The sequence below is a fragment of the Enterobacter sp. Tr-810 genome, assembly GCF_011752765.1.
Classification (GTDB): domain Bacteria; phylum Pseudomonadota; class Gammaproteobacteria; order Enterobacterales; family Enterobacteriaceae; genus Enterobacter; species Enterobacter soli.
Genome location: NZ_VWWW01000009.1, coordinates 115,344 through 203,772, shown reverse-complemented (window position 1 = coordinate 203,772; position 88,429 = coordinate 115,344). Strand labels below are relative to the sequence as shown.

Annotated in this window: 74 protein-coding genes (1 of these 74 running past the window's edge); 48 read left to right on the top strand and 26 right to left on the bottom strand. The window is 54.6% G+C overall.

Annotation, left to right across the window (positions count from 1 at the left end):
- Positions 1-212 precede the first annotated feature (212 nt).
- From murB to F3J30_RS21110, 9 genes are all read left to right on the top strand, one after another.
- The gene (gene murB, locus F3J30_RS21150) at positions 213-1,241 is read left to right on the top strand and encodes a UDP-N-acetylmuramate dehydrogenase (protein WP_166718479.1); all 1,029 of its coding nucleotides are present in this window, start codon (positions 213-215) and stop codon (positions 1,239-1,241) included.
- Positions 1,238-2,200: a bifunctional biotin--[acetyl-CoA-carboxylase] ligase/biotin operon repressor BirA gene (birA, locus tag F3J30_RS21145; RefSeq protein ID WP_166718478.1), complete on the top strand. Its 963-nt coding sequence runs from the start codon at positions 1,238-1,240 to the stop codon at positions 2,198-2,200. The genes murB and birA overlap by 4 nt, the downstream gene beginning before the upstream one ends.
- Before the next feature lie 520 nt (positions 2,201-2,720).
- Positions 2,721-3,227, top strand: a complete 507-nt coding sequence (gene bcsO / locus F3J30_RS21140; protein ID WP_166718477.1) for a cellulose biosynthesis protein BcsO — start codon at positions 2,721-2,723, stop codon at positions 3,225-3,227.
- Positions 3,218-4,021, top strand: coding sequence for a cellulose biosynthesis protein BcsQ (gene bcsQ, locus F3J30_RS21135; protein ID WP_014072234.1), 804 nt, complete (start codon positions 3,218-3,220; stop codon positions 4,019-4,021). The genes bcsO and bcsQ (F3J30_RS21135) overlap by 10 nt, the downstream gene beginning before the upstream one ends.
- Positions 4,022-4,039: 18 nt before the next feature.
- On the top strand, positions 4,040-6,145 hold the full coding sequence (bcsA, locus tag F3J30_RS21130) for a UDP-forming cellulose synthase catalytic subunit (RefSeq protein WP_166718476.1): 2,106 nt from the start codon (positions 4,040-4,042) through the stop codon (positions 6,143-6,145).
- Positions 6,142-8,421 (top strand): cellulose biosynthesis cyclic di-GMP-binding regulatory protein BcsB, encoded by a 2,280-nt coding sequence (gene bcsB / locus F3J30_RS21125; protein ID WP_166718475.1) that lies wholly within the window; start codon positions 6,142-6,144, stop codon positions 8,419-8,421. The genes bcsA (F3J30_RS21130) and bcsB (F3J30_RS21125) overlap by 4 nt, the downstream gene beginning before the upstream one ends.
- Positions 8,418-12,443, top strand: coding sequence for a cellulose biosynthesis protein BcsC (locus F3J30_RS21120; protein WP_166718474.1), 4,026 nt, complete (start codon positions 8,418-8,420; stop codon positions 12,441-12,443). Before bcsB (F3J30_RS21125) ends, F3J30_RS21120 begins: the two co-directional genes overlap by 4 nt.
- Complete coding sequence (gene bcsD / locus F3J30_RS21115; protein ID WP_348771123.1) at positions 12,440-12,922, top strand: cellulose biosynthesis protein BcsD; 483 nt, start codon at positions 12,440-12,442, stop codon at positions 12,920-12,922. Before F3J30_RS21120 ends, bcsD begins: the two co-directional genes overlap by 4 nt.
- A 7-nt stretch (positions 12,923-12,929) precedes the next feature.
- A complete protein-coding gene (locus tag F3J30_RS21110) occupies positions 12,930-13,919 on the top strand; it encodes a glycosyl hydrolase family 8 (RefSeq protein WP_166718473.1) in 990 nt (329 codons plus the stop codon).
- A 406-nt stretch (positions 13,920-14,325) separates the two neighbouring features.
- Here the strand turns inward: F3J30_RS21110 and bcsG are convergent, their stop codons facing one another.
- From bcsG to bcsE, 3 genes are read right to left on the bottom strand one after another with little or no spacing between them, the layout of a single operon-like run.
- The gene (gene bcsG / locus F3J30_RS21105; RefSeq protein WP_166718472.1) at positions 14,326-16,005 is read right to left on the bottom strand and encodes a cellulose biosynthesis protein BcsG; all 1,680 of its coding nucleotides are present in this window, start codon (positions 16,003-16,005) and stop codon (positions 14,326-14,328) included.
- Positions 15,998-16,192 (bottom strand): cellulose biosynthesis protein BcsF, encoded by a 195-nt coding sequence (bcsF, locus tag F3J30_RS21100; RefSeq protein WP_014072227.1) that lies wholly within the window; start codon positions 16,190-16,192, stop codon positions 15,998-16,000. Before bcsF ends, bcsG begins: the two co-directional genes overlap by 8 nt.
- Positions 16,189-17,751, bottom strand: coding sequence for a cellulose biosynthesis c-di-GMP-binding protein BcsE (bcsE, locus tag F3J30_RS21095; protein WP_166718471.1), 1,563 nt, complete (start codon positions 17,749-17,751; stop codon positions 16,189-16,191). Before bcsE ends, bcsF begins: the two co-directional genes overlap by 4 nt.
- 172 nt (positions 17,752-17,923) lie before the next feature.
- Here bcsE and bcsR point away from each other — a divergent pair, with 172 nt between their 5' ends.
- The 9 genes from bcsR to F3J30_RS21050 all read left to right on the top strand — a co-directional run bounded on the left by bcsR (position 17,924) and on the right by F3J30_RS21050 (position 33,755).
- Entirely contained in the window at positions 17,924-18,112 is a 189-nt protein-coding gene (bcsR, locus tag F3J30_RS21090; protein ID WP_014072225.1) for a cellulose biosynthesis protein BcsR, read from the top strand.
- A gap of 11 nt (positions 18,113-18,123) precedes the next feature.
- Complete coding sequence (bcsQ, locus tag F3J30_RS21085) at positions 18,124-18,876, top strand: cellulose biosynthesis protein BcsQ (protein WP_166718470.1); 753 nt, start codon at positions 18,124-18,126, stop codon at positions 18,874-18,876.
- Positions 18,873-21,488, top strand: a complete 2,616-nt coding sequence (gene bcsA / locus F3J30_RS21080; RefSeq protein ID WP_166718469.1) for a UDP-forming cellulose synthase catalytic subunit — start codon at positions 18,873-18,875, stop codon at positions 21,486-21,488. Before bcsQ (F3J30_RS21085) ends, bcsA (F3J30_RS21080) begins: the two co-directional genes overlap by 4 nt.
- Positions 21,489-21,498: 10 nt before the next feature.
- Positions 21,499-23,874, top strand: coding sequence for a cellulose biosynthesis cyclic di-GMP-binding regulatory protein BcsB (bcsB, locus tag F3J30_RS21075; RefSeq protein WP_166718468.1), 2,376 nt, complete (start codon positions 21,499-21,501; stop codon positions 23,872-23,874).
- Positions 23,875-23,880: 6 nt separating this feature from the next.
- Positions 23,881-24,987, top strand: coding sequence for a cellulose synthase complex periplasmic endoglucanase BcsZ (bcsZ, locus tag F3J30_RS21070; RefSeq protein ID WP_166718485.1), 1,107 nt, complete (start codon positions 23,881-23,883; stop codon positions 24,985-24,987).
- The gene (gene bcsC / locus F3J30_RS21065; RefSeq protein WP_166718467.1) at positions 24,969-28,466 is read left to right on the top strand and encodes a cellulose synthase complex outer membrane protein BcsC; all 3,498 of its coding nucleotides are present in this window, start codon (positions 24,969-24,971) and stop codon (positions 28,464-28,466) included. The genes bcsZ and bcsC overlap by 19 nt, the downstream gene beginning before the upstream one ends.
- A gap of 119 nt (positions 28,467-28,585) precedes the next feature.
- On the top strand, positions 28,586-30,592 hold the full coding sequence (gene hmsP / locus F3J30_RS21060) for a biofilm formation regulator HmsP (protein ID WP_166718466.1): 2,007 nt from the start codon (positions 28,586-28,588) through the stop codon (positions 30,590-30,592).
- A gap of 159 nt (positions 30,593-30,751) precedes the next feature.
- A complete protein-coding gene (locus tag F3J30_RS21055) occupies positions 30,752-32,038 on the top strand; it encodes a dicarboxylate/amino acid:cation symporter (protein WP_014072218.1) in 1,287 nt (428 codons plus the stop codon).
- A 226-nt stretch (positions 32,039-32,264) separates the two neighbouring features.
- Complete coding sequence (locus F3J30_RS21050) at positions 32,265-33,755, top strand: pitrilysin family protein (protein ID WP_166718465.1); 1,491 nt, start codon at positions 32,265-32,267, stop codon at positions 33,753-33,755.
- A 442-nt stretch (positions 33,756-34,197) separates the two neighbouring features.
- Here F3J30_RS21050 and F3J30_RS21045 read toward each other — a convergent pair whose 3' ends face one another.
- Complete coding sequence (locus F3J30_RS21045; RefSeq protein ID WP_166718464.1) at positions 34,198-35,127, bottom strand: sugar kinase; 930 nt, start codon at positions 35,125-35,127, stop codon at positions 34,198-34,200.
- Positions 35,128-35,358: 231 nt separating this feature from the next.
- On the opposite strand from F3J30_RS21045, the gene pdeH reads away from it, so the two are divergent.
- Together pdeH and F3J30_RS21035 are read left to right on the top strand one after the other, a co-directional pair.
- Entirely contained in the window at positions 35,359-36,132 is a 774-nt protein-coding gene (pdeH, locus tag F3J30_RS21040) for a cyclic-guanylate-specific phosphodiesterase (protein WP_014072215.1), read from the top strand.
- 123 nt (positions 36,133-36,255) lie between these two features.
- Positions 36,256-38,298 carry an AsmA family protein gene (locus tag F3J30_RS21035; RefSeq protein WP_166718463.1) on the top strand — a complete coding sequence of 681 codons (2,043 nt, stop codon included), beginning with the start codon at positions 36,256-36,258 and terminating at the stop codon, positions 38,296-38,298.
- Between the two features lie 51 nt (positions 38,299-38,349).
- Here F3J30_RS21035 and F3J30_RS21030 read toward each other — a convergent pair whose 3' ends face one another.
- The 3 genes from F3J30_RS21030 to F3J30_RS21020 all read right to left on the bottom strand — a co-directional run bounded on the left by F3J30_RS21030 (position 38,350) and on the right by F3J30_RS21020 (position 41,874).
- A complete protein-coding gene (locus tag F3J30_RS21030; protein ID WP_014072213.1) occupies positions 38,350-39,672 on the bottom strand; it encodes an MFS transporter in 1,323 nt (440 codons plus the stop codon).
- A 273-nt stretch (positions 39,673-39,945) separates the two neighbouring features.
- A complete protein-coding gene (gene yhjD, locus F3J30_RS21025) occupies positions 39,946-40,923 on the bottom strand; it encodes an inner membrane protein YhjD (protein ID WP_014072212.1) in 978 nt (325 codons plus the stop codon).
- Between the two features lie 51 nt (positions 40,924-40,974).
- A complete protein-coding gene (locus tag F3J30_RS21020; protein WP_166718462.1) occupies positions 40,975-41,874 on the bottom strand; it encodes a LysR family transcriptional regulator in 900 nt (299 codons plus the stop codon).
- Positions 41,875-41,993: 119 nt separating this feature from the next.
- Between F3J30_RS21020 and F3J30_RS21015 the strand changes: the two genes are divergently transcribed.
- Positions 41,994-42,752, top strand: a complete 759-nt coding sequence (locus tag F3J30_RS21015) for an SDR family oxidoreductase (protein ID WP_014072210.1) — start codon at positions 41,994-41,996, stop codon at positions 42,750-42,752.
- A gap of 231 nt (positions 42,753-42,983) precedes the next feature.
- Positions 42,984-43,586 (top strand): response regulator transcription factor, encoded by a 603-nt coding sequence (locus F3J30_RS21010; RefSeq protein WP_166718461.1) that lies wholly within the window; start codon positions 42,984-42,986, stop codon positions 43,584-43,586.
- A gap of 3 nt (positions 43,587-43,589) precedes the next feature.
- Here F3J30_RS21010 and F3J30_RS21005 read toward each other — a convergent pair whose 3' ends face one another.
- Positions 43,590-44,039 (bottom strand): lysozyme, encoded by a 450-nt coding sequence (locus tag F3J30_RS21005; protein WP_166718460.1) that lies wholly within the window; start codon positions 44,037-44,039, stop codon positions 43,590-43,592.
- Positions 44,040-44,119: 80 nt separating this feature from the next.
- On the bottom strand, positions 44,120-44,650 hold the full coding sequence (locus tag F3J30_RS21000) for a GNAT family protein (protein WP_166718459.1): 531 nt from the start codon (positions 44,648-44,650) through the stop codon (positions 44,120-44,122).
- A gap of 148 nt (positions 44,651-44,798) precedes the next feature.
- Here F3J30_RS21000 and F3J30_RS20995 point away from each other — a divergent pair, with 148 nt between their 5' ends.
- On the top strand, positions 44,799-46,388 hold the full coding sequence (locus F3J30_RS20995; protein ID WP_166718458.1) for an STY4199 family HEPN domain-containing protein: 1,590 nt from the start codon (positions 44,799-44,801) through the stop codon (positions 46,386-46,388).
- Between the two features lie 452 nt (positions 46,389-46,840).
- On the opposite strand, the gene F3J30_RS20990 is transcribed toward F3J30_RS20995, so the two are convergent.
- Both F3J30_RS20990 and F3J30_RS20985 read right to left on the bottom strand, forming a co-directional pair.
- On the bottom strand, positions 46,841-48,490 hold the full coding sequence (locus F3J30_RS20990) for an alpha,alpha-trehalase (protein WP_166718457.1): 1,650 nt from the start codon (positions 48,488-48,490) through the stop codon (positions 46,841-46,843).
- Between the two features lie 246 nt (positions 48,491-48,736).
- Positions 48,737-49,456 (bottom strand): hypothetical protein, encoded by a 720-nt coding sequence (locus F3J30_RS20985; RefSeq protein ID WP_166718455.1) that lies wholly within the window; start codon positions 49,454-49,456, stop codon positions 48,737-48,739.
- 191 nt (positions 49,457-49,647) lie between these two features.
- Here F3J30_RS20985 and F3J30_RS20980 point away from each other — a divergent pair, with 191 nt between their 5' ends.
- Complete coding sequence (locus F3J30_RS20980; RefSeq protein WP_014072203.1) at positions 49,648-50,046, top strand: pentapeptide repeat-containing protein; 399 nt, start codon at positions 49,648-49,650, stop codon at positions 50,044-50,046.
- Between the two features lie 19 nt (positions 50,047-50,065).
- On the opposite strand, the gene gorA is transcribed toward F3J30_RS20980, so the two are convergent.
- Together gorA and F3J30_RS20970 are read right to left on the bottom strand one after the other, a co-directional pair.
- Positions 50,066-51,418: a glutathione-disulfide reductase gene (gene gorA, locus F3J30_RS20975; protein WP_166718453.1), complete on the bottom strand. Its 1,353-nt coding sequence runs from the start codon at positions 51,416-51,418 to the stop codon at positions 50,066-50,068.
- 71 nt (positions 51,419-51,489) lie between these two features.
- The gene (locus F3J30_RS20970) at positions 51,490-52,332 is read right to left on the bottom strand and encodes a 23S rRNA (adenine(2030)-N(6))-methyltransferase RlmJ (RefSeq protein WP_014072201.1); all 843 of its coding nucleotides are present in this window, start codon (positions 52,330-52,332) and stop codon (positions 51,490-51,492) included.
- A 193-nt stretch (positions 52,333-52,525) separates the two neighbouring features.
- On the opposite strand from F3J30_RS20970, the gene F3J30_RS20965 reads away from it, so the two are divergent.
- The 3 genes from F3J30_RS20965 to rsmJ all read left to right on the top strand — a co-directional run bounded on the left by F3J30_RS20965 (position 52,526) and on the right by rsmJ (position 56,746).
- Complete coding sequence (locus F3J30_RS20965; RefSeq protein ID WP_166718451.1) at positions 52,526-53,797, top strand: phosphatase PAP2 family protein; 1,272 nt, start codon at positions 52,526-52,528, stop codon at positions 53,795-53,797.
- A 146-nt stretch (positions 53,798-53,943) separates the two neighbouring features.
- Positions 53,944-55,986 (top strand): oligopeptidase A, encoded by a 2,043-nt coding sequence (prlC, locus tag F3J30_RS20960; protein ID WP_166718449.1) that lies wholly within the window; start codon positions 53,944-53,946, stop codon positions 55,984-55,986.
- A 7-nt stretch (positions 55,987-55,993) separates the two neighbouring features.
- Complete coding sequence (gene rsmJ / locus F3J30_RS20955) at positions 55,994-56,746, top strand: 16S rRNA (guanine(1516)-N(2))-methyltransferase RsmJ (protein ID WP_041162153.1); 753 nt, start codon at positions 55,994-55,996, stop codon at positions 56,744-56,746.
- Between the two features lie 97 nt (positions 56,747-56,843).
- Here the strand turns inward: rsmJ and uspA are convergent, their stop codons facing one another.
- Positions 56,844-57,281: a universal stress protein UspA gene (uspA, locus tag F3J30_RS20950; RefSeq protein WP_014072197.1), complete on the bottom strand. Its 438-nt coding sequence runs from the start codon at positions 57,279-57,281 to the stop codon at positions 56,844-56,846.
- 284 nt (positions 57,282-57,565) lie between these two features.
- On the opposite strand from uspA, the gene uspB reads away from it, so the two are divergent.
- Positions 57,566-57,901 (top strand): universal stress protein UspB, encoded by a 336-nt coding sequence (gene uspB / locus F3J30_RS20945; protein ID WP_003861224.1) that lies wholly within the window; start codon positions 57,566-57,568, stop codon positions 57,899-57,901.
- A gap of 54 nt (positions 57,902-57,955) precedes the next feature.
- On the opposite strand, the gene pitA is transcribed toward uspB, so the two are convergent.
- Positions 57,956-59,455 (bottom strand): inorganic phosphate transporter PitA, encoded by a 1,500-nt coding sequence (gene pitA, locus F3J30_RS20940; protein WP_014072195.1) that lies wholly within the window; start codon positions 59,453-59,455, stop codon positions 57,956-57,958.
- 228 nt (positions 59,456-59,683) lie between these two features.
- Between pitA and F3J30_RS20935 the strand changes: the two genes are divergently transcribed.
- The 3 genes from F3J30_RS20935 to F3J30_RS20925 all read left to right on the top strand — a co-directional run bounded on the left by F3J30_RS20935 (position 59,684) and on the right by F3J30_RS20925 (position 62,595).
- Positions 59,684-60,877, top strand: a complete 1,194-nt coding sequence (locus F3J30_RS20935; RefSeq protein ID WP_166718447.1) for an NAD(P)/FAD-dependent oxidoreductase — start codon at positions 59,684-59,686, stop codon at positions 60,875-60,877.
- Between the two features lie 128 nt (positions 60,878-61,005).
- On the top strand, positions 61,006-61,404 hold the full coding sequence (locus F3J30_RS20930) for a potassium channel family protein (protein ID WP_014072193.1): 399 nt from the start codon (positions 61,006-61,008) through the stop codon (positions 61,402-61,404).
- A 165-nt stretch (positions 61,405-61,569) separates the two neighbouring features.
- Complete coding sequence (locus F3J30_RS20925; RefSeq protein WP_166718445.1) at positions 61,570-62,595, top strand: TerC/Alx family metal homeostasis membrane protein; 1,026 nt, start codon at positions 61,570-61,572, stop codon at positions 62,593-62,595.
- A 58-nt stretch (positions 62,596-62,653) separates the two neighbouring features.
- On the opposite strand, the gene F3J30_RS20920 is transcribed toward F3J30_RS20925, so the two are convergent.
- Complete coding sequence (locus F3J30_RS20920) at positions 62,654-63,316, bottom strand: HAD family hydrolase (protein WP_211053338.1); 663 nt, start codon at positions 63,314-63,316, stop codon at positions 62,654-62,656.
- Positions 63,317-63,636: 320 nt separating this feature from the next.
- Here F3J30_RS20920 and F3J30_RS20915 point away from each other — a divergent pair, with 320 nt between their 5' ends.
- Positions 63,637-64,083: an NlpC/P60 family protein gene (locus F3J30_RS20915; RefSeq protein WP_247650651.1), complete on the top strand. Its 447-nt coding sequence runs from the start codon at positions 63,637-63,639 to the stop codon at positions 64,081-64,083.
- 5 nt (positions 64,084-64,088) lie between these two features.
- On the opposite strand, the gene F3J30_RS20910 is transcribed toward F3J30_RS20915, so the two are convergent.
- Together F3J30_RS20910 and F3J30_RS20905 are read right to left on the bottom strand one after the other, a co-directional pair.
- The gene (locus tag F3J30_RS20910) at positions 64,089-64,883 is read right to left on the bottom strand and encodes an SDR family NAD(P)-dependent oxidoreductase (protein WP_014072189.1); all 795 of its coding nucleotides are present in this window, start codon (positions 64,881-64,883) and stop codon (positions 64,089-64,091) included.
- A gap of 54 nt (positions 64,884-64,937) precedes the next feature.
- Positions 64,938-65,798 (bottom strand): LysR family transcriptional regulator, encoded by an 861-nt coding sequence (locus F3J30_RS20905; RefSeq protein ID WP_166718443.1) that lies wholly within the window; start codon positions 65,796-65,798, stop codon positions 64,938-64,940.
- Between the two features lie 99 nt (positions 65,799-65,897).
- Between F3J30_RS20905 and F3J30_RS20900 the strand changes: the two genes are divergently transcribed.
- The 8 genes from F3J30_RS20900 to arnF all read left to right on the top strand — a co-directional run bounded on the left by F3J30_RS20900 (position 65,898) and on the right by arnF (position 74,232).
- On the top strand, positions 65,898-66,404 hold the full coding sequence (locus tag F3J30_RS20900; RefSeq protein WP_014072187.1) for a phenolic acid decarboxylase: 507 nt from the start codon (positions 65,898-65,900) through the stop codon (positions 66,402-66,404).
- 437 nt (positions 66,405-66,841) lie between these two features.
- Positions 66,842-67,981: a UDP-4-amino-4-deoxy-L-arabinose aminotransferase gene (gene arnB, locus F3J30_RS20895; RefSeq protein WP_166718440.1), complete on the top strand. Its 1,140-nt coding sequence runs from the start codon at positions 66,842-66,844 to the stop codon at positions 67,979-67,981.
- A gap of 1 nt (position 67,982) precedes the next feature.
- Positions 67,983-68,966 carry an undecaprenyl-phosphate 4-deoxy-4-formamido-L-arabinose transferase gene (gene arnC / locus F3J30_RS20890; protein WP_166718438.1) on the top strand — a complete coding sequence of 328 codons (984 nt, stop codon included), beginning with the start codon at positions 67,983-67,985 and terminating at the stop codon, positions 68,964-68,966.
- The gene (arnA, locus tag F3J30_RS20885; protein WP_166718436.1) at positions 68,963-70,945 is read left to right on the top strand and encodes a bifunctional UDP-4-amino-4-deoxy-L-arabinose formyltransferase/UDP-glucuronic acid oxidase ArnA; all 1,983 of its coding nucleotides are present in this window, start codon (positions 68,963-68,965) and stop codon (positions 70,943-70,945) included. Before arnC ends, arnA begins: the two co-directional genes overlap by 4 nt.
- Positions 70,942-71,844, top strand: coding sequence for a 4-deoxy-4-formamido-L-arabinose-phosphoundecaprenol deformylase (gene arnD / locus F3J30_RS20880; protein WP_014072183.1), 903 nt, complete (start codon positions 70,942-70,944; stop codon positions 71,842-71,844). The genes arnA and arnD overlap by 4 nt, the downstream gene beginning before the upstream one ends.
- Positions 71,841-73,496 carry a lipid IV(A) 4-amino-4-deoxy-L-arabinosyltransferase gene (arnT, locus tag F3J30_RS20875; protein WP_166718434.1) on the top strand — a complete coding sequence of 552 codons (1,656 nt, stop codon included), beginning with the start codon at positions 71,841-71,843 and terminating at the stop codon, positions 73,494-73,496. Before arnD ends, arnT begins: the two co-directional genes overlap by 4 nt.
- On the top strand, positions 73,493-73,831 hold the full coding sequence (arnE, locus tag F3J30_RS20870) for a 4-amino-4-deoxy-L-arabinose-phosphoundecaprenol flippase subunit ArnE (protein ID WP_014072181.1): 339 nt from the start codon (positions 73,493-73,495) through the stop codon (positions 73,829-73,831). Before arnT ends, arnE begins: the two co-directional genes overlap by 4 nt.
- Complete coding sequence (gene arnF / locus F3J30_RS20865) at positions 73,828-74,232, top strand: 4-amino-4-deoxy-L-arabinose-phosphoundecaprenol flippase subunit ArnF (protein ID WP_014072180.1); 405 nt, start codon at positions 73,828-73,830, stop codon at positions 74,230-74,232. Before arnE ends, arnF begins: the two co-directional genes overlap by 4 nt.
- Here the strand turns inward: arnF and acpT are convergent.
- Positions 74,165-74,785 (bottom strand): 4'-phosphopantetheinyl transferase AcpT, encoded by a 621-nt coding sequence (gene acpT / locus F3J30_RS20860; protein ID WP_014072179.1) that lies wholly within the window; start codon positions 74,783-74,785, stop codon positions 74,165-74,167. The genes arnF and acpT overlap by 68 nt on opposite strands.
- Positions 74,786-74,888: 103 nt before the next feature.
- Entirely contained in the window at positions 74,889-75,938 is a 1,050-nt protein-coding gene (locus tag F3J30_RS20855) for an AI-2E family transporter (RefSeq protein WP_166718432.1), read from the bottom strand.
- A gap of 144 nt (positions 75,939-76,082) precedes the next feature.
- On the opposite strand from F3J30_RS20855, the gene F3J30_RS20850 reads away from it, so the two are divergent.
- On the top strand, positions 76,083-77,300 hold the full coding sequence (locus F3J30_RS20850) for an MFS transporter (RefSeq protein WP_014072177.1): 1,218 nt from the start codon (positions 76,083-76,085) through the stop codon (positions 77,298-77,300).
- A gap of 4 nt (positions 77,301-77,304) precedes the next feature.
- Here the strand turns inward: F3J30_RS20850 and F3J30_RS20845 are convergent, their stop codons facing one another.
- Together F3J30_RS20845 and F3J30_RS20840 are read right to left on the bottom strand one after the other, a co-directional pair.
- Positions 77,305-77,862, bottom strand: a complete 558-nt coding sequence (locus F3J30_RS20845) for a DcrB family lipoprotein (protein ID WP_014072176.1) — start codon at positions 77,860-77,862, stop codon at positions 77,305-77,307.
- A 72-nt stretch (positions 77,863-77,934) separates the two neighbouring features.
- Positions 77,935-78,600, bottom strand: a complete 666-nt coding sequence (locus F3J30_RS20840; protein ID WP_014072175.1) for a 7-cyano-7-deazaguanine/7-aminomethyl-7-deazaguanine transporter — start codon at positions 78,598-78,600, stop codon at positions 77,935-77,937.
- A gap of 167 nt (positions 78,601-78,767) precedes the next feature.
- Here F3J30_RS20840 and tusA point away from each other — a divergent pair, with 167 nt between their 5' ends.
- A complete protein-coding gene (gene tusA / locus F3J30_RS20835) occupies positions 78,768-79,013 on the top strand; it encodes a sulfurtransferase TusA (RefSeq protein WP_014072174.1) in 246 nt (81 codons plus the stop codon).
- 38 nt (positions 79,014-79,051) lie between these two features.
- Here the strand turns inward: tusA and zntA are convergent, their stop codons facing one another.
- On the bottom strand, positions 79,052-81,238 hold the full coding sequence (zntA, locus tag F3J30_RS20830) for a Zn(II)/Cd(II)/Pb(II) translocating P-type ATPase ZntA (protein WP_166718430.1): 2,187 nt from the start codon (positions 81,236-81,238) through the stop codon (positions 79,052-79,054).
- 76 nt (positions 81,239-81,314) lie between these two features.
- Positions 81,315-81,941 (bottom strand): lysoplasmalogenase, encoded by a 627-nt coding sequence (locus tag F3J30_RS20825; RefSeq protein ID WP_166718428.1) that lies wholly within the window; start codon positions 81,939-81,941, stop codon positions 81,315-81,317.
- Between the two features lie 129 nt (positions 81,942-82,070).
- Between F3J30_RS20825 and F3J30_RS20820 the strand changes: the two genes are divergently transcribed.
- Complete coding sequence (locus F3J30_RS20820) at positions 82,071-82,427, top strand: DUF2500 domain-containing protein (RefSeq protein WP_166718426.1); 357 nt, start codon at positions 82,071-82,073, stop codon at positions 82,425-82,427.
- A 60-nt stretch (positions 82,428-82,487) separates the two neighbouring features.
- Here the strand turns inward: F3J30_RS20820 and F3J30_RS20815 are convergent, their stop codons facing one another.
- Both F3J30_RS20815 and rsmD read right to left on the bottom strand, forming a co-directional pair.
- Positions 82,488-82,769, bottom strand: a complete 282-nt coding sequence (locus tag F3J30_RS20815) for a DUF1145 family protein (protein ID WP_010436509.1) — start codon at positions 82,767-82,769, stop codon at positions 82,488-82,490.
- Positions 82,753-83,352 carry a 16S rRNA (guanine(966)-N(2))-methyltransferase gene (rsmD, locus tag F3J30_RS20810; RefSeq protein WP_166718423.1) on the bottom strand — a complete coding sequence of 200 codons (600 nt, stop codon included), beginning with the start codon at positions 83,350-83,352 and terminating at the stop codon, positions 82,753-82,755. The genes F3J30_RS20815 and rsmD overlap by 17 nt, the downstream gene beginning before the upstream one ends.
- A 127-nt stretch (positions 83,353-83,479) precedes the next feature.
- On the opposite strand from rsmD, the gene ftsY reads away from it, so the two are divergent.
- The 5 genes from ftsY to F3J30_RS20785 all read left to right on the top strand — a co-directional run.
- The gene (gene ftsY, locus F3J30_RS20805) at positions 83,480-84,982 is read left to right on the top strand and encodes a signal recognition particle-docking protein FtsY (RefSeq protein ID WP_166718421.1); all 1,503 of its coding nucleotides are present in this window, start codon (positions 83,480-83,482) and stop codon (positions 84,980-84,982) included.
- A gap of 2 nt (positions 84,983-84,984) precedes the next feature.
- Complete coding sequence (gene ftsE / locus F3J30_RS20800) at positions 84,985-85,650, top strand: cell division ATP-binding protein FtsE (protein WP_014072167.1); 666 nt, start codon at positions 84,985-84,987, stop codon at positions 85,648-85,650.
- Positions 85,643-86,698, top strand: coding sequence for a permease-like cell division protein FtsX (ftsX, locus tag F3J30_RS20795; protein WP_166718419.1), 1,056 nt, complete (start codon positions 85,643-85,645; stop codon positions 86,696-86,698). The genes ftsE and ftsX overlap by 8 nt, the downstream gene beginning before the upstream one ends.
- 251 nt (positions 86,699-86,949) lie before the next feature.
- Complete coding sequence (gene rpoH, locus F3J30_RS20790; protein ID WP_166718417.1) at positions 86,950-87,807, top strand: RNA polymerase sigma factor RpoH; 858 nt, start codon at positions 86,950-86,952, stop codon at positions 87,805-87,807.
- 135 nt (positions 87,808-87,942) lie between these two features.
- Positions 87,943-88,429: the beginning of a 4-aminobutyrate--2-oxoglutarate transaminase gene (locus F3J30_RS20785; RefSeq protein ID WP_166718414.1), read on the top strand. Its footprint extends 779 nt past the window's final position; 487 of the gene's 1,266 nt are visible here — the first part of the coding sequence; the start codon lies at positions 87,943-87,945; its stop codon lies off the right edge, out of view.

Below are 88,429 nucleotides of genomic sequence, written 5' to 3'. Positions count from 1 at the left end.
GCCGAACTCAGAAGTGAAACGCCGTAGCGCCGATGGTAGTGTGGGGTCTCCCCATGTGAGAGTAGGGAACTGCCAGGCATCAAATCAGTGAAGAGGCCATCCGCAAGGATGGCCTTTTTGCGTTTTTATCCTCTCCTGGTATCCATAAACTAATCACCCATCTTTCCCTATATACGGTAAACTATCCCGGTTTTTGCATCAGGATAGCGTCTATGAATCACTCCCTTAAGCCCTGGAATACCTTTGGTATTCAGCGGAATGCTAACGAAATTGTACGTGCCGAAAATGCCCAGCAACTGCTGACTGCATGGCAAAACGCAACTGAAAACAGTGAACCTGTACTGATTCTGGGCGAAGGAAGTAATGTCCTGTTTCTCGACGACTTTGCGGGCACCGTGATCGTCAACCGCATCATGGGTATTGATGTCGAAGAAAGCGCCGATAGCTGGCATCTGCATGTGGGTGCCGGGGAAAACTGGCATCATCTGGTGCAATACACCCTGGAAAAAGGGATGCCAGGCCTGGAAAACCTTGCGTTGATACCGGGGTGCGCCGGATCCTCACCCATTCAAAACATCGGTGCCTATGGCATTGAACTTAAACATGTTTGTGAATATGTCGACTGCATCGAGCTGGCAACCGGTAACGCTCTGCGTTTGACTGCTGAACAGTGTCGTTTTGGTTATCGTGACAGCATTTTCAAGCATGAATACCAGGATCGCTACGTGATTGTGGCCGTTGGCCTGCGCCTGGCGAAAAGCTGGAACCCGATTCTGACCTATGGCGATTTAACGCGTCTTGACCCGGCCACTGTCACCGCACGTGAAGTGTTTGAGTCTGTTTGCCACATGCGAATGACCAAACTCCCCGATCCGAAAGTGAACGGAAATGCAGGTAGTTTCTTCAAAAACCCGGTAATTAGCGGCGAAAATGCAAAAGCGTTTCTTGCGGGCTGGCCAACGGCGCCACATTATCCGCAGGCCGATGGCAGCGTTAAGCTGGCTGCGGGCTGGCTCATCGATCAGTGCCAGTTAAAAGGTGCCACGATGGGCGGCGCCGCAGTGCATCGCCAGCAGGCCCTGGTTCTGATTAACCAGGATAATGCGACCGGCAGCGATGTTGTGCAGCTGGCACACCATGTACGTCAGTGTGTGGGCGAAAAATTCAACGTCTGGCTCGAACCAGAAGTCCGCTTCATTGGTCGTTCTGGTGAAGTGAATGCCGTGGAGGCCATTGCGTGAAGGACAATACCATTCCATTAACCCTGATCAGTATCCTTGCTGATGGTGAATTTCACTCTGGCGAGCAGCTGGGTGAGCGCCTGGGGATGAGTCGTGCCGCTATTAACAAGCACATTCAGACTCTCCGCGACTGGGGTGTTGATGTCTTTACGGTACCGGGAAAAGGCTACAGCCTGCCGGAGCCGATTCAACTCCTGAATGAAGAGCTGATCGGCAGTCAGATTGAGCATGGTAAGGTTGCCGTCCTGCCCGTCATCGACTCTACCAACCAGTATCTTCTGGATCGCCTGAGTGAGCTACAGTCGGGTGATGCCTGCGTAGCGGAATATCAGCAGGCTGGCCGTGGGCGTCGTGGCCGTAAGTGGTTCTCACCTTTTGGGGCCAACCTGTATCTCTCTATGTACTGGCGTCTTGAGCAGGGGCCCGCCGCTGCGATTGGCCTGAGTCTGGTCATTGGGATCGTGATGGCTGAAGTTCTGCATGATCTGGGTGCGGATAAAGTCCGGGTTAAATGGCCAAACGATCTCTATCTTGAAGATCGTAAACTCGCCGGAATTTTGGTCGAATTAACAGGTAAAACCGGGGATGCTGCACAGATCGTGATTGGTGCAGGCGTAAACCTGGTGATGCGTAATGTGCAGGCCGATGTGGTAAATCAGGCCTGGACTAACCTACAGGAAGCGGGGATCACCATCGATCGCAACACGCTTGCGGTACGGCTGATTAAAGAGCTTCGCGATTCGTTATCGCTGTTTGAACAGGAAGGGCTGGCACCGTTCCTCTCTCGTTGGGAAAGGCTGGATAACTTTATCAACCGACCGGTAAAACTGCTGATTGGCGAGAAGGAGATTTACGGTATCTCTCGCGGAATTGATGCGCAGGGCGCATTGCTTCTTGAGCAGGATGGCATGATTAAGCCCTGGGTTGGTGGGGAAATCTCGCTACGCAGCGCTGAATAAAATCCGGGAGCCACTGGCTCCCTTTTTTTTCGCCTCTCCCCCTCCAGAAAATAGTAGGCAGGAGATAATTTCAGTCAGAAGAAAGAGTTAAGCTAAATTATTAAAAACTAACGCTGAAAAAGTATTTCTAAATATTTCTCTGGGTAACATTTTATTAAAACAAGAATCATCTTAATTGGATTTTAATACCGTTATATCTGTTTTTATTGATTCAATACGCTGCCTGGTGATATCTCTTTGATTATAAGCTCCATTCTGACGGCAATATGAAGTCAAAACCCCTCCATATTTTTTACCTTAAAAAACAGATAGCATGTGCACTGTTGATGTTAATGCTATTGCCGATAATAAGCCGCGTGGAAGCAAAGCCGTAATTTATACACGCCAATAATATGCGTACGGTATAACCGTAACGTTACTGTGCACCTACACCTGAATAAATACATCCATTGATCGTACATGACCACTGAAGTCAAACCGTGGCAGGTGCATTATTGTTTTGTAAATCATGAGTATAACTATGAATCATTATGATGATTTGCAGCGATTTAAGGATAAAACGCGTAGCCAGGCGCTCGATTTTAAGGATTTCTCAGCTCAGAGCCATGCGCAGGAACAGGGAAACTGGGCGATTATCAACCAGCTTCTTCCTGCCACTGAAGTTAATTCACTTGCTGCTGGCGGACATGTTTCACTGTCAGCTCCTCAGCCGGTCACGGAAGAGACATTTGCGGTGAGCGAACTCACTCCAGTGCCACAGGCTCAGGTCGTCGAGCTTGCACCCGCGCCGGTGTCCTCGATCCTGCAAGGGGTGGATGAGCAACTGGCGTCAACGCCCCGGCAGGCACCTGCCATACCGACACCTACACCTGCCCGGGTTCAGGTATCACATCCCGTCACGGAACCAGAACAAGGGGCTGTCGACTTTACTCGTCTGTTTGCCCCTGCGACCACAAAACCTGCCCCTGCGGCTGAGAAAAACCAGCCACTAAATTCACTGCTGGAAAGGATTGCCACATGCCGTTAGTTTGCGTTTGTTCACCGAAAGGTGGTGTGGGTAAAACCACCATGACCGCCAATCTGGCGTATGCACTTGCGCGCGCGGGGAGCAAAGTTCTGGCTCTGGATTTTGATGTGCAAAACGCGCTGCGCCTGCACTTTGGGGTTCCCCTTTCCGATAGCCGTGGCTACGTTGCCAGGGCGGCTGAGTCTTCGGACTGGAGCCAGTTTGTGCTGACCGCTGGGGGTAACATCTTTGTCCTGCCTTATGGCGATGCGACCGAGCCGCAGCGTCTGGCATTTGAAGAGCGTCTTACGCATGACGAGCACTTCCTGACCCGTGGGCTGAGCACGCTGTTGAACTATCCGGGGCTGATTATCATTGCAGATTTTCCTCCTGGCCCAACGCCTGCGCTGAAAGCGATGTCCCGCCTGGCCGATCTCCATCTGGTGACGTTACTGGCCGATACGGCGTCGTTATCGTTGCTGCCGCAGATTGAAAACCAACGCCTGACCGGCGGGGTGCTCAATCAGAAAGCCGGTCATTACTTCGTGCTTAACCAGAGCGATAACCGCCGCCAAATCAGCCGCGATGTGACGGCCTTTGTCGAGAACAAGCTAGGCGAAAAGCTGCTTGGCGTCGTTCACCGGGATGAAAGCGTGGGTGAGGCTAACGCCTCCCAGCAATCCGTTTTCGATTTTAGCCCGGCATCCGCAGCGGCTTTCGATATTGAGCTTATTGCCAAAAAAGTCGCAGGCATCCTCGGGGTGAAAGTGGGCGACGGTACGGTACATACCCTTCCGCGTATGTCGGGGTTCTAATTCCACGCAGGGTTTCCTATGAAAAAGTTACTCATTATTTTGCTGGTACTGGCAATGGTTCCTGTCGCCTTGCTGGTTGTCATTACCCCGATGGATAGCCAAAAGCAGTATATATTTGGCCTGATTAGCATCGGCCTGCTGTTTTTAATGGGATTCAGTAAAAAGCGAAGCATTTCAGTGATTATGGTGGTGATGTCATTATTGATGTCCACCCGCTATATGTATTTTCGCCTGACGCAAACCCTGCATTTTAATTCAGAGATTGAAACCATCCTTGGCATGGGGTTATTTCTGGCAGAGGTCTACGTCTGGGTGCTATTACTGCTGAATTATTTGCAGACTATCTGGCCGCTGAAACGCGAAATTGTGCCTTTGCCGGATGACATGTCGTTGTGGCCAACGGTTGATGTCTATATTCCTACGTACAATGAGTCGCTGGATGTGGTGCGCGACACCGTGCTGGCTGCGCAGTGTATCGATTATCCGCGCGACAAAATGAAGATCTATCTGCTTGATGACGGGAAACGCCGGGAGTTTGCGGTGTTTGCGGCGGATGTCGGCGTGGGTTACATCACGCGTAACGATAACTCCCATGCCAAGGCGGGCAACCTCAACCATGCGATGAAGCTGACTCAAGGTGAGCTGATCACCGTATTCGACTGCGACCACGTCGCCACGCGCATCTTCCTGCAAGCCACGGTCGGTGGATTCCTTAAAGATCCAAAACTGGCGCTGGTCCAAACGCCTCATTACTTCTACTCCCCAGACCCGTTTGAACGTAACCTCTCTGTCGGGCGTAATATCCCGAACGAAGGCACGCTGTTCTATGGCCCTATCCAGCAGGGTAACGATAACTGGAACGCGACCTTCTTCTGCGGCTCTTGTGCGGTCATTCGTCGTAGTGCACTGGAAGAGATCGGCGGTTTTGCTGTGGAAACCGTCACCGAAGATGCCCACACTGCGCTGAAGATGCAACGTCTGGGCTGGAAGTCGGCGTTCCTGGATATTCCGCTGGCTGCCGGTCTTGCCACCGAGCGTCTGGTATTGCATGTGATTCAACGTACCCGCTGGGCACGCGGGATGACGCAGATTTTCCGTCTGGATAACCCGTTGTTTGGCCGGGGTCTGACTATTCAGCAGCGTCTGTGTTACCTGAGCGCGATGCTCTATTACCAGTTTGCCTTACCGCGTATCGCGTTTTTGACCGCGCCGCTGGCGTATCTGCTGTTCAACCTCAATATCATTCACTCGTCGGCGAGCCTGGTCTTTGCCTACGCATTGCCGCATCTGTTCCTGGCGATATACATCAACTCGCGCATGAACGGGCGCTACCGTTACAGCTTCTGGGGTGAAATCTACGATCTGGTGCTGGCGTTCCATCTGGTGCTGCCAACGGTTGTCACCATGTTCTTCCCGAAACGCGGCAAGTTTAACGTGACCGACAAGGGCGCTCTGCTGGACGTCGGCTACTTTGATTTCAGGGTTGTTCGCCCGCATCTGGTGATTGCCATTCTGTTGGGTATCGGCGTGATTGCAGGGATTGTCCGCGCCTTCGCGCATGACTACTACGGCGTTGACCCACGCGTTATTGCACTTAACGTGGGCTGGGGACTCTACAGCCTGATCTTCCTGCTGGCGGCCATTGCGGTGGCGCGTGAAACGCGGCAGACGCGCAAGACGATTCGTATTGATGTCACCATTCCGGTGCTTATCCACTACGCCAGCGGCATCTCTTCCCGTAGCCAGACGGCCGATCTGTCAATGGGCGGCTGCCGTATTGAGCTGCCAGACGATCGTCATCTGACCGATGAGATTGAAGAAATTGAGCTGCTGCTGCAATCAGGGGCGATCAGCATCCCGGTGAAAGTGGTCACGACGGATGAACGCTATATCCGCCTGATGTTCGACGATATCCCGCTGTCACGACGCCGCGAACTGGTGCGTGTGGTACTGGCGCGCGCCGATGCATGGATCCAGCCGCCAAAACCGCAGGACAATCCATTCCGCTCGCTGGCGACCATTGTCCGCTGTGTGTTCGATCTGTTCTGGATGACCTGGAAAACCCGCCGTGCTAATCGCCGCACGCAGGCAAAAGTGCAGGTTCAGGAGGACGGCAACGCATGAAACGTCTGACAACACTCACCCTGCTGGCGGCGTCGTTGTTTGCGCTGCCACTGCACAGTGAGGAAACCACAGTAGCGTCGTTATTGCCGGTTGAAATGCCCGCACCCGCCGCGCCTGCTGCATCCTTTGCCCCCACCTCGGTGAATACCATCAGCGTGGCGCAAATGGGGCAACCGCAGGGGATTGTGCTGAGCGGCGGCCAGTTGCAGGGCGGTACGCGCTTTACCCTGCCGGTCGATCAGGTGGTCACTAACGCGCAGCTTTTACTGAATCTTAAAGTTTCTCCGGCGATGGCCACGCGCAATGCCACTATGCAGCTGATGCTTAACGGGCAGCCGCTTGGCACGGTGCCGCTCGGCGCGGAAGAGAGCGATGTTTCACGATTCCAGCTGGATATCCCCTCTGCGCTGCTGGTCTCCAGCAACAGCCTGAGCTTTAAGATTAACGATGGCGATGCGATGCAGTGCCAGCGTGACCTGACGGATAAATATCGCGTGACGGTTCTGCCTGATTCCCGTTTTGAACTGGAAGGGCAGCAGCTGGATATTGGCGCTGATTTAAGCCACTTCCCGCGTCCGTTCTTTGACAGTATGCAGATGACGCCAGCCACTATTGCCTTTGCGTTCGGGGCAGGTCTTAGCAGCGATACGCTCAGCGCGGCGGCACTGATCTCTTCCTGGCTGGGGATTCAGGCAGATTATCGCGGTGTCTCCTTTGCCGCGCTGAATGACACGCTACCAGAGAAAAACGGCATTCTGATTGGCCATCCTGGCGAGAAGATTGGCGGCATGACCTTGCCGCAAACCACTCAGCCGATGCTGCAAATTGTCGATAACCCTGCAAACCCGGTTTATAAGCTGCTGCTGGTTGTGGGTAAGGATGAAGCGGCGCTGCGTACCGCGGCATGGCGGCTGACGCGTGGTAACTTTGCGCTGCAAACTGCCAGCCTCTCGCTGCCGGTGCAGAAGATCCCGGTAAGCAAACCTTATGATGCCCCGCGCTGGATCCCAACGGATCGTCCGGTGAAGCTGTCAGAGCTGATCCGTAAAGATCAAAGCCTGACCGTCACCGGGATCTGGCATCCACCGCTGCGCGTGGCTTTCCGCGCAGCACCGGATCTGTTCCTGTGGGATGGCGAAACCATTCCGCTGCACATTGGTTATCGTTTCCCCACCGAAAACTGGATTGACGAAAACAAGTCCTGGCTCAGCATGACGCTCAACGACACCTTCCTGCATAACCTGCCGGTGAACAAGCAAGGTGCGCTGGAAACCCTCTGGCACAAGGTGGGCGGCGATGCGCGGCAGGAGAAATTCGATATGCCGCTGGAGCCGTACATGATTTACGGCGACAACCAGCTTTCGCTCTATTTCAACATTACGGCAAAAGAGAACGCGCCGTGCAGCGTACTGCTGAACAACAACATCAAGAGCCGTATTGACGAGGATTCGTGGATCGATCTGAGTCATACGCGTCACTTCGCGTTGATGCCAAACCTCTCTTACTTTGTCGGTGCGTCGTTCCCGTTCACCCGTATGGCGGATTACTCGGAAACGGTATTGCTGTTGCCGGAACACCCGACGGAAACCCAGGTCGCAACGCTGCTGGACATGGCGGCACGCTCAGGGAACGCCACCGGTGCTGCGCTGTACAACAACCGCGTTGTGATGGGTGTGCCCACGGCAGGCGGCAACCTGGAGCTGCTGCGTACCCGCGATGTGCTTGCCGTTAGCGGGATGGCTCAGCATGACTTCAACCAGGCGCTGCTCAGCAGTTCGCCGTTTACTTCACACGACAACACCCTGGGCGTGCGTGAGCCGACAACCTGGCAGAAGCTGCAACGCTGGCTCGCCGGAGACTGGACCTCTGATGGTGTAGACGCTGACCGCTACTTCTCTTCCAACGAAGCCTGGCGCGGGTTTGTGAGCTTCCGCTCGCCGTGGAACAGCGACCGGCTGGTGGTGATGGCGCTGGGCAGTAATGACGATCAGCTTTCACGCCTGCATGAGGATTTAACCTCAGCACGTATCAACGCCGGTATTCGTGGCGATGCGGCGATTATCACCAACGAAAACGGCGTGCGCAGTTTCCGCGTTGGGTCGCAGTTCCCGAGCGGGCAAATGCCGATGCAAATGATGATTGTCTGGTATGCCAACCAGCATTCGGCGCTGCTGGCCATTCTTGGGCTGATTATCAGTTCGCTGACCGGGCTGGCGCTTTATGCCTTCCTGAAAAAGCGTGCGCATAAGCGCCTGAACCCGGAGACAGGAAAGTGAAAAAAATAACAATTAAATCGGCTATCTGCCTTTCCGGTGTGCTGACGTTTGGTAGCACGGCATTTGCGGCGCAGAACGATGCAGCGTTGAAAGCGCTGTTCGACCAGGCAAATTACTGGCATGAAAAATCCCATGACGATCTGGCCAGCGAGTCGCTGAAAAAAGTGTTGATGGTGGATGCCAACAACACTCAGGCCCTCTATCTGATGGCATTGTGGGCGCAGCAAAATGGCGATTTACAAACCGCGGCCCAGTGGCGCGCACGGCTGGCAAAAGTCTCGCCAGGCGATGCCGGATTACAGGCGCTGGATAACGCCAGGCAGATGACCCAGGTGCCGCAGGGGACGTTAACTCTGGCGCGTCAGCAGGCGCGTAGCGGCAATATTCCTGCGGCGCTCGATACCTGGAAAACGCTGTTTAATGGTGATACCCCACCGGCAAGCCTTGCGCCGGAATATTATCAGACGATGGGCAGCGACAAGGCGCTCTATCCTCAGGCGCTGGCAGAACTACAGCGCTTCTCGGCACAGAACCCGCAGGATAACGCGGCGCGCGTGGCGCTGGGGAAAATGCTCACCTGGCGGGAAGAGACTCGGCGTGACGGGATGATGCAGTTACAGGAGATGGCCAGCGGCAGTAAAGATGCCGATGCCGGGCTGCGTCAGGCGTTGTTATGGCTGGGGCCAAAACCGGGTGACGAGCAGTTCTATGATACCTGGTTGCAACGCCATCCGCAGGATAGCGAAGTGCAAGCGTACTACCGTAAAAACGTGGGCGGCGCGGCAAAAGGCGAAGGGTTTACCGCCCTGAACAGCGGCAATACCGATGCGGCAAAGCGCCAGTTTGAGCAGGTGCTGCAAACCAACCCGCAGGATGCCGATGCCCTGGCCGGGATGGGGTATATCGCACAGCGTAAAGGGGATTATCAGGCAGCGGCACAGTATCTTGGGCGTGCGGCAAGTCAGGGCGGTGACGCCTCTGCACAGCGTCAGGCTCAGGCGGATGACGCGGCATTTTACGGCCAGCTTGCCCAGGCTCAGCAGGCGCTGAAAGAGGGCAATATTAGCCAGGCGCTTGCGCTCTCGGCACCTCTTGCCCAGCAAACAGGCGAGCGGGGGACGGCTGCCAAACTGTTCCGTGCCGATGTGCTGCGGCATAACAAAGACTACCCGCAGGCGGAACAGATCCTGCGTGAAATGGTGAACAACCAGCCGCAAAACGGCGCGGCGCGCGAAAACCTCTATTACGTCCTGAAAGAGCAAAACAAAACGGATGACGCGCAGGCCATATTACGCACCTTACCGGCCTCGCTTCAGGCGAAACTTCAGCCGCGCGTGGTGACCGGTTTGCCGGGGGATCCTGTACGTCGTCAGGCACAACAGGCTGTCGATAGCGGGAATACGCAACAGGCGATCGCGATCCTGCGTCAGGGCGTTGCCCGTTTGCCGGACGATCCGTGGCTGCGTCTTGATCTGGCGCGTCTGCTGCAAAAATCGGGTGCGGATGGTGAAGCGGCGTCGGTGATGCAACCTGCGTCGCGTCCGGGCGCCGGAGCCAGCGCACTGTATGCATCCGCTCTGTTTGCCAGCGAAAACGATGCCTGGCAACAGGCACAAACCTTGTTGTCGCGGGTTTCTCCCGCCAGCCAGACACCGCAAATGCGTGAGCTATCGCAGCGGGTGAATTACAACCTGCAAATGGCTACCGCTGAGCGCTATCTGGCGCAGGGCAATGGGGTTGCGGCGGCTAACACGCTGAAAACGTTGTCATCGCGTCCACCGGAAAGCCCGGCAGATGCAGGCAAGCTGGCCAGAATGTTGGCGCAAAGCGGCGACCTCACGGGTGCGGTAGCGGTAGTGCGCAACAATATGAACGACGGGGTGAAAGGGAATGCGGGCGACTATGCCGATCAGGTTGCTGTACTGAACCAGGCCGGGCTGAACGGCGAAGCACAGCGTTTCCTGGCAAACCCGGAGCTGCTCTCGCGCAGTACGCCAACACAGCTGGCGGGCGTGCGTAATGGCTATGTAATCAACGAAGCGGATCAACTTCGCGAGCAGGGTAACTACGCGGCAGCCTACGACAAACTGATCCGCGCGCTGCAAAGCGATCCGCAAAATACCGATCTGATGTTTGCGATGGCGCGTCTTTACCAGACCGGCAAGATGAACAAAGAAGCGGGCGTGGTTTATGACTACCTGATGACGCGCGATACGCCGGATCAGGATGCGCGCGTGGGTGCAATCGATGTTGCGCTGGCACAAGACAATGTCGTGAAGGCGAAGCAACTGGCGAATGGACTGCAAACCAACAACTCGCCGCAGCGTTTGCTGTTGCTGGCGCGTCTGGAAGAGGCGCAGGGTAATCACCAGCAGGCGATGACCTATCTGCGTAGCGCACGCGGTAAGCTGGTGGGGCTGGAGTCCACCAACAGCGCTGCCACGCCGACGATGGGCGGCCTGCTGCTGGCAGACAACCCGTTTGTCAGCACCAGCCGTACCACTCAGGCGGCGGGGGCCACGGTGTCCAGCGAAAGCGCGCTGCCGTGGCAACTGGCGCAAACCGCACGCGAGCCGGGGTCTACGCTGCCAGGCACCACCCGGACCGATCTGCCGCAAGAAACCGTCCAGAGCCGCACCTTGCGTCAGGTGGATGACATGATGCTGCAGATGCAGGATCAAACCGGCACCTGGTTGCAGGGCGGCGTACAAATTCGTGGCCGCGACGGTGAATCGGGAACCAGCAAGCTCACGGAAGCGAAAGCGCCGCTTACCTGGTCCAGCTCGCCGTTTGGCGAGTCGCGCTTTGAATTTACCGCAACCCCGGTCACGCTCAGCGCTGGCAGCGCCAGCGGCGATGCGTGGCGTCGCTTTGGTTCAAACCCGTTGGCTAATGCAGCATCGAACGTGATTTCTACCGTCACCAACGAGCAAAAATCCCTGGCGGCGATGAGTGCTACCGAGAGGGCAACGTATCTCGCCAGCCATCCTGAAATGGCGACGATTGATTCTCTCGGCACGCTTAATGCGAGCGACTTTAACCTGACCAGCACCGACGGGCAGCTCAATCTGGCGAAGCTTGGCGCTTACGATGGCGGAGCGGTGGGTGAGTACCTTGAAGCCTCCAGCCTGAAGCCAAACGTGAGCCAGCCAGGCGATGTGTCAACCGATTCGCAAAAAGCGAACGGCGTCGAGCTGAGTATGGCGCTGAGCGGTAAAGATTACCGTATGGACATCGGCAGCACGCCGCTTGGGCAGGACCTGAGTACGCTGGTCGGCGGGGTTAAATGGTCGCCGAAGCTCACCAATTACCTCTCGCTTATCCTGACCGGCGAACGTCGCGCCGTGACCGACAGTCTGCTCTCTTATGTTGGTCTGGAAGACAAGTACTCTGGCAAGACCTGGGGGCGCGTCACTAAAAACGGCGGCAACCTGCAACTCAGCTATGACGATGGCGATGCCGGGTTCTACGTTGGTGGTGGCGGTTACAGCTATCTTGGCGAGAATGTGGCGAGTAACACCAGCGTGAACGCCGGCGCCGGGGTCTATTTACGGCCTTATCATGACGATCTCCGTCAGGTGCAGGCCGGGCTGAGCATGAGCTGGATGGACTTCTCGAAAAACCTGAGCCAGTTCACCTTCGGCCAGGGCGGTTACTTCAGCCCGCAAAACTACGTCAGCGTCGCGTTGCCGGTGGATTACACCCAGAAAATTGATAACTGGAAGCTGAAGCTGGGTGGCTCCGTGGGGTATCAATCGTATAGCCAGGACAGCAGTGACTACTTCCCGACGAAAGACGCCTGGCAGGAGCTGCTTGAAGGGGCGGTTGCCAGTGGTTTCGCCAAAGAGGCCCGCTATAAGAGCAGCTCGGAAAACGGTATTGGCTACACGGTTCGCGCTGGGGTGGATTACAACGTCAACAAAGATATGACCATTGGCGGCAACGTCGGTTATGACACCTTTGGCAGCTATAACGAAAGTACGGCGGGGCTCTATTTCCGCTACATGCTGGGAGATAAGTGATGACACAGAATATGGACAATCCTGCGCTGATGAGCTGGTTTCGCGGCCAGCAAACGCCAGAAGGCTGGTTTGATTTGCTGGCCTTGATGGTCGAAGGAATGGTGAGCAATGTAGGCGAACATGAGAGCCAGCCGTTCTTGCGCCAGATGGGGCACGCGCTGGCGGAGCAATTCCCGCTTCAGCCCTCGGAAACCGTGGGCGAGCTGGAGGCGAATATCAACGGGCAACTGGCCCGTTTTGGCTGGGGCTGTGTGGATATCGCCACCCGCGACACCGATCTGACGCTTCGCCATCAGGGGCTGCCGGTCAGTCGCATAGCGGAACAGCAAAACCGCTGGTGTCATGCCTTCTGTGCAATACTGGAGGGATTATATGCCCACTGGATGCAGGGGCAGGGCGGAAAAGCGCACGTGACAGTGAGTCGCGATCGTCTCTTTTCCATTTCGGACGTTCAGTTCCGCTATTACAATCCACAATGAGTTAATTATGCGAAAGCCCGCATGTGCCGCACTGTTGGTCATGATGAGTGTGTTGGTTTCGCCTTTCTCCCATGCAGGCCAGGCCTGGGTGCAATATAAGGCGCGTTTCTTTATGCCGGATGGCCGGATAGTTGATACCGGCAATGGCAATGTTTCCCATACGGAAGGGCAAGGTTTTGCCATGCTGATGGCCGTGGCGAGCGATGATAAAGCCACCTTCGATAAGCTCTGGCAGTGGACAGACAGCACGCTGAAAAACAAAGACAATGGGCTGTTTTACTGGCGGTATAACCCGGTGGAAGCCAACCCGGTTGCCGATAAAAACAACGCATCTGACGGCGATGTCCTGATTGCATGGGCGCTGTTAAAAGCTGATGCACGCTGGCATGACAAGCGCTACAGCACAGCCTCGGATAGCATCACCAAAGCGCTGATTGCGCACAACGTGATCCGCTATGCGGGATACCGGGTAATGCTGCCTGGCGTCCAGGGGTTTAACCTGAATAGTGAAGTGGTGCTGAATCCTTCTTACTTCGTGTTCCCGGCCTGGCAGGCGTTTGCCGATCGCAGCCATTTACAGGTCTGGCGCGAGCTGATTCAGGACGGACAGCGACTGCTTGGGAAAATGGGGTCGGGTAAAGCGAATTTGCCCACAGACTGGGTATCTCTGGAAGCCGGTGGCAAGCTGGTTCCGGCCAAAGCCTGGGCTCCGCGGATGAGCTATGACGCTATTCGTATTCCGCTTTATATCGCCTGGTTTGATAAACAAAGCTCGTTGCTGACGCCGTGGCGTAGCTGGTTTGGGCAATTCAGTCGCGAGCAAACCCCGGCGTGGGTGAATGTCACAACCAACGAGTACGCGCCGTATATGATGGAAGGAGGGCTGCTGGCCGTTCGTGATTTAACGATGGGGCAGGCGTCTGGCGAACCGGAAATCACGACAAAAGATGATTATTACTCCGCGAGCCTGAAAATGCTGGTGTGGCTCGCAGAGTAGTAATATACGAGCCCCAGTCATTTTTGTCTTAACTCAGTGATGACGTAATATTATTAAAATGAAAGGCTTACAGCGACTCCCTGGTCCGGCTGAAAATCGCCGAAGCGTTTACGGAAGGCCGGGGCGACGCGCATGGATGCGCGGCGAGGGCGGCTTTACAAGGACGTTTCATCCGCCCGTCCCCGATTAGCCTGGAGCAAACGCTGAGGGTATCGCGAAGCGACGATTTTCTTGCCGGGAGCCCGGGTGGTCAGGGCGGTGGCGACTGAGCCGCCCTGACACGTTCACTGGTAGTGTGGTGACAGAGAAGCAGGGAACATAAGGTGAACGGAACGACCACCACAGCCTTATGTTCCCCCTCACCCCAACCCTCTCCCAAAGGGAGAGGGGGCAGAGGGAGTCTTGATTACTGCGGATACGGTACCCAGTCGCCGCCATTCAGACGAACATACGGTTTGTTCTGGTACTGGATAACGACAGCGTTGGCGTTCTCTGATACCTCAGCAGTCTGTGGCAGGCCACTGGTGAGCTGGTTCCAGTTCACGTTATCTTCCACAAACAGCTTACCGTCTACCGCACGAGCCACCAGCTCAGAAATCGCCAGATAGCTGCTTGGCTGAGTGATCTCAATTGGCGCACCCTGATGCGGGGCTTTCATACCGAAGAATTTAATCCCGGCAGGTACGTTGGTAATGGACGGGCTTGGGATATCACGCAGGCCAGACACCTGCATTCTGTCCCCCTTCAGCGCGCCGCCGTGTTCTGGCACAACGACAACCATCACCTTGCGACCTGATTTTTCCAGCTCGGTAAAGAATGCATCCAGTTCATCAAACAGCTTCTGTGCACGAACTTTGTAATCGGCCGTTTTGCTGACGCCCGGGAAGTGGTTACCGTCATGCAGCGGCAGCGTGTTATAGAACGTGGCACTGCGTGGGTTGGCATCTTTCTCAATTGTTTGCAGCCAGCGCTGGAGCACGGCGGTATCGTCGTAAACCGGTGAGCCGTCAAAGCCCAGCAGCGATACCGGCAACCCGGTCTGATCCATCAGCGGCGCTTGCATTCCGCCTTCTTCACGCACTTCTTTCAGGAAGTTGCCGAACTGGCCGTTATGGCCCAGCATCAGGTGCTGCGTAAAGCCCAGTTTTGCCAGATTATCAAACAGATAACATTGGTTTCCTGCTGGCTGGTAGAGATTTTTATGCGATGGCTGACCACAGCTTGCGCGCAGCAGGCGAATCGCCGCCGGGCCGCTGTAAGAGGTGGCGGAGTTGAAATCTTTAAACTGAATATCGAAGTGCGACCACAACGGGTGCGAACTTAAACCGGCTGCATCCACATCGGCCCATGACAGAGAACAGATGTTAATCACCAGCAGCTCGAATGGCTGAGCGTCCGCAGGTAATGCATCCGGGAATTTGGTCTGACGCTTGTCTTCTGCGGTATAGAAGCTTGAAAGCCAGGCATTCAGGTTAGTGGATGTCGGTGGTGACGTCTGCGTTGGAATATCCCCAACGACCGGGTTATCCCCTGCGGTGGCTACCGTTGCGGCGGCGGTGCCACCGGTGGTGGTGACCGTAGTGGTCGGCTGGCCTGCTGGCCATAACGAGAAACCAGGCCCCGCCAGGGTCAGTACGTTAAGCCATATCAGGATGGCCACCACAAACACCGTTACGCGCACCCACTGAGACAAGAACAGCCAGGCAACCAGCAGCACAAAGACTGCCCCAATCATCTGCCAGTTAATAAACCGCTCGGTCAGATCGAGAATGTAGTCCGCGCTAAAGCCCGCTACTTGCGAACCCTGGCTCATAATGCTGTCTGGGCCGGGTAGCCAGGTGTCATGCCAGAACAGAGCAAAGCCTACCGGAATGGCAATCCAGTGGCGCAAACGGTGCAACCTGATGTTAGGGATTGGCATCAACAGGAAGGCCATAAACACCAGGTTAAGCAGGGGGTGGAAATTCAGGTAGCCTGCCCACAACAGACCAAACTTCACCAGAAAATAGAAGTTCCAGCCGGAAAGGCCGCGCCAGTATTGCCAGAGCGGCGATGGCGCCGAATGGGTATAGGTAGAGTTAGTCATGTTTTCGGTTTGCCTTGACGTGCGGAGCCCGTGTCAGTGTTCCGGCTGGTTTAACGTAGCGAGGTTTTACAAACAGCATCCTGGCGGTATTACGAATACGACCCATCGAATGGCGTGCATAGTAGCCGAGCGGGAAAAAAATGAGCGCACAGAGTACGACCAGTTGAATAATGTCGCTGATATTCATGATGATGCGCTCTCCTCATTCCCGGATAACAAGCGAAGTGGTTCAGGTACCCGACGCCAGACGTGCCCGTCATGCTTAGCATTAAGAATGGGGTTGGTGTCGGCAGTCATCGGCAACGGTTTTACCCACTGCTCAGGTGCCAGGGTTCGCATTTGCACCAGCTCGGCGCTGATCAGGCTGTCTTCGAACCAGATCATGCGGTTAGAGAAGATATCTCCTGTGGGTAACGGGAAAATATGGTTCAGGGCGGTGTCGAGATCGTTCACCCGACAGAAGGATAAAAACAGCACCAGACGGTTGTCGCCAATCGTCATGATATCCCCGGAACGGTTCGGGCGGCACAGCGTGAGTGCCTGCTCAACGCGGATACCCGGCACAGGACGCAGGGCAACCATCACCCCTTTTCCGTCTGCCGGCAGCAGCGTGTTGTTCATCATGTTGCTAACGGCATCACAGAAGGTGTCCCATTTTTGATAACCACGCAGTTTCATTGGCTGGGTCATGGACAACAGCGTGGAGATGTCTTCCGGTACGTGGCGGTTAAACTGCTGGCCCTGAATGCTCTCAATCAGCGTCAGGCAGCGTGAAAGCGGGGCATTCCAGGGAACGACCATGTTGGCGCCGCAACCCAGCAGCAAACGTTCGTCCGTTGCGCGCAGGCTGGTATTATTTTCGCGTACCACGATTTTTAACGCGCTACCGCGCTGACGGCGTAATGTGTGAATTTGTCGCGCCAGTGTCTCGATTTGGTTATTTTGCATCAACGAAAAAACAATAGTGGCGGCCTGCGTCGTACGGGCTTCATTAAATAATGCTTCGTTTGTTTCAAACAGTGACCAATTTTCTGAAAGGGCCGGGGCACCTTCTAATACCGCAATCTGGCTGAGAATGCGTTTTTCATCGCTGCGCGGTTGCACCACGGTTTCTTCTTGTTGCGCGACATGCCAATGGCCTTCGATAAGTTTGAGAGTAAGTTGTTGTCGTGCACTCACCCCTTTTTCATTACACCAGAAAGCAATATCGTAAAGAAAACTGTCGGTCTGGTCACGGATACTTGCAAGACCGAAAAGAGAACGATATTCCCCCATTAAAAGCGAGAACAACTTGTCATTATTACTGCCTGGGTTAACGACCAGTAGCGTGCAGTTTTGATTTTTTGCCCATCTATTGATTTTTTCAAGCCAGTGAAGAAGTTTCTCAGTCGGTATATTTTGCAGGGCATTGTTTGAGCATTTAAGAATCACTAAATAGTGATCGGGATCAATAGTGCACTGAATATCGCGGGGCAAAAAGTATAGACTATCTGCCTCGGTTGACATGGAAAATAATTTTACCGTTTGTGGCCCGAGGTCATTCTCAAGCCTAATGATTTTCTTCGGTTCTTCACCCATAGTGATGACGGCAACGCGCGCATCTTTAGTTTGCGCGGCAATCGTGTGATTCACCAGACTGACAGCATCCTCATTGCGATCCGTATTAATCCACCACACTCCTCCGACTGGCATGTGGCGCAATTCGTCCCATAATGACTGGATGCCAATAGAAAATATGGAGTCCACGGTGTCCCTCTTTTCGTCTAATTTATCTGTATCTCAGTTTACTAGCGAAAGCGTAGAAATAAACCTAACATTGAAATTAAAGAACATCAGATTTAGCATGTAAACGAAAATTCGTGGCAGGATGCCTCGCTACATCTGTTCGTGAGATTTTACTCAATGGGATGAGATAAAAATGCATAATAATGAACCCGGAACACCCGTCGACTCGAGTCTGGGGTACACATTCCAAAACGATTTTCTGGCTCTGACTCAGGCGTTTTCATTGCCTGAAATTGATTACACCGATATTTCCCAGCGGGAACAGTTGGCGGCGGCTATTAAACGCTGGCCTTTATTGGCTGAATTTGCCCAACAACAATAAGGGAGCCATTGATGGCCATACTAGGATTACAGGGCGTCCGTGGTGGAGTGGGTACAACATCCATTACCGCGGCGCTGGCGTGGTCATTACAGTTATTAGGTGAATCGGTGCTGGTTATTGATGCCTGCCCGGATAATTTGCTGCGCATGTCTTTCAACGTTGATTTTGACCACCACAATGGCTGGGCGCGCGCGCTGCTTGACGGTAAAGACTGGCAGGATGCAGGTCTGCGCTACACCTCTCAGCTCGATCTGCTCCCCTTTGGGCATCTGACTGCAAAAGAACGTGAGAACGACTACTCAAACCAGCAAACCCTGGAGCAATTCACCTACGCGCTGGAGCGCCTGAAGGAACAGAGTCATTACCAGTGGATTTTGCTGGATCTGCCGCACGGTTATACGCCGCTGACACGCCAGCTCATCAGCTACTGCGATCACATTCTGTCGATTGTGAACGTGGACGCAAACTGCCATATCCGCCTGCATCAGCAAGCGTTGCCCGCAGACGCCCATATTCTGATTAACGATTTACGCATCAGCAGCCAGATTCAGGACGATCTGTACCAGATTTGGCTGCAAACTCAGCGCCGCCTGTTGCCTATGGTGATTCATCGTGACGAAGGGATGGCGGAATGTCTCGCCTCCAAGCAGCCACTTGGTGAATACCGTGGCGATTCACTGGCGGCAGAAGAGATCCTTACGCTGGCGAACTGGTGTCTGTTGCACTTCACTCGTCGTCCAGAGTCGGCCAGGAGTGCTGTATGAGCCGTGTGTCCACCTGGTTGCTCATCCCACCGGTCAGCGCGCGCTTAAGCGAACGTTACCGGCATTACCGTCGACACGGCGCATCGGTGTTAAGCGCTGCGCTTGGCTGTTTCTGGATGATCCTGGCATGGATGTTTATACCGCTCGAACACCCGCGCTGGCAGCGTATTCGTGCGCGCCACAGCGAGCTTTATCCGCACATTAATTCCGACCGCCCGCGGCCGCTGGATCCGGCCCGTTATCTTATTCAGGCCGTCTGGCTGGTGGCCACCATGCCCCGGCAGGAACATAAAGCCCCGCGCTGGCGCAGCTTCGACCGGGTGGCGAATTTACGTGAACGCTACCATCAGTGGCTGGACAGACTGCCCGATAGCGTGAGTGATAAAACCAGCCATCTGGATAACCACAAAGAGCTCGGGCATCTGCATCCGGGCCTGCGGCGTTTTATCCTCGGTGTGATTGTCGTCTTCTCGCTCATTCTGGCGGTGGTCTGTATCACGCAGCCCTTTAACCCGCTGGCACAGTTTACCTTCCTGATCCTGCTGTGGGGCGTGGCGCTGCTGGTCCGGCGTATTCCGGGGCGCTTCTCGGCCCTGATGCTGATTGTGCTGTCGCTGACCGTCTCGTGTCGTTATATCTGGTGGCGTTATACCTCAACGCTTAACTGGGATGATCCGGTCAGCCTGGTGTGCGGTTTGATTCTGCTGTTTGCGGAAACCTATGCATGGATTGTGCTGGTTCTGGGTTACTTCCAGGTTATCTGGCCGCTCAATCGCCAGCCTGTTCCGCTGCCAAAAGACACCACGCAATGGCCGTCTGTTGACCTGTTTGTACCAACCTACAACGAAGACCTGACGGTGGTGAAAAACACCATTTATGCAGCGTTAGGTATCGACTGGCCAAAAGATAAACTCAAAATCTGGATCCTGGATGACGGTGGCCGCGCGGAGTTCCGCCAGTTCGCCGATGAAGTGGGCGTGGAGTATATCGCCCGTACCACCCACGAACATGCGAAAGCCGGGAACATCAACAACGCACTGAAATATGCCAAAGGGGAGTTCGTCTCCATCTTTGACTGCGACCACGTACCGACCCGCTCGTTCCTGCAAATGACGATGGGCTGGTTCCTGAAAGAGAAGCAGCTGGCGATGATGCAGACGCCGCACCACTTCTTCTCGCCGGACCCGTTTGAACGTAACCTCGGGCGTTTTCGTAAAACCCCGAACGAAGGCACGCTGTTCTATGGGCTGGTGCAGGATGGCAACGATATGTGGGATGCCACCTTCTTCTGCGGCTCCTGTGCGGTTATCCGCCGTAAACCGCTGGATGAGATTGGCGGCATTGCCGTAGAAACGGTCACCGAAGATGCCCATACCTCACTGCGTTTACACCGTCGTGGCTATACCTCTGCCTATATGCGTATTCCGCAGGCCGCGGGACTGGCAACCGAGTCGCTTTCCGCCCACATCGGCCAGCGAATTCGCTGGGCGCGCGGCATGGTGCAGATCTTCCGTCTTGATAACCCGCTGGTGGGCAAAGGGTTAAAACTGGCGCAGCGTCTGTGCTACGTCAACGCCATGTTCCACTTCTTATCCGGTATTCCACGGCTTATCTTCCTGACTGCGCCGCTGGCGTTCCTGCTGCTTCACGCTTACATCATCTACGCGCCAGCGCTGATGATTGCGCTGTTTGTTCTGCCGCACATGATCCACGCGAGCCTGACGAACTCGAAGATTCAGGGCAAATATCGCCATTCATTCTGGAGTGAAATCTACGAAACGGTGCTCGCCTGGTATATCGCCCCACCAACGATGGTGGCGCTGATTAATCCGCACAAAGGCAAATTTAACGTCACCGCGAAGGGCGGCCTGGTGGAAGAAGAGTATGTCGACTGGGTGATCTCCCGTCCGTATATCTTCCTGGTGCTGCTGAATATCGTGGGCGTTATCGCCGGTATCTGGCGCTACTTCTACGGCCCGGAAAACGAAATTCTGACCGTGTTCGTGAGTATGGCGTGGGTGTTCTACAACCTGATTATTCTTGGCGGCGCGGTGGCGGTTTCGGTAGAGAGTAAACAGGTGCGTCGCGCGCATCGTGTTGAAATCAGTATGCCTGCGGCAATCGCCCGTGAAGATGGCCATCTCTTCTCCTGTACCGTGCATGACTTCTCTGACGGTGGTCTGGGTATCAAGATAAACGGCCAGGCGAAGGTGCTGGAAGGGCAGAAGGTCAACTTACTGCTTAAACGCGGCCAGCAGGAGTATGTCTTCCCGACGCAGGTTGTACGTGTGTTAGGCAATGAAGTGGGTTTGCAGCTGATGCCGCTGACCAAAAAGCAACATATCGATTTTGTGCAGTGTACGTTTGCCCGCGCGGATACGTGGGCTCTCTGGCAGGACAGCTTCCCGGAAGATAAACCTCTGGAAAGCCTGCTGGATATTCTTAAGCTGGGGTTCCGTGGCTATCGTCACCTTGCAGAATTTGCCCCGTCGTCTGTGAAATTAATTTTCCGGTCACTTACCTCGCTGGTTTCCTGGGTCGTGTCGTTTATTCCACGCCGACCTGAGCGGGAAGAGGCGAAGCAATCGGACCCGGTTATGGCTCAACAATGATGATAACGCGATGAAAACAAAACTTTCCTGGTTATGTGCAGTGGCAATGGGGATGAGTGCACTTCCCCCTATGATGGCGAATGCAGCCCCTGAAACGACGGCTGCGCCTGTGGTGCAGGAAACCGATCCGACCGTCACCGCGACCGATACCGCTGAGCCCGATCAACCGGCTGACGGAGTGGCTCAACCTATCGGCAGCGTCTTGCCTGGCGTGCGTGGTGCAAACTCGCCTGTCGTGGCGGATAATGCTCCGTCCAGGGACGTGAAGCTGACCTTTGCCCAGATTGCCCCACCTCCGGGCAGCATGGTTCTGCGTGGCATTAACCCGAACGGCGGCGTTGAGTTTGGAATGCGCAGCGATGAAGTGGTGTCGAAGGCGATGCTGAACCTGGAATACACGCCGTCACCCTCTCTGCTGCCGGTTCAGTCCCAGCTTAAGGTCTATCTCAACGACGAGTTGATGGACGTGCTGCCGGTCACCAAAGAACAGCTCGGCAAAAAGACGCTGGCACAGGTGCCTATCAACCCGCTGTTTATCACCGATTTCAACCGCGTGCGTCTGGAGTTTGTCGGGCACTATCGCGATGTGTGCGAAAACCCGGCCAGCAGCACGCTGTGGATGGATGTCGGGCGTAACACATCGCTGCAAATGACCTATCAGTCGCTGGCGCTGAAAAACGATCTCTCGGCTTTCCCGGTACCATTCTTTGATCCGCGCGATAATCGCCAGCTCACGCTGCCGGTGGTCTTTGCGGCTTCTCCGGATGTGAATCAGCAGCTGGCTGCGACGATTGTCGCTTCATGGTTTGGTTCACGTTCGGCCTGGCGCGGCCAGAGCTTCCCGGTGATGTACGATAAGCTGCCGGACCGCAATGCCATAGTGTTTGCAACCAATGACAAACGTCCGTCGTTCCTGCGTGACCACCCGGACGTGAAAGCCCCGACGGTTGAAATCATGAGTCACCCGGATAACCCTTATGTGAAGCTGCTGGTGGTGTTCGGGCGTGATGACAAAGACCTGCTCCAGGCAGCGAAAGGCATTGCCCAGGGTAACGTCTTGTTCCGTGGCAACAGCGTGACTGTCGACAACGTGAAACCTCTGCTGGCGCGTAAACCTTACGATGCGCCGAACTGGGTGCGTACCGACCGCGCAATTACCTTTGGTGAGCTGAAAACCTATGAAGAACAGCTTCAGTCGACCGGGCTTGAACCATCGCCAATCAGCCTTTCACTGAACCTGCCGCCTGATCTGTATCTGATGCGAACCAACGGGATTGATATCAACCTGAAATACCGTTACACCGCGCCGGCAACCAAAGACAGCTCGCGCATGGATATCAGCCTGAACAACCAGTTCCTGCAATCCTTTAGCCTGACCAGTACTCAGGACACCAACCAACTGATGCTTCGTCTGCCGGTGCTGCAAGGGTTGCTGGATGGTAAAACGGATGTCTCTATCCCTGCGCTGAAACTGGGTGCGGTCAACCAGCTGCGCTTTAACTTCCAGTACATGAACCCAATGCCGGGTGGTTCGGTGGATAACTGTATCACCTTCCAGCCGGTGCAGAACCATGTGGTCATTGGTGATGAGTCGACTATCGACTTCTCCCGCTATTATCACTTCCTGGCGATGCCGGATCTGCGCGCATTTGCAAATGCCAGCTTCCCGTTCAGCCGTATGGCGGATCTCTCTGAGTCCATCGTTGTGATGCCAAAAGCGCCAACCGAAGGTCAGGTGACAACCCTGCTGGATACCATGGCTACGGTGGGCGCACAGACAGGCTTACCGGCGATTAATGTGACGCTGACGGATGACGGCAGCCAGATCCAGAACAAAGACGCCGACATCATGGTGATTGGCTCCATCCCGGATAAGCTGAAGGATGATAAGCGTATTGATTTGCTGGTGAAGGCCACCCAGTCCTGGGTGAACACACCACTGCGTCAGACCGAGTTCCCAAGTATTATGCCGGATTCCAACGATCGTCAGGCCAGCGTTCAGACCGAAGTATCGTCTGCTGGCCCAATGGCGGCCATCGTCGGCTTCCAGTCTCCGTTTAACGATCAGCGTAGTGTCGTCGCACTGCTGGCCGATAGCCCGCGCGGCTATGAGCTGCTCAACAACGCGATGAATGACAGCGGTAAACGTGCCGCTATGTTTGGCTCTGTTGCCGTGATCCGTGAGTCTGGGGTCGATAGCCTGCGCGTGGGTGATGTGTACTACGTCGGCCATCTGCCGTGGTTCGAACGCCTGTGGTATGCGCTGTCTAACCACCCGGTTCTGCTCGCAATCCTGGCGGCAGTGAGTGTCGTACTGCTGGCGTGGGTGCTGTGGCGTCTGCTGCGTATCATCAGCCGTCGTCGCCTTAACCCGGATCATGAGTAAGAAGTGATGAAAGCCTTTCGCTGGTGTGCGTTAGCAGCGTTGATGCTGGCGGCGACGGATCTTCGCGCCGCCTGCACCTGGCCTGCCTGGGAGCAGTTTAAAAAGGATTACATTAGCGAGAGCGGGCGTGTCATTGACCCCAGTGACACGCGCAAAATTACCACCTCAGAAGGGCAAAGCTACGCCTTGTTCTTTGCCCTCGCGGCGAATGACCGCAAAGCGTTTGACCAGTTGCTGACGTGGACGCGCGATAACCTCGCCGGAGGGGATTTAGCCGATCGTCTGCCCGCCTGGCTGTGGGGTCAGAAAGACAAAAACACCTGGGCGGTTATCGATTCCAACTCCGCGTCGGATGCCGACATCTGGATTGCCTGGTCACTGCTTGAAGCCGGTCGGTTATGGAAAGAACCGGACTACACCCGCGCGGGGAAGGCGCTGCTCAAACGTATTGCCCGCGAGGAAGTGGTGAAAGTACCGGGCCTTGGCTCGATGCTGCTGCCGGGCAAAATCGGCTTTGCAGAAGAGAATGCCTGGCGCTTCAACCCCAGCTACCTTCCTCCTCAGCTTGCGAGCTATTTCACCCGCTTTGGCGTGCCCTGGAAAACGCTTCGCGAGACTAATCAGCGCCTGTTGCTGGAGACGGCACCGAAAGGTTTTTCCCCGGACTGGGTGCAATACCAGAAAAACAAAGGCTGGCAGCTGAAGCAGGATAAAGCCCTGGTCGGCAGCTATGACGCCATTCGGGTTTATCTCTGGGTGGGGATGATGAACGACAAAGACCCCCAAAAAGCCAGACTGCTGGCGCGTTTCCAGCCGATGGCCGCGGTGACAACGAAACAGGGTTTACCGCCGGAGAAAGTGGATGTGGCGAGCGGGAAACGAACGGGTCACGGCCCGGTAGGATTTTCGGCTTCTCTGCTGCCCTTTTTACCATCCCGTGACGCGCAAGCCGTTCAGCGTCAGCGAGTCGCTGATCACTTTCCAGATAACAACGCTTATTACAGCTACGTACTGACTCTCTTTGGACAAGGATGGGATCAGCATCGTTTTCGCTTCACCGAAAAAGGTGAATTAATACCGGATTGGGGCCAGGAATGCGCAAGTTCACATTAAATCTACTCAGTTTATCGCTTGGCCTGGCACTGATGCCGATGGCGCAGGCTGCCAACTCCCCTCAGCAGAAACAGCTGCTGGAGCAGGTTCGTCTGGGCGAATCAACGCAGCGTGAGGATTTGGTTCGCCAGTCGCTCTATCGTCTTGAGCTTATCGATCCCAACAACCCGGATGTCATTGCGGCACGTTTCCGTTATTTGCTGCGCCAGGGCGATACCGCCGGTGCGCAAAAAGAGCTGGATCGCCTGAAGGGGATTGCCCCGGGTTCGTCTGCGTATCAGTCTTCCCGGAATACCATGCTGCTTTCAACGCCTGATGGCCGTCAGGCTTTGCAGCAGGCGCGTTTGTTAGCCACAACTGGCCACACTCAGGAAGCGATTGTGGCTTACGACAAACTCTTTGCCGGAAATCCACCGACTGGCGATTTAGCAACGGAGTACTGGAATGTCGTCGCCAAAGATCCTGCCCGACGTACCAGCGCGATTAATCAGTTGAAGAAAATCAACGCCAACAATCCTGGCAATGTGCAGTTGCAGGCCACGCTGGCGCAGCTGATGTTCCAGAATGGACGCCGTGATGAAGGGTTCGCGGTATTGCAGGATATGGCCAAAACCAATAATGGCCGCGATCAGGCGTCTGACATGTGGTATCAGCAGATTAAAGACCAGCCTGCCAGCAGCGCCAGCGTGAGCGCGCTGCAAAAATATCTGACGGTCTTCAGCAGTGGCGATAGCGTAACAGCGGCGCGTTCACAGCTTGAAGCACAGCAAAAACAGCTCGCCGACCCGGCGTTCCGTGCTAAAGCCGAAGGATTAGCGGCGGTGGATGCCGGGCAGGGCGGTAAAGCGGTCACGGAACTGCAAAAAGCGGTGAGCGCTAACCATGCCGACAGCGAAGCCGTGGGCGCGCTGGGCCAGGCGTATTCGCAAAAAGGCGATCGTGCCCGTGCGGTGGCGCAGTTTGAAAAAGCCATTGCCCTTGATCCGCAGAGTGATAACCGGGGCAAATGGGATAGCCTGTTGAAAGTTAACCGCTACTGGCTGCTGATCCAGCAGGGTGATACCGCACTTAAAGCGAACAACACCGCGCAGGCGGAACGCTATTACCAGCAGGCGCGAAATATCGATAACACCGACAGCTATGCGGTGCTCGGCTTAGGGGATGCGGCGGCAGCGCGCAAAGATAATGACGCGGCAGAGCGTTACTATCGCCAGGCGCTGCGGATGGACAGCGGCAACAGCAACGCCGTGCGCGGGCTGGCCAATATCTATCGGGCTCAGTCACCGGAAAAAGCCTCGCAGTTTATCCAGTCCCTTTCCGCCAGCCAGCGCCGCAGCATTGATGATATTGAACGTAGCCTGACGAACGAACAGTTATCCCAACAGGCCGAACAGCTGGAAAACGAGGGTAAATATGCCCAGGCGGCGGAAATTCAGCGTCGTCGTCTGGTGCTTTCGCCGGGCGATGTATGGATAACCTATCGTCTTTCCCGCGATCTCTACAGCGCGGGTCAGCGCAGCCAGGCCGACACGTTGATGCGCCAGCTGGCGAGCCAAAAACCGACCGATCCCGATCAGGTATACGCCAGCGGGCTTTACCTTTCCGGTAACGACCAGGACAGAGCCGCTCTGGCGCACCTGAACACCCTGCCGCGCAGCCAGTGGAATGGCAATATCCAGGAGCTGGCTGACCGTCTGCAAAGCAATCAGGTACTGGAAACAGCAAACCGCCTGCGTGACAGCGGTAAAGAGCAAGAGGCTGAAAACCTGCTCCGCCAGCAACCGTCTTCAACGCGTATCGATTTAACTCTGGCAGACTGGGCGCAGCAGCGTGGCGACCGCACAGGGGCGAAAGCTGCGTATAACACCGTGTTGCAGCGCGAACCGCAAAACGAAGACGCCATCCTTGGGTTGACGGAAGTTTATATCGCGGAAGGGAATAAAGACGCCGCGCGTGCCGAACTGGCAAAACTCCCTGATGCAAAAACCGGACAACCGCAGTCGCTGAACATGCAGCGGCGCGTTGCGATGGCGCAGGCCGGGCTTGGTGATAACGCCGCGGCGGAACAAACTTTTAACAAGCTGATCCCTCAGGCGAAATCGCAGCCTGCGTCGATGGAAAATGCGCTGGTATTGCGTGACGCCTCGCGTTTTCAGGCGCAAAACGGCCAGCCTCAGCAGGCGCTGGACACCTATAAAGATGCGATGGTGTCTTCTGGCATCACCACCACGCGTCCGACGGATAACGACACCTTTACCCGCCTGACGCGTAACGATGAGAACGACGACTGGCTGAAGCGCGGTGTACGTAGCGACGCTGGCGATTTATACCGTCAGCAGGACGTTAACGTCACGCTGCAACACGACTACTGGGGCTCGAGCGGCACGGGCGGGTATTCCGACCTGAAAGCTCACACCACCATGTTGCAGGCGGACGCACCGCTGGCAGATGGCCGTATGTTCTTCCGCAGCGATCTGGTCAATATGGATGCCGGGACATTTGCCACCAAAGACGGGAAGTACGATCCGAAATGGGGCACCTGTGCTGCAACGCCTTGTCATGGCAACACCAACCAGTCTGCGAACGGCGCGAGCGTTGCCGTGGGCTGGCAGAATAAAACCTGGGCGATGGACATCGGTACAACGCCGATGGGCTTTGATGTGGTGGATGTGGTTGGTGGCCTGAGCTACAGCAACGATCTGGGGCCGATTGGTTATACCGTGAATGCTCACCGTCGCCCGATTTCCAGCTCGCTTCTGGCGTTTGCCGGGCAGCATGATTCCAACACTGACACCACATGGGGCGGCGTGCGTGCCACCGGTGGCGGCGTGAGCCTGAGCTATGACAAAGGTGAAGCGAACGGCGTCTGGTCAAGCCTGAGCGCCGATACCCTGACAGGGAAAAATGTGGAAGATAACTGGCGCGTCCGCTGGATGACCGGTTACTACTACAAGCTCATTAACAAAAATAATGAGCGCCTGACGGTTGGCGTGTCCAACATGCTGTGGCATTACGACAAGGATCTGAGTGGGTATACGCTGGGACAGGGTGGCTACTACAGCCCGCAGGAGTATGTCTCCTTTGCCTTGCCGGTGACCTGGCGTAAACGCACTGAAAACTGGTCCTGGGAACTGGGCGGCTCAGTCTCCTGGTCGCATTCCAAAACCAAAGACGGGATGCGTTATCCGCTACAGGGTCTGATTCCTGATAATGAAGTCGATGCTGATGGCAACGACATGTATACCGATAAACATGAGCCTGAGACTGGCAGCAGCTCGTCGGGGACCGGTTATACCGCAAGGGCTATTATTGAGCGCCGCGTGACGTCCAACTGGTTTGTTGGCCTCGGCGTAGATATTCAGCAAGCGAAAGATTATACCCCGAGCCATGCGCTGATCTACGTTCGTTATTCTGCGGCGGGCTGGCAAGGAGACATGGATCTGCCACCGCAGCCGCTTATTCCGTACGCGGACTGGTAATCAGATTTACCTTAATCGAATTGTAAGTCTCTCTAATAAACGCAGCAATCGGGTATACTCAGGCGCACCAGGTTAACGCCCTGGTGCGCCTTGCGCTTTGAGTTTTGTGGAGAGTCATTTTGCGTGTCAGCCGTTCTTTAACTATCAAACAGATGGCGATGGTTTCTGCCGTTACGATGCTGTTTGTTTTCATTTTCTGCGTCATTTTGCTGTTTCATTCCGTACAGCAGAATCGCTATAACACGGCTTCACAACTTGAAAGTATTGCCCGCTCGGTACGTGGGCCACTTTCTGCCTCTATCCTGAAAGGGGATATTCCTGAGGCGGAAACGATCTTAAAACGCATCCAGCCCGCCGGGATTGTCAGCCGCGCGGATGTAGTTCTGCCTAACCAGTTTCAGGCGCTGCGGATGAGCTTTATCCCTGAACGTCCGGTTCCGGTCATGATCATGCGGTTGTTTGAGCTGCCGGTACAAATATCCCTGCCTGTCTATTCCCTTGAGCGCCCGGCGAACCCACAGCCGTTAGCCTATCTGGTGCTTCAGGCCGACTCATACCGTCTGTATAAATTTGTGATGAGTTGGGTTATTACGTTAGTAACCACTTACTTACTTTTAACGCTGATCCTCAGCGTGGCCCTGACCTGGTGTATTAATCGGTTGATTGTGCACCCTGTGCGCCGCATCGCCCGCGAGCTGAATAACCTCTCGCCGCAGGAACAGGTGGGACATCAGCTGGAAGTTCCGCATCTGCACCATGACGATGAAATCGGGATGCTGGTGCGCAGTTATAACCTCAACCAGCAGCGTATTTCACGCCAGCAGGACGATTTGAACAGCAGCGCGACCCGTTTTCCGGTTTCAGAGCTTCCCAACAAAGCCTTTTTGATGGCCATGCTGGAGCAGACCGTGGCGCGTCAGCAGACGACTGCGCTGATGGTTGTCGCCTGTGAAACCTTGCAGGACACGGCGGGTGTTCTCAAAGAGAGCCAGCGCGAAGTGCTGCTGCTGACGCTGGTGGAAAAGGTGAAATCTGTCCTGGCTCCGCGCATGGTGCTGACCCAGGTCAGCGGATATGACCTGGTGATCATTGCCCATGGCGTGAAAGAGCCGTGGCACGCGATTACATTAGGTCAGCAAGTACTCACTGTCATTAATGAGCGGTTGCCTATTCAGGGTATCCAGCTACGTCCCAGCGCAAGTATTGGGATCGCCATGTTCTACGGCGACCTGACAGCAGAGCAATTGTATCGTCGCGCGTTTTCTGCCGCCTTCACTGCCCGTCGTAAAGGGAAAAACCAGATCCAGTTCTTCGACCCGGAGCAGATGGAAAAGGCGCAGCAGCGTCTGACTGAAGAGAGCGACATTCTGACCGCGCTGGATAACCGCCAGTTTGCCATCTGGCTCCAGCCGCAGGTGAACTTGCTGACGGGCGAAGTCAAAAGCGCAGAAGCGTTACTGCGGGTGCAGCAGCCTGATGGCTCGTGGGAACTACCAGAAGGGTTGATTGAGCGTATTGAATCCTGTGGCCTGATGGTCACCGTGGGTTACTGGGTGCTTGAAGAGGCCTGCCGCCAGCTTGCGGCCTGGCAGGAGCGGGGTGTCACGTTGCCGCTGTCGGTGAATTTGTCTGCCCTACAGCTGATGCATCCGACCATGGTTTCGGAGATGCTGGAGCTTATCCACCGCTATCGGATAAAACCTGACACGCTGATCCTGGAAGTGACGGAAAGCCGTCGCATCGACGACCCTAACGAAGCGGTCACCATTTTGAAACCACTGCGTAATGCCGGGATCCGCATCGCGCTGGACGATTTTGGCATGGGGTATGCCGGGCTGCGTCAGCTCCATCACATGAAAACCCTGCCGGTGGATGTGCTGAAAATCGACAAAACCTTCGTGGATGGGCTGCCGGATGACAACAGCATGGTGCAGGCCATTATCCAGATGGCACGTAGCCTCAACCTGCACGTGATTGCTGAAGGCATTGAAACTGAAGCGCAGCGCGACTGGCTGGCAGCCGCTGGCGTCGAGAGCGGACAGGGCTTCCTGTTTGCCCGCGCAGTCCCTTCGGATGTGTTCGAGCACCGCTATCTGACGAATGAAGGCAATAATGCAAAAGAGTAAGTTTGTTGCTGGCTTGCGCGAGTCAGCTCAAATTTCTTAACATTTGTGTTTCAAAGTTGATGTAAGTTTATTTCTGTCATGTTTTACGGGTGTTATTTTAAAGCCGCAGGTTAACCAAAACCTTACAAAGCCTGTGGTTTTTCTTTCCAAGGACACCCTATGAAAACCTCACTCTTCAAAAGCCTCTACTTTCAGGTCCTGACAGCCATCGCAATCGGTATTCTGCTTGGTCACTTCTATCCTGAATTAGGCGCGCAAATGAAACCGCTTGGCGATGCGTTCGTTAAGCTCATCAAAATGATCATCGCCCCGATTATCTTCTGTACGGTGGTGACCGGCATCGCTGGCATGGAAAGCATGAAGGCTGTCGGTCGTACCGGAGCGGTCGCGCTATTGTATTTCGAAGTGGTCAGTACTATCGCACTGATCATTGGCCTGATTATCGTTAACGTGGTGCAGCCGGGCGCGGGGATGAACGTTGATCCCTCGACGCTGGATGCCAAAGCCGTCGCGGTGTATGCCGAGCAGGCAAAAGACCAGGGCGTTGTGGCCTTCCTGCTGGATGTTATTCCGGGTAGCGTCATCGGCGCCTTCGCCAGCGGCAACATTTTGCAGGTTCTGCTGTTTGCGGTGCTGTTTGGTTTTGCGCTGCACCGTCTTGGCAGTAAAGGTCAGCTGATCTTCAACGTTATTGAGAGCTTCTCGCAGGTCATCTTCGGCATCATCAACATGATCATGCGTCTGGCTCCGATTGGCGCATTCGGGGCGATGGCCTTCACCATCGGGAAATACGGCGTAGGCACGCTGGTGCAGCTGGGCCAGCTGATTGTCTGCTTCTACATCACCTGTATTCTGTTCGTGGTGGTGGTTCTGGGGTCGATTGCCCGTGCGGCAGGCTTCAACATCTTCAAGTTCATCCGCTATATCCGTGAAGAGCTGCTGATTGTGCTGGGCACGTCATCTTCAGAGTCTGCGCTGCCGCGTATGCTCGATAAGATGGAGAAACTGGGCTGCCGTAAGTCGGTGGTGGGGCTGGTTATTCCGACGGGTTACTCTTTTAACCTCGATGGCACCTCGATATACCTGACGATGGCCGCGGTGTTTATTGCACAGGCGACCAACAGCCATATGGACATTTTCCATCAGATAACCCTGTTGGTGGTGTTACTGCTCTCTTCGAAAGGTGCTGCGGGCGTAACGGGCAGTGGATTTATCGTTCTGGCGGCGACCATTTCTGCGGTAGGACATCTGCCGGTGGCGGGTCTGGCGTTGATTCTCGGTATCGACCGCTTCATGTCTGAAGCCCGTGCGTTAACCAACCTGGTGGGTAACGGTGTGGCAACGGTTGTGGTGGCGAAATGGGTGAAAGAGCTGGATCACAAAAAGCTCGATGACACGCTGAATAACCGCAACCCTGACAGCAAAACTCAGGGTATATCCTCCTAATATCGTCACAAATGCCCGCTATCCCTTGTCGGGATGCGGGCTCCTGCGCATAATAACTGTTCATACCTGTCATAATTCGACAAGATTTTTTTAAGGTATATTTCACTTCCGTCCGTGACGTTTTGCATAACACGCGGTCTAATCGGAGTGTTTTCATCGTCATCTTTTGGAGTGCTCCACGTCACGAGACACTCTTTTTAACCAGGAATGTTGATCAGGGGTTCACATGCAGGGCACAAAAATTCGACTCTTAACCGGCGGTTTGCTGATGATGGCAGCAGCCAGTTATGTGCAGGCAGATGCGCTCCAGCCAGACCCGGCCTGGCAACAAGGGACTCTGGCGAACGGTTTTCAGTGGCAAGTTTTAGCCACGCCTCAGCGCCCGAGTGACCGTATTGAAATCCGTCTGTCTGTGAATACAGGCTCTCTGACAGAAAGCACCCAGCAGACCGGTTTAAGCCACTTTATTCCCCGACTGGCGCTCACCCAGAGCGGCAGTTTGCAGGCAGTTCAGGTGCGTTCTCTCTGGCAACAGGCCATTGATCCGAAACGCCCACTTCCTCCGGCCGTTGTCTCTTATGACTACACCATGTTTAACCTGAGCCTGCCGAACAACCGTAACGATCTCCTGAAAGAAGCCCTGACCTATCTGTCTGATGCTACAGGTAAGCTGTCCATCACCCCAGAAACCGTGAATTATGCGCTGAGCAACAGCGACATGGTCGCGACCTGGCCTACAGATACGAAAGAGGGCTGGTGGCGTTATCGCCTGAAAGGCTCCACGCTGCTGGGGCATGACCCGGCAGAGCCGCTGAAACAGCCTGTCGATACGGAACAGGTCAAATCCTTCTACCAGAAATGGTACACCCCGGATGCAATGACCCTGATTGTGGTGGGTAATGTGGATAGCCGTGCGGTGGTTGAACAAATCAACAAAGCCTTTGGCGATCTGAAAGGCAAGCGTGAAACGCCAGCCCCGGTTCCTACGCTTTCACCGCTGCGTGCAGAGCCGGTCAGCATTATGACGGACACGGTGCGTCAGGATAAGCTCTCTATGATGTGGGACACCGCCTGGCAGCCTATTCGTGAATCCGCTGCGCTGCTGCGCTACTGGCGCGCGGATCTCGCTCGTGAAGCGCTGTTCTGGCACGTTCAGCAGACGCTGAGCAAAAATAACATGAAGGACATTGGTCTGGGCTTTGACTGCCGTGTGCTGTTCCAGCGCGCCCAGTGCGCCATCAATGTGGAATCACCGACTGACAAGCTGAATGCGAATCTGGGTCTGGTGGCGAAAGAGCTGGCGAAAGTACGCAAAGAGGGGCTGTCAGAAGAGGAATTTAATGCGCTGGTGGCGCAGAAAAAACTCGAACTGCAAAAACTGTTCGCGACCTATGCCCGTGCTGATACCGATATCCTGATTAGCCAGCGTATTCGCTCGCTGCAAAACCAGGTTGTTGATATTGCGCCAGAACAGTATCAGAAACTGCGTCAGGACTTCCTGAGCGGTCTGACGGTCGATATGTTGAATCAGGATTTGCGTCAGCAGCTGTCGCAGGATATGGCGTTGATTCTGTTGCAGCCGAAGGGCGAGCCGGAATATGACATGAAAGAACTTCAGTCGACCTGGGATTCCATCATGGCCACTGCACCGCAGGCTGCGCAGACGACGGCAGACGATTTGCACCCAGACGCAACGGACATTCCGCAGGGGCAGTAATGTTTGTCTTTATTCAGCGATGACATTACGCCATTGAAATAAAAGACTACTAGCGGCTCCATGGTCCGGCTGAAAATCGCCGAAGCGTTTCCTGTAGGCCGGGGCGAGGCGCATGGATGCGCCGAGAGGGCGCGACTTGCATGGACGCTGCATCGCGCCCGACCCGAAAGCCGGAAGGAAAAAGCTGAGGGTACCGCGAAGCGGCGATTTTCTTAGCCGGGAGCCCGGGTCGCCAGGGTAGCGGCGGTGAGCTACCCTGGCACGTTCACGTATAATGTGGTGACAGAGTAGCAAGGAACATAAAGTGAACGGAGTAGCCACCACAGCCGTATGTTCCCCCTCACCCCAACCCTCTCCCCAACAAGGAGAGGGAGCCGACCGTGCGCGTATTTTTTGTGGGAATCCCTCAACCCACTGGGCGAGTGCATCAACCCCACCTGATTTACGCAGGCATTGCCTCACGCGGAATAATCGCCCCGCGATACTGAATCACCGTACTGGCGGTCAGGTGTCCGCGCTGCGCCGCCGCTTCTGGCGTACCGCCCGTCAGACGTACCGCCAGATAACCCGCACTGAATGAATCACCCGCAGCGGTGGTATCAATCACTTTCTCTTTGGCTAACTTCACTGCCGGGACTTCCACAACGGCTTCACCCGCAATGGCCACCAGGCAAGAATCTGCGCCGCGCTTAATCACGACTTCACTCACGCCAGCCGCCTGAGTACGGGCGATAACCTCATCGACCGGTTTCTCGCCCCACAGGGCATCTTCGTCATCCAGCGTTAAGAACGCGATGTCGGTGCATTGCAGCATCTGCTGATAAACCTGCTGCGTCTCTTCGCGGCTGGCCCACAGACGAGGGCGGTAGTTGTTATCGAAGATGACTTTGCCGCCGTTGGCGCGGCATTCGCGCAGCAATGACAGCAGCTTATCGCGGCTGGACGGGCTTAAAATCGCCAGGCTAATCCCGCTCAGATAGAGATAATCAAAGGTAGCCAGCTCTTCACAGATGGCGGCAGCGGCGTCGCTTTCCAGCCAGAACTTGGCCGCGGCTTCGTTACGCCAGTAGTAGAACGTGCGCTCGCCGGTGCTGTCGGTTTCAATGTAATACAGACCCGGCAGGCGGTTTTCCATCTGCTGAATCAGGGTAGTTTGTACATTTTCGCTCTGCCAGGACTCCAGCATCTGCTGGCTGAAGCTGTCCGTACCCAATGCGGTAACGTAGTTCACGGCGAGTGCGTCGGGAGCAACCTGACGGGCAATGTAAACCGATGTGTTCAATGTATCGCCACCAAAACCGCGGCTAACTTCCGCGCCTTTTTGTGACAGCTCAATCATGCATTCGCCAATCACGGCAATTTTTTTAGACATAGTCGTGAACCTGAACAGATAAATTAGAAGCAGTGTGCGCTGTGTGGATTATGTGGTCAACTATATTAAAACGACGTTCCAATATTTTTTTTGAGCCAGCGCGTGTTCCTGGTAATTTCTGTCATCTTAATTTCATTTTCCCCGCGAACTGGACATAAAGTTCTCAATTGTCCCGCCGATAACCCTTTGACGAGTCCAGAAAGGTCTTCCCCATAAAACAGGACATCTGAAATGAAGTCAGAGCAGGTTATCCAGCGGCTAAGCACCACGCCTGAGGCAAGTATTGAGAACTTGCAGGAGCATCGCTACTGGCTGCAATGTGAGCGCGCCTATACTTATCAACCAATCTACCGTACTGACGGCCGGTTGATGGCTATTGAGGTTTTAACGGTCGTTACGCACCCGTCGAACCCTACGCAGCGTATCCCGCCGGATCGCTATTTTGCTGAAGTGGCCGTTCGTCAGCGTATCGATGTGCTGGAAGAGCAGCTGAAAATGCTGTCCACGAAACATGAGTTTTTCACTCAGCACAACATTCTTGCATCGGTGAATGTGGATGGCCCGACCCTGATAGCATTGCGCCAGAACGCAAAGTTGCAGGAGCTGATCGCCACGCTGCCGTGGATGCGCTTCGAGCTGGTGGAGCACGTTAGCCTGCCGCAGGATTCGTCATTTGCCACCATGTGTGAGTTTGGCCCGCTGTGGCTGGATGACTTTGGCACCGGTATGGCGAACTTCTCCGCGCTCAGTGAAGTGCGCTATGACTACATCAAAGTGGCCCGCGACCTGTTTATCATGCTGCGCCAGACGCCGGAAGGCCGGAATCTGTTCACGTTGCTCCTGCAACTGATGAACCGTTACTGCCAGGGTGTCATTGTTGAAGGTGTTGAAACGCTGGAAGAGTGGCGTGATGTGCAAAACTCACCTGCGGCAGCCGCGCAAGGTTATTTCCTCTCTCGTCCTGTCCCGATGGACACCCTGAGTAACGTCGTTATTACGTTGTAAAGTAATCTGTTTCCCATAATAGTGCGTCGCACTTACGCATTATTACCGGACGCAGTGGCCCCCGCTTACCTGTGTCATGAGCTATATTCATGAAAGGTAAGGCCATCTGGTAAGGGGGAAACAATGACGAAAACAACCAGGATTGTCACCTGGGTATGTGGGATTTTCTTGTTGTTGATTGCGGTGGCAATCATCATTCTCGTGACGTTTGACTGGAACCGCCTTAAACCGACCATCAACCAGAAAGTCTCTGCCGAACTGAACCGGCCGTTTGCCATTCGCGGCGATCTGGGCGTGGTCTGGGAGCGGCAGAAAGAAGAAACTGGCTGGCGAAGCTGGGTGCCCTGGCCACATGTTCACGCCGATGACATCATTCTTGGCAACCCGCCGGATATCCCCGATATCACGATGGTGCACCTGCCTCGTGTTGAAGCCACGCTGGCCCCTCTCGCGCTACTGACCAAAACGGTCTACCTGCCGTGGATCAAACTCCAGCAGCCCGATGCGCGCCTGATCCGCTTATCTGAAAAAAATAATAACTGGACGTTCAATCTCGCCAGCAGTGGTGACAGCGCGCCTGATGCTCAGCCGTCGTCCTGGTCTTTTCGTCTGGATAACATTCTGTTCGATCGTGGGCGGATCCTCATTGATGACAAGGTGACTAAAGCGGATGTGGAGATCATGGTCGATCCGCTGGGGAAACCGCTCCCGTTTAGCGAGGTGACGGGCAGCAAAGAAAAAGGCGATAACAGCAAAGCAGGCGATTACGTGTTTGGCCTGACGGCGAAAGGGCGCTACAACGGCCAGCCTCTGAGCGGCACGGGCAAAATCGGCGGGATGCTGGCGCTGCGAAGCGAAGGGACACCCTTCCCGGTACAGGCCGATTTTCGTTCGGGGAATACCCGCGTGGCATTCGTGGGCACGGTTAACGACCCAATGAAAATGGGTGGTGTTGACCTGCGGCTGAAATTCGCCGGGGATTCACTTGGCGCGCTGTATGACCTCACCGGCGTGCTGCTGCCTGATACGCCCCCCTTTGAAACCGACGGACATTTAACGGCGAAAATCGATCTGCAAACTGCGTCAGTCTTCAATTATCGCGATTTTAACGGCCGGATTGGGGATAGCGATATCCGCGGTTCGCTGACGTATACCACCGGAAAACCACGCCCGAAACTGGAAGGGGATATGGAGTCTCGCCAGTTACGCCTGGCCGATCTGGGGCCGCTGATCGGTATCGATTCCGGTAAAGGCACGAAGAGCAAAGAGGTCAAAAAGGATCCCCAGCCGGCAGGTAAAGTTCTGCCTTATGAACGCTTTGAAACTGACAAGTGGAACGTCATGGATGCGGATGTGCGTTTTAAAGGGCGCAAAATCGAGCACGGCAGCACGTTGCCCATCAGCGACCTTTCCACGCATCTGATCCTTAAAAATGCCGACCTGCGCTTACAGCCGCTGAAATTTGGCCTGGCGGGCGGGACTATCTCATCCAATATTCACCTTGAAGGGGATAAAAAACCGATGCACGGGCGGGCGGATATTCAGGCCCGGCGGCTGAAGCTGAAGCAACTGATGCCGAATGTTGAGCTGATGCAGAAAACCCTCGGCGAGATGAATGGCGATGCGGATATTCGCGGTGTCGGTAACTCGGTGGCGGCGCTGCTGGGCAGCAGTAATGGTAACCTGAAGCTCCTGATGAATGACGGACTGGTGAGCCGGAATTTGATGGAGATCCTCGGGCTTAATGTCGGGAACTACATTATCGGGCAGATTTTTGGCGACGATGAAATTCGGGTGAACTGCGCAGCAGCTAACCTGGATCTGGTCAATGGGGTGGCGCGCCCGCAGATTTTTGCCTTCGATACGGAAAATGCGGTCATCAATGTCACCGGGACGGCCAGTATGGCCTCTGAACAGCTGGATTTGACTATCGATCCTGAGAGTAAGGGGATTCGTATCATCACCCTGCGTTCACCGCTGTACGTGCGCGGTTCGTTCAAGGATCCGCAGGCGGGCGTGAAAGCTGGGCCGCTAATTGCACGTGGTGCGGTTGCGGCGGCGCTGGCTACGCTGGTGACGCCAGCGGCAGCACTGCTGGCGTTGATATCGCCGTCAGAAGGGGATGCGAATCAGTGCCGGACTATTCTGGCGCAAATGAAGAAGTGATGGAGCGATCTGTTTGTGCCGGGTAGAACAGCGCTACCCGGCACAACCCACTTACAGAGAGTGATCTTTCGTTTCGTGGGTCAGCAGCAACGCAATCAGCGTCAGTGCCGCCATCGCCGCCAGATACACACCCACATAGAACAGACCGTAGTTCGCCTGTAACCAGGTGGCGATATACGGCGCAACAGACGCCCCCAGGATAGAAGAGACGTTATAGGAGAAAGACGCTCCGGTATAACGCACTTCGGTCGGGAACAGCTCTGGCAACAGCGCACCCATCGGGCCGAAGGTCAGCCCCATCAGGCTCAGGCCAATCAGCAGATAAGCCATCACCAGCGCAGGGCTACCTGAACCCAGCAGCGGCGGGAAGACAAACAGCGCAAACAGGATAATCAGCGAGGTGATCACAATCATGCTTGCACGACGGCCAAATTTGTCCGCCAGCAGGCCTGCAATCGGCACCATCACGCCAAAACCAACAACCGCCATCATCAGCATCCACAGCACTTCATTACGCGGTAACCCCAGGCCAACAGGCGCGGCAGCCGTGCTGAACGTCATTGAGTAGACGGTCATGATGTAGAACAGCGTATAGGTCGCCAGCATGATGAACGTGCCCAGCACGGTCACGCGTACGTGTTTGGTCAGCAGCGTACCCAGCGGCACTTTAACCTGTTTTTTCGCCGCCGCCACTTTGGCGAACACGGGGGTTTCATGCAGGGAAACGCGCACGTACAGGCCAATCAGAACCAGCACGGCAGAGAAGATAAACGGAATACGCCAGCCCCAGTTCATGAACTGCTCATCCGTCAGCAGCCAGGAGAGCAGCAGGAAAGTACCGTTGGCAAAGAAGAAGCCAATCGGTGCGCCCAGCTGCGGGAAGGAACCATAAAGCGCACGCTTACGGGCAGGGGCGTTTTCGGTGGCCAGCAGTGCTGCACCTCCCCATTCACCACCCAGCCCCAGACCCTGACCAAAGCGCGCCAGCGCCAGCAGAACCGGCGCCAGAATGCCGATGGTTTCGTAAGTTGGCAGCAGGCCAATCGCCACGGTAGAAATCCCCATGGTCAGCAGTGATGCCACCAGTGTGACTTTACGGCCAATGCGGTCACCAAAGTGCCCAAACAGTGCAGAGCCAATCGGGCGTGCGACGAAGGCGATGGCGAAAGTCGCCAGAGACTGTAGCGTAGCGGCCGTTGGGTCACCCTGCGGGAAGAAGATATGCGGGAAAACGATAACCGCAGCTGTGGCATAAATATAAAAGTCGAAGAACTCAATGGCGGTGCCAATCAGCGAGGCGACGACAACTTTATTACGTGAGTTAACCGGCGTGCTTTCCGGTTCAGTGTCGAGTGTTGTGGCGGTTGCTTGCATAAAATATTCTTATATTTTGACGAACGAACGGCCATATTACGCACAGCAAAAGCGACATTTCAATCTGTAACAAACCGGATAAATGGCGATAAAAGCAGCAAAAAGCGGATAATTTTCAGACCAGCAAAATATCTTCCATGAAATGCTTCACAGTTTTTAAATATTAGCGAATAAAACTGGTTTTCGGTTAAATAAAAGTTACGGGCTGGATTTATATTCTGAAATTATAGAACGGGCTGAATTTTTGCATTCTTATTCAGCCCGGAGATTCCATCAGGTGTGGGTTTTACCCGGCATCCTCGGGTCATCTTTGTATTGCGCGGTGGCTATCCATGCGGCGCAGAACAGCGTCAGGCGGGCGAAGAAGTAGAAGAACGCCATCAACCCCAGTACCGAGCCAAATGCCGCTCCCGACGGGGATTTCACCAGCGCGGGCAGGGTGTAGGTCATCACGATTTTGATTATCTCAAAACCAATGGCCGCAATCAGTGTGCCGCGGATCAGCGCCTTTTTACGTGGCCGGTGGCGCGGTAATCGCCAGAATATCCAGAAGAACAGCAGGTAGTTGGCAAAGACAGAAATGGCCAGTCCAATGCCTCGCCATGCAGGTTTAAGCCATTCAATGCTGTCGAGATAGAGCGCTGAAATAATCATCTGCTGCGCTGAACCGGCAACAGAGGTGATGGAAAGCGTCACAATCAGGGCGACAAGCAGGCCGATCAGCGAAACAAAATCACGGAAGTACTTAATCCAGATTTTCTCCTGATCCTGCGGCGTGCGTTCCCACACGTCGCGAGACTGAGCGCGAATGGCTTCACGCAGGTTTCCCATCCAGTTAATGCCGGAATAGAGCGCGATAAGCAAACCGACCAGCCCAACGGTGGTACGCTGCTGCACGGCGGTATTGATGGTGCTTTTGAGGGTGCCAGCGAGCGTAGGGTCGCTGACGTTCATCAGGATCTTGTCGAAGATGTCCTGAAGCAACGTGGGATGCCAGGCCAGGATAAAACCTGCGGCAGCAAACGACACCATCAGGATGGGGATCATCGACAGAAATGAGAAATAGGTAATGGCGGCGCCAAACTGATTCCCCATACGGTCGTTGAAGCGCTCCGTTGCGCGAATCAAATGCGCAATCAAAGGCCTGCGCTGGATCTTCTGCGCCGTGCTGGTGACGGTTTTCAGCGCCTGGACGGCTTTTCCTGGGGTATTTTCCTGTGGGGGACGTTGCTGGTTGTTTTCCGGCGTCACACGCTTTTCCTTATTCGTTTGGCGGGATGTTATTGAAATTATAGCCTGCGCTTAATCAACATAGGCTTTCATTAATACGGTTAGCCACTCCATGAACAGATGGACCCGGCGGGAGAGGTTGCGCCGGTGCGGATAAATTAACGACACGGGCATCGGCTCTGCGCGGTATTGCGGCAAGATCTCGAGCAGTTTTTTGGCTCGCAGCGAATCACGCACGCCAACACGCGGCACCTGGATTATCCCCAGCCCGGCGATACAGGCCGCGTGGTAGGTTTCCGTGCTGTTTACGGTCAGGACCCCGCCCGTTTTTATCCACTGCGTCGCATTGCCGTTGTAATACTCAAAGCCCTGCGGGCGAGTGCCCAGGCTGGCGGCATAGTGAATGACCGCATGTGAAGCCAAATCGTCCAGGCTATCCGGGTAACCAAAACGCTCCAGATACTCCGGGCTGGCGCAGTTAATCACCGACAGCTTGCCCAGCGGACGGGCAATCAGCCCGGAGTCCTTCAGTGTGCCAACACGCACCACGCAGTCAAACCCTTCGCGGATCACATCGACCAGGCGATCGCTGCTGCTGAGTTCCAGTTCGATGCCGGGATATTGCTGTAAAAAGGCCGGGAGTTTCGGGATGACTAAATTTCGAGCAACGCCCACGGGCATATCGACACGCAACCGTCCGCTGATGCTGGAGGGATCAAGCTGGAACATGCCGTCCAGTTCATCGAGATTGGTCAACAGATCTTTTGCGCGTTCGTAATAGACCATGCCGTCCTGCGTCAGGCTGACGCGGCGCGTGGTGCGGTGCAAAAGCTGTGTTCCCAGTACGTTTTCCAGCGCCTGAATTTGCCGCGAAACGCTCCCTTTCGGCAGGCCCAAGGTATCCGCCGCGCGGGAAAAACTTTCCAGTTCCGCGACACGGATGAAGAGCTGCATTGCGTGAATTTTATCCATAGGCGTGGCTCATTGTTGTTCGTAATGAAACAGTGAAGCGTTTTTTACTGTCTTTATTGATTTTCTATCACCTAATAAGCTCTTTCTCAATCTTCATCATCACCGGAACGAGGTTTCTTATGTCTGAACGTATTGCATTAGTAACGGGTGGTAGCCGCGGCCTGGGTAAAAACGCGGTATTGAAGCTGGCTGAAGCAGGTACAGGAATTATCCTGACCTATAACAGCAGCGAGAAAGAAGCGCTTGACGTTGTGCGTGAAATTGAAGGAAAAGGCGTTAAAGCCGCAGCATTACAGCTGAACGTCGGCAATGTCGCCAGCTTTGAGGATTTCACCCGCCAAGTTCAGGAAACGCTCAAAAACATCTGGCAGCGTGACACCTTTGATTATTTATTGAACAACGCAGGGACGGGTTTATATGCGCCTTTTGCCGAGACGACGGAAGCACAGTTTGATGAGGCGATGAATGTTCATTTCAAAGGCCCCTTTTTCCTGACCCAGCACCTGTTGCCAGTGATTAAAGACGGCGGCCGCATCCTGAATGTGTCCAGCGGGCTGGCGCGTTTTACCCAGCCAGGCTCCGGCGCTTACGCCTCAATGAAAGGGGCAATGGAAGTGCTGACCCGCTACCAGGCAAAAGAGCTGGGCGCGCGGGGGATTTCGGTCAACATTATTGCCCCGGGCGCGATTGAAACCGATTTTGGCGGTGGACGGGTGCGAGACAACGCGCAGCTGAATCAGTTGCTGGCGTCTCAAACCGCGCTGGGTCGCGTGGGCCTACCGGACGATATTGGCGATGCGATTGCCGCGCTGCTGAGCGATAAACTGGGCTGGATGAACGCGCAGCGGATTGAAGTTTCAGGCGGTATGTTCCTGTAATGCAATGATCTGCGGGGAGGGATCCCCGTATTGTCGGTGCTTAAGATGTTCCTCAAAACAAATATGTCAAAATCTGGCGAAATTTAATCAAGCCGGGCATTTTGTAACGCTTCCCGTAGTTGAGTTTGTTCTCAGGTAGACCCTCTGTAGAATCCCCTCGAATTATTAAGTCCTTATTATCTATCCATGACAATACTTCGTGGCACGAAGTTTTCAGTGGGAGTAAAAATAATGCGAGTAATCATGTTTGACAGGCAGTCAATATTTATTCATGGAGCGATAAGTCGTCTGCAAGAAATAATTCCAGAAATAAATATGTCGGGTACCAGTCAGACTGATGAGCTATGGGCGCTTTTATCCGCCTCTCCAACATCTATCGTCATGATTGACGGGCGCTTTATTCAGGATGATGGCATGGCGATGCTGGAAGAGATCATGCTGCGTTTCCCGGCACTGCGCGTGGTCATGGTGCTGGCAAAAAACGATGTCAGATGGGTTGAGCAGCTTATGCAGAGTAATGTCACGGCTATTATTCCCCGTAATGCACACCCGGAAATGATCTCTGCAATGCTGGAGTCTGTATCCAAAGGGATGGCCTGTTTCCCGGGTGACTGGCTTAAACAGCCTTCCCGACCTCAGCAGGAGCTCTCTTCGCTGAGCGAGCGCCAGCGCGAAGTGCTAAAACTGCTGGCGGCGGGTGAGACCAACAAAGAAATTAGCCGTACGCTGAATATCAGCACAGGAACAGTAAAAGCCCATCTTGAAGCGCTCTTTCGCCGCCTGGATGTCAAAAATCGCACGCAGGCAGCCCTGTTTTATACCCGGGCAGCCTGAGGTTCATTCACTGTCGAAAAGTGCACATTCAGCCTGGCGTTGCAGCGCCAGGCTGTTGATCTTCTTACCATTAAGCATAATGGCATTGCGCCAGAGCGATGTTGCTTGCGCGTTGTTACCACGGGCAACCTCCTGAATAATGCCGGTGTTCAGACAGTCTTTAACCCCGTAGCTGAATATCAGTGAAACAAGGGCGTCATGTTTTTCTTGCGTCAGCGGACGGGTGATATTTTCCCGTAGAACGTTCTCACATTTCTGAATATCGTCGAAAAGCCATTGTTCGGCTTGAGCCAGGGTTATTAACGGAGCCGTTGTCTCTTTCTGGCCGATGACATGGCCAAATCCAATAATCCATAAACCACTTTCATCACAATATTTCTCAAGGGATAGCCCCTGATAATGTTTAATTAATTCAATTCCAGATGACGATATCTTTAGCGATCGGCATATCATATTCGTTTCCTCTCTCTGGCATGACTGTAGAGGAAACAGTGGGTGATCAATATCCGCCAAATGGCCGTTGTGCTGTGTTTTTAAGCCTGGAACTCATGTTTCAGCAAACCAAACAGCCAGTCATTGTGCCAGCGCCCGGAAAGGAAATAGCTTTCGCGCAGTTCGCCTTCCAGCCTGAACCCTGTTTTTTCCAGTAAAGCCCGTGAGGCGATGTTGCCTGCCGTGACGGTGGCGGTCAGCCGACGGATACCGCCCTGGTTAAACGCGAATTCGCAGAGCGCCTGCAATGACTCAAATCCGTATCCCTTGCCCTGGGCGGAGGGCGCGAAAAGAAAACCGACTTCGGCGCAATCATCTTCCCGGTGGATATAACCCGTGACCCCCAGCGGTGTCTGGCTGGCGGTGTCGCGCACCACCAGGCATAACCAGTGCGCGCTGCCTGGTGTCCACGGGGCAAGGCGCGACACAAAGGCTTCGCGGATGTCTGCAACGGAGCGGTCTTCTGCGACAAAGCGCATGACGTCGGGGTGTTGCTGTAACGCAAGAAAGAAGGGCCAATCCGACTCTTGCAGCGGCGAGCAGGTCAGACGTACGGTGGAGAGGGCAGGCATTCGGATCCTCCAGAGCATTTGTAAATGATTATAGGGCTGTCACTGTATTTCAACAGAAACTCAGGTATGGTTTAACTTCGTATAAATAAAAAGAAAAATGACCTTATCAGGTCTGCCATGATCTATTCGTTGTCCCTGAAGGAAAACAATGACTCTCAGCTCATCACATCATATCCGCGAGCAGTTTGAGCACTGCCTGGCGGTCATTCGTCAGGCCTCTGTCGAAATGTTGCTTCTTCTGAATGTCCATGTTTCGGAAGGAAAAGATCCTCGCTGGTTCCTTGAACAACTGGATAGTGCCCGCCTCGCACTCGGTGGCTGGGGCGCTGTGGCAAAAAAACTCAACCTGAATGATGCTGAAATGTCGGACTTTACGCTGCAACTGCGCCTGTTGCAGCAGCGAGTCCCGCAGTACGAAAGCGGGCAGGATGTCAGTGAAAACCAGCTGATTGCGGCCATGCGTTTTGTGACTGCTCTTGAACATGTGCGTCTGCAACAGACGCTTTTAACCTACAGTACAGAGCTTGCGGCAGGCAACGAGATCCAACAACAGCAGGCGCAAAAGCAGGTTCGGGCAATGGAGCTGATGATTAAAGGGCTTATCCAGCAGGCATGGCCCGATCCGGTACGGCTCAATAATCACCTTAAAACGTTATTTAACGCCGACCGCGTTCGGCGCTGGCTGAAGCTGGGTGAAATCAACGATATCCTCAGCGGCATGATGTTTAGTGAGCTGGCGCAGATGCTGGTGGATAAACGGGAATTTAGCCGTTACTACTCCCCGTTGTTTAGCGACCCGGTGATGCTGACGCTGCTGGTTGAGCCGCGAAAAACTCTGCAAACCTTCCTGAATGATATCCGCCAGATCCGCAACAGCATTGCCGTTAACCAGCGTTTAAGCTCCGCACAAATTTTGCTGCTGGATAACTACTACTCGCAAATTACCCGCCCCGTTCAGCGGGCGTTTGAGGAAGGGCGCACGCGCATCAACCCGGCAGGATTGATGTCGGTGGATGCCAGCGAGCTGCATAGTTTCTGGGAAAACGCGCAAAAAATGGACCGCATCACCGGGGGAGATCTCTTCGAGGTGCGCGATACCATTGAAAAGCCGACTCAGCGCGCGCCGCGCACGCAGGAACAGCGCGACCAGTTGATTTCTGGCCTGCTATGGGCGGCGGTTGGGGTGATGGTGATTGCCATTGTGATAGGGGGATTCTGGCTCGTTACCAGCGGTAAGCCGCCACCAGCAACCGCAAACGTAGAGGAAGCCTCACCGACTCAGGAGATGCGCGAAGCGCCCACTTCCCGTGAAACATTAACGCGCATGGGCGTGACCTGGGATGAAAACAATTTCCGTTCGGCTATCAACCGTAACGACACCCGCGTGGCGCAGCTGTTCCTTCAGGGCGGAATGGACTGGAAGCTTTCATGGACTGAAGAGGCGATGGCCGCGGAGCACGACGGTGTGCTGGAGTTGATGTTGCGTTATCGGTCGCAAATGGTGGAAGAAAAACCGTGCCGCCGGTTTATCAACACCCTCAGCCACGCCATGTCGAATGGTGAATCGTTAACCTCGCTGCGTAAGCAGTATCTTAAGGCGTTTTGCACAGTACCTGCGGTGGTGAAGCGCCAGCAGCATGATGCAGATATGGCGACACGTCGCGCCAGGGCGCAGCCGGACGACAGCACGAAAAAATGGCAGTCTATTCAGACCGCTATTTATGATGTGATTCGTTGATGTTTCCCTCACCCTCTCCCGGAGAGTTGAGGGTTCCCCAGTCATTTTGTCTTTATTCAGCGATGACAGTAATTCATTGAAATAAAAGACTTGCCGCAACTCCATGGTCCGGCTGAAAATCGCCGAAGCGTTTACGGAAGGCCGGGGCGACGCGCATGGATGCGCGGCGAGGGCGGCTTTACATGGACGTTTCATCCGCCCGTCCCCGATTAGCCTGGAGAAAACGCTGAGGGCATCGCGTAGCGACGATTTTCTTGCCGGGAGCCCGGGTCGCCAGGGTAGCGGCGGTGAGCTACCCTGGCACGTTCACCGGTATTGTGGTGACAGAGTAGCAAGGAACGTAAAGTGAACGGAATGACCACCTGAGCTGTATGTTCCCCCTCACCCCAACCCTCTCCCCAAAAAGGAGAGGGGGCCGTACTGTGGGCATCCCTCACCCCGGAGGATGAGGGTCAAGGCTCCCCATACAACCCAATCAAACGCCGCACCACACCGTTCGTCCAGCCAAACCCATCCTGCAACGGGTATTCACCACCGCCACCTTCACGCGGCGTACTGCTGGCAATATGGTACTTCTCAATCAGCTTGTGGTGTTTCTTATAGAAATGGTTCACCGTTTGCAGCCAGCTGTGGGCAATCTCATCGCCCAGCGAGTCGTTGCCATAGCGTTTGAATCCCTGAATGGCCATCCACTGCAACGGCGCCCAGCCGTTAGGTTTATCCCACTGTTCGCCGGTTTCATGCTCGGTCGCTAAAATACCGCCCGGCGTTAACAAACGGGCGTTAACGGCATCGGCAAGCCGGTCGGCCTGCTCGTGGGTCGCCATGTCGACATACAGCGGCACAATGCTGGCGGCGGAGAACAAGGCCATCTCTTCACGCCGCCAGTCGTAATCACGGTAACAGCCGTTCTCGTCATCCCACAGATAGCGGTTGACCGCTGCCCGGCGATCGCTTGCCTTCTGGCGGAAGTGGGCTTCGGCCGCTTTATCACCTTTCCGACCAGAAAGATTAGCGATGGTGCTTTCTAGCTTGTACAGGAAGGCATTCAAATCGATGGGAATAAACTGTGTGGTACGAATGCTGGCAAGCCGCCCGGCATCTCGCAGCCAGCGGGAGGAGTAATCCCAGCCGGAAGCTGCACCCGCCCGCAGGTCGCGATAGACCTCGTTCGGTGGGCGACCGGAGTGTTTCGCGGTTTCTACATCCTCAATCCATGATTCATCGCGCGGCGTGTCACGGTCGTCCCAGTAGCGGTTAAGCATAGAGCCGTCCGGCATTCGCACTACGTGACGGTAGGCCTGGTTCAGCAGCAAAGATTCTGCGCCGTCCATCCAGAAGGCATATTCCAGCAACAGATGGTCCAGATAGCGCCGGGCACCGCGCACACCATCTTCCTCGAACAGCTCGACCATTAGCGCAAACACTGGCGGCTGCGAGCGGCTCAGGTAGTAGGTGCGGTTGCCGTTGGGAATATGGCCGTAACGCTCAATCATCCACGCGAAGTTGTCCGCCATGCACTTCAGCATGTCGTGGCGTCCGCTTTCCGCCAGCCCCAGCATGGTGAAGTAGGAATCCCAGTAGTAGGTTTCGCTGAAACGCCCGCCGGGCACAATGTACGCCTGCGGCAGCGCCAACAGTGACGACCAGGGAATATGGTCCTGCGGTTCGCGCGTCAGCACCGGCCACAGATTATCAATATGCTCTTTCAGGGAATGATTCGGGTCAGAAATATATTCGCTGGAGAGCACTTCCGGCATCCAGAAATGGTTCTCAACGAACTGGCGCAAATCGAAATCCCGGTGACGTTTTACCTTGCGATAGCGGATAAGAATATCCAGCGGATCCATTTTCGGCGCGCAGTCGGGGAAGGTTTTGCTGTCTGCAAACAGTCGCGATGACTGCACATGCTCAAACAGTTCAAGGTAACGATCGGCAGGGGTGAGGGCATCGGATGCGGGCAGCCCCTCGATCATTTCGGGTTCCGGCTCCGCTTCAATCATTTCATCCAGTTTCAACTCGCAGGGATCGGCCTCGTAGCGAAGTTCTTCCTCAATCCTGAACTCGACGATATCGGCGGCGTGTAGTTTCTGGCTGAACATAGTGATAGGGACCTCCGGTTGTATTCACAATGACAGGTTTTTCCGGGTGTCTCATAAGCGTAGACATTCGCTTCGATGCGTGGGGAGTTAAATGTGCGGTAGATCACGTTTTGGCAGGAAGGCGAAAAGGATAAAAGGATACACAGGTTCATGATATTTAAACCATAAACCTGCTAACCCCCCATCCCTGAACACCTTAAAATTCAGAGCATTCACTTTGCAACAGAGTATGTATTCACCAGGACCTTAATAGGCTTCTTCTTCTGTTTCTGCACGCAGTGAATGTGCCTGCGCGAAAATTTCTTCAGCCGCGAGAAGAGGGCGATGTCCTTTGCCTTCAGGCTGGATGACAAATTGCAGAGACTCACAAAGAGGAACGTCATCGTGTTTTTTACCGTTGCCAATAATGGCATTTGGCGCAAACGGAGCGAGGGCATTCGCAAATGCATGGTTCATTGACTCACGATCCTGGTAATGCTCTTCATGCATCCCCAGTGCGCTGCTGATAATGGCGCAATCAATCATCGTGCCCGTTAGCCAGTAACAGGAAGAGGCATATCCCGCACACCAGCGCAGACCACTACCCTGGGTGAAATTCTGCAATAACTGTGTTTTTCCTCCGGCGAAACATGACCCCAACATCAGGCCTCTGATGTTGAATTTTGCGGATTTCTCGCTAACGGCGCTGAGGATGTCCTTCAACGGCACTTTTGCGATGTGTGTTGAGCTGCCATGGGCTGCAACATAGACGATGGTATTCGCAAAAGTTTGCTTACACAGGCAATCAAGCGCGGTCTTAAAACTACTTTTGTCGTAAAAATTCAGAAAATAGACATCAGTATCCCCGTGTAACTTTGCGATGCCTTCGATAAACGGTACAACCGAAGAACGGTTAGAATCTTGCCCATCTAACTCCCACGGGGACTCAATCACCAGAATACAATTACTGCTTGTGTGTTTTGGCATTAAAAACTCACTTAAATAAAATTATTACGTTATGTGATTTAGAATTGTTTATTTAAACGCTTTTATTTTGCAGACCAACTCTGCAAATAAATGGACAAAATCGCTGTTGTTTCGACGTAGCGCAGTAAGGCATTAAAGGGATCCACTCACTCGTCATCCTTTCTGATGACAACACTCAAAATGGAACCTTTATGAACCTTAACGCGAAGCGTCAGGGCGCTATGCCTTTGTCTTTACAGAATACGCAGCAAAACACTATATCAGACTTAAATGGCTTAATAGAAAACCGACAATTGGTAGGTTTGAATATTCGGGGGGAGAAAATAAACGCGATTCTTTATCGCAGTAATTTAAGTGAAATTTCGTTCTACGATATTTGTTTTTCTAACTTAACGCTCAATCGTTGTTGTCTGGAAAATATTACGTTTGAAAACTGCGATATGCGCAATGTCTGTTTTTCACATTCAATGGTGACAAAACCTATTGTCTTTCGAGGTTGCCAGGTGGCGGGGATGCGTTTGATGAATATGCACAGGAGGATGTTTGTTTTCGACGAATGTTCTGGCGTCGGGCAAATATTAATCGCCTGACGCCAGAGGCAATGCGAGATTAACGCATGGTCACAAACTCTTCCGCCGCAGTTGGGTGGATCGCCACGGTGTTATCGAAGTCTTTCTTGGTTGCGCCCATTTTCAGTGCCACTGCAAAGCCTTGCAGGATCTCATCCATACCAAAGCCAATACCGTGAATACCGACAATTTTCTCTTCCGGGCCAGCGCATACCAGCTTCATGCGGCATGGCTGACGGTGAGAAGTGACGGCGGTATACATCGCGGTAAACGCCGATTTGTACACTTTCACCTGGTCATCGCCATACTGTTCGCGCGCCTGCGGCTCGGTTAAGCCTACGGTGCCGATTGGCGGGTGGCTGAACACCACGGTCGGGATGTTGCTGTAGTCCAGATGCTCGTCCGGCTTGTTGTTAAACAGACGCTCAGAAAGCCGACGGCCCGCGGCCACGGCGACAGGAGTCAGTTCAACGGCACCGGTGTTATCACCCACCGCATAAATGCCCGGCACGCTGGTGTTCTGGAATTTATCGACGACGATATAGCCTTTGTCGTTGGTTTTCACGCCAGTGACGGCCAGGTTGAAGGTGTCGTTTGCCGGCTCACGACCAATTGCCCAGATCAGGCAATCGACGGTCTGGCTGCGGCCATCTTCCAGTTCCAGGGTCAGGCTGCCGTCTGCATTTTTCACGACCGCTTTTGGTACAGCGTGGGTGTGCAGGGTCGGGCCTTCGGCGTTCATCACTTCGACCAGGGTGTCGACGATCAGCGGATCGAAGCTACGCAGTGGCGCGTGCTTACGCACAAACAGATGCGCTTCGGCGCCCAGGCCGTTAATGACACCTGCCAGCTCAACCGCGATGTAACCAGCGCCAACAACCGCAACGCGTTTTGGCAGGGCAGGAAGTTCGAAGAAACCGTCGGAGTCGATACCGTATTCCACACCAGGAATGTTCGGGTGGCTCGGGCGGCCACCGGTGGCGATCAGGATATGATCGGCGGTGATCGTCTCGCCGTTGACTTCGATCGTTTTGGCATCAACAAAGCGTGCAAAACCCCGGATCACATCGACGTTGTTTTTGCCCAGTACGTTGTCATACGAGGTATGGATACGGTCGATATAGGCCGTACGGCTGGCAATCAGCTTGTCCCAGTCAAAGTTATTGATGGTGGTGTCAAAGCCGTAATCCGGGCCATACATATGGATAGCTTCACGGATTTGCGCCGCGTGCCACATGACTTTTTTCGGTACACAGCCCACGTTCACGCAGGTGCCGCCAAGCTCTTTGGCTTCAATCAGCGCACACTTCTGGCCGTACATGGCTGCACGGTTGATAGAGGCGATGCCGCCGCTGCCGCCGCCGATTGCGATGTAGTCATAATGCTTCGTCATAGCTTTTATCCTTAATCGTGAATTGCCGCGATTGTATACCTGAAATCAATAGGTTCCACCAATGACTGCGATTACTCAGGCACGATCCAGCTCACTGTCGCATGGCCGGTACCGGCTGGCACCAGCGTTTTGTGTAGCCACGGCAGCACGTTGTTCATTTGCGCTTCGAGCTTCCACGGCGGGTTGATCACAATCATGCCGGAGGCGGTCATGCCGCGCTGGTCGCTGTCCGGGCGTACGGCCAGCTCAATTTGCAGGATTTTGCGGATGCCGGTGGCTTCCAAGTCTTTGATCATGCGCTTGATTTGTGCGCGCAGTACCACCGGATACCACAGTGCATAAGTACCGGTTGCAAAACGTTTGTAGCCTTCGTTGATGCCTGTTACCACGGCCTGATAGTCGGTTTTGATTTCGTATGGCGGGTCAATCAACACCAGACCACGGCGGGAAACCGGTGGCAGTTTGGCTTTCAGTTGCTGGTAGCCATCAGCTTTTTCCACGCGAGCGCGGTTATCTTTCTGGAATTCGGAACGCAGCAGTGGGAAATCGCTTGGGTGCAGTTCGGTCAACTGAAGGCTGTCCTGCTCGCGCAGCAACTGGCGGGCAATCAGCGGAGAGCCCGGGTAGTAACGCAGCTGGCCGCTACGGTTGAAATGCTCAACCACGCCGATATAAGGCTCCAGTTCTGCCGGCAGGTCATCCTGCTGCCAGATGCGGGCGATGCCTTCAAGGTATTCACCGGTGCGCTCGGCGTGCTCGCCGCTCAGCTGATAACGGCCCGCGCCGGCGTGCGTGTCCAGGTAGAGAAAAGGCTTATCTTTCTCTTTGAGCGATTCGATGATCAAGCTCTGAACGGTGTGTTTAAGGACGTCGGCGTGGTTGCCTGCGTGAAAGCTGTGGCGATAACTGAGCATGGATGCAGAGATTCCGGGAAGTAAACAAGTTAAGCGCTAGTTTACCGTAGATCTGCCTGGATTACCGCTAAAGCGCCGTGCTGTTTCAATTCCAGCAAAAGCGTTGCAAAACATATCGGTGCCATAAAAGTGTCAACCAGCAGGGCTAGCGTCGCAGGCAGGCAAGGTAATTCTTTGAATAAAAGGAAAAATAATGAAGCTGCAATTCACACTGCTCACATCAGCACTCCTCCTCGCGCTGCCGGTACTGGCAAAAGAGGTTCCGCTCAACCAGGCAGCCGATATCGCCAGCAGCGTTACGCCGGCATCAGCCAGCCCGTCGTTTAATGCTCTGGAATCTCAGGCACTGATGCAACTGCGCGATGCGCTAAAAGGCGATGCCGCGACGCTCACGCGTGACCAGCTCGAAAAGGCGAAGCAAAACAAAACGCAGGCCGATAAAGCCTGGCTTAAGGCCAGCGGCTACGACTTCCGGGTAAAAGAGAACCAGCAGGCGGGTATCGAACTGCTGTCGGCATTCAGCACACTGCCAGAGACCGTTATCAACGAAAACCTCAAAACAGTGACCGACATTAACCGCGATGCTTCGCAACTCACTCGCCATCAGGCGCTGGCAGATGCCGAAGGGATTAGCTATCTCTATTTCCTGAGCGACGCGCTGGGGCCGCGTCTGGGCAAGGCATTTATTATGGCCTACGACAAAGGGGAGCTTGGCAAAGCTGCCGCGCTCATTAAGGCTTCAGAAGTCAGCACTGGCGAGGCGAAAAAGCACTTTAATAACCCGCGCCCGTTCCTGATTCAGGGCAATACCATTCATCTGGTGCCTGATGATGTGGTGGTGAAAGACAATCATCCCTATACCGCTGATGGCGGCTCGTTCCCGAGCGGGCACACCAACACCGGTTATACCGATGCGCTGCTGATGGCAGAGATGATCCCGGAGCGTTTTGATGCGCTGGTGACGCGAGGGGCACGCTATGGTTATTCCCGCATTGTCCTCGGCGTGCACTATCCGCTGGATGTGATGGGCTCGCGAATGGTGGCGCAGCGTAATGTGGCCCATTATCTGAATGATGCCAAATATCGCGCGCTGTTTAACGAAGCCCGCGACCAGCTGCGCACCGCGCTGGAAAAAGAGTGTGGGACTACGCTTGCTGAGTGCGCAAAGACCGACGGCAAGAACGATCCGTATCGTGACCCAGCCATGCAGACGTTCTATCGCTTCACCATGACCTACGATCTGCCGCAGCAAAAAGGTGAACAGCAGAGTCTGAAAGTGCCTGAAGGGGCAGACGTGCTGCTTGAAGCGGCGCTGCCAAACCTCAGCACAGCCCAGCGCCAGGCGCTGATGGTGAAAACGGCACTGCCTGCGGGTTATCCGCTCTCCGGTACAACGCCGGATCAGCAGTTCTGGCAGCGTCTGAACCTGCCTGCTGCCTATGCGCTCGGGCATCACGCACTCTAAATCCCCCGCGCCCGATAGCGTTACGCTGTCGGGCGTAATTCCCCGCTTCACACCATTGAAATCCTCTACACTTAACCCCATTACTGAACCAATATGCACAGCGCCGGATGCGCGCTTCATTCATCTTCTTCAACAGGACAGCGCTTATGACCAATCCATTACTGACGCCTTTTTCGTTGCCGCCGTTTTCTAAAATCCTCCCTGAGCATGTGGTTCCAGCCGTTACGCAGTCGCTGGATAATTGCCGTGCGGCGGTAGAAAGCGTGGTGGCGCAAGGCGCGCCGTACACCTGGGAAACTCTGTGTCAGCCGCTGGCGGAAGTGGATGACGTGCTCGGCCGTATCTTTTCGCCGGTGAGTCACCTGAATTCGGTGAAAAACAGCCAGGAGCTGCGCGAAGCCTATGAGCAAACCCTGCCGCTGCTCTCTGAGTACAGCACCTGGGTGGGTCAACATGAAGGGCTGTACAAAGCCTACCGCGACTTGCGCGATGGCGATCACTATGCGTCACTGAATACCGCGCAGAAGAAATCCGTGGATAACGCGCTGCGTGATTTTGAGCTGTCCGGTATTGGTCTGCCAAAAGAGAAACAGACTCGCTATGGCGAAATTGCCGCGCGTCTGTCTGAGCTGGGCAACCAGTACAGCAACAACGTGCTGGATGCCACGATGGGCTGGACGAAACAAGTGACCGACGAAGCCGAGCTGGCCGGGATGCCGGAAAGCGCGCTGGCGGCAGCGAAAGCACAGGCCGAAGCGAAAGAGCTGGACGGTTTCCTGTTAACGCTGGATATCCCAAGCTACCTGCCGGTAATGACCTATTGCGACAATCAGGCGCTGCGTGAAGAGATGTACCGCGCGTACAGCACCCGCGCGTCCGATCAGGGCCCGAATGCGGGCAAATGGGACAACAGCCCGGTGATGGCTGAAATCCTCGCCCTGCGTCACGAGCTGGCGCAACTGCTGGGCTTTGAAAGCTATGCCTTCAAATCTCTCGCCACCAAAATGGCGGAAAACCCACAGCAGGTGCTGGATTTCTTAACCGACCTGGCAAAACGCGCCCGTCCACAGGGCGAGAAAGAGCTGGCTCAGCTGCGCGCCTTCGCGAAAGCGGAATTCGGCGTGGATGAGCTACAGCCGTGGGATATCGCTTACTACAGCGAAAAACAGAAACAGCATCTCTACAGCATCAGCGATGAGCAGCTGCGCCCGTACTTCCCGGAAAACAAAGCGGTTAACGGCCTGTTCGAAGTGGTGAAACGTATCTACGGTATTACCGCCAAAGAGCGTACTGATATCGACGTCTGGCACCCGGACGTGCGTTTCTTCGAGCTGTACGACGAGAAGAACGAACTGCGCGGCAGCTTCTATCTGGATCTCTATGCGCGTGAAAACAAACGCGGTGGGGCATGGATGGACGACTGCGTGGGCCAGATGCGTAAAGCCGATGGTTCTCTGCAAAAACCGGTCGCTTACCTGACCTGTAACTTTAACCGTCCGGTGAATGGCAAACCTGCGCTGTTTACTCACGACGAAGTGATCACCCTGTTCCATGAGTTCGGTCACGGCCTGCACCATATGCTGACCCGCATTGAAACCGCTGGCGTTGCCGGTATCAGCGGTGTGCCGTGGGATGCGGTCGAGCTGCCAAGCCAGTTTATGGAAAACTGGTGCTGGGAGCCGGACGCGCTGGCGTTCATCTCTGGTCACTTTGAAACAGGTGAACCGCTGCCGAAAGCACTGCTGGATAAAATGCTGGCGGCGAAGAATTATCAGGCGGCGATGTTTATCCTGCGTCAGCTGGAGTTCGGCCTGTTCGACTTCCGCCTGCACGCTGAGTTCAGCCCGGAACAAGGGGCGAAAATCCTCGAAACCCTGGCCGAGATTAAAAAACAGGTCGCGGTTATTCCTGGGCCAACCTGGGGTCGCTTCCCGCACGCGTTCAGCCATATCTTCGCGGGTGGTTACGCGGCAGGTTACTACAGCTACCTGTGGGCCGATGTGCTGGCGGCAGATGCCTTCTCTCGCTTCGAAGAAGAAGGGATTTTCAACCGTGAAACCGGCCAGTCGTTCCTGGATAACATCCTGACGCGTGGCGGCTCTGAAGAGCCAATGGTGCTGTTCAAACGCTTCCGTGGCCGTGAGCCGCAGCTGGATGCGATGCTCGAGCATTACGGGATCAAAGGCTGATTGTTACGTGAAGATCTGCTTAGTAGATGAATCAGGCGCCGGAGACGGCGCCTTATCTGTTCTGGCCGCCCGCTGGGGACTGGAGCACGATGACGAAAATCTGATGGCGCTGGTGATGACGCCAGAACATCTGGAATTACGTAAACGCGACGAGCCGAAGCTTGGTGGGATCTTTGTCGACTTCGTGGGCGGTGCCATGGCGCACCGGCGCAAATTCGGCGGTGGTCGTGGCGAAGCGGTCGCTAAAGCGGTCGGGATCAAAGGCAGTTATCTGCCGGATGTGGTGGATGCCACGGCGGGATTGGGGCGCGATGCTTTTGTGCTGGCGTCGGTTGGCTGTCGTGTGCGGATGCTGGAGCGTAATCCGGTTGTGGCGGCGTTGCTGGACGACGGGCTTACCCGTGGCTATGCAGACCCGGAAATTGGCTCGTGGTTGCAGGAGCGTTTGCAGCTTATTCACGCCTCCAGCCTGACGGCGCTGACGGATATTACGCCGCGTCCGCAGGTGGTCTATCTTGACCCGATGTTCCCGCATAAGCAGAAAAGCGCGCTGGTGAAAAAAGAGATGCGTGTGTTTCAGTCGCTGGTGGGGCCGGATTTGGATGCTGATGGTCTGCTGGAGCCTGCCCGTCTGCTCGCGACAAAGCGTGTGGTGGTGAAGCGCCCGGACTATGCGCCACCGTTGGCGGATGTTGCTACGACCAATGCGGTGACCACCAAAGGGCACCGGTTTGATATCTACTCAGGTACGCCGGAATAAAAAAAGCCGGGTGGCGGCTTCGCCTTACCCGGCCTACGTCCTCGATCTATCCCCTCTCCCTTTGGGAGAGGGTTAGGGTGAGGGGAATTTAACGCACTTACTCTTCTTCTTCGTCACGCAGTGGAACAATCAGCATATCCACGTGAACGGTGTTGATCAGCTGACGCGCTGAAGACATCAGCTTGCTCCAGAAGTCCTGGTGATGACCGCAAACCACCAGGTCCATATCGTATTTCTTGATTGCATCAACCAGTACCTGACCCAGATCGCCGCTACCGCTTAAGGTTTCGGTGATAGGGTAGCCCGCATTGGTAGACAGCTCGCTCAGCGCATGGTGAGTCTCTTCGGAGATACGCTTTTGCATATCACCCAGATTCACATCGATCAGACCGGTATAGAGATCGGAGTAATTCACATCAACGTGAATCAAAGAAACTTTCGCGTTATAGGGACGCGCCATGGATACCGCTTTATCAACCAGCACTTTGCTCTCTGGGGAGAGGTCTACCGCGATGAGAATGTGTTTGTAAGCCATAGTGTTACTCCTTCCTTAAGTTATCGATGACTAAAAGAGAAAGCCGTCGTCTATTGCTTTCATTACGGCCCAGTTCAACAAATTTTTCAAGCCTTCGTGTTGATAACGATTAACCTTGTGGCAAAAAAATTAACGGATCTCCTACACTATTTAATGAGCCGTTCGGATATTAAAACGCGAACCGGATCGACTTTTGAGTCATTCTTTCACTGAACTGTCTGTCAGGGCATTGGGGTGCGGTAGCTCAGGAGCCTTGCTTCGTGGGTGGACGCCGGGGAGGATGTATGATTAGCACCGTCGCATTGTTTTGGGCGTTATGCGTAGTTTGCATAGTGAATATGGCGCGCTACTTCTCATCGTTACGTGCGCTGTTAGTGGTACTTCGTGGTTGCGATCCGTTGCTTTATCAGTATGTGGACGGTGGAGGGTTCTTCACCTCGCATGGACAGCCCAGCAAGCAGATGCGTCTGGTGGGGTATATCTATTACCAGCGCTACCGCGATCATCACGATGAAGAGTTTATCCGTCGCTGTGAGCGCCTGCGTCGTCAGTTCATTTTAACCAGCGCCCTGTGTGGCCTGGTCGTGGTCAGTATGATTGCATTGATGATTTGGCACTGAGCATAAAAAAAGCGGGCCAGTTTCCTGGCCCGCTTTTTTGTTGCGCTTAACGAATTAAATCAGCTTCAGCGCAATCCAGTACAAACCACCAGACAGCAGGATGGATGCCGGGAGTGTGAACACCCAGGCCATCAGAATGTTGGTCACAGTTTTGCGTTGCAGACCACCACCGTCAACAATCATGGTACCCGCCACGGAGGACGAAAGTACGTGGGTCGTGGACACTGGCATCCCAGTGTAGCTCGCCAGACCGATAGAAACTGCCGCTGTCATCTGCGCGGACATACCCTGCGCATACGTCATGCCTTTCTTACCAATCTTCTCGCCGATTGTTGTCGCCACACGGCGCCAGCCAATCATCGTACCGATACCCAGTGCCAGCGCAACCGCCATGATGATCCAGATTGGCGCGTACTCAATGGTATTGAGCATATCGCCTTTCAGTTTCTTCAGCAGTCGCTGGTCGTCAGCGCTTGTGCCAGGCTGTTTCGCCACTTTATCCGTCACATCAGAGATGCAAAGCATAATGCGGCGCAGCTGACCACGCTGCTCAACGGTGAGTTTGTCGTAGCTTTCGATATCGCCCAGCATACCTTTCGCACGTTCCAGCGCATTAATCGCATTTGCCGGGTGGCAGTGGAACTCGCCAGGTGCGGTGGTTGCGCCCGCTTCAGGTGAAGGGATCAACTGGTCAACACCGGTCGCTTGCTTCAGCAGCTCAGGGTGCTGCTGGAAGTAAATTTCGACGTTGTTCACGGCATCACGGGTACGCGTGATTTCGTAACCGGAAGCATTCATGTTGACCACAAAGCCTGCCGGAGCAACACCAATCAGTACCAGCATCACCAGACCAATGCCTTTCTGACCATCGTTCGCGCCGTGTGAGAAGGCCACGCCGATAGCGGAAAGGATCAGGGCAATACGCGTCCAGAATGGCGGTTTTTTCTTGCCGTCTTTCTTCTCACGCTCTGCCGGTGTCAGGTGAATACGGGAGCGTTTTTTGGTATTGCTCCAGTAACGACGCAGGATGAAAATCAATCCACCTGCTACCACCAGACCCACGATAGGGGAGACGATAAGTGAGGCAAAAATCCCCATCACTTTCGGGATGTTCAGCGCATCAACAACCGATGTACCGGTCATCAGGGCGTTCGTTAACCCAATACCGATAATCGCGCCGATGAGGGTGTGAGAACTGGATGCAGGCAGGCCGAAATACCAGGTACCGAGGTTCCAGATAATTGCAGCAAGCAGCATTGAGAACACCATAGCAAGGCCATGGCCAGAACTAACGTTAAGCAGCAGATCCGTTGGCAACATATGCACGATGGCATACGCAACGCTCAGTCCGCCCAGGAGGACACCAAAAAAGTTAAATACCGCCGCCATAACAACCGCAAGTTGCGACTGCATTGCGCGAGTGTAGATAACCGTTGCTACTGCGTTTGCAGTGTCGTGGAAGCCGTTGATTGCTTCGTAAAACAGAACAAAAACCAGTGCAAGCAATAATAAAAGCCCGGTATGTAAATCCAGGCCAGCAAACAAATGTAGCATAGGACGTTACGCCATTTTGAGGACATGAACGCGGCGCATTATCCAGGACAAATGCGCAACGGGCAAAGTGAAATATAGCTTTTTTTTGATATTCCTTCGGCTTTGTTGGGCTTAGGTAAAGAAATATATTTTATATTTCAAATATATGACTGATATCTGGCGTATTTGCGCTGGTGCGACCACAGCGGAAACTTTACAATCCGCGCAGTTAACGAAGAGGGTTTTGACGTGGAAAGGTTTGATGCCGTTGTGATTGGGGCCGGTGCGGCGGGTATGTTTTGTGCGGCAATGGCCGGGCAAGCGGGCCGTCGGGTACTGCTGCTGGATAATGGTAAAAAACCCGGACGCAAGATCCTGATGTCTGGCGGTGGCCGCTGCAACTTTACCAATTTGTACGTCGAACCCGCGGCGTATTTGAGCCAAAACCGTCATTTTTGCAAATCTGCGCTGGCGCGCTACACCCAGTGGGATTTTATCGATCTGGTGGGTAAACACGGCATCACCTGGCACGAAAAAACGCTGGGGCAGCTGTTCTGCGACGATTCCGCTCAGCAGATTGTCGATATGCTGGTGGCCGAGTGCGAAAAAGGTGCTGTGGTGACGCGCCTGCGTACGGAAGTGCTGGAAGTATCGCGCGATGAGCAAGGCTATACGCTGCAACTGAACGGGGAAACCGTCAGCGCGGATAACCTGGTGATTGCCAGCGGTGGGCTGTCGATGCCGGGGCTGGGGGCATCACCGTTTGGCTATAAAATTGCTGAACAGTTTGGCCTGAAGGTACTGCCTACCCGCGCCGGGCTGGTGCCGTTTACGCTACATAAGCCGTTACTTGAACAACTTCAGACGCTCTCTGGCGTGTCTGTTCCCTCCGTTATCACTGCCGAAGATGGCACAGTATTTCGTGAAAACCTGCTCTTCACCCATCGCGGGCTTTCCGGCCCGGCGGTGTTGCAGATCTCCAGCTACTGGCTGCCGGGCGAGTTTGTGACGGTCAATCTGGTGCCTGATTGTAACCTGGAAAGCTTCCTGGACGAGCAGCGCAATGCACATCCTAATCAAAGCCTGAAAAATACGCTGGCGATGCAGTTGCCGAAGCGTCTGGTTGAGTGTTTGCAGGTGTTAGGGCAGGTGCCGGATGTGTCCCTTAAGCAGCTTAACAGCCGCGATCAGCAGGTGCTGGTCGATACCCTGACAAACTGGCGCGTGCAGCCCAACGGTACCGAAGGCTACCGTACCGCAGAGGTGACGCTTGGCGGCGTTGATACCGATGGGCTTTCCTCGCGCACCATGGAAGCGCGTAACGTGCCGGGTCTCTATTTTATTGGTGAAGTGATGGACGTTACCGGCTGGCTTGGCGGGTATAACTTCCAGTGGGCCTGGGCGAGCGCATGGGCGTGCGCACAGGCTCTGGCAGAGAAATAATCACCCTACGCAATTATTGCACCAACATTTCCCCGGCTTTCCACTAAGCTTCGACTCAGAAAAGCAATTTCAGGTGCCCCGGCGCGTTCAGCGGGGCAATCTTCTCTTTCTCAGTCCGAGCCCTTTCCATGCAGCTACTCAGCATCATTATTTTGCTCACGCTTACTGTGGTCATCCATTCGCTGTGGATGTTTTGCGTTTTAAAATTCATAAACCTGGAAGTCGATTCCGCGGTGCGTGTTGTGCTGCGCAATGTCGGCATTGTGATTTCAATGATTTTCGCCCACCTTCTCGAAGCTGGGTTATTTGCCGCTTTTTATTTTGTGATAGATGCGTTTAAGGACTGGAACACCAGCTTCTACTTTTCGCTGGTGAGCTACGCTACGGTGGGATATGGCGATGTGACGTTACCGCAACACTGGCGGTTGATTGGCGGGCTGGAAGGGCTGGTGGGCGCCCTGATGGTGGGCTGGTCAGTGGCGGTGCTGGTGGCCGTGCTCCAGCGCCTCCGAGGCATGAGCGCCTAATCGAAAGATGCGCCTACCCCTTGTAGTAAGGTAAAGTACGTTTCCTTGCGCGGCCGATTAAGCTGCGGCTTTGAGGGTGAAAGGCTGATAAATAGCCCACCCTTTTCTACTTCTGGTTTTAACCAGTCAGCATGGTTAGTGTTTTGTCTTCAAAAAGGGTTGTGTATGTCTTCTGCTCATCTCGGTTTCCCGACTGAAACCGTTGTTGTCTTTGTCGTGATGGCTGTCGGGGCGATGTTTATCGACCTCTTCATGCACCGTCACGATAAACCTGTCTCGCTGAAAAGCGCCGCCATGTGGTCTATTTTCTGGGTCCTGATGGCGATGGCGTTCGCCGGGTTCCTCTATGTGCATCATGGCGCGGAGATGGCGAGCCTGTTTCTGACCGGTTATGCGCTGGAAGAGGTGCTGTCGGTCGATAACTTGTTTGTCATGATGGCAATTTTTGCCTGGTTCGGGGTGCCGGATAAGTACCGCCACCGCGTGCTTTACTGGGGCGTGCTGGGGGCGATTGTTTTCCGCGGTATTTTCGTCGCCATTGGGACCAGCCTGCTGAGTCTGGGGCCCTACGTTGAGGTCATCTTTGCGCTGGTCGTTGGCTGGACGGCACTGATGATGCTCAGACGTAATGAAGAGAGTGATGAGGTTGAAGATTACTCCGGTCATCTGGCCTACCGTCTGGTGAAACGCTTTTATCCGGTCTGGCCGAAAATCAGCAGCAATGCGTTTATCCTGACCCAGAAAGAGGTGGATGCCGAGCTTGAAAAGCCGGAAAACCAGGATGTCATGGTCGGGCGCGTGAAGAAGGCGAAACGTTACGCAACACCACTGCTGCTCTGCGTGGCGGTTGTGGAGTTGTCTGATGTGATGTTCGCGTTTGACTCGGTCCCGGCGATTATCGCCGTCAGCCGTGAACCGCTCATCATCTACAGTGCGATGATGTTCGCTATCCTCGGTCTGCGTACGCTCTATTTTGTGCTGGAAGCGCTGAAACAGTACCTGGTGCATCTGGAAAAAGCGGTGGTCCTGCTGCTGTTCTTTGTCGCGTTTAAGCTGGGCCTTAATGCCACCGATCACTTCTGGCACCACGGTTACAGCATTGGCGCAACCGCCAGCCTGTTTGTGGTGTTAGGGGTGTTAGCGTTGGGGATTATTGCGAGCGTGATGTTCCCAGGCAAACGTGAGGCCTGATGTCCTGTTTGCTCCCTCTCCCTGTGGGAGAGGGCCGGAGTGAGGGCACCTGAGTGCACTAACCCTTAATCGGTGAATTCCGGCGCTTGCGCGGATGGTGGAAGTGTCGCCAGTGCGGATCTTGCGCCGCCGCCAACAGTTCGTGGTCACCACGCGTGTCACCCCAGGCGCGCAGATGGTAATCGTTCAGATTGCCATACACTTTTTCCAGTCTGGCGACCTTCTGCGCACAGCGGCAGTTGTTACCGGTGATCCGTCCGGTCAGCTTGCCGTTTTTCACTTCAAGCTGTGTCCCGATAAGCTTAATGCCGAGCTTATCGGCCCATGGCTGCAATACCAGCGCCGGAGAGGCTGAACAGATAGTCACCTCTGCACCAGAATTGACCTCTGCGGCAACCGCCAGCACACCCGCCGGGCGCATCAGCTTCGTCCAGTATTTCTCGCAAAACGCTTCAGCCTGCTGGCGCAGCCAGTGTTCATCTACGCCGGTCAGGAAAGTTTTGATCAGCACTTCTTTCAGCTCATCGCGCGTCAGCTTGCGGCGCACGCAGTGGAGCGTCGGCAACGCCATACGCACCAAACGCCCCGCAAAGTAACGTTTACCGAAGGCAAAACGCAGGAAAGGGATAAAGCTGTCGTGGTGCGTCAATGTTCCATCGAAATCAAAGACAGAGAGCACGTTGGACTTGGCCACTGTCTCGTCGGCAATCATATTGGTCATAAATACGTCTTAGCTGAAATACACATTCTGCTCATTAGTTTACCTGCTTTACCCCGTCAGTCCTTCTGTAACGTGCATTTTTTTATCAATCTTGCGACCTGAAAGTGAGTCCAATTCTGGCCCCGATAAAGATTGGGTAAAAAGTGAACTGTCGATATTATCGCCACATCGAAAGATATTTCGGGGGAACATTGGCCTCCACACGTAAGGAAAAATTCACTCACTACTTCTTTCTTGATATGACTCTTAGATCGCTTATTTCAATACTCTCGTTAAGTTTTGCTTCATTTTCTGCCTTTAGTTTTCAGCTGCCCGCGTCGATGTTATCCATGAACAGCGAGCTGGCGACCTCTCCGGCGAAAGCTGCGCTGGTGCATCAGGAAACGGGCCCGCTGCGCTCACGTATTCTTGATCAATATCAGAAGTGGAAAGGGACTCACTATCAGTGGGGCGGCACCACGCATCACGGGGTGGATTGCTCGGCGCTGATGCAACATCTGTTCAGCGATGCGGCGCACCTTGACCTGCCGCGCACCACGGGCGAGCAGATCCATCGTGGCGTACAGGTGGCGCAATATCGCTTAAAAGCCGGGGATTTGGTGTTCTTCCAGACCGGGCCGACCCGTAAGCATGTTGGCGTCTATATCGGTGACAGCCTGTTCATTCATGCTTCGAGCAGCCAGGGTGTCACGGTTTCAACCTTGACCGACAACTACTGGCAAGAGCACTTTATTACTGCCCGCCGGGTAGCAGGCAGTCCGGCCTGAGCAGGTCAGATTATATCGTCCACCACGCCGCCATCTACGCGCAATGCCGCGCCGGAGGTGGCGGAGGCCTGCGTTGAACAGACATACACCACCATATTGGCCACCTCTTCAACCGATGCGGCGCGCTGGATAACCGAGCTGGGGCGGTTGGCCATCACAAACTCTTTCGCCAGCTGTTCCAGCGATTTGCCGGTCCTTTCGATTTCGTCTTTCATCATTTCAGCAAAGCCATCGGAGATCGTTGGCCCTGGCAGCACGCTGTTCACCGTCACGCCACTTCCCGCCACGAATTTCGCCAGGCCGCGAGCCAGTGAGAGTTGCGCGGTTTTGGTCACGCCGTAGTGGATCATATCGGCCGGAATATTGCAGGCCGATTCCGATGAAATGAAGACCACGCGACCCCAGCCTTTTTGCACCATACCCGGCAGCAGGGCGCGGGAGAGCCGTACACCTGACATCACGTTGGTTTGCCAGTAGCGCTCCCAGGTGGCATCGTCGGTGTCGTAAAAATCCAGCGGGCCGTAAATCCCGGCGTTGTTGACCAGAATATCGACACTGGATGCGACTTTCAGCAGCGACTCAACCCCTTCAGGGGCGCTGAGGTCGGCAATGGCAGCCCGCACCTGAACACCCGGCACAGCCTGCTGTAATTGCTGAATGCCGTTATTGACCGATTCGGTGCTACGCCCGTTGATGATCACTTCTGCACCGCCTTCGGCCAGCCCTTTGGCAATGGCAAAACCAATGCCGCCCGTGGAGGCCGTAACCAGCGCAACTTTCCCCGTAAAATCAATTTTCATTGTCTGCTCCTTGTGGTTTTCAAAGTTCAGACCTTAAAGCGTAGCAGTTGGGGGTTACCGGAGTTGGCTAAAAAGGCGCAGTAGTGTTTCAACCTGTTCGTCCAGCGGCGTCAGGGCACGCTTCACGATCAGATGCAGAGGCGTGGCACGGCGCGTGCCGTGGCTCAGCGGCAGTATTTTAAGCACGCCCTGTTCAAGCTGGGTCTGAATGCGTTCTTCCGGCAGCCAGCCATAGCCCACCTGATACATCACGGCCTCAATCGCGGCATCGATGGTCGAAAATGTCCAAGACTCTCCGGCAGCGCTGGCGGCAGGCTGGTTATCTGCAATATGAATTAATGGCCACGGACGCAGCATCTCGTCATTTAACGGTGTATTGAGCGCAAATAAGGGGTGATCGCGATGGGCGACGGCAACAAAATCAATGTTCATCAACCATTCGCCAAGCCCGGTGATGTCCTGACGGCGGGTTAACACCATGACATCGGCTTCATTATTGACGATATCTGAGCTGGCATTTTCCAGCACTTCCGTCAGCCGTACCTGTGTCTGCGGGTACATTTGCTGGAACTGGCGCAAAATGGCGAACAGGCGGCGGCGCGGAAAAATGTTGTCCACGACCAGGTCCAGCCGCGTGCGCACCCCGTTGCGCAGCGTTGCGGCTCGTGTTTCAACATATGAAAAGGCCTTGAGCAGGGGTTTTACCTGGTTGAGAAGCAATTCTCCGGCAGGGGTTAATACCGCGCGTCGACCTTCCGGCGCCAGAAGCGCGACGCCCAGTCGCTCCTGCAATAAAGACAGGTTATAACTCACGGAGGACTGGCTGCGGGCCGTCTCTTCTGCCGCTCTGGCAAAGCTACCAAGCTCTACCACCTTCTCCAGTAACGACCACTGTTCCAGCGTTGTCTTGTGCATAACGTATCTAAAATTTAAATGAATTTGATTCAAACATAGCGTTATTCATTCATTTTTTGAAGGGGTACGATCGTCTCATCAAAACAGAGGAGACACATTATGAGCACCTTCGACAAACATGATTTGAGCGGCTTTGTGGGTAAACACCTGGTCTACACCTACGACAATGGCTGGAACTATGAGATCTACGTGAAAAATGACACCACGCTGGATTACCGCATTCACAGCGGCATTGTGGCGAACCGTTGGGTCAAAGACCAGCAGGCGTATATCGTGAGGGTGGGGGAGAGTATTTATAAAATCTCCTGGACTGAACCTACCGGCACGGATGTTAGCCTGATTGTGAATCTGGGCGACAAACTCTTCCACGGTACAATTTTCTTCCCGCGCTGGGTGATGAATAACCCGGAAAAAACGGTCTGTTTCCAGAATGATCATATCCCACTGATGAATACATACCGTGACCAGGGGCCGGCGTATCCTACTGAAGTGATTGATGAGTTTGCGACCATTACCTTTGTACGGGACTGTGGTGCAAACAATGATTCGGTGATTGCCTGTGCTGCCAGTGAATTGCCGGATGATTTTCCTGCTAATCTTAACTAAGCGCGACAATTCACTTATTTAAAAAGTTCCCGGGTGATTTCGTCTTTCAGGCGAAATACCCGGGATTTTTATTTTGGTTGAGATTTCATTTACTTTTCTTATTATTTTCACTGCAATCAAGTGAAATAAAACCGTAATTTGTCGTGAGCATAATCACAAAAAAATTAAAAAAACAGAGAGTTCATCTATCTTGCTGTTGATAAACGGTTTTTTCACTCCCCCTTCTTGCTCGTCTCATTGTAATTTTGCTGTGTCTTAATTTTTTCCTAAGAAAAGAAGACTACTTTGCCTTAGTTGATGGTTTGTTGACATAAGTGAAGCAACGACTAAATTTTATTTGGTCTTTATTTAAAATCTATCTTGCATGATCCCATTGAGCTGCCCATTACGACAGCGCAGTAAAAGATGACGCCTTTAATACAGCAAGGAAATTAATAATGAGTGATTTTCTGCCTTTTTCGCGACCGTCGATGGGCGCTGAGGAAATTGCGGCGCTTCAGGACGTTTTGATGTCGGGCTGGATCACCACAGGGCCGAAAAATCAGGAGCTTGAAGAAGCATTTTGTAAGCTGACGGGGAATCGCCATGCAATTGCGGTTTGCTCTGCAACGGCTGGGATGCACGTCACGCTGATGGCGATGGGCATTGGTCCTGGTGATGAAGTCATTACCCCTTCTTTAACCTGGGTGTCGACCCTCAATATGATTGTGCTGCTGGGCGCAACACCCGTGATGATCGATGTCGACAAAGACACGCTGATGGTAACGCCTGAAGCCATCGAAGCCGCGATTACCCCACGCACCAAAGCTATCATCCCCGTGCATTATGCGGGTGCGCCTTTTGATATCGATGCGATTCGCGCGATAAGCGAGCGCCACGGTATCCCTGTGATTGAAGATGCTGCCCACGCAGCAGGCACTTACTACAAAAATCGCCATGTTGGCTGGCAAGGCACTGCCATCTTCTCTTTCCACGCAATCAAGAACATGACCTGCGCGGAAGGCGGATTAGTGGTGACGGATGACGAACAACTGGCGCAACGCATTCGCAGCCTCAAGTTCCACGGGCTCGGTGTTGATGCCTATGACCGCCAGACTCACGGCCGTGCGCCGCAGGCGGAAGTTATCTCCCCGGGGTATAAATACAACCTCGCGGATATCAATGCCGCGCTGGCGCTGGTCCAGCTGGGTAAATTGAGCGAAGCCAACGCGCGCCGTCGCGAAATCGCTGAACGTTATTTGACAGAGCTGGCGGATACGCCTTTCGAGCCGCTGCGTATTCCGGCCTGGCCGCATGTCCATGCATGGCATCTGTTTATCATTCGCGTTGATGAAGCCCGCTGTGGGATCTCACGTGATGCGTTAATGGACGCGCTGAAAGCAAAAGGCATTGGTACTGGCCTGCATTTCCGTGCTGCCCATACGCAAAAATACTATCGCGAGCGTTTCCCTGAGGTATCGCTCCCGAACTCCGAATGGAACAGCGCGCGTATTTGTTCACTCCCTCTTTTCCCGGATATGACGCATGACGACGCAACCCGCGTCATTACCGCGCTCCATCAGCTAGCAGGAAATTGATATGTTCAGCGCACCACCTGTACAAAAAGTTTCAGTCGTTATCCCGGTTTACAACGAACAGGAGAGTCTGCCTGAACTTATCCGCCGTACCACGACAGCCTGTGACACCATGGGCAAGGCCTACGAAATTCTGCTGGTAGATGATGGCAGCAGCGACAATTCTGCCCAGATGCTCACCGATGCCGCTGAGGTTGAGGGAAGCCACATCGTTGCCGTGTTGCTTAACCGTAACTACGGTCAGCACTCCGCCATTATGGCCGGCTTTAGCCATGTGACGGGCGACCTGATCATCACGCTGGATGCCGATCTGCAAAACCCGCCGGAAGAGATCCCGCGCCTGGTAGCGAAAGCTGATGAAGGCTATGACGTGGTCGGCACTGTTCGTCAGAACCGCCAGGACAGCCTGTTCCGCAAGCTGGCGTCGCGCACCATTAACCGCCTTATCCAGCGCACCACGGGTAAAGCCATGGGCGATTACGGCTGCATGTTGCGTGCCTACCGCCGCCATATCGTTGACGCCATGCTGCACTGCCACGAGCGCAGTACGTTTATTCCTATTCTTGCCAATACTTTTGCCCGCAGAGCGACTGAAATTCCGGTACTGCACGCAGAGCGCGAGCACGGGGAATCGAAGTACAGCTTTATGCGTCTGATTAACCTGATGTATGACCTGATCACCTGTCTGACCACCACGCCGCTGCGTTTGTTAAGCGTTTTCGGCAGCGTTATCGCGCTGGCCGGGTTTGCGATTTCCGTTCTGCTGGTCGCGTTGCGACTGATCTTCGGCCCTCAGTGGGCGGCGGAAGGGGTCTTTATGCTGTTTGCCGTATTGTTCATGTTCATCGGTGCCCAGTTTGTTGGGATGGGCTTACTCGGTGAGTACATCGGCCGTATTTATAACGATGTTCGCGCACGTCCGCGCTACTTTATTCAACGTGTTGTCCGTCAGGAACACAAAGCATCTCAAGAGGAAATTCACCCATGAAAGCTGTTGTATTTGCCTATCACGATATGGGGTGTACGGGCACGCTGGCCCTGCTGGAAGCGGGTTATGATATTGCTGCAATCTTCACTCACCCGGACGCTGCCGGAGAAAATAACTTCTTTGGTTCTGTGGCGCGTATTGCCGCAGAGCGTGGCATCCCGGTGTATGCCCCTGATGATGTAAACCATCCGCTGTGGGTTGACCGCATTCGTGCGCTTTCTCCTGATGTGATTTTCTCTTTCTATTATCGCAATCTGCTGAGCGACGACATCTTAAGCCTGGCGCCAAAAGGCGCGTTTAACCTGCACGGCTCCCTGCTGCCAGCATACCGTGGCCGCGCGCCGCTGAACTGGGTGCTGGTGAATGGTGAAACGGAAACCGGCGTGACCCTGCATCGCATGGTGCGTCGCGCTGATGCGGGCGATATCGTGGCTCAGCAGAAAGTGGCTATCGAAGCCGATGAAACCGCGCTGCAACTGCATCACAAACTGTGTGGCGCTGCGCAAAACCTGCTGCGCGATGTGCTGCCTTCCATCCAGCAGGGCTCCTTTAAAGAGACCGCGCAGGATGAGAGCAAAGCAAGTTGCTTTGGCCGTCGTAACCCGGAAGATGGCCGTCTGGACTGGGCGAAACCTGCGCGTCAGCTGCACAACCTGGTGCGTGCGGTCACTGACCCGTGGCCGGGCGCGTACAGCTTCGCGGGCGTAAGCAAATTTATTGTCTGGAAATCTCGCGTACGTGACGACATTCCGGCAGCAAAACCGGGCACGGTTGTCTCTGTTTCCCCACTGGTGGTGAGCTGCGGCGAGCAGGCGCTGGAAATTCTGACCGGTCAAAATGACAACGGCGTATACGTTCAGGGCGCGCAGCTGGCGCAATCCCTGGGTCTGGTTGCGGGCGCAATTATCACCAGCGCACCGGTTGTAGCCATCAAACGCCGCACCCGCGTGCTGATCCTCGGTGTAAACGGCTTTATCGGTAACCACCTGACCGAACGTTTGCTGAAAGACGACAACTATGAAATCTATGGCCTGGATATCGGCTCTGATGCGATCAGCCGTTTCCTGACCAACCCGCGCTTCCACTTCGTTGAAGGGGATATCAGCATCCATTCCGAATGGATCGAATACCACATCAAGAAATGTGATGTGGTGCTGCCGCTGGTGGCGATCGCGACTCCGATTGAATACACCCGTAACCCGCTGCGCGTGTTCGAGCTGGACTTCGAAGAGAACCTGAAGATCATCCGCGACTGCGTGAAATACGATAAGCGCATCATCTTCCCGTCCACGTCTGAAGTGTATGGCATGTGTACGGACAAAAACTTCGACGAAGATACCTCTAACCTGGTGGTTGGCCCAATCAACAAGCAACGCTGGATCTACTCTGTGTCCAAACAGCTGCTGGACCGCGTGATTTGGGCATACGGCGAGAAAGAAGGCCTGCGCTTTACCCTGTTCCGTCCGTTCAACTGGATGGGGCCACGTCTGGATAACCTGAATGCCGCGCGCATCGGTAGCTCGCGTGCGATCACTCAGCTGATCCTGAACCTGGTCGAAGGCTCTCCAATCAAACTGATCGAAGGCGGTAAACAGAAGCGTTGCTTTACCGATATCTCTGACGGTATCGAAGCGCTGTTCCGCATCATCGAAAACAAAGATGGCCGCTGCAACGGTGAAATCATCAACATCGGTAACCCGGAAAACGAAGCCAGCATTCGTGAACTGGCTGAGATGCTGCTGGCAAGCTTCGAGCGCCACCCACTGCGTGACCAGTTCCCGCCGTTTGCGGGCTTCCGTGAAGTGGAAAGCAGCAGCTACTACGGTAAAGGCTATCAGGACGTTGAGCACCGTAAGCCAAGCATCCGTAACGCTAAGCGCTGCCTGAACTGGACGCCGGAAGTGAAGATGGAACAGACCATCGATGAAACGCTCGATTTCTTCCTGCGCACTGTGGAGCTGTCGGAACAGACATCATGAAAAAAGTCGGCTTACGTATAGACGTCGACACCTTCCGTGGCACGCGTGACGGCGTGCCCAAACTGCTGGAGTTACTGGGCAAGCATGATGTGCGCTCCAGTATCTTCTTCAGCGTGGGGCCGGATAACATGGGACGCCATTTATGGCGTCTGATTAAACCGGCGTTCCTGTTCAAAATGCTGCGCTCACGCGCAGCATCGCTCTACGGCTGGGATATTTTGCTGGCCGGCACCGCCTGGCCTGGCAGGCGCATCGGCGCGGGTAATGAAGACATTATCCGCGAAGCATCGCGTTTGCATGAGGTGGGGCTACATGCCTGGGATCATCATGCGTGGCAGGCCTGGGCTGGGGTGTGGGATATTCCGCGTCTGGGCCGTGAGGTTGAACGCGGCATGATGGAGCTGGAAGCCATTACCTGTAAACCGGTGCAGTGCTCTGCGGTGGCAGGCTGGCGGGCGGATCAGCGCGTGGTGAAAGCTAAACAGCCATTCGCGTTTCGCTATAACAGCGACTGTCGCGGCAGCGGACCGTTTTTACCGCAGCTGGGTGAAAACATGTTCGGCACCGTGCAGATTCCGGTAACGCTTCCGACCTGGGATGAAGTGGTGGGGCGCGAGGTGACTGCCGAGGGCTTTAACCGTTACATTCTGGACTGCATTCATCGTGATACCGGTACGCCGGTGTATACCATCCACGCCGAAGTGGAAGGGATTGCGTATCAGCATGATTTTGATGCGCTGCTGACGATGGCCGCAGAGGAAGGTATTCAGTTTTGCCCACTCAGCGAACTGCTGCCTGACGACCTCAGTACATTGCCTGTAGGCAAAATTGTTCGTAAAGAAATGGCTGGCCGGGAAGGCTGGCTTGGCTATCAACAAACCGTGAGCCCGGTATCATGAAAGCAGCCCGTTATGGCTTTGCGCTTTTCGCACTGTTTGTCATTTACTACCTTATTCCCGTCGATATTCGCCTGTTATGGCAGCCTGATGAGACGCGCTACGCGGAAATTAGCCGTGAAATGCTGGCATCAGGGGACTGGGTCGTCCCTCACTTCCTGGGACTTCGCTACTTTGAAAAACCGATAGCCGGATACTGGGTTAACAGTATCGGGCAGATGCTGTTTGGCCATACCAACTTTGCCGTGCGCGCGGGAGCGATATTCTCCACCGGGCTGGCGGCGCTGATGGTGATCTGGCTGGCATGGCGCATCTGGCGCGATAAACGCGTCGCCTTGCTTTCGGGCGTTATCTTCTTACCCCTCTTCCTGGTGTATGGCATCGGTACGTATGCGGTGCTGGATCCGATTATCACACTCTGGCTGGTGTCGGCAATGTGCAGCTTCTGGCTGGCAGCGCAGGCGAAAACCTTCGCCGGTAAAGCGGGCGGCTACGTGCTGCTTGGGCTTGCCTGTGGCATGGGGGTGATGACCAAAGGGTTCCTGGCGCTTGCTGTGCCGGTGATTGGCGTGCTGCCGTGGGTGATTGCCCAGAAACGCTGGAAAGAGGTGCTGCTGTTTGGCTGGCTGGCCATCCTCAGCTGTGTGCTTATTGTTCTGCCCTGGGGGCTAGCAATTGCCCACCGTGAGCCGGACTTCTGGCGCTACTTCTTCTGGGTTGAACATATTCAGCGCTTTGCGCAGAGCGATGCCCAACACAAAGCGCCATTCTGGTATTACATTCCGTTCCTGATTGCCGGAAGCCTGCCGTGGCTGGCCTTGTTGCCTGGTGCCCTGCGTCAGGGCTGGCGTGGCCGACAGGACGAAGGTGGCGGATTGTACCTGCTCGGTTGGGTGGTTATGCCTCTGGTGTTCTTCAGTATCGCCAAAGGGAAGCTGCCGACCTATATCCTGCCGTGCTTTGCACCGCTGGCGATGCTGATGGCGCATTACGCCTGCACCGTGGCGGAAAAGAGCGGCAAAGTGCTGCGCATCAACGGGTGGATCAACCTGGCGTTTGGTGCGATCGGCGTGGTGGCGGCGCTGGTGGTTTCCCCGTGGGGGTTGTCAAAACACCCGGTCTGGACGTCCGTTGAGCTGTACAAAGTCTTCTGCGCGGTGGTGGCTTTCCTGATCTGGGCCGCTGTGGGCTGGTTTACCCTGCGTCAGAGTCAGCAGCGCTGGTGGCTGGCGGCACTGTGTCCGCTTGGCCTGACGCTGCTGATTGGCTTTGCTATCCCGAATCTGGTGGTGGATTCAAAACAGCCGCAGTCGCTGGTGGACACCGTACGTGAGCCGCTTCAGGACAGCCGTTTCGTTCTGGCGAACAACGTGGGCGTCGCGTCTGGCCTGGCATGGGAGCTCAAGCGTAACGATATCGTTCTGTATGGTCAGAGCGGTGAGTTACGTTATGGGCTGGACTACCCGGATGTGAAAGACCGGTTTGTCGGCAAAGACGATTTTCCGCAATGGCTGGAAGAACATCGCCAGCAGGGGCGGATCTCGATGGTGATCCTGTTGTCGAAAAACGACGATCTTGAGCGCCTGAAGCTGCCAAAACCGGACAGCCTGTATATTCAGGGGCGTCTGGCTTACTTGCAGTATCTGCCGCAATGATGACCTGGTTCTGGCTGGTACTGGCTAGCCTGCTGAGCTGCGCAGGACAGCTGTGCCAGAAGCAGGCCACCCGCCCGGCGAAATCCGGGCGGCGTGGCGCGCATATCGTCCTCTGGCTCGGCCTGGCGTTGCTGGCGCTGGGCTTCGGAATGCTGGTCTGGCTGGTGGTGCTGCAACGCCTTCCTGTAGGGATTGCTTACCCGATGCTGAGCCTGAACTTTGTCTGGGTGACGCTGGCGGCAAAAACGTTCTGGCGTGAGAGCGTCGCGGCGCACCACTGGCTCGGCGTAGGGTTCATCATGGTTGGGATCATCCTGTTGGGAGGGAGCCTGTGAAAGGCGCATTCTGGGCGTTGTGTAGCGTGGCGTTAGTCAGCATCGCACAGCTGTTGTTACGCTACGCCATGGTCACACTCCCGCCGGTTGGCGAGGATTTTTCGTTTCTCATCGCGCTGTGGCATTTTGCACCGGGTACCGGGTCGCTGATGCTCGGGCTGATGGGTTATGTGGCTTCAATGGGGTGTTGGTATCTGGCGCTGCATCGTCTGGCGCTCAGCAAAGCCTATGCCTTGCTGAGTCTCAGCTACATCCTGGTGTGGGGCGCAGCTATTCTGCTGCCCGGCTGGGGAGAAACCTTCTCCTGGCACGGGCTGGCGGGGGTCGGATTTATTATTCTGGGAGTGCTGACCATTTTTCTGCCGACGCGTCGTCGGCCGAATGGATCAGAGCCGTCGTAAGGCCAAAGGGTGTGGTCGTGCACACGGCAAGGCTCAGGGAGTCGACCTGGCAGTGGCTTACCGTATGGAGGGTGCTGGCAGCACTGTCGATACTCACTATTTGCCAGGAGTGCGCGCCACGCTGTTTGATGATGGCGCCTTTACGCGTCCAGATACGCCAGAACACGGCAAGCTGACTCTCTGGTTTCTCGTTTTCCATTTCATCATGTTCGGCATTACTGAAGACCGCATTTGCCAGCGTACGCCAGTTATCCTGCGGGCGTATGTGTTCCAGTGAACAACCTACATCACCTTCATCACTGACAATCAGGGCGATATCGTCATCACAATGGCTGATGCTAAACCACAGCGGATAGTCGTCAGCAAAGCCTGGTTTTCCCTGTTCGCTATAGACAATTTCCGGCAAAGGTTGTGGTGCAAACAGGCGGGAAAGCAACCCGCGGCCAGCCAGCCAGCGGTCGCGCTGCTCGCCCGTAGGGGCGTGCAGGGCAAGAGCTTGTGCCCAGCGGTCGGTGCTCAGCGAGGAGATCTTTCCCAGAAAAACCTGGTACATATAACGTCGGGCCTTAAGTCGAAGCAGAAGTAACCGCAAAGTTGCGCGGCGAAACCAATACTATAATCCAATGCTCCTGATAATAGCTAACCGGGATACGGAATTACCCCGGTAATCGGCTTTTGGGGCGCCCTGGTCCGAGCAGAATGGCCAGTTTGCTGCCACCTTTGGTTGTCTCCATCCAGATTTTACACACGCTGGTGAGCGGCACTGAAAGCAGCATTCCCACCGGCCCGAGCAACCATCCCCAGATCAGCAATGATAAAAAGACCACCAGTGTTGACATCCCGAGGCGGTGCCCCATCATGCGTGGCTCGACAATATTGCCGATAAGCATATGCACCACCAGAAACAGCGCGCCTACCAACATGCATTCGTACAGGCCATTAAATAAAAATGCCTGAATCATTGGCGGTACGGCGGAAATCACGGCCCCGATGTTCGGCACATAATTCAGCAGGAAAGCCAGCACACCCCACATTAGCGCGAACTGGATGTCCAGCAGCTCCAGCCCGAGCCAGACAATCACCCCGGTCCACAGGCTCAGCAAGGTTTTCAGCGCCAGATAGTGAGACACCCCTTTCAGCGCGCGATGAAGGCCGGCAATATGGATTTGTGGATTATTCAGTGCAAAGCGCAGCTTATAAGGCACATGGCGCACCTCAAAGAGCATGAATACCACCGTCATCACCAGCAGCAACACGCTGGCCATCGCGCCGGAAAGCTGCGTCATCAGGGTTGTTGCCCAGGTCATGAGCTTTTCTGAATCCATCCGTTGCAGCATTCGCTCCGGGGACATGTGGATGTGCAGGAACGGGAGCGAATCCTGTAGTTGCAGGACCTTGCGGGTGAGCTCTTTGTTGTATTTTGGCAGCAGGGTGGAAAATTCATTCACCGAGGCGGCAAGCACGCCCACCAGCGCGGTAAGCACAATCAGCATAACGATAACCACAATCGTTATCGCCACGGGTCGCGACACGCCACGGCGGATAAACCAGGTCACCAGCGGATTCAGCACGATGGCAAAAAAGAGGGCCAGCAGGAGCTGAACGATGATATCTGCCGCCGCATGGATACCCGCAAGGATAACCACCAGGCTGGCGAGCTTTAACAAAATATGCAGACCTGTCTTGTCGGGCTGGATGGATGTCATACGGATTCCTTTTGCCGGGAGCCTGTTAAGTGTAGTGCGCGAGTTACGCTTCGTCTGACGCCGTTAATCTGAAAGTCACTGCTGCTTTTCTTAACCCATCGTGGTAATAGTGAAACACTGTTGTAAAAATCCAGGTAGAACCCCATGCCCGAACCTGCCGCCGAACCGGCACTTAGCGGATTACGCCTTAATCTGCGTATTGTTTCTGTCGTTATTTTTAACTTTGCCAGTTACCTGACCATTGGCCTGCCGTTGGCGGTCTTGCCTGGCTATGTCCATGATGTCATGGGATTTAGCGCATTCTGGGCGGGGCTGGTGATTAGCCTGCAATACTTCGCGACGCTGCTCAGCCGCCCTCATGCGGGGCGTTATGCCGATCTGTTTGGGCCAAAAAGCATTGTGGTCCTGGGGCTGTGCGGCTGTTTCCTCAGCGGGTTGAGTTACCTGATGGCCGGGTTGAGCAGCGGCTGGCCGATAGTGAGCCTGGTGCTGCTGTGCCTGGGACGCGTGATCCTCGGTATCGGGCAAAGCCTGGCCGGAACAGGGTCAACGCTGTGGGGCGTGGGCGTTGTGGGTGCCCCTCACATTGGGCGAGTGATATCGTGGAATGGCATTGTCACCTACGGGGCGATGGCAATCGGCGCGCCGCTGGGCGTGGTCTGTTTTTCATTCGCGGGGCTAAACGGGCTGGCGTTGACCATTATGGCGGTCGCGCTGCTGGCGATTTTGTTTGCTCTGCCGCGCCCGAAAGTAAAAGCCAGCAAAGGTAAGCCGATGCCGTTTCGTGCGGTGCTTGGCCGCGTGTGGCCTTATGGCATGGCGCTGGCACTGGCCTCGGCGGGTTTTGGCGTCATCGCGACCTTTATAACCTTGTTCTACGACGCAAAAGGGTGGGACGGGGCCGCATTCGCGTTAACCCTGTTTAGCTGCGCATTTGTGGGGACGCGCCTGCTGTTTCCGAACGGCATCAACCGCCTGGGCGGGCTGAATGTGGCGATGATCTGTTTTAGCGTGGAGATTGTCGGGCTGCTGCTGACCGGGATTGCCGCGGCGCCGTGGATGGCAAAAATTGGCGTATTCCTGGCGGGTGCAGGCTTCTCGCTGGTGTTCCCGGCGCTGGGAGTGGTGGCAGTGAAGGCTGTGCCACAGCAAAACCAGGGGGCGGCACTGGCGACCTATACGGTGTTTATGGATATGTCGTTAGGCATTACCGGGCCACTGGCGGGGCTGGTGATGGCGTGGGCAGGCGTGCCGGTTATTTACCTTGCGGCGGCGGGGCTGGTGGCGGTGGCGTTGTTGCTGACGTGGAGGCTAAAAAAATGGCCCCCGGAGCAAGCTTCGGAGGCCACGTCATCATCGTGAGGAATTACTGAATTACGATGGTGTTAATGATGTTTTCAGCGGTGGTCTGCGCTTTCTGCTGATCGTCTGCTGGCAGGGTGATTTGCAGGGTCAGCAGTTTGTTGTCGACCTTGCCAAGCACCACAGAAGAGTAAGCGGTCTGGCCTTTTGCAGAGATGATGCTGTCCAGCTGTTGCATGGCGTGGCCTTTCAGCTCAATGGACTTGTTGGTCACAACCTGCAACTGCGGATCACGGCTGCGCTGCTGATCTTCCAGACGTTTGGACAGAACGCCCAGGTCTTCGCTGGTGTCATCGCCCACAATCACAATCACGGCTTTCTGCCCGGTCGCGTCGGAGTAAACGTGCATATTGTTCGCCTGCGTACCCAGCTTACCGCTCTGATCGGTCATATCTGCTGGCAGAGAGAAACTCAGCTTGCCATCCAGAAGGCTTACCGGCTGCCCGGCCGCATTACTTTCTGCTGACGCGCCTTGAGCAGGTGCTTTCGTGTCGCTGTTATCACAGGCGGCAAGGCCCACAACCAGCAGGCCAATCCCGACATATTTAACCAGATTGCGCATTGACTTCTTCCTTTCGATAAACGGCCATAACGGCTCATTCGAGCATCTTATCACAACTGTTAAAGCGAACCCTTAACCTGCCTGCAATGCAGAGATTTCAGATTTATCTGCCAGCCTTTTCAGCAGCATATTCAGCAATACGCCGTACATCGGCAGGAAGAACACAATGCTGATAAGCACCTTGAAGCAGTAGTCCACCAGTGCGATTTCCATCCAGTGTTCAGCCATAAACGCATCCGGGCTACGCCAGAAAGCGATAAAGAAGAAGGCCAGCGTATCGCTTACGTTACCAAACAGCGTGGAGGCTGTTGGTGCCATCCACCAGCGATGATTTTGCCGCAGGCGGTTAAACACGTGAACGTCGAGGATTTGCCCCAGGGCATAGGCCATAAAGCTGGCGGTAGCGATACGCGCCACAAACAGGTTGAAGTGCGTCAGCGCCTCAAAGCCCTGCCAGCTTCCCATATAGAACAGGGACGAAATCACGTAGGAGATGAACAGTGCCGGAAGCATCACCGCAAAGATAATCCGACGCGCCAGCGGTGCGCCAAAGATACGCACGGTTAAATCGGTCGCGAGGAAGATAAACGGGAAACTGAACGCGCCCCAGGTGGTATGAAAACCAAAAATGGCGATCGGCAGCTGTACCAGATAGTTGCTGGAGGTGATCACCAGCAGATGAAAAAGGGAAAGCCAGAACAACGCTTTTACGCGCTGTGGTTGAGAGAACTGCGTCATATTGTGACCTTTTTGAACGTTGGGGTGAGGGAACCCAATAAAAACCGCTGCATGATACTGCTTTCATTCACCTTTGCAATGGCTAATTTTCACGCAATCGTTAACCTGGTTTGCATTGGTGGCAACGGGGCGTAAACTACAGCCGTTTTTATGTGAACGAGACGAAAATGACCGACCTGTTTTCCAGCCCAGACCATACGCTTGATGCCCAGGGCCTTCGCTGCCCGGAACCGGTGATGATGGTGCGCAAAACCGTGCGTAACATGCAGACCGGCGAAACGCTTTTAATCATTGCCGACGATCCGGCAACCACCCGCGACATCCCCGGTTTTTGTACCTTTATGGAACACGAACTGGTCGCACAGCAGACCGAAGCGCTGCCGTACCGGTATTTGATTCGTAAGGGTTCATAGCGGTCCTCTCCCACAGGGAGAGGGAGCAAACACCGCGTTTACCTCCGGCGCAACAGCCGCAGCGCGTTCGCTGTTACCAGCACGGTCGCCCCGGTATCTGCCAGCACCGCCAGCCAGAGCCCAGTAATCCCAAGCAGCGTGGTCACCAGGAAAATCCCTTTCAGGCCTAGCGCAATCGTGATGTTCTGACGAATGTTAGCGCGAGTGGCGCGCGCCAGGCGGATCATCTGCGCAAGCCCCGTCAGGCGGTTATGCGTGAGCGCGGCATCCGCGGTTTCCAGTGCCACATCGGTACCGCTACCCATCGCAATACCAATGGTTGAGGCTTTCATTGCCGGGGCATCGTTGATCCCATCACCTACCATCGCCAGCGGTGCACTGCCATTCAGTTGGGTGACTGCCTTCACTTTGTCGGCAGGCAGCAGTCCGGCCTGAAACTCCATGCCTAACTCTGCGGCAATGCTTGCGGCGGCGCGTGGGTTATCCCCGGTCAGGATCACGCCCTGAACGCCAATCTGATGCAGGTCAGCCATTGCCGCTTTTGCATCTTCACGCAGGGTATCACGCAGCGCCAGCAGCCCCAGTGCTGTGCCATCCTGCACCACAATAATCACCGTCTGCCCGGCCTGTTCCAGCTCGTGTACGCGGGCTGCTAACCCGGCCGCAGGGAATTTATCCGCCGCGCTGATAAGCACTTTTTTGTCCCCGACGTGAGCTTCAATCCCTGAGCCCACCAGCGCGCGCTGGGCAGTGGCGTCCGGTATGGTCAGCCCACGGGACTGCGCTTCACGCACAATCGCCTGCGCCAGCGGGTGCGTCGAACCTTGTTCAACGGCGGCCGCCAGGGCCAGCAGGTCGACTTCATTGATGTTCTGGGGATAAACGCCCGTCACCTGCGGTTTACCTACCGTCAGCGTGCCGGTTTTATCAAACGCGATGTGCTGAACCTGGCTCAACTGCTCCAGCGCGGCACCGCCTTTAATCAGCGCACCGCGGCGTGCTGCGGCGGCAAGACCGGATGTAATCGCTGCCGGTGTGGAGATAACCAGCGCACACGGGCAGCCAATCAGCAGCAGCGTCAGCCCCTTGTAGATCCATCCTTCCCACGGCGCGCCAAGCAGCAATGGCGGGATAATGGTGACCAGCAGGGCAACCAGCATGATGGCAGGGGTGTAAATACGGCTAAAGCGATCGATAAAGCGCTCTACCGGTGCGCGACGCTCTTCGGCTTCTTCAATGAGCTTCAGAATGCGGTCGATTGCGCTGTCGCCTGGTTCGGAGAGCACGGATAATTGCACCAGACGGTCAACGCTGGTGGCACCGGCAGGGACTTTTTCACCCGCTTCGCGCTCCACGGGAATAGATTCGCCGGTCAGGGCGCTTTCATCAAAACTGGCCGTCGCGGAAAGTAACGCACCGTCAGCAGGCAGCCTGCCGCCTGCGGCCACTTCGATAACATCACCAGGGCGCAGTGCACTGATGGCCACGGTTTTACGCTCACCGTTGACCAGCTGAGTTGCGGTTTCGGGTTTCAGTGCCATCAACGCACTGACACCTTTACGCGCACGGCTTGCAGCCCAGCCTTCAAGACGCTCGCCAATTAAAAACAGCAGCAGCACCATTGCTGCTTCTGCCGTTGCGCCAATAAAAAGCGCACCAATGGCGGCAACGCTCATCAGGGTTTCGATAGCAAACCAGCTTCCGGTTTTCATCAGACGCAGTGCCTGGCGGGCAATCGGGTACAGCCCGACCAGGGTGGTGGCGATAAAGGCCAGATTGCCGAAAGGATGGTTAAACTGTTCCAGCGTCCAGCTTAACGCCATCATGATAATCAGCGTTATCAGCGGAAGATTCTCGCGCAGCGGGCTGACTTTTTCGGCCGGGGCATTTTCGCTGCGCAGGGAATATCCGGCACTGGCTACGGCGGCTTCAACCTGGGCGCTGATATCTGAAGCAGCACTGACCAGCAGTTTTTCGGTGGCGAATAGCACCTGAACATGGTCGACGCCTTTCACCTGCCGGACGGCATTTTCGACTTTACGTGCGCAGGCGGCGCAATCCATACCATTCACCACCCAACTGTAACGATTCCCGTTATCGGGCAATGTCTGTTCAGGCTGAGTTGTGCAGGAGCCTTCACAGCAGCAATCGTCTTTTGCAGGAAGGGGATTAAGCTTAAGTGCCGAAAATTGTGGCACTTTTTTGTTTGTCTCTGGAGTCGACATGGCATTCTCCGGTAATGATAATTTTCTCATTAGCCGCAGCATACACTCTGGAGTCGACTCCAGAGTCAAGGGTTATTTAGATGTACAGCGATCGTACAATCAGGAAGTGGCCGGCAAAGTAACAGGCGGCAGCAATCGCGTTATCCGCGCGGAAACGGCCGCGATAATGACTGCCCAGCCAGACAATATTGCCAATAAGCAGCAGCGATGCGCCGAAGAAGGCCGACATTGCAGCCGATGTTGGACGGAAGAACCACAGCTCACCCGCCAGCCACACCATCACCAGCGTCATAGCGATAAAGGTGCAGATTGGCCAACGCATCTCTTCAAGGCGTGTCCAAATCACCGCGACCAGCAGTGCGCCAATCACCAGCAATATCAGCGGCAGCGGCCAGAAGAAGGAGAGCGTCATCTGGCTGGCAAAATAGATGGTGTAAAGCAGATGCGAAAGGAAGAATGCCCCAACGGCATACAGTAAGCGCTGACGGGGTAGCAGCGTTAAGGCATCACCAACCAGTGAGGCGCACAAACCTGCAAGCACCAGGTAGCTGACGGCATTGAACATTGGCGCCTGCCAGGCGAGCAGAAGCAGCAGGAGCAGGGTAACGGGTTTAAACAACCAACGCTGCCAGGCAGGCCCGCGATAAGATGCATCGACGAAGAGCCAGCCAGACAAACAGACAGCGATAAATGACCAAAGCATATTAACTCCCTGTATCTGTTATGACTGAATAATCAGTTTCTGATTCAGTGTAGTGACGCGGGCAGGCGTTTGGCAATGTCGGATAAGGCAAGGTATCCTGATTTCCGCATAATCTGATGGGATAAACCAATGAGCAAGATGCCGCTGTTTTTCGTTATTGTGGTGGCCATAATTGTTATCGCCGCGTCGTTCCGTTTTGTGCAGCAGCGCCGCGAGAAGGCGGACAACGATGCCGCGCCGTTACTGCAAAAACGCGTGGTGGTGAGTAATAAGCGCGAGAAAACCCTTAACGACCGCCGTTCACGCCAGCAGCAAACTGCGCCAGCCGGGACATCCGTGCGGTATGAGGCGAGCTTTAAACCCGAAACCGGCGGGCTGGAAATGACGTTCCGTCTGGAAGCGCAGCAGTACCATCAGCTGACGGTAGGGGAGAAAGGGACGTTGAGTTACAAAGGGTCGCGGTTTGAAGATTTTAGGGCTGAATAACGCTCGTTCGGTTCCCTCTCCCTGTGGGAGAGGGTTAGGGTGAGGGCATCAGGTCGCACCTTACTTCTTCACCTGCGCCTTAAACTTTTTCATCCACACCAGCAGTTCAAACACGCCAAAAATAAACACCCGCAGCTGCTGCCAGCCGGTCATTTGTGGGCCATCTTTTGGCAGGCCGTTTTTCAGCATCACCATCTGCAACGCGTGCATGAATGAGGTAAAGATCAGCGCCACGTTGACGAAAATATTCATCGGCCGTGGGAATGGATGCACCAGGTTCAGGATCAGAAATGCCCATACGCCCAGCATCAATAAACGCCCCAGATTAATCAGTACCGGCATCGGATTCCCCTTGTACTTGTCGGTGATACAGACGATAGGCCACCTGGCCTGCGACCTTTTCACGGTGTAGATCCCAGTAAACAGGCACTGGCGGTAAACCGTTTTCGACTTCGCTTTCTACGTAGATCAGCGCGCCGTCAGCCAGCCAGCCGTTGTTTTCAAGCAGCGCGAGCGTCTCTTCCAGCAGTCCCTTACGGAACGGCGGATCTACAAATACCACATCATGCGGCGTTCCCGGTTGGGACAGGAAGGAAAGGGTGTTGGTGTTCACCACTTTGGCATTGGCGGCTTTCAGGGTCGCCAGATTTTGCTGAAGTAGCTGAGCAACACCGCGTTCCATTTCGAGCAGCGTGGCGCTGGCGGCATAGCGCGACAGTGCTTCAAGACCTAATGCTCCGCTTCCGGCGAAGCAGTCGAGGCAGCGGGCATCCACCATTGAAGGTGCCAGCCAGTTGAACAGGGTTTCTCTTACGCGGTCAGTCGTTGGGCGCAAACCGGGGCTGTCCGGCACCGGTAATTTCCGGCCTCGCCACTGACCGCCGATAATACGAATTTGCCCGGCCTGGCGGGTAGTTTTCTTCATTTCAGGAAAGCTCTGCTAACAATTGGCCTGCGATTGCAGGCGATGATGTTAATTAAGTTAAGTGATAGACTATTTCATCATTTTTTTAGCTTCCATGTATATAGCGCCGCGAGGAGTGTAGTCGCAGATGGCAAAACAAAAAAAACGTGGCTTCTTTTCCTGGCTGGGCTTCGGTGAAAAAGAGCAAGAAACAGAACAGAAAATCGAAGAACAGCAGGCGGTTGAAGAGCATTCTTCGGCTGAAACGCCTGTCGAAACCGCCGCAGTTGTAGAAGCGGAAGAACATTCGCACAGCAAAGAAGAGACAGAAGCCTTTGCTGAAGAGATTGTGGACGTCACCGAACAGGTTCAGGAAAGCGAGAAGCCAGAGCCCGTAGCGGTGGAAGAGGCACCTGAAGCCCTTCAGGTTGACGCTGAGCGTGAAGAAACTATTGAAGAAGCGCCTCAGGCGGTTGTTGAACATGAAGAGTTACCGCTGCCGGAAGAGGTGAAAGCCGAAGAGATCGCCCCAGAAGAGTGGCAGGCAGAAGCAGAAACCGTTGAAATTGTTGAGGCGGTGGAAGAAGAAGCAGAGCTCGAGCCAGAACTCACTGATGAAGAGCTGGAAGCGCAGGCACTGGCCGCAGAAGCCGCAGAAGAAGCGGTTATCGTCGTGCCGGAGGAAGAGCAGGCAGAAGACGACGTGGCTCAGGAGCAAGAAAAACCGACTAAAGAAGGTTTCTTCGCGCGTCTGAAACGCAGCCTGTTAAAAACCAAAGAAAACTTAGGTTCCGGATTTATCAGTCTTTTCCGCGGCAAGAAGATCGACGATGATCTGTTTGAAGAGCTGGAAGAGCAACTGCTGATTGCGGACGTTGGTGTCGAAACCACCCGTAAAATCATCACCAGCCTGACGGAAGGCGCGAGCCGCAAACAGCTGCGTGATGCCGAAGCGCTGTACGGCCTGCTGAAAGACGAGATGGGCGAAATTCTCGCAAAAGTTGATGAACCGCTTAATATTGAAGGCAAAACACCGTTTGTTATTCTGATGGTTGGCGTTAACGGCGTGGGTAAAACCACCACCATCGGCAAGCTGGCGCGTCAGTTCGAGCAGCAGGGTAAATCGGTGATGCTGGCGGCAGGTGACACCTTCCGTGCGGCAGCGGTGGAGCAGTTACAGGTCTGGGGTCAGCGCAACAACATCCCGGTCATTGCGCAGCACACGGGGGCAGATTCTGCGTCCGTTATCTTTGACGCCATTCAGGCGGCCAAAGCGCGTAATGTGGATGTGCTGATTGCCGATACCGCAGGGCGTTTGCAGAACAAATCGCACCTGATGGAAGAACTGAAGAAAATCGTTCGCGTCATGAAGAAGCTGGACGATGAAGCACCGCATGAAATTATGCTGACTATCGATGCCAGCACCGGGCAGAACGCCATTAGTCAGGCGAAACTGTTCCATGAGGCGGTAGGGCTGACAGGGATTACGCTGACCAAACTGGACGGTACAGCCAAAGGCGGGGTGATCTTCTCCGTGGCAGATCAGTTCGGCATTCCTATCCGTTATATCGGTGTGGGCGAGCGTATTGAGGATTTACGTCCGTTTAAAGCGGACGACTTTATTGAGGCATTATTTGCCCGAGAGGATTAACAATGATTCGCTTTGAACACGTCAGCAAGGCCTATCTCGGTGGGAGACAAGCGTTGCAGGGGGTAACCTTCCACCTGCAACCGGGCGAGATGGCATTTCTGACCGGCCATTCCGGCGCGGGGAAAAGTACCCTGCTCAAGCTTATCTGTGGGATCGAACGGCCAAGCGCCGGGAAAATCTACTTCAGCGGCCATGACATTAGCCGCCTGAAAAACCGTGAGGTGCCGTTCCTGCGTCGCCAGATCGGTATGATTTTCCAGGATCACCACCTGCTGATGGATCGCACCGTATTTGATAACGTGGCGATCCCACTGATCATTGCCGGTGCCAGCTATGATGATATTCGTCGTCGTGTATCGGCGGCGCTGGATAAAGTCGGGCTGCTGGACAAAGCGAAGAACTTCCCGATTCAGCTCTCTGGCGGTGAACAGCAGCGTGTGGGTATCGCCCGCGCGGTGGTGAACAAACCTGCCGTGCTGCTGGCGGATGAACCTACCGGTAACCTGGACGATGCCCTGTCGGAAGGGATCTTGCGTCTGTTTGAGGAGTTTAACCGCGTTGGGGTAACAGTATTGATGGCAACGCACGACATCGGGCTTATCTCCCGTCGTTCGTACCGGATGCTGACCCTGAGCGACGGTCATTTGCACGGAGGCCTCGGTGAATAAACGTGACGCAATAAACCAGATTCGGCAGTTCGGGAACCGCTTTGACCGGTTCCGTAAACCGCAGGGCGGCGGGGATAACAACCGCAATACGCCAAAGCGTGCGAAAGCTGCGCCAAAACCGAACTCGCGTAAAACCAACGTTTTCAACGAGCAGGTACGCTACGCTTTCCACGGTGCGTTGCAGGATCTGAAAAGCAAACCACTGGCCACGTTCCTGACGGTGATGGTGATCGCTATCTCCCTGACGCTGCCAAGCGTTTGCTACATGGTCTACAAGAACGTGAATCAGGCGGCTTCGCAGTACTACCCTTCACCGCAAATCACGGTGTATCTGGATAAAGCGCTCGACGATAACGCGGCGGCGCAGGTCGTGGGGCAGATCCAGGCTGAGCAGGGCGTTGATAAGGTGAACTATCTTTCGCGCGAAGAAGCGCTGGGTGAGTTCCGCAACTGGTCCGGGTTTGGCGGTGCGCTGGATATGCTCGAAGAGAACCCGCTGCCTGCCGTAGCCGTGGTGAACCCGAAGCTCGACTTCCAGGGAACAGAATCCCTGAATACCCTGCGTGACCGTATTTCGCGCATTAAGGGGATTGATGAAGTGCGGATGGACGATAGCTGGTTTGCGCGGTTGTCAGCCCTGACCGGGCTGGTTGGCCGAGTGTCGGCGATGATCGGCGTGCTGATGGTGGCTGCGGTCTTCCTTGTCATCGGTAACAGCGTGCGCCTGAGCATCTTTGCCCGCCGGGACACCATCAACGTACAAAAACTGATTGGTGCCACGGATGGATTTATCCTTCGTCCGTTCCTGTACGGCGGCGCATTACTGGGCTTTTCTGGCGCATTTCTTTCATTGATATTGTCAGAAATTTTGGTGATGCGGCTGTCATCTGCCGTGACCGAAGTGGCGCAGGTTTTTGGAACCAAGTTTAATATCAGTGGCTTAGGGTTCGATGAGTGCCTGTTGTTACTGCTGATTTGCTCTATGATCGGCTGGGTAGCGGCATGGCTGGCGACGGTTCAACATTTACGCCACTTTACTCCCGAATAATAAAAGCGTGATATAATCTTTCCCTGCACCGAGTTGTTCGCTTGCAGGGAAAGAGTCCCTGTTTTCTCTTCCCCGCAATATCATCTCCATGTCACATTTTGTGCGTAATTTATTCACCGTTGCACCTGGAACTTGTGGATAAAATCACTGTCTGATACAAGAGTGAATGCTAATCTCGTTGCTCAAACGCTTTGGCATGGTTGTTGCCTGATGGGGATAACCTGGACCAGAAGAAACATTGAGAGGAATGAATGACCAAAGAAATGCAAACTTTAGCTTTAGCCCCTGTTGGTAACCTGGAATCTTACATCCGGGCTGCAAACACCTGGCCGATGTTAACGGCCGAGGAAGAAAAGGAGCTTGCTGAAAAGCTGCATTACCAGGGCGATCTGGAAGCAGCTAAGACGCTGATCCTGTCTCACCTGCGCTTTGTTGTTCACGTTGCTCGTAATTATGCGGGCTACGGCCTGCCGCAGGCGGACTTGATTCAGGAAGGTAACATCGGCCTGATGAAGGCAGTACGACGCTTTAACCCGGAAGTGGGTGTGCGACTCGTCTCCTTCGCCGTACACTGGATCAAAGCTGAAATTCACGAATACGTCCTGCGTAACTGGCGTATCGTGAAAGTCGCCACGACAAAAGCGCAACGCAAACTGTTCTTCAACCTGCGTAAAACCAAGCAGCGTCTGGGCTGGTTCAATCAGGATGAAGTTGAAATGGTGGCGCGTGAGCTGGGTGTGTCCAGCAAAGATGTGCGTGAGATGGAGTCTCGCATGGCCGCTCAGGACATGACTTTTGACATGTCTTCTGACGACGATGCGTCTGACAGCCAGCCGATGGCACCGGTTCTGTATCTTCAGGATAAATCCTCCAACTTTGCTGATGGCATTGAAGAGGACAACTGGGAAGACCAGGCCGCAAACAAACTGACTCATGCGATGGAAGGCCTCGATGAGCGTAGCCAGGATATCATCCGCGCCCGCTGGCTGGACGAAGATAACAAGTCCACCTTGCAGGAACTGGCCGACCGCTACGGTGTCTCCGCTGAACGTGTTCGTCAGCTTGAAAAGAATGCCATGAAAAAACTTCGCGCCGCTATCGAAGCGTAATCCTCGCGAAGTACCCGATAACCCCTGGATGTGAATCCGGGGGTTTTGTTTTTTTAGCGCCTCCTCTGGCGAATTCCTCCCCCCTGGCAAACACTTACTGATGCGCTAAGCAGGCGACTTTCTCAGGGGGACAGGGTGAAAAATAAAGAACTGAATGACCGGCGTTTACAGGCAACGCCGCGCGGTATCGGCGTGATGTGTAACTTTTATGCCGATAAAGCAGAGAACGCCACGCTGTGGGATGTGGAAGGTAACGAGGTTATCGACTTCGCCGCCGGGATCGCCGTGCTGAATACCGGGCATCGCCATCCGAAAGTGATTGCGGCCATTGAAAAACAGCTCCACGCCTTTACCCACACGGCCTATCAGATTGTACCGTACGAAGGCTACGTGGCGCTGGCAGAACGGATTAACGAACGTGTGCCGATTGACGGCCCGGCAAAAACGGCATTCTTTTCAACGGGCGCAGAAGCCGTTGAGAACGCGGTGAAAATTGCCCGCGCCTACACCAAACGTCCTGGCGTTATCACCTTTGGTGGCGGCTTCCATGGCCGCACCTATATGACCATGGCGTTGACCGGCAAGGTCGCGCCTTACAAAATCGGTTTTGGCCCCTTCCCTG

What these genes read in the sequence shown, in the direction of transcription:
- murB (WP_166718479.1), top strand. Translation starts at nt 213, where the DNA reads ATGAATCACTCCCTTAAGCCCTGGAATACCTTTGGTATTCAGCGGAAT.
- bcsO (WP_166718477.1), top strand. Translation starts at nt 2,721, where the DNA reads ATGAATCATTATGATGATTTGCAGCGATTTAAGGATAAAACGCGTAGC.
- bcsQ (WP_014072234.1), top strand. Translation starts at nt 3,218, where the DNA reads ATGCCGTTAGTTTGCGTTTGTTCACCGAAAGGTGGTGTGGGTAAAACC.
- bcsA (WP_166718476.1), top strand. Translation starts at nt 4,040, where the DNA reads ATGAAAAAGTTACTCATTATTTTGCTGGTACTGGCAATGGTTCCTGTC.
- bcsB (WP_166718475.1), top strand. Translation starts at nt 6,142, where the DNA reads ATGAAACGTCTGACAACACTCACCCTGCTGGCGGCGTCGTTGTTTGCG.
- F3J30_RS21110 (WP_166718473.1), top strand. Translation starts at nt 12,930, where the DNA reads ATGCGAAAGCCCGCATGTGCCGCACTGTTGGTCATGATGAGTGTGTTG.
- bcsG (WP_166718472.1), bottom strand. Translation starts at nt 16,005, where the DNA reads ATGACTAACTCTACCTATACCCATTCGGCGCCATCGCCGCTCTGGCAA.
- bcsF (WP_014072227.1), bottom strand. Translation starts at nt 16,192, where the DNA reads ATGAATATCAGCGACATTATTCAACTGGTCGTACTCTGTGCGCTCATT.
- bcsR (WP_014072225.1), top strand. Translation starts at nt 17,924, where the DNA reads ATGCATAATAATGAACCCGGAACACCCGTCGACTCGAGTCTGGGGTAC.
- bcsQ (WP_166718470.1), top strand. Translation starts at nt 18,124, where the DNA reads ATGGCCATACTAGGATTACAGGGCGTCCGTGGTGGAGTGGGTACAACA.
- bcsA (WP_166718469.1), top strand. Translation starts at nt 18,873, where the DNA reads ATGAGCCGTGTGTCCACCTGGTTGCTCATCCCACCGGTCAGCGCGCGC.
- bcsB (WP_166718468.1), top strand. Translation starts at nt 21,499, where the DNA reads ATGAAAACAAAACTTTCCTGGTTATGTGCAGTGGCAATGGGGATGAGT.
- bcsZ (WP_166718485.1), top strand. Translation starts at nt 23,881, where the DNA reads ATGAAAGCCTTTCGCTGGTGTGCGTTAGCAGCGTTGATGCTGGCGGCG.
- bcsC (WP_166718467.1), top strand. Translation starts at nt 24,969, where the DNA reads ATGCGCAAGTTCACATTAAATCTACTCAGTTTATCGCTTGGCCTGGCA.
- F3J30_RS21055 (WP_014072218.1), top strand. Translation starts at nt 30,752, where the DNA reads ATGAAAACCTCACTCTTCAAAAGCCTCTACTTTCAGGTCCTGACAGCC.
- F3J30_RS21050 (WP_166718465.1), top strand. Translation starts at nt 32,265, where the DNA reads ATGCAGGGCACAAAAATTCGACTCTTAACCGGCGGTTTGCTGATGATG.
- F3J30_RS21045 (WP_166718464.1), bottom strand. Translation starts at nt 35,127, where the DNA reads ATGTCTAAAAAAATTGCCGTGATTGGCGAATGCATGATTGAGCTGTCA.
- pdeH (WP_014072215.1), top strand. Translation starts at nt 35,359, where the DNA reads ATGAAGTCAGAGCAGGTTATCCAGCGGCTAAGCACCACGCCTGAGGCA.
- F3J30_RS21035 (WP_166718463.1), top strand. Translation starts at nt 36,256, where the DNA reads ATGACGAAAACAACCAGGATTGTCACCTGGGTATGTGGGATTTTCTTG.
- F3J30_RS21030 (WP_014072213.1), bottom strand. Translation starts at nt 39,672, where the DNA reads ATGCAAGCAACCGCCACAACACTCGACACTGAACCGGAAAGCACGCCG.
- F3J30_RS21020 (WP_166718462.1), bottom strand. Translation starts at nt 41,874, where the DNA reads ATGGATAAAATTCACGCAATGCAGCTCTTCATCCGTGTCGCGGAACTG.
- F3J30_RS21015 (WP_014072210.1), top strand. Translation starts at nt 41,994, where the DNA reads ATGTCTGAACGTATTGCATTAGTAACGGGTGGTAGCCGCGGCCTGGGT.
- F3J30_RS21010 (WP_166718461.1), top strand. Translation starts at nt 42,984, where the DNA reads ATGCGAGTAATCATGTTTGACAGGCAGTCAATATTTATTCATGGAGCG.
- F3J30_RS21005 (WP_166718460.1), bottom strand. Translation starts at nt 44,039, where the DNA reads ATGATATGCCGATCGCTAAAGATATCGTCATCTGGAATTGAATTAATT.
- F3J30_RS21000 (WP_166718459.1), bottom strand. Translation starts at nt 44,650, where the DNA reads ATGCCTGCCCTCTCCACCGTACGTCTGACCTGCTCGCCGCTGCAAGAG.
- F3J30_RS20995 (WP_166718458.1), top strand. Translation starts at nt 44,799, where the DNA reads ATGACTCTCAGCTCATCACATCATATCCGCGAGCAGTTTGAGCACTGC.
- F3J30_RS20990 (WP_166718457.1), bottom strand. Translation starts at nt 48,490, where the DNA reads ATGTTCAGCCAGAAACTACACGCCGCCGATATCGTCGAGTTCAGGATT.
- F3J30_RS20985 (WP_166718455.1), bottom strand. Translation starts at nt 49,456, where the DNA reads ATGCCAAAACACACAAGCAGTAATTGTATTCTGGTGATTGAGTCCCCG.
- F3J30_RS20980 (WP_014072203.1), top strand. Translation starts at nt 49,648, where the DNA reads ATGAACCTTAACGCGAAGCGTCAGGGCGCTATGCCTTTGTCTTTACAG.
- gorA (WP_166718453.1), bottom strand. Translation starts at nt 51,418, where the DNA reads ATGACGAAGCATTATGACTACATCGCAATCGGCGGCGGCAGCGGCGGC.
- F3J30_RS20970 (WP_014072201.1), bottom strand. Translation starts at nt 52,332, where the DNA reads ATGCTCAGTTATCGCCACAGCTTTCACGCAGGCAACCACGCCGACGTC.
- F3J30_RS20965 (WP_166718451.1), top strand. Translation starts at nt 52,526, where the DNA reads ATGAAGCTGCAATTCACACTGCTCACATCAGCACTCCTCCTCGCGCTG.
- prlC (WP_166718449.1), top strand. Translation starts at nt 53,944, where the DNA reads ATGACCAATCCATTACTGACGCCTTTTTCGTTGCCGCCGTTTTCTAAA.
- uspA (WP_014072197.1), bottom strand. Translation starts at nt 57,281, where the DNA reads ATGGCTTACAAACACATTCTCATCGCGGTAGACCTCTCCCCAGAGAGC.
- uspB (WP_003861224.1), top strand. Translation starts at nt 57,566, where the DNA reads ATGATTAGCACCGTCGCATTGTTTTGGGCGTTATGCGTAGTTTGCATA.
- pitA (WP_014072195.1), bottom strand. Translation starts at nt 59,455, where the DNA reads ATGCTACATTTGTTTGCTGGCCTGGATTTACATACCGGGCTTTTATTA.
- F3J30_RS20930 (WP_014072193.1), top strand. Translation starts at nt 61,006, where the DNA reads ATGCAGCTACTCAGCATCATTATTTTGCTCACGCTTACTGTGGTCATC.
- F3J30_RS20925 (WP_166718445.1), top strand. Translation starts at nt 61,570, where the DNA reads ATGTCTTCTGCTCATCTCGGTTTCCCGACTGAAACCGTTGTTGTCTTT.
- F3J30_RS20920 (WP_211053338.1), bottom strand. Translation starts at nt 63,316, where the DNA reads ATGACCAATATGATTGCCGACGAGACAGTGGCCAAGTCCAACGTGCTC.
- F3J30_RS20915 (WP_247650651.1), top strand. Translation starts at nt 63,637, where the DNA reads ATGTTATCCATGAACAGCGAGCTGGCGACCTCTCCGGCGAAAGCTGCG.
- F3J30_RS20910 (WP_014072189.1), bottom strand. Translation starts at nt 64,883, where the DNA reads ATGAAAATTGATTTTACGGGGAAAGTTGCGCTGGTTACGGCCTCCACG.
- F3J30_RS20905 (WP_166718443.1), bottom strand. Translation starts at nt 65,798, where the DNA reads ATGCACAAGACAACGCTGGAACAGTGGTCGTTACTGGAGAAGGTGGTA.
- F3J30_RS20900 (WP_014072187.1), top strand. Translation starts at nt 65,898, where the DNA reads ATGAGCACCTTCGACAAACATGATTTGAGCGGCTTTGTGGGTAAACAC.
- arnB (WP_166718440.1), top strand. Translation starts at nt 66,842, where the DNA reads ATGAGTGATTTTCTGCCTTTTTCGCGACCGTCGATGGGCGCTGAGGAA.
- arnC (WP_166718438.1), top strand. Translation starts at nt 67,983, where the DNA reads ATGTTCAGCGCACCACCTGTACAAAAAGTTTCAGTCGTTATCCCGGTT.
- arnA (WP_166718436.1), top strand. Translation starts at nt 68,963, where the DNA reads ATGAAAGCTGTTGTATTTGCCTATCACGATATGGGGTGTACGGGCACG.
- arnD (WP_014072183.1), top strand. Translation starts at nt 70,942, where the DNA reads ATGAAAAAAGTCGGCTTACGTATAGACGTCGACACCTTCCGTGGCACG.
- arnT (WP_166718434.1), top strand. Translation starts at nt 71,841, where the DNA reads ATGAAAGCAGCCCGTTATGGCTTTGCGCTTTTCGCACTGTTTGTCATT.
- arnE (WP_014072181.1), top strand. Translation starts at nt 73,493, where the DNA reads ATGATGACCTGGTTCTGGCTGGTACTGGCTAGCCTGCTGAGCTGCGCA.
- acpT (WP_014072179.1), bottom strand. Translation starts at nt 74,785, where the DNA reads ATGTACCAGGTTTTTCTGGGAAAGATCTCCTCGCTGAGCACCGACCGC.
- F3J30_RS20855 (WP_166718432.1), bottom strand. Translation starts at nt 75,938, where the DNA reads ATGACATCCATCCAGCCCGACAAGACAGGTCTGCATATTTTGTTAAAG.
- F3J30_RS20850 (WP_014072177.1), top strand. Translation starts at nt 76,083, where the DNA reads ATGCCCGAACCTGCCGCCGAACCGGCACTTAGCGGATTACGCCTTAAT.
- F3J30_RS20845 (WP_014072176.1), bottom strand. Translation starts at nt 77,862, where the DNA reads ATGCGCAATCTGGTTAAATATGTCGGGATTGGCCTGCTGGTTGTGGGC.
- F3J30_RS20840 (WP_014072175.1), bottom strand. Translation starts at nt 78,600, where the DNA reads ATGACGCAGTTCTCTCAACCACAGCGCGTAAAAGCGTTGTTCTGGCTT.
- tusA (WP_014072174.1), top strand. Translation starts at nt 78,768, where the DNA reads ATGACCGACCTGTTTTCCAGCCCAGACCATACGCTTGATGCCCAGGGC.
- zntA (WP_166718430.1), bottom strand. Translation starts at nt 81,238, where the DNA reads ATGTCGACTCCAGAGACAAACAAAAAAGTGCCACAATTTTCGGCACTT.
- F3J30_RS20825 (WP_166718428.1), bottom strand. Translation starts at nt 81,941, where the DNA reads ATGCTTTGGTCATTTATCGCTGTCTGTTTGTCTGGCTGGCTCTTCGTC.
- F3J30_RS20820 (WP_166718426.1), top strand. Translation starts at nt 82,071, where the DNA reads ATGAGCAAGATGCCGCTGTTTTTCGTTATTGTGGTGGCCATAATTGTT.
- F3J30_RS20815 (WP_010436509.1), bottom strand. Translation starts at nt 82,769, where the DNA reads ATGCCGGTACTGATTAATCTGGGGCGTTTATTGATGCTGGGCGTATGG.
- rsmD (WP_166718423.1), bottom strand. Translation starts at nt 83,352, where the DNA reads ATGAAGAAAACTACCCGCCAGGCCGGGCAAATTCGTATTATCGGCGGT.
- ftsY (WP_166718421.1), top strand. Translation starts at nt 83,480, where the DNA reads ATGGCAAAACAAAAAAAACGTGGCTTCTTTTCCTGGCTGGGCTTCGGT.
- ftsE (WP_014072167.1), top strand. Translation starts at nt 84,985, where the DNA reads ATGATTCGCTTTGAACACGTCAGCAAGGCCTATCTCGGTGGGAGACAA.
- rpoH (WP_166718417.1), top strand. Translation starts at nt 86,950, where the DNA reads ATGACCAAAGAAATGCAAACTTTAGCTTTAGCCCCTGTTGGTAACCTG.